The organism is Paenibacillus sinensis, assembly GCF_019904155.1.
Lineage (GTDB): Bacteria > Bacillota > Bacilli > Paenibacillales > Paenibacillaceae > Paenibacillus_AQ > Paenibacillus_AQ sinensis.
Window position 1 is genome coordinate 1 of record NZ_JAHCMB010000183.1, and the last position, 96864, is coordinate 96864.

Annotated in this window: 90 protein-coding genes and 1 rRNA gene; 16 read left to right on the forward strand and 75 right to left on the reverse strand. The window is 55.6% G+C overall.

Going from position 1 to position 96864, the window contains the following annotated elements:
• The 10 genes from KIH86_RS20335 to KIH86_RS20380 form a co-directional block, all read right to left on the reverse strand.
• Positions 1 to 174: ribosomal RNA gene (locus tag KIH86_RS20335) — 16S ribosomal RNA — on the reverse strand; the annotation flags it as partial.
• Positions 175 to 532: 358 nt separating this feature from the next.
• On the reverse strand, positions 533 to 1405 hold the full coding sequence (locus KIH86_RS20340) for a nucleotidyltransferase-like protein (protein ID WP_223080750.1): 873 nt from the start codon (positions 1403 to 1405) through the stop codon (positions 533 to 535).
• 300 nt (positions 1406 to 1705) lie between these two features.
• Positions 1706 to 3418 carry a glycosyl hydrolase family 18 protein gene (locus KIH86_RS20345; RefSeq protein ID WP_223080749.1) on the reverse strand — a complete coding sequence of 571 codons (1713 nt, stop codon included), beginning with the start codon at positions 3416 to 3418 and terminating at the stop codon, positions 1706 to 1708.
• A 175-nt stretch (positions 3419 to 3593) separates the two neighbouring features.
• On the reverse strand, positions 3594 to 4025 hold the full coding sequence (locus KIH86_RS20350) for a Fur family transcriptional regulator (RefSeq protein WP_223080748.1): 432 nt from the start codon (positions 4023 to 4025) through the stop codon (positions 3594 to 3596).
• Positions 4026 to 4157: 132 nt separating this feature from the next.
• The gene (locus KIH86_RS20355; protein ID WP_235775514.1) at positions 4158 to 6080 is read right to left on the reverse strand and encodes a DUF4097 family beta strand repeat-containing protein; all 1923 of its coding nucleotides are present in this window, start codon (positions 6078 to 6080) and stop codon (positions 4158 to 4160) included.
• Positions 6081 to 6111: 31 nt separating this feature from the next.
• Positions 6112 to 6588, reverse strand: coding sequence for a GNAT family N-acetyltransferase (locus tag KIH86_RS20360; protein WP_223080747.1), 477 nt, complete (start codon positions 6586 to 6588; stop codon positions 6112 to 6114).
• A 91-nt stretch (positions 6589 to 6679) separates the two neighbouring features.
• Positions 6680 to 8119 (reverse strand): Asp-tRNA(Asn)/Glu-tRNA(Gln) amidotransferase subunit GatB, encoded by a 1440-nt coding sequence (gene gatB / locus KIH86_RS20365; protein WP_223080746.1) that lies wholly within the window; start codon positions 8117 to 8119, stop codon positions 6680 to 6682.
• A 28-nt stretch (positions 8120 to 8147) separates the two neighbouring features.
• A complete protein-coding gene (gene gatA / locus KIH86_RS20370; RefSeq protein ID WP_223080745.1) occupies positions 8148 to 9605 on the reverse strand; it encodes an Asp-tRNA(Asn)/Glu-tRNA(Gln) amidotransferase subunit GatA in 1458 nt (485 codons plus the stop codon).
• Between the two features lie 24 nt (positions 9606 to 9629).
• Positions 9630 to 9917, reverse strand: a complete 288-nt coding sequence (gene gatC / locus KIH86_RS20375) for an Asp-tRNA(Asn)/Glu-tRNA(Gln) amidotransferase subunit GatC (protein WP_223080744.1) — start codon at positions 9915 to 9917, stop codon at positions 9630 to 9632.
• 183 nt (positions 9918 to 10100) lie between these two features.
• On the reverse strand, positions 10101 to 10430 hold the full coding sequence (locus tag KIH86_RS20380) for a YolD-like family protein (RefSeq protein ID WP_223080743.1): 330 nt from the start codon (positions 10428 to 10430) through the stop codon (positions 10101 to 10103).
• Between the two features lie 438 nt (positions 10431 to 10868).
• Here KIH86_RS20380 and KIH86_RS20385 point away from each other — a divergent pair, with 438 nt between their 5' ends.
• Positions 10869 to 11030: an aspartyl-phosphate phosphatase Spo0E family protein gene (locus tag KIH86_RS20385; protein WP_223080742.1), complete on the forward strand. Its 162-nt coding sequence runs from the start codon at positions 10869 to 10871 to the stop codon at positions 11028 to 11030.
• Positions 11031 to 11341: 311 nt separating this feature from the next.
• Here KIH86_RS20385 and KIH86_RS20390 read toward each other — a convergent pair whose 3' ends face one another.
• From KIH86_RS20390 to KIH86_RS20440, 11 genes are all read right to left on the reverse strand, one after another.
• Positions 11342 to 11725 (reverse strand): ATPase, encoded by a 384-nt coding sequence (locus KIH86_RS20390; protein ID WP_223080741.1) that lies wholly within the window; start codon positions 11723 to 11725, stop codon positions 11342 to 11344.
• A gap of 204 nt (positions 11726 to 11929) precedes the next feature.
• Positions 11930 to 12706, reverse strand: coding sequence for an ABC transporter permease subunit (locus KIH86_RS20395; protein ID WP_223080740.1), 777 nt, complete (start codon positions 12704 to 12706; stop codon positions 11930 to 11932).
• Complete coding sequence (locus KIH86_RS20400) at positions 12703 to 13620, reverse strand: ABC transporter ATP-binding protein (RefSeq protein WP_223080739.1); 918 nt, start codon at positions 13618 to 13620, stop codon at positions 12703 to 12705. Before KIH86_RS20400 ends, KIH86_RS20395 begins: the two co-directional genes overlap by 4 nt.
• Positions 13620 to 13808: a PLD nuclease N-terminal domain-containing protein gene (locus KIH86_RS20405; RefSeq protein WP_223080738.1), complete on the reverse strand. Its 189-nt coding sequence runs from the start codon at positions 13806 to 13808 to the stop codon at positions 13620 to 13622. The genes KIH86_RS20400 and KIH86_RS20405 overlap by 1 nt, the downstream gene beginning before the upstream one ends.
• Before the next feature lie 42 nt (positions 13809 to 13850).
• Entirely contained in the window at positions 13851 to 14093 is a 243-nt protein-coding gene (locus tag KIH86_RS20410) for a sigmaY antisigma factor component (protein WP_235775515.1), read from the reverse strand.
• Positions 14084 to 14509, reverse strand: a complete 426-nt coding sequence (locus KIH86_RS20415; protein WP_223080737.1) for a YxlC family protein — start codon at positions 14507 to 14509, stop codon at positions 14084 to 14086. The genes KIH86_RS20410 and KIH86_RS20415 overlap by 10 nt, the downstream gene beginning before the upstream one ends.
• A complete protein-coding gene (sigY, locus tag KIH86_RS20420) occupies positions 14502 to 15068 on the reverse strand; it encodes an RNA polymerase sigma factor SigY (RefSeq protein ID WP_235775516.1) in 567 nt (188 codons plus the stop codon). The genes KIH86_RS20415 and sigY overlap by 8 nt, the downstream gene beginning before the upstream one ends.
• 160 nt (positions 15069 to 15228) lie before the next feature.
• Entirely contained in the window at positions 15229 to 15579 is a 351-nt protein-coding gene (locus KIH86_RS20425; protein WP_223080736.1) for a hypothetical protein, read from the reverse strand.
• A gap of 170 nt (positions 15580 to 15749) precedes the next feature.
• Positions 15750 to 16376 carry an MBL fold metallo-hydrolase gene (locus KIH86_RS20430; protein WP_223080735.1) on the reverse strand — a complete coding sequence of 209 codons (627 nt, stop codon included), beginning with the start codon at positions 16374 to 16376 and terminating at the stop codon, positions 15750 to 15752.
• Between the two features lie 10 nt (positions 16377 to 16386).
• A complete protein-coding gene (locus KIH86_RS20435; RefSeq protein ID WP_223080734.1) occupies positions 16387 to 16953 on the reverse strand; it encodes a thioredoxin family protein in 567 nt (188 codons plus the stop codon).
• Positions 16950 to 17567 (reverse strand): DedA family protein, encoded by a 618-nt coding sequence (locus KIH86_RS20440; protein WP_223080733.1) that lies wholly within the window; start codon positions 17565 to 17567, stop codon positions 16950 to 16952. The genes KIH86_RS20435 and KIH86_RS20440 overlap by 4 nt, the downstream gene beginning before the upstream one ends.
• A gap of 239 nt (positions 17568 to 17806) precedes the next feature.
• On the opposite strand from KIH86_RS20440, the gene KIH86_RS20445 reads away from it, so the two are divergent.
• Both KIH86_RS20445 and KIH86_RS20450 read left to right on the forward strand, forming a co-directional pair.
• Positions 17807 to 18085: an autorepressor SdpR family transcription factor gene (locus KIH86_RS20445; RefSeq protein ID WP_223080732.1), complete on the forward strand. Its 279-nt coding sequence runs from the start codon at positions 17807 to 17809 to the stop codon at positions 18083 to 18085.
• Between the two features lie 90 nt (positions 18086 to 18175).
• Positions 18176 to 18829: an SdpI family protein gene (locus KIH86_RS20450; protein ID WP_223080731.1), complete on the forward strand. Its 654-nt coding sequence runs from the start codon at positions 18176 to 18178 to the stop codon at positions 18827 to 18829.
• Here the strand turns inward: KIH86_RS20450 and KIH86_RS20455 are convergent.
• The 4 genes from KIH86_RS20455 to KIH86_RS20470 form a co-directional block, all read right to left on the reverse strand.
• Positions 18819 to 21479, reverse strand: coding sequence for an O-antigen ligase family protein (locus KIH86_RS20455; protein WP_223110646.1), 2661 nt, complete (start codon positions 21477 to 21479; stop codon positions 18819 to 18821). The genes KIH86_RS20450 and KIH86_RS20455 overlap by 11 nt on opposite strands.
• Positions 21480 to 21841: 362 nt before the next feature.
• Positions 21842 to 22978 carry a class I SAM-dependent methyltransferase gene (locus KIH86_RS20460; RefSeq protein ID WP_223080757.1) on the reverse strand — a complete coding sequence of 379 codons (1137 nt, stop codon included), beginning with the start codon at positions 22976 to 22978 and terminating at the stop codon, positions 21842 to 21844.
• Positions 22979 to 23112: 134 nt separating this feature from the next.
• Positions 23113 to 23922, reverse strand: a complete 810-nt coding sequence (locus tag KIH86_RS20465) for a PhzF family phenazine biosynthesis protein (RefSeq protein ID WP_223080729.1) — start codon at positions 23920 to 23922, stop codon at positions 23113 to 23115.
• Entirely contained in the window at positions 23919 to 24593 is a 675-nt protein-coding gene (locus tag KIH86_RS20470; protein WP_223080728.1) for a DUF6483 family protein, read from the reverse strand. The genes KIH86_RS20465 and KIH86_RS20470 overlap by 4 nt, the downstream gene beginning before the upstream one ends.
• A gap of 733 nt (positions 24594 to 25326) precedes the next feature.
• Here KIH86_RS20470 and KIH86_RS20475 point away from each other — a divergent pair.
• Together KIH86_RS20475 and KIH86_RS20480 are read left to right on the forward strand one after the other, a co-directional pair.
• On the forward strand, positions 25327 to 25842 hold the full coding sequence (locus tag KIH86_RS20475) for a helix-turn-helix domain-containing protein (protein WP_235775517.1): 516 nt from the start codon (positions 25327 to 25329) through the stop codon (positions 25840 to 25842).
• A complete protein-coding gene (locus KIH86_RS20480) occupies positions 25842 to 27140 on the forward strand; it encodes an MFS transporter (protein WP_407672329.1) in 1299 nt (432 codons plus the stop codon). Before KIH86_RS20475 ends, KIH86_RS20480 begins: the two co-directional genes overlap by 1 nt.
• Before the next feature lie 128 nt (positions 27141 to 27268).
• Here KIH86_RS20480 and KIH86_RS20485 read toward each other — a convergent pair whose 3' ends face one another.
• Positions 27269 to 28060, reverse strand: a complete 792-nt coding sequence (locus KIH86_RS20485; RefSeq protein WP_223080726.1) for an alpha/beta hydrolase — start codon at positions 28058 to 28060, stop codon at positions 27269 to 27271.
• 81 nt (positions 28061 to 28141) lie between these two features.
• The gene (yyaC, locus tag KIH86_RS20490) at positions 28142 to 28669 is read right to left on the reverse strand and encodes a spore protease YyaC (RefSeq protein WP_223080725.1); all 528 of its coding nucleotides are present in this window, start codon (positions 28667 to 28669) and stop codon (positions 28142 to 28144) included.
• Between the two features lie 141 nt (positions 28670 to 28810).
• Here yyaC and KIH86_RS20495 point away from each other — a divergent pair, with 141 nt between their 5' ends.
• Positions 28811 to 29032: a DUF1128 family protein gene (locus KIH86_RS20495; protein WP_223080755.1), complete on the forward strand. Its 222-nt coding sequence runs from the start codon at positions 28811 to 28813 to the stop codon at positions 29030 to 29032.
• A gap of 108 nt (positions 29033 to 29140) precedes the next feature.
• Here the strand turns inward: KIH86_RS20495 and KIH86_RS20500 are convergent, their stop codons facing one another.
• A complete protein-coding gene (locus KIH86_RS20500; RefSeq protein ID WP_223080724.1) occupies positions 29141 to 29866 on the reverse strand; it encodes a pirin family protein in 726 nt (241 codons plus the stop codon).
• A gap of 239 nt (positions 29867 to 30105) precedes the next feature.
• Entirely contained in the window at positions 30106 to 31107 is a 1002-nt protein-coding gene (locus tag KIH86_RS20505) for an asparaginase (RefSeq protein ID WP_223080723.1), read from the reverse strand.
• A 513-nt stretch (positions 31108 to 31620) separates the two neighbouring features.
• On the opposite strand from KIH86_RS20505, the gene KIH86_RS20510 reads away from it, so the two are divergent.
• Complete coding sequence (locus KIH86_RS20510; RefSeq protein ID WP_223080722.1) at positions 31621 to 32142, forward strand: YtxH domain-containing protein; 522 nt, start codon at positions 31621 to 31623, stop codon at positions 32140 to 32142.
• Positions 32143 to 32357: 215 nt separating this feature from the next.
• Complete coding sequence (locus tag KIH86_RS20515; RefSeq protein ID WP_235775518.1) at positions 32358 to 32696, forward strand: DUF5665 domain-containing protein; 339 nt, start codon at positions 32358 to 32360, stop codon at positions 32694 to 32696.
• Between the two features lie 122 nt (positions 32697 to 32818).
• Here KIH86_RS20515 and KIH86_RS20520 read toward each other — a convergent pair whose 3' ends face one another.
• The 11 genes from KIH86_RS20520 to KIH86_RS20570 form a co-directional block, all read right to left on the reverse strand.
• The gene (locus KIH86_RS20520; RefSeq protein WP_038698733.1) at positions 32819 to 33589 is read right to left on the reverse strand and encodes a sigma-70 family RNA polymerase sigma factor; all 771 of its coding nucleotides are present in this window, start codon (positions 33587 to 33589) and stop codon (positions 32819 to 32821) included.
• A complete protein-coding gene (rsbW, locus tag KIH86_RS20525; protein WP_223080720.1) occupies positions 33586 to 34038 on the reverse strand; it encodes an anti-sigma B factor RsbW in 453 nt (150 codons plus the stop codon). The genes KIH86_RS20520 and rsbW overlap by 4 nt, the downstream gene beginning before the upstream one ends.
• 18 nt (positions 34039 to 34056) lie before the next feature.
• Positions 34057 to 34395 carry an STAS domain-containing protein gene (locus KIH86_RS20530; RefSeq protein WP_223080719.1) on the reverse strand — a complete coding sequence of 113 codons (339 nt, stop codon included), beginning with the start codon at positions 34393 to 34395 and terminating at the stop codon, positions 34057 to 34059.
• A gap of 107 nt (positions 34396 to 34502) precedes the next feature.
• On the reverse strand, positions 34503 to 36173 hold the full coding sequence (locus KIH86_RS20535) for a response regulator (protein ID WP_223080718.1): 1671 nt from the start codon (positions 36171 to 36173) through the stop codon (positions 34503 to 34505).
• A gap of 16 nt (positions 36174 to 36189) precedes the next feature.
• A complete protein-coding gene (locus KIH86_RS20540) occupies positions 36190 to 37059 on the reverse strand; it encodes a CheR family methyltransferase (RefSeq protein WP_223080717.1) in 870 nt (289 codons plus the stop codon).
• 84 nt (positions 37060 to 37143) lie between these two features.
• A complete protein-coding gene (locus tag KIH86_RS20545) occupies positions 37144 to 40806 on the reverse strand; it encodes a response regulator (RefSeq protein ID WP_223080716.1) in 3663 nt (1220 codons plus the stop codon).
• Between the two features lie 3 nt (positions 40807 to 40809).
• The gene (locus KIH86_RS20550) at positions 40810 to 41976 is read right to left on the reverse strand and encodes a PP2C family protein-serine/threonine phosphatase (protein ID WP_223080715.1); all 1167 of its coding nucleotides are present in this window, start codon (positions 41974 to 41976) and stop codon (positions 40810 to 40812) included.
• Positions 41977 to 42218: 242 nt separating this feature from the next.
• Entirely contained in the window at positions 42219 to 42566 is a 348-nt protein-coding gene (locus tag KIH86_RS20555; protein ID WP_223080714.1) for a general stress protein, read from the reverse strand.
• 96 nt (positions 42567 to 42662) lie between these two features.
• Positions 42663 to 43196 (reverse strand): hypothetical protein, encoded by a 534-nt coding sequence (locus KIH86_RS20560; RefSeq protein ID WP_223080713.1) that lies wholly within the window; start codon positions 43194 to 43196, stop codon positions 42663 to 42665.
• 62 nt (positions 43197 to 43258) lie between these two features.
• Complete coding sequence (locus KIH86_RS20565; protein WP_223080712.1) at positions 43259 to 43783, reverse strand: DUF948 domain-containing protein; 525 nt, start codon at positions 43781 to 43783, stop codon at positions 43259 to 43261.
• A 319-nt stretch (positions 43784 to 44102) separates the two neighbouring features.
• Entirely contained in the window at positions 44103 to 44720 is a 618-nt protein-coding gene (locus tag KIH86_RS20570) for a hypothetical protein (protein WP_223080711.1), read from the reverse strand.
• Positions 44721 to 44931: 211 nt separating this feature from the next.
• Here KIH86_RS20570 and KIH86_RS20575 point away from each other — a divergent pair, with 211 nt between their 5' ends.
• Positions 44932 to 45306: a hypothetical protein gene (locus tag KIH86_RS20575; RefSeq protein ID WP_223080710.1), complete on the forward strand. Its 375-nt coding sequence runs from the start codon at positions 44932 to 44934 to the stop codon at positions 45304 to 45306.
• A 225-nt stretch (positions 45307 to 45531) separates the two neighbouring features.
• Here KIH86_RS20575 and KIH86_RS20580 read toward each other — a convergent pair whose 3' ends face one another.
• Positions 45532 to 46329, reverse strand: a complete 798-nt coding sequence (locus tag KIH86_RS20580) for a C40 family peptidase (protein ID WP_223080709.1) — start codon at positions 46327 to 46329, stop codon at positions 45532 to 45534.
• A 333-nt stretch (positions 46330 to 46662) separates the two neighbouring features.
• On the opposite strand from KIH86_RS20580, the gene KIH86_RS20585 reads away from it, so the two are divergent.
• Entirely contained in the window at positions 46663 to 46845 is a 183-nt protein-coding gene (locus KIH86_RS20585) for a hypothetical protein (RefSeq protein ID WP_223080708.1), read from the forward strand.
• A gap of 139 nt (positions 46846 to 46984) precedes the next feature.
• Entirely contained in the window at positions 46985 to 47608 is a 624-nt protein-coding gene (locus KIH86_RS20590; RefSeq protein WP_223080707.1) for a cyclase family protein, read from the forward strand.
• A gap of 406 nt (positions 47609 to 48014) precedes the next feature.
• On the opposite strand, the gene KIH86_RS20595 is transcribed toward KIH86_RS20590, so the two are convergent.
• The gene (locus KIH86_RS20595; RefSeq protein ID WP_223080706.1) at positions 48015 to 49640 is read right to left on the reverse strand and encodes an ABC-F family ATP-binding cassette domain-containing protein; all 1626 of its coding nucleotides are present in this window, start codon (positions 49638 to 49640) and stop codon (positions 48015 to 48017) included.
• 157 nt (positions 49641 to 49797) lie between these two features.
• Complete coding sequence (locus KIH86_RS20600; RefSeq protein WP_223080705.1) at positions 49798 to 50811, reverse strand: MBL fold metallo-hydrolase; 1014 nt, start codon at positions 50809 to 50811, stop codon at positions 49798 to 49800.
• A 288-nt stretch (positions 50812 to 51099) separates the two neighbouring features.
• On the opposite strand from KIH86_RS20600, the gene KIH86_RS20605 reads away from it, so the two are divergent.
• The gene (locus KIH86_RS20605; RefSeq protein WP_223080704.1) at positions 51100 to 52239 is read left to right on the forward strand and encodes a virulence factor; all 1140 of its coding nucleotides are present in this window, start codon (positions 51100 to 51102) and stop codon (positions 52237 to 52239) included.
• Positions 52240 to 52417: 178 nt separating this feature from the next.
• Here the strand turns inward: KIH86_RS20605 and KIH86_RS20610 are convergent, their stop codons facing one another.
• Entirely contained in the window at positions 52418 to 53908 is a 1491-nt protein-coding gene (locus KIH86_RS20610) for a glycoside hydrolase family 43 protein (protein WP_223080703.1), read from the reverse strand.
• Positions 53909 to 54092: 184 nt separating this feature from the next.
• Between KIH86_RS20610 and KIH86_RS20615 the strand changes: the two genes are divergently transcribed.
• Positions 54093 to 55004 (forward strand): ArsR/SmtB family transcription factor, encoded by a 912-nt coding sequence (locus KIH86_RS20615; protein WP_223080702.1) that lies wholly within the window; start codon positions 54093 to 54095, stop codon positions 55002 to 55004.
• Between the two features lie 160 nt (positions 55005 to 55164).
• Here the strand turns inward: KIH86_RS20615 and KIH86_RS20620 are convergent, their stop codons facing one another.
• The 9 genes from KIH86_RS20620 to xylA all read right to left on the reverse strand — a co-directional run bounded on the left by KIH86_RS20620 (position 55165) and on the right by xylA (position 69739).
• Positions 55165 to 56286 carry a transglutaminase domain-containing protein gene (locus KIH86_RS20620; protein WP_223080701.1) on the reverse strand — a complete coding sequence of 374 codons (1122 nt, stop codon included), beginning with the start codon at positions 56284 to 56286 and terminating at the stop codon, positions 55165 to 55167.
• Between the two features lie 273 nt (positions 56287 to 56559).
• Positions 56560 to 58950: a glycoside hydrolase family 95 protein gene (locus KIH86_RS20625; protein WP_223080700.1), complete on the reverse strand. Its 2391-nt coding sequence runs from the start codon at positions 58948 to 58950 to the stop codon at positions 56560 to 56562.
• Positions 58951 to 59066: 116 nt separating this feature from the next.
• Positions 59067 to 60812 carry an ABC transporter substrate-binding protein gene (locus KIH86_RS20630; RefSeq protein ID WP_223080699.1) on the reverse strand — a complete coding sequence of 582 codons (1746 nt, stop codon included), beginning with the start codon at positions 60810 to 60812 and terminating at the stop codon, positions 59067 to 59069.
• A 237-nt stretch (positions 60813 to 61049) separates the two neighbouring features.
• Complete coding sequence (locus KIH86_RS20635; RefSeq protein WP_223080698.1) at positions 61050 to 61949, reverse strand: carbohydrate ABC transporter permease; 900 nt, start codon at positions 61947 to 61949, stop codon at positions 61050 to 61052.
• A 17-nt stretch (positions 61950 to 61966) separates the two neighbouring features.
• Positions 61967 to 62866 carry an ABC transporter permease gene (locus tag KIH86_RS20640; RefSeq protein ID WP_235775521.1) on the reverse strand — a complete coding sequence of 300 codons (900 nt, stop codon included), beginning with the start codon at positions 62864 to 62866 and terminating at the stop codon, positions 61967 to 61969.
• A gap of 208 nt (positions 62867 to 63074) precedes the next feature.
• Complete coding sequence (locus KIH86_RS20645) at positions 63075 to 64889, reverse strand: sensor histidine kinase (RefSeq protein WP_407672328.1); 1815 nt, start codon at positions 64887 to 64889, stop codon at positions 63075 to 63077.
• A 363-nt stretch (positions 64890 to 65252) separates the two neighbouring features.
• Complete coding sequence (locus KIH86_RS20650) at positions 65253 to 66788, reverse strand: response regulator transcription factor (RefSeq protein WP_223080697.1); 1536 nt, start codon at positions 66786 to 66788, stop codon at positions 65253 to 65255.
• 45 nt (positions 66789 to 66833) lie between these two features.
• On the reverse strand, positions 66834 to 68330 hold the full coding sequence (xylB, locus tag KIH86_RS20655; RefSeq protein ID WP_223080696.1) for a xylulokinase: 1497 nt from the start codon (positions 68328 to 68330) through the stop codon (positions 66834 to 66836).
• A gap of 92 nt (positions 68331 to 68422) precedes the next feature.
• Positions 68423 to 69739, reverse strand: coding sequence for a xylose isomerase (gene xylA, locus KIH86_RS20660; protein ID WP_223080695.1), 1317 nt, complete (start codon positions 69737 to 69739; stop codon positions 68423 to 68425).
• 310 nt (positions 69740 to 70049) lie between these two features.
• Between xylA and KIH86_RS20665 the strand changes: the two genes are divergently transcribed.
• Positions 70050 to 71210 carry an ROK family transcriptional regulator gene (locus KIH86_RS20665; RefSeq protein ID WP_223080694.1) on the forward strand — a complete coding sequence of 387 codons (1161 nt, stop codon included), beginning with the start codon at positions 70050 to 70052 and terminating at the stop codon, positions 71208 to 71210.
• Positions 71211 to 71418: 208 nt separating this feature from the next.
• On the opposite strand, the gene cobA is transcribed toward KIH86_RS20665, so the two are convergent.
• The 4 genes from cobA to nirB all read right to left on the reverse strand — a co-directional run bounded on the left by cobA (position 71419) and on the right by nirB (position 75204).
• Entirely contained in the window at positions 71419 to 72186 is a 768-nt protein-coding gene (cobA, locus tag KIH86_RS20670) for a uroporphyrinogen-III C-methyltransferase (protein ID WP_223080693.1), read from the reverse strand.
• Entirely contained in the window at positions 72183 to 72314 is a 132-nt protein-coding gene (locus KIH86_RS29880; RefSeq protein ID WP_262416277.1) for a hypothetical protein, read from the reverse strand. The genes cobA and KIH86_RS29880 overlap by 4 nt, the downstream gene beginning before the upstream one ends.
• A gap of 119 nt (positions 72315 to 72433) precedes the next feature.
• A complete protein-coding gene (nirD, locus tag KIH86_RS20675; RefSeq protein ID WP_223080692.1) occupies positions 72434 to 72751 on the reverse strand; it encodes a nitrite reductase small subunit NirD in 318 nt (105 codons plus the stop codon).
• Positions 72748 to 75204 carry a nitrite reductase large subunit NirB gene (nirB, locus tag KIH86_RS20680; RefSeq protein WP_223080691.1) on the reverse strand — a complete coding sequence of 819 codons (2457 nt, stop codon included), beginning with the start codon at positions 75202 to 75204 and terminating at the stop codon, positions 72748 to 72750. The genes nirD and nirB overlap by 4 nt, the downstream gene beginning before the upstream one ends.
• Positions 75205 to 75721: 517 nt before the next feature.
• Here nirB and KIH86_RS20685 point away from each other — a divergent pair.
• Both KIH86_RS20685 and KIH86_RS20690 read left to right on the forward strand, forming a co-directional pair.
• Positions 75722 to 76324 (forward strand): ANTAR domain-containing response regulator, encoded by a 603-nt coding sequence (locus KIH86_RS20685; RefSeq protein WP_223080690.1) that lies wholly within the window; start codon positions 75722 to 75724, stop codon positions 76322 to 76324.
• Between the two features lie 6 nt (positions 76325 to 76330).
• Positions 76331 to 77380 (forward strand): anthranilate phosphoribosyltransferase, encoded by a 1050-nt coding sequence (locus KIH86_RS20690; protein WP_223080752.1) that lies wholly within the window; start codon positions 76331 to 76333, stop codon positions 77378 to 77380.
• 141 nt (positions 77381 to 77521) lie between these two features.
• On the opposite strand, the gene KIH86_RS20695 is transcribed toward KIH86_RS20690, so the two are convergent.
• From KIH86_RS20695 to KIH86_RS20780, 18 genes are all read right to left on the reverse strand, one after another.
• On the reverse strand, positions 77522 to 77758 hold the full coding sequence (locus KIH86_RS20695; protein WP_223080689.1) for a glutaredoxin family protein: 237 nt from the start codon (positions 77756 to 77758) through the stop codon (positions 77522 to 77524).
• Between the two features lie 62 nt (positions 77759 to 77820).
• A complete protein-coding gene (gene trxB / locus KIH86_RS20700; RefSeq protein ID WP_223080688.1) occupies positions 77821 to 78762 on the reverse strand; it encodes a thioredoxin-disulfide reductase in 942 nt (313 codons plus the stop codon).
• Positions 78763 to 79027: 265 nt separating this feature from the next.
• Positions 79028 to 81031: a heavy metal translocating P-type ATPase gene (locus KIH86_RS20705; RefSeq protein WP_223080687.1), complete on the reverse strand. Its 2004-nt coding sequence runs from the start codon at positions 81029 to 81031 to the stop codon at positions 79028 to 79030.
• A gap of 671 nt (positions 81032 to 81702) precedes the next feature.
• Positions 81703 to 82659, reverse strand: coding sequence for a hypothetical protein (locus tag KIH86_RS20710; RefSeq protein WP_223080686.1), 957 nt, complete (start codon positions 82657 to 82659; stop codon positions 81703 to 81705).
• A 240-nt stretch (positions 82660 to 82899) separates the two neighbouring features.
• Entirely contained in the window at positions 82900 to 84204 is a 1305-nt protein-coding gene (locus KIH86_RS20715) for a homocysteine synthase (protein WP_223080685.1), read from the reverse strand.
• A gap of 217 nt (positions 84205 to 84421) precedes the next feature.
• Positions 84422 to 85099 (reverse strand): deoxyribose-phosphate aldolase, encoded by a 678-nt coding sequence (deoC, locus tag KIH86_RS20720; protein WP_223080684.1) that lies wholly within the window; start codon positions 85097 to 85099, stop codon positions 84422 to 84424.
• Between the two features lie 302 nt (positions 85100 to 85401).
• Entirely contained in the window at positions 85402 to 86241 is an 840-nt protein-coding gene (locus tag KIH86_RS20725) for a prohibitin family protein (RefSeq protein WP_316503066.1), read from the reverse strand.
• A 245-nt stretch (positions 86242 to 86486) separates the two neighbouring features.
• Positions 86487 to 87566, reverse strand: a complete 1080-nt coding sequence (locus KIH86_RS20730) for a bifunctional 3-deoxy-7-phosphoheptulonate synthase/chorismate mutase (protein ID WP_223080683.1) — start codon at positions 87564 to 87566, stop codon at positions 86487 to 86489.
• A gap of 477 nt (positions 87567 to 88043) precedes the next feature.
• Positions 88044 to 88790, reverse strand: coding sequence for a hypothetical protein (locus KIH86_RS20735; RefSeq protein WP_223080682.1), 747 nt, complete (start codon positions 88788 to 88790; stop codon positions 88044 to 88046).
• A 149-nt stretch (positions 88791 to 88939) separates the two neighbouring features.
• On the reverse strand, positions 88940 to 89401 hold the full coding sequence (locus KIH86_RS20740) for a response regulator (protein WP_235775519.1): 462 nt from the start codon (positions 89399 to 89401) through the stop codon (positions 88940 to 88942).
• A 206-nt stretch (positions 89402 to 89607) separates the two neighbouring features.
• The gene (locus tag KIH86_RS20745; RefSeq protein ID WP_223080680.1) at positions 89608 to 90012 is read right to left on the reverse strand and encodes a response regulator; all 405 of its coding nucleotides are present in this window, start codon (positions 90010 to 90012) and stop codon (positions 89608 to 89610) included.
• 138 nt (positions 90013 to 90150) lie between these two features.
• Complete coding sequence (locus KIH86_RS20750) at positions 90151 to 90822, reverse strand: Na-translocating system protein MpsC family protein (protein ID WP_223080679.1); 672 nt, start codon at positions 90820 to 90822, stop codon at positions 90151 to 90153.
• 267 nt (positions 90823 to 91089) lie between these two features.
• Positions 91090 to 92151 carry an ABC transporter substrate-binding protein gene (locus KIH86_RS20755; protein WP_223080678.1) on the reverse strand — a complete coding sequence of 354 codons (1062 nt, stop codon included), beginning with the start codon at positions 92149 to 92151 and terminating at the stop codon, positions 91090 to 91092.
• A gap of 43 nt (positions 92152 to 92194) precedes the next feature.
• Positions 92195 to 92527 (reverse strand): 4Fe-4S dicluster domain-containing protein, encoded by a 333-nt coding sequence (locus KIH86_RS20760; protein ID WP_223080677.1) that lies wholly within the window; start codon positions 92525 to 92527, stop codon positions 92195 to 92197.
• On the reverse strand, positions 92524 to 94128 hold the full coding sequence (locus KIH86_RS20765; RefSeq protein WP_223080676.1) for an FAD-dependent oxidoreductase: 1605 nt from the start codon (positions 94126 to 94128) through the stop codon (positions 92524 to 92526). The genes KIH86_RS20760 and KIH86_RS20765 overlap by 4 nt, the downstream gene beginning before the upstream one ends.
• 64 nt (positions 94129 to 94192) lie before the next feature.
• Complete coding sequence (locus KIH86_RS20770) at positions 94193 to 95071, reverse strand: ABC transporter permease (protein ID WP_223080675.1); 879 nt, start codon at positions 95069 to 95071, stop codon at positions 94193 to 94195.
• 21 nt (positions 95072 to 95092) lie between these two features.
• Positions 95093 to 95890, reverse strand: a complete 798-nt coding sequence (locus tag KIH86_RS20775; RefSeq protein ID WP_223080674.1) for an ABC transporter permease — start codon at positions 95888 to 95890, stop codon at positions 95093 to 95095.
• A gap of 70 nt (positions 95891 to 95960) precedes the next feature.
• Positions 95961 to 96737, reverse strand: a complete 777-nt coding sequence (locus tag KIH86_RS20780) for an ABC transporter ATP-binding protein (protein WP_223080673.1) — start codon at positions 96735 to 96737, stop codon at positions 95961 to 95963.
• Between the last annotated feature and the right edge of the window lie 127 nt (positions 96738 to 96864).

Sequence of the window (96864 nt, forward strand, 5' to 3'; positions counted from 1 at the left end):
ATTAGCTACCGTTTCCGGTAGTTATCCCAGTCTGAAGGGCAGGTTGCCTACGTGTTACTCACCCGTCCGCCGCTAAGTGGTTCGGGAGCAAGCTCCCTCACCACTCCGCTCGACTTGCATGTATTAGGCACGCCGCCAGCGTTCGTCCTGAGCCAGGATCAAACTCTCCATTAATGAAAAGCTGATTTGCTCATTTTGAATCTGACGAGAATTTCTTCTCTTTAAATACTCACTCGTTGTTCAGTTTTCAAAGATCAAAGTCTCATTTGCCGCTTTATCATGTCTCATGCAGCGACCTTTATAATATACCACATCACCCTCGATTTAGTCAACTGTTTTTTTGAACAATTGATTTGGCATCTCATCAACGATTATTCATTTCTGATTTGCTCGAAAGGGACGAGTTATAATTTATCATACAGTTCAGATGGACGTCAACCTAATTTTTCAACTTCCTGCTGTTCTGAACCCAACAAAAAAAGAGAGTCTGCTACCCTCTCCCCATAATTTGAGTATGATAAGAATGCCGTAATTAGACTGTATACCGGATAGAGCCTCCGCCGGTATCCGTCCAGGATGATATTTCACGGATTAGAGACCGGGCCGACAGCTTGCGCAAAACGAATGGAAGTTCCGCCTCGACATACAGGAGCTCGGGAATAGCGATCAGCTCTTCAAAGGTCCATGCCTCTCTTTTCTCTCCAAGAAGACTCAGGAGCCATTTGCAGCAATCCACCATTTTGGACATTAGAGAGAATTCACAGGCCAACTGCACCAGCTCGACTCGCTGTTCCATGGTCTCACCACTGATGGCGAGTTCCTCGTACAGCTTGTAGACGGAATTGTTGAGGCTCTTAACCTGCTCCCACACCGCTGGCGTCGGATATTGCCCCGCTTCGCAAACCTCCATCCTAGCCCAGTGAAACAGCGACATAAGAATACAGTTATAGGAATCCATATAACAGCTGGCCTGCAGATAGCGCTTGGATTTCACGTACATATGAAGAAAGCGGGCAAACTCAATGAAGATCATCCTGTCGCGCAATGGCTCACCGAAGAGCTTTAATTCCTCACGCAGCCGGCCCACAATGCCTTGGGGGTCCCATAAAATATCACCCTCAAGAAGACAGACCACCCGCTCGTTGTTATCTCCAGTCAACAGGGAACGTTCCAGCTGCGAAAGCTCCACATGCAGGGTTTGTGTTCGTGATTCGCCATGTATAAGATGGTTGCCATACCGCTGCCGTTCATTCCGGTCAGGATGAATAACCATAATAATCTTATCGAAATCATGAAGCAGAGCACTTTGAAAGGGCGCGTCCCCTAAAGAGCTCAATACCACAGCCCCCAGAGCATTGGCATCAAAAATATCTCCATTTATTAATGTCAGATTGGATAATTCCATATCGTCCTCCATCAAATTTGGCGATTTTGCGTCCATTCAGATTATATCTACTAATTCTACATCCCCATATCAGTTCCTTCTAGACGACCGAACTATATTTAAGCTGGGAGAAATGTCTCATGATCCTCATGTTGGCCAAGATCAGTATTTTTTACACATGAGATCCGCCTCTGACTACACCTAAACCTAAGACAAGACGCATGAGCCCCTGAGCAGCAGGTAGCGTCTTTTAAGAGACAGACTGTCTAATCTGTAGTAAAAGAACCTCCGACCCGCCAGAACGGGCAGAAGGTCCTCTCGTTATTGGTGGATCGTATTCAGCGTCTCCCAGGCTCCCTCTCCGGCAAAGCTGCGGTTCCAGGACGCAATACCCGCGAGCTTAAGCGACTTGGCGAGCTTGACTCTCGACTGAAGGGATACCTTATCCTCGATCCAGATCTTGTTGAGGGCTCCGTTCTCCTTGTACTCCACATAATTCTGGCCTGTCTCCTTGGAGAGCACAGGCTTCAGCTTCTTCTCGCTGATAATCGCGGCTGCGCGGCTCATACCCACTGATTTGGACGAAACCTTGGTCTTTCCATCCACGGTTTGTTCACTCCAGATCCGGGTGTACAGCGGAACCCCCAGAACGAGCTTGTCCGCCGGGACATCATCCTCGTCCAGAATTCGTTCCATTGCCGTCTGCGACCAGGACAAGGAAGCCACCGAGCCGGCTACCGGACTGGAAGCCCAATGCTCGTCATATGCCATAACAATCATGAAATCGACCAGTTCGCCCAGCGCGCGGCGGTCAAAAAAGAGGGACCACATTTCGCTGTTCGACTTGGGGGTAACGTCAATGGAGAGAATCAGGTTTTTCGCCTGGGCCATCGGCCGGAGCTCCCGCACAAACTGGGTGACATTGTCGCCATCATCGGTATACACATTTTCAAAATCAATGTTGATGCCATCCAGGCCGTAGAGATCAGCGTACTCCAGCATCTGCACAATCGTCCGCATCCGGTTCTCATAAGTTGAGAGTGCTTTGGTAGTCAGGTCGGCGTCGAAGCTGTTGCTTAGCAGGCCCCAGACTTCTTTGCCCTTGGCATGCGCCCAGGTCACATAGGCCGGGTCCCCCTGACTCCGAACGTTGCCTTGGTCGTCCACGATTTTGAACCAGGTCGGGCTTACAACATTGACCCCCTTCAGAGTGCCCATCGAAGAGGTATCCGGATTGCTGTTATATACAGCCTCCCAGGTAAGATTCACGGCTTTGCCCTTCCAGCTGCGTTCGGCCCGGGTCGGAGGACTCTTCGCCTTCTCTACCGTCTTGGACCCATTGTCCTGAACCGCCGAAGCCCTCACATAGCCCGCGTAGCCGTTATCCATTTGCGCATACAGCCAGTCGCCCTGCTTCTTCCAGATCCTCAGCTTCGCCCCCTTGACCATCTTGCTTAAAATCGGGGCATGAATGGTCGCTTCACTCCGCATGGAGGCTTTTTTATCTTTGATGACGCCAAGCTGGACCTTCTCTCCGGCCGTCATCAGCAGCACGGCTCCCGTATCCTTGTTCTCCTGGATATCGAGACCGTACAGGTTCTTCAACGATTCGGCAGGCAGCAGGATAGTCCCGCCCTTCTCCACCGGAGCCAGACGCAGCTGGACTGGCTGATTGTTAAGAGTCGCGGCCGTCTTGTCCGCCTGCATGTACAGCAGCTTGCGATCCGTTGTCAAAATAACCGATTGGGTTCCCTTTTCATATCGAATGGCAGGGTCAACGGCTTCTTGCAGCAGCGGAAGCGGCAGGAGGAGGCGTTCTCCCTCCCCTGATGCGGAGTATCCGGTATACTCGCCTTTTATGAAAATGGGCTTATCCTTCCCCTTCCACTCCGGATCGGTATAGAATGGGTTCGGCAGTACATAAAGAACAAGAGCGCAAGCTGCCGCAGCTATAATCAGCAGACCCGCCAGCTTTCGAAGAAAGCCTCCGCGCTTCACGGGTCTCGTACGTCTCGATTTCGATCTTCTGCTCAAAGTAAATCCTCCATAATGGCTGTATTGAGTAGTGCGGAAAAAGGGCTGACAAAAAAAGAAACGTGCATCATCCGCTTATCCTCGGAATCCCCACGTTGTTCTGGCACCGGGCAAAGGGCAGCCGCTCGACGAGCGGCTGAGCCAGCGCCTGTTCTTATTCAATCCCAACACCGGTCTAATGCTTCTTGCCTGCACAGCAGCCGCAAATCCCGTAAAGCTCCATCCGGAGGCCATGGACCTTGAACCCGGTTGTCTCCTCGGCTGTGCGTTCAACATCATGCAGGGAAGGATAGCTGAAATCCTCAATTTTGCCGCATTCCTGGCAAATGATATGATAATGATCGGTTACGTTGGCATCGAAGCGGCTGGAATTATCGCCGTAAGTCAGTTCCCGGACCATACCGGCTTCCATGAACATTTTGAGATTGTTGTACACGGTCGCTACGCTCATGCTTGGAAACTTGGGCTCAAGTGCACGATAAATCTCATCTGCGGTCGGGTGATTCATAGACTCCATCAAATACGTCAAGATCGCGTGGCGTTGTGGCGTGATACGGACTCCCGTCGTCTTCAATTGTTCCAAAGCGTGTTGTACGCCGCTTCCCATCCCTGTCACCGCCTTTACATATCAATCCATGATTTAATAAACGCTATTGTATTTATTGTAAAACCGTTCTTTCAGGATTGTCAACGCGGTGACTTAATTATATTGATTATTATTTAATAAAAATTTGTTTATTCATTGTTTTCTCACATTTAGATTGCTATTACCCTCGACGTCGATCTTGTATTCGCCTGTTCCGGCTGTGCCGGTAATCGTCTTTTTGTCGATGGAAAGCTCCGGAAGGTCCGTTTCGATATTTCCGTAGCCACTGGAGCCTTTCAGCGAATAGCTTGCACTCTCCGGTACATACAGGTTAATATCGCCGACGGCGCTGTAGATATTCCAGTCTCCCTGAATCGAAGAAGAGCGAACCTCGACCAGCCCGTTAAGGGATTGCAGATTAAGCGATGACCGCGCTTCGTCGACGTTCACATTGCCGTTCTTGGTCGTCAGATCCAGCTCCGCACCGCTTCCCTCCGCCAAAATATTGCCTACCGCCGTGGAGAACTTCAGCGAGGATGACACATTCCAGGCCATCATATCGCCACCATTGGTCGTCAAATCGGCTGTGCCTTGGATGTCGCGGATGCGGACCTCTCCGTTAAGAGTCTTGCCCTTGATATTGCCGAACACCTGATGCAGAATGATCGGACCGTTGCCGGTCTCTAGACCGATATCCTGAATGGCTTCCACATTTTGCAGCGTAATGGCTCCGCTCATCGTCGTAATCTGCAGATCAAAGCGTCGGGTGTCGGGAACAGCGATATCCAGATCGATTCTCGGCTGGCGTTTGCCGGAATCGCCGTAGGCTTTTCCCTTGGTCGTCAGTTTGATGGTCGGGCCCTCCGTAACTTCGATAAACGATTGGTCGGATATCGCCTGAGCCCTCACTCCCGTAAGCTGGTCCACCCAGACGGTTGCCGTCACCTCAATATCCTCGATTGGGCTGCGATGCACCAGAATGTCGCCATTAATCGCGTCCACAGCCAGCTTCGCTGAATTCAGCTCCACCGGAATCGTAATGGGCGGTTTGACGAAGTGGCTTCCTTTGGCCTCTCCGTAATCCACGGCCGCCGCCGTCAGATTCAGGCTGACTTTGTTCCAGAGCTGCAGATAATGCTCCTGCTCGGATACGATAAAGACGCTGGCTCCCAGTAGAATTGCAGGCACAAGGCTCCGCAAATCCTGATGGACCCGAGGCCTGCTTCCGCTGCCGCGCTGTCTTCTCGAAGCCGCATACAGAAGCAGATACTCCAGCCCCCACAGAATAGGCACAGCAGGCCACCATTTCAACAGCAGAAGCATATCATCCATTCCCAGGAGCCAATCCCGGAACAGGAGCGCGCCTACGCCGATCAGCACGATTGCAGACGTATAGCGTCCGATCCGAAGCGTTGGCGAAATATTTGCAGCACGCCGTCTGTTAACTGCGATCTCCCGCAGCATGAAGAACAGGCCGCCTGCAATCAGAACCCCGCCCGCCGCCGCTCCCGCATGATGCTCGATAAAAAACTGCAGCCAAGCCGGTTTCTGGCGGAACAGAAACAGCAGTACACCGCCCCCCAGCAGGAACAGACCGAAGGAAATACCGGGCTCGCTGATGAGCCGGGTGCGCTGCGGCTTCTCCTCCGCGAGTTCATATTCCGCAGCGTTCTGCTTCATAAAGCGGATGATCCGATCCGAGGACTGGAGGGCGTCATATACATTGAAGAAATACAGACACGGAATCACCAGCGCCAGCAGGATGAGCAGCGGAACGTTAATCTGCATGCCGATGGATGAAAAATACAGCAGCGCCGCAATATCCAAAATGATGGCGAACAAGAAAGAGATCCCTTTGCGGAGAAGGCCCAGATACAAGTGGCCCACACCCGGGATAACCGCCGCCAGCAGACCTGCAATAAATTTACGCTTAACGGGACGACGTTTGGGACGTGGCGGAATCACCGGCAACTCGGCAGTTTCTTCTTCGGACTGCGGATCTTCTTGTATGCTCTCTATTTGGGACTGGTGATCTTTCTCTTCGGGCGTCAGTACGGGATGATTCGGGTTCTTCATATCGGGCCCTCCTCCTTTCTCGCCATTCGCGTCAATTGGTACGTCCCCCGGCACGGTGAAACTCGACCAGTTCTACACCCGGAGCTACTTCCGCAGCCGATACAGGCGTAAAGCCATGCTTGATATACAAGGAGACTGCGGGATCATTCTTCCTGCCTGTCGATACGATGAACCGGTCCTTCAGCGGAAACATTCCGAATACATGCTCAAGCAGCCGGCCCGCGATTCCCTGCCGAAAATGATCGGGACTGACCATCATGCGCGTAATCGTCAGGCTGTCCTCATCCTCTTCTTCGATCGCAACCGCTCCCGCCACTTCACCGTCTTCGTCCAGGCAGCCGTAAAACGTCTCCTCGCAGTTCCGGAGCATGTCCCGGGTCTCCAGCAGCGGGGGAATCGCATCAAAGCCGATCCGTTCCGCCTCAAGGCGATATGCCTTATGCTGAAGGCTCCACAGACTGTCCAGCGTATCTTCGTCCTGCAGATTCAGCTTCGCGATTGTGTTCATCCCGGGACTCTCCTTCATAATTGCCGAAGGCCTGCCGCAGACGGCAAGCCTTCACTATTTATCAACCTTCTATAATACGGCAATACGGCGATCAGCCGTTCAGCACTTCAGCCAGCAATTTGTTGACGAGGCCAGGGTTGGCCTTGCCTTTGCTCTCTTTCATGACCTGGCCGACAAGGAAGCCGATCGCTTTCTGCTTGCCTGCTTTGTAATCTTCAACCGATTGCGGATTGGCCGCGACGACCGCTTCCACAATTCCCTTGATGGCACCCTCATCACTGATCTGCACAAGTCCCTTCTCTTCCACGATCTGGGCAGGCAGCTTGCCGGATTCAAGCATTTCCTTGAAGACGGTCTTGGCGATCTTGCTGCTGATCGTCCCTTTGTCGATCAGGCCGATCATCTCGCCTAGGCCTTGCGGGGTAATCTTGACCTGGGACAGCTCCAGATTGTTGCTGTTGAGATATGCCAGCAGATCGCCCATGATCCAGTTGGAGACCGATTTGGCGTCATCCGTGAATTTCAGGCTGCCCTCGAAGAAATCGGCCAGCGCTTTGGAGGACGTAATAACGCCTGCATCATAGGCGGGCAGGCCGTATTGCTCGGCATAGCGCGCTCTCCGGGCGTCCGGAAGCTCCGGAATGGAAGCGCGGATCGATTCCTTCCAGGCTTCGTCGATATGCAGCACGATCAGGTCCGGATCGGGGAAGTACCGGTAATCATGAGCTTCTTCCTTGCCGCGCATAGAGAAGGTCTTCTCCTTGGCATCGTCCCAGCGCCGCGTTTCCTGCACAACTTCGCCGCCCTCGTCCAGAATTTCGGCCTGGCGGAACTCCTCATACTCCAGCCCCCGCAGCACGCCGCGGAAGGAGTTCATGTTCTTAAGCTCTGCGCGAATTCCGAATTCTTGCTGGCCGACGGGCCGCAGGCTGATGTTCGCGTCGCAGCGCATCGAGCCTTCCTCCATCTTGACGTCGGAGACATCGCAGTACTGCATGATCGCGCGAATCTTCTCCAGGTATGCTCTCGCCTCTTCGGGAGAACGGAGATCCGGCTCCGAGACGATTTCGAGCAGCGGCGTGCCGACCCGGTTGAAATCGACTAGCGAAGCGTAGCCGCCGTCCACGTGGGTCAGCTTGCCGGCATCTTCTTCGAGATGAAGGCGGGTAATGCCGATCCGCTTCGTCTCGCCGTTCACTTCAATGTCGATCCACCCGTTCAGGCCGATCGGCTGATCATACTGGGAAATCTGGTAAGCCTTCGGTGAATCGGGATAGAAATAGTTCTTGCGGTCGAACTTGCTGACATCGCCGATTGTGCAGTTCAGCGCCATGGCCGCTTTCATCGCATAATCCACCGCCTGGCGGTTCAAGACCGGCAGGACACCGGGATGGCCCAGACAGACCGGGCAGGTATGGGTATTGGGCGGCGCTCCGAATTCCGTGGAGCAGCCGCAAAATATTTTTGATTGGGTATGAAGCTCGACGTGAACTTCAAGACCGATGACAGTTTCGTACTTGGATGATGGCATGTTGATCTCGTTCCCTCCTTATGACCGGTTACAGCTGCGGGCGCTGCTTGTGATGATCCGTATGCTGCTCATAGGCATGCGCCACGCGCAGCACTGTGCTCTCGTCGAATTCCTTGCCGATAATCTGCAGGCCCACAGGCAGTCCTTCGGCGAAGCCGCAAGGGATGCTGACGGCGGGAATGCCGGCCAGATTGACCGGAATGGTCAAAATATCATTCAAGTACATGGTCAGCGGGTCCTCGGTCTGGGAGCCGAGCTTGAACGCCGTTGTCGGAGCAGTCGGTCCGATTACCACGTCGTATTTCTTAAACACTTCGTCAAAATCCTGCTTGATGAGCGTGCGCACCTTCTGCGCCTTCAGGTAATAGGCGTCATAATAGCCGGAGCTAAGCGCATACGTTCCGAGCATGATCCGGCGCTTGACTTCGGGGCCAAAGCCCTGGCTGCGGGAATTATGGTACAGATCCAGCAGACCGCCGCCATCATCCACCCGCACGCCGTAGCGCACGCCGTCGAAACGGGCCAGGTTGGAGGAGGCTTCCGAAGAGGCCAGCAAATAGTAGGTGGCTACCGCATATTCGGTATGCGGCAGGGAGACTTCCTCCCAGATAGCGCCCAAATCCTCAAGCACCTTCAAGGCGGCCAACACCGTGTCGCGGACGGAAGCGTCAACGCCCTCGCCCAGGTATTCCTTCGGCACGGCGATTCGCAGTCCTTTGACATCTCCGGTCAAGGCGCTCAGGTAATCGGGAATATCCACTTTTGCCGATGTGGAGTCCTGCGGGTCATAGCCGGCGATCGCCTGCAGCACATAGGCGGAATCCTCGACGGTCCGGGTCAGCGGGCCGATCTGGTCCAGCGAGGAGGCGAAGGCGACCAGGCCGTAGCGGGATACCAGGCCGTACGTCGGCTTCAATCCGACAACGCCGCAGTACGAGGCCGGCTGGCGGATGGAGCCGCCGGTATCCGAGCCCAGGGCGAAGAAGACCTCGCCCGCAGCAACCGCCGCGGCGGAGCCGCCGCTCGAGCCGCCCGGCACCCGTTCGAGATCCCACGGATTGCGGACCGCGCCGTACGCGGAGTTCTCGTTCGATCCGCCCATGGCGAACTCGTCCATATTCAACTTGCCGATCGTCACGGCATCCGCCTGCCGCAGCTTGGCCGCAACCGTTGCATCGTAGATCGGCTGATAGTTGTCCAGGAAGCGGCTGGCACAGGTTGTCCGCAGCCCTTTGGTTACGATATTGTCCTTGATGCCGGCCGGAATCCCGAAGAGAAGCCCTCTTGCCGCTCCCGAAGCCAGCTTGTCGTCCAATTGGCGGGCAGCAGCCTTGGCGCCTTCTTCATTCAGCGTCAGGAACGCATGAATATCGCCGTCCAGACGGGCAACCGCCGACAGCGATTCCTCGGTCAGCTCACTGACCGAGACCTTCGAGTCATTCAGCATATTATGTAATTCGGAAAGGCGATATTGAAACAGACTCAAAATGTCATCTCCTTTAGCAATTAATTATTCCAGAACCGCCGGCACCTTGAATTGTCCGTCCTCTTCGTCCGGCGCATTCAGCAAGGCCTCTTCCATGGTAATGCTCTCCTTCACAACGTCCTCGCGCATTACATTGCTGACTTGCAGCACATGGGTTGTCGGCTGTACATTGTCCGTATTCAGGCTTTCCAGCTTCTCCGCATATTGTAAAATGGCGTTCATTTGCTCCGTAAGCATAGCCTCTTCTTCCGGGCTCAAATGCAGTCGGGCCAGCTTGGCCACATGCTGCACGTCCTTAACGGTAATGCTCATCTTGCGTATCCCTCCTGTTTAAAGGGCTAAAGCGCCCGGATAGCGTTACTAATTACTAGTATAATATTATCCTTCATTTTTTGTCATTTATAAAGCCCATAATCGTCACTCTTGGATGCATGTGAAAATTTTACAAAATTATCGTTAATTCTCTTTTAACTTCTCGTGATTTTCCCGTAACCTTCATGTATTCGCCGACATGATCTCATCCATATCAATCCAATCCCAATCATCCTCGCTCCAGCGAAGCTTGATCCGCCGAAGGGAGCGATTGACGTCCAGAACATATCCTTTGGCGATCCGATCCGGAGGGAACGGGTCCCACAGCCGCAGCGTCACCGGAACCCCGTCATTAAGGCTGTAAAAAAGCGCCCGGTCGATCTCTTCCAGCTCCTGCTGATCCAGGGCCGGCTTCTCACGACGCTGACCCTCCTGCTTCTCCCGTTCCATCCGTGCGCGGTGCTCGGGCAAAATGAATTTGCTATCCCACATGCCGCCCTCCAGTTTTCTCATGATGTCATCCTCCTATTAGTTCCTGCAGGCTGCTCTTATCCGCTCAAATTTCCGTAATGTGATTTCTCATTAAATGAGAACACTTGTTTGTATTATGTACGAACTGATGTTCTTTATGCAATGTAAAAAAATCCCGCCATGCACGAGGCCTGACGGGGAATATGCTTCGGAATCCAATCTCACACTCAAGGTAATCTCTGCCCTGATTCTTAGCTCTCTCGCCTCTTTGTCATTTCTTTTGTATCGCCCATATTTTGGAGGATTTTAGAAGTTAATAGCGAAACTTATAGAGGAGCAAATTTGCGACTATTCCTTTTACAATAATGAGATCCGGATCGTACAGCCTCTTGCCCGAATAGCCCAGGATATCCTTGTCACGATCCGTAGTGCACGACGGACGGATGACATATATATACGGATGATAGGGAGCTGTTCGTCTTGGAAGAGGTTATTCTGAGAATCGAAGAACTCCGGTTGGAATTGAACAAATTAGCAACATGCAGATTACTCTCCGATCCGGAGTTGATTGACGCTAGTCAACGATTAGACGAGGTGCTTAACCAATATCACAGTATGCTCCAGCTTAGACAGGCAGAATAGCACAAAGGGACCTGCAGCCATTCGGTTGCAGGTCCTCATTTATATACACACACTTTCTTATTTCGCCCATAAAAAATCCCCTCCACAGCAGACAGATGAATCAACTTGCTTATGTCTGTCTACTATAAGGGGACCATATTACAAGCGCCTGTTCACCATATCCAGCCAGTCTTCCACTGCCAGATAGCCGCCCCGCTTTATCTCAGCCGTCCTGCATCAATGCCTTGAGGCTCAATTCCCTTGGATCGGTCTGACATGCGCGCATCCCAGTTCCGGGCATATAAAAAAGCCGACTAGCCGCCGGCCTTATCTTAAATCCAGGCCCGAAGATTCACCTGTTTAATGAATTCCGCCTGTGTCATGCTTTCCTTGGGAATACTCTCTATCTCTTCCGCCTGATCCGCCTCGCCGTTCATCAACTGGTAAAACAGCTTCTCGTTGTGAGTGGACAAAGCATAATCAATCAATGCCTCGTGTGTGGCTCTTTCCGCTTCCTCGGTCAGCAGGTCCGCTTCCGTCTCTACATCTTCCGCCGTTACATAGAAATTGCGGTTGGCCTGCGGGATGCGAATAACATAATCAAACGCGTTATCCGGATTGCGGTCATATGCAATAACGTACCCGTAATCCCCGATAGGAAGATTCTGCTCGAAAGCGTCCGCGACAATGACTATTTTCTCTCCTAAACGCAGCATCGCCCTACCTCCTGAGCTTTAACTCTAATCGAGTTGTTTCGTGTTGTGCTTTTCAACAGTCTACTAAAAAATGATAGGGCTGTCTACAGGAAGAAGGGGAGCAACCATGAAAATTGTCGCAATTTCTTGAAAAAGAAAAAAAGTTGTTACATTTTAAAAATCAATCAGGCGCTTCAAGAGTAGTAGAGTCGCGTTTAGTGTCGATCAGGTATGAGGAAGTTTATTCCTTCTGAACAGCATAGCAGCTCCACCTATACAGCAGGCGATGAGCAAAAGCCCCGACAATATCGGCATGTATCGTGTTGACTCCCCCACCGGGTCCAGGAATCCTGCCGACAATTGCGTCAACGCCGCCGGAGACCAACGCAGCCACCCCGGCAGCAGTTGATGCAGCAGCGACAGAACGGCGGTTACGCCAAGCCCCAGGAAAGCCGCTGCCGGCGCACGAAGGAACGAGCTAAAGAGCAGGGTCAGCGACACGCCGCACATCAGCCAGAGTCCATATACGGCGGAAGCGGCAAGCACCGGTCCAAACTGCAGCTCCCCAATAAGCCGGATCGTGTAGTAAGCCGCAAACGCCGATCCCAGCCCCAGAGACAGAACAAGCAGCGTCAGGTGGGCCAACCATTTCGCAGACGCGGCAGCGGATGTCGAAACCGGGCGGGAAAGGAACAGTTCTGCAATGCCTCCTTCCCGCTCTCCGGCGAAGCCGTTCATCGCCGAGAGAACCAGCACCAGCAGACCGATCATGCCATACTGCCCAAGCGATTTGGCCATAACCTCGCCGGCGCCCGGGATCTGGTAGGAATCCAGAATGCCCTTCGGTACATCGCCCGACATCTTCAAAATTTCCGGCATGTAGTAGGCTGTAATTGGCTGCATCATGCCGATCAGGATGAACACGGCGGGAATCCACAGCAGCTTGTAGCTGCGCTTCATTTCCAGCATTTCCTTGCGATAGCAAATCCAAAGGCTTCTCATTGTCCGACCGCCTTCATAAAGACATCCTCCAGCGATAATGAATCCGTCTCAAAACGCAGCACGGGAACACGCTGCTCCCCGGCCTCCTGAAGAATGATGGACCTTGCTGACTCCATATCCTCAACCTCCAGTCTTAATGAACCCTCTTCCTCCATCCAGCCTTCGCGGACAAAGGAACGGGATGATAGCGTCTCCAGCCACTCCAGGGCCTCCTTACGCTTCTCGACGCGAAGAGTAAGCACAGGCCGGTTATATTTGGTCTTGAGAGCGGATAGTTCTCCCCGTTCGGCAATCGTCCCTTTGTTCATGAGAATAATGTCGTCACAGAGCGCTTCGGCATCATGCAGCACATGGGTAGAGAACAGAATGGCGGCATCCTTCCGGATTTCCCGGAGTATATCCATCACCTCGCGGCGGCCGAACGGATCAAGCGCCGATACCGGCTCATCGAGCAGCAGCAGACTAGGAGAATGCACGAGCGCCTGCGCCAGACCAAGACGCTGCTTCATGCCCCCGGAATAGCCCCCTATTCTGCGTCGGGCCGCTTCCTGAAGGCCCAAACGTTCAAGAGCCTCAGCGGAGCGCCGGGCGGCCTCTTTGGCGCTGATCCCGCTTAGGCGCGCGGCAAAATGCATGTACTCTTCTCCGGTCATCCAGGAGTAAAAGGCAGGAGATTGAGGCAGATAACCGATTTCCCGGCGGCCGTTCTCTCCAAGGGGTTCTCCCTTATACCGGATGCTGCCGCGTGTCGGAGGAAGCATCCCGGCGAGCATGCGCAGTGTTGTCGTCTTGCCGGCTCCGTTGGGACCAAGAAGAGCCACGCATCGCTTATGCTCAACATCGAAGCTGATTCCGCTCACATAAGGGTGTCCCTTAAACTCCCTGTAGAGATCCGATACTTCAAGCAGCGGCATTAGTCCTTCCTCCCAATTGTAAAATAAGCGATGCTTCCGAGCAGATTACCGAAGAGGATAATCAGGACCCACATCCATTTCGGACCGCGGACGCTCCGGGCCCGGGCCAGTGAAACCAAACCGATAACAGCAAGCAAACCCTGCAAGGCAATAAACGGCCATAAAAGCGACCAATCCGGTGTCTTCACATCAAACCCTCCGTTCTCGATGAACCTGGTAAGGTCCTTGTGTCAGTCCTTCCTATCCGTCCCTTCTTGCTCCGTGCGCCTCCGCTTTAGATCCGGATACACGATGAACAGGAGATACAGCACCGTCGGCAGAGGAACCGTGGTCATTCCCCACAGACCCCAGAACCATGGAAAGCTTCCCCTCTTCCGGGCATCCCGGAACAGCAGAGTACCCTGACAGAACAACAGCACCACAATCAGAGTCCATGCCCACCAAGGAAGATCGCTTGGGTGCTTCATTTCCATTCGGCCCTTCTCCTCCTTCCGACTCTCCAAATCGTCACTATGAGCGCCACAACCGGAACAAGGCCCTGCAGGCTCCAATACACAATCGGCGAAATTATGACGGCAAGCAACGAGAGGGCGATAACGGCCAATGAAATGACTCCGAACAGCCGCCGCTCCCTCCTCCTCTTCAATCTCGATTGCTCGGCAGCCGCCTCTAGCTTCCGGGCAAGAACGTCCAGAGGGGGAGACGATGATTCTTCCGCATATACCGTATCCAACCGATTAAGTCCCGCCATCAGTTCAATCAGCAAGTCATCCGGAAGCTCATCGGACGAGGATACCCTTGGATCATCTGTACGGGGCACAGGTTTATCCGGTATATCGCTTGGCTCTCTATGATCCTTCGGATTCGGCTTACCCTTCTCATCAGTCATTGCGGCTCATCTCCTCTCTCAACTGCCGCAGCCCATATGCCGCTCTAGATTTGGCTGTTCCCTCAGGAATTCCCAGGATGGTGCCTATCTCCTTATAGCTGTACCCATAGTAATGCTTGAGCAGAAGTGCAATCCGCTGGTCTGCGGAAATGCGGGGCAGTGCTTCCAGAACCTCGTTCCACTCCTCGCCCCGGGTTTCAAATTTCCAGCGGATGGAACGCAAGGTCTGCTCCTTCACCCAGTCCGCTTCTCTTCTGCTGCGGCGGAGCTTATCAATATAGATACGCGTAGCTATTGTTATCAGCCAGGAAGAGAAAGAGGACGAGCCATTGTACAAAGCGAGCTTCTCCATGCATCTCACCATAGTATCCTGAGTAATGTCCTCCGCAAGCAGAGGATCCATCGTTGCCTTGAGCAAATACTTGAACAGAAATGAATAGTGCCGCTTAAGCAGCTCCGCAAGCGCCAGAGAATCTCCCTCCAGTGCTCTGCGGATCATTTGGGACTCGTCGTCGCCCATCGGTTCCCCCACCATTAAACTGATTTCCTTTGTCAGCATTTTGCATAATTCGAACATAGACGCTTCTTAGTGCAATATACAGACAAATACAATACCATTGATCTACATATTATTGGTTTAAATCGCTCTGTGGATTTATGCAAAATACTTATGTAATACGATTTCAAGGAGCAAAACGTTCAAACGCTGCCGAAAAAAATCAGGATTGGCTGCTCCGGTGCTCCCACAGCCTCGTTCTCCACGGCTGCCTGGCTCCCCTTCCCACAGGAAAGCTCCAAAACAAGGGGGATATCACAGCAGGAACACCCTCTTGGCCCAATCCCGAATATGCAGGATGAGCCGGACTCAATGTATCTCTATCCGACTCCATGGAAATCTTCTCACTAACAGGACCCGGCGCTTCATCTCCAGCGCTTATGCCGCCCTTCCGGGAAATGCGGAACGGCTCCGAGTCCGGCGCCTCGATCAAGACAGCAGCTTCAATCGACTCATCAGGCCGCCGGATATCAATCAGATCGCGTATTTCAAGCTCCACTACAGTACCCTCCAATTGCCGCTACCCCTAAAAAAGCACAAAAAAAGAACGCAAACCGGGATCATGCCTCAGTCTGCGTGCTTCGCAAGGTAAATGTTACATTAAATTAACGTAATTGTATCAAGTTTGTATCCTATTGTCCAGCCTTTTTCAGCATTTGTCGAATGAAGGAAAAGGGGTTGTGGTCAGGATACGTATGGATTATTGGTCCGCTCAAAACCGATTTTCGTGCGCGGGCCGTGTCCCGGATAGACGGTCACATCGTCCGGCATCTTATACAGCTTGCCCCGGATCGAATCCAGCAGATCTCTCTCCCGGCCACCAGGCAGGTCCGTTCGTCCAACACCGAGACGGAACAGCACGTCTCCCGAGAAGAGATCGTTCCCGCAGAGGAAGCTGACGCTGCCCGGTGAATGTCCCGGCGTATGATAGACCCGGAAAGAATGGCCGATCAGTTCGAGGGTCTGCCCCTCATCCAGATCATACTCTGCTGGCGCCGTCGTAATCGGAGGCGATACATTCGGCCACATGAGTGAGCCGTTCAGCTTCGGACTCTCCAGCCAGTCCCCCTCCAGAGCATGAAGATAAACCGGACAGTTCTTGAGCTTCCGGATTTCATCTACCCCGCCGATATGATCGAAATGGGCATGAGTCAGCAAGATCGCCTCAATCTCCATATCCTCTATAGCCCGGATCAGAGCGCCGGGATTCATGCCCGGATCAATAATGATGCCTTTGGAAGCATCCTCTCCGGTCAGAAGATAAGCGTTCGTCTGAAGCGGTCCCAATGAAAAACTGCGAATATTCAACATTCCGCACCCCTTACAAGCCGGAGATCAGTTCGCGCAGCTCTTTGGCGATCACGGCTTGATATTCCGTGCCTTCGCCATAGGCTTGGCCCATGGCCGTGCGGACCCCGGCAATCTTGGTTTCGTATTCCGGCGCCTCGCGGTCCGGGTTCTCACGCTTGAACTCTTCCATAAGCTTCTGCACATGACGCGGACGGGGTCCCCAGGCTCCCAGTGGATAGCCTCCGGTGTCCGTAATGATGACGATCGGAACGGCGCGTCCTCCCATAGTCAGATAATCGTCCATCACATCCTGATTCTCTTCCAGAATCAGCACTTCCGTCCGGATACCGGCGGTCTCCATAATACGGAATACAGCCGGAACATTGCGAACCACATCACCGCACCAGTCTGCGGCCAGAATCAGGCAGCGCAGGTCATCCCGGTGATTCAAGCTTTCAAAATACGCTTTGTCATCCTCATCCTGCCAGGAGAAGGCTTCGTACCAGGATTCAAAGGTCTGCTGATTCTTGGTCATGCTCTCGACGAATTGACGGGGAGACAGCCCTTTCCCGAGCTTGGCAGCCAGGTTCTGTTTCATTTCGCATTCCCTCTCTTCTTTTTGGATTGAAGCCATTTGAACAAGAAATACACAACAATCAGGGCGAGGGCGCCGATGATGATTTCATGCGTATATGCGGACGCCTTCTCGTCTATATTCTTCCAATTTTCTCCCAGAGTCATTCCCAAATATACAAAAAGGGCGCTCCACGGAATGACAGCCAGAGTGGTGAGCATAATGAACCGCCAGATCGGCATGCGGGAAATTCCCGCCGGGACCGAAATGGCATGACGAACCACCGGAATAAAACGTGCGGTAAAAATGACCCCGGTTCCATATTTCTTAAACCAGTCCTCCGCATGGTCGATATGGTGCTTCTTGATCAAAATGTACTTGCCGTACCGCTCAAGCACCGGCCTTCCTCCATAGCGTCCGATCCAGTACACGAAGATTTGTGCCACTACTCCCCCGATCGTTCCGAACAGAACGGCTCCGAAGAAATTGATGTCGCCCAGATGGACCAGGTAGCCGCCATAAGCCAGGACGATCTCGCTGGGGATGACTTCAACCATAAGTCCGATCATAATTCCAAAATACCCCAGACTTTGAATCCAGTTGAACAGCTGTGACACAAAATCCGAAATTGCCTGCACTCTTCATCCTCCTTCCGTTTGATTCGAATGCAGACGGGTCTGCCGGACTGCGGGGAATCCGCACCGGGCCTGCCGCGCACTCTTCTATGTAGCCAGCTTTCTATTAGCCTATTCTAGCATAGGCGCACTTAAGACTTCTACTTTGCCGGGAGAGGGCGAAGATCCGGATTGACAATCGCGAGTGAGCGATGTAATTTTATATTTAGTTAATCATCTAAATGTTGAAAGGTTAGAGTCCAATGAACGATTCGTTCAAGGCACTGGCCGACCCGACCAGGCGTCAGATCATCCGGCTACTCCGGGACAAGGACATGACAGCGGGCGAGATTGCCGAATGCTTCGAGATGTCCAAACCAAGCATTTCCCATCACCTGAACGCGCTGAAAGCGGCGGGGCTTGTCCAGGACGAGAGACACGGCCAGTTCATCCGATATACCCTTAACACCACTGTGCTTCAAGAAGTTTTGAGCTGGATGCTGGAGCTAACGGGAGGTTCTCAGGACAAGAACGGCAAATGAGAAGCGGGCATATCAGAAAAGAACGCCGGTGAACGCGAGGGTTACCGCAATCGGCCAAAGTCAGGATTCTCTCCAGGGAGGAGATTTCTCATGAAGCATTTCAAATGGACATGGCAGGATACGGTAGCGGTAGGCGCCGGTCTGCTGACCGTTATTTTCGCGCTCGTCAATTATGACCGGCTGCCGGCGCAGCTGCCGTCCCACATCGGCGTATCTGGCGAGTTCGATAACTTCTGGGGCAAGAACTCGGTGATCGGCCTGTTCGGGGCACTCGGCATCTTCATGCCTGCGCTGATTCAGCTTACCCGGGCGATCGACCCGAAGAGAGAACGCTACTTCAAATTTGAGAATGCCCATGCCATGATTCGCCTGGCTATATCCCTCATTTTTGACAGTGCGCTGATGGCATCCGTTCTGTATGGTCTAGGCGTCTCTCTTCCGACTTCCCGCATCGTTATGGCCATCATGGGCTTCGCGTTCATGGTCATAGGCAATTATATGCCGCAGATCAAGGACAACTATTTCCTCGGCGTCAAGACCCCTTGGACGCTGGCAAGCCCCGAGGTCTGGCGCCGGACGCATCGGCTGACGGGAACGCTCTGGACGATTAGCGGTGTTATCATCTTCCTGGGCGCATTCGTGCCGGGCAAGGGGTACGGCTATATTCTGCCTGTTGTAGTACTGCTCTCTTGCCTGATTCCGTGTGTGTATTCGTGGCTGGATTACCGCCGCCTTAAAGTCTGAGCGATTCTGCCAATCCTTTCTCAAGCCCTGAGGCCGCGCGCCCCAGGGCTTTCATCTGTTCATCCAGCCCGGCGGCTTCGGCGGTATAACGGAAACGGCGGTCATTCCTTCCTCCGGATGGTGCCGCGTCTACCCCTTCCGCAAGCAGTCGGTACTGCCTTAGCAGCTCGCGGCCGGTTCTTGCCAACCTCATGGCTTCAATTCGGTCGCCTTTCGCCAAATACGCCTCCCCCAGCTTCAGCATGCCTTCTGCGGCTTCCGTCCGCTTCAAGCGATTGAACCGGTCCGCCCGCTCCGCAAGCCGGATTTGACGCAGCACCTCACCCGGCTCACCCGACTTCAAGGCCGCTTCAGCCGCCGTCCAGCTCAGAGCAGGGTCCTGCGGCGAATAACGCAGCCCCATCTCGGCCGCTTTCCGCTTCTCTCCCGGATCGGACAGCAGCGAAGACAAGACAAAGGCGCTCCTCGAAGAGAACGGGTTCCAGACAAGCGACCGTTCCACCAGCTCTGCCGCCCGTGAATTCGAAGAAGCAGAGACCGCCTGCCGGAGCAAAGTCTCTCCCCGCCAGTTCCGGAAGGACAATACGGAGAGGCAGAGCAGCAGCACGCAGGCTCCGGCTATTCCAAGGTGGACGCCAATGGGCCGGACGGTTCGGCGGTACTTGCAGCGCCCTGCCTGCTTCTGCCCTGCCCTTATCCAAGCCTGACGGGATGAAGGCGCAGAACCGTAAGAGACACAGAGGGCGGAATTGCCGGGGCTGCGGAGAACCGAAATACTGCTGCCGCAAGTCAAACCGGGGCTGCCAAGGGCCGAGTCTTTGAGCATGTATACCCTTGACTTGCCCGCAACGCCCGCAGCCGAATTACTGAAACCGAGGGCGGGGAGCGTTCCATTTCGCCCCCTGTTCAGCACCGGCTCCGGCACTGCTTCGGCCTCCCGGCCTCGGACGATCCCGCTCCCCTCAGCCACAGCCAGCGCCGGAAGCCACAGCAGCAGCAGGCGAAAGAGCGTGTAGCTCATGTCAAAATCGACGGCGGCGTGCAGCAGCAGAGCCAGGAACGGAGCCAGCAGACGCGGCGACCGATTGGCGATCTGCACGCCCGCCGCTGCGAGACTTGCCGCAGCGACAATCAACCCGGCGGCTCCGAGATCCAGCAGCAGATCGAGGACGCCGCTGTGCACCTGGCTGCCTGAATACGGGGAGGACTGGATCGCGAGATACACGCTGTGCCAGGTCTCCCCTCCCCTGCCCAGCCAGGGAGCCTCGGCCGCGAACCGCAGCGCGTCGCGGTACATAATCAGGCGCGCGCCCACCGTCGAGGACGGCCCGATTCCCCGCGCGCGCACGAGCAGCAGGACGGCGGCTGTGCCCGCCGTCCAGACCAGCGCCGCCAGCAGCGCGGCGCTCCTCCTCCCGCCGGGGCGCTCCGCCCGGCGGCTCAAGCGAAGGCCGGCCGCGATCGCGCCGGCCCAGAGCCACAGCCCGGCCGCCGCTCCCAGGCCGGGCGGGGCTTCCGCGGGCAGCAGCGCCAGCCCGCGGAACAGCAGGGCCGCCGCCGCGAACGGGGCGGCCCCGGCGGTCAGCAGCGGCAGGGCGAGCCGCCGCTGCAACGCCAGGGCGGCGGCGGCCGCGCAGGCCGCCGCGAGCCAGGCGCCGCGCGACTCGCTGAGCAGCAGCGCGGCGGCGTAAGGGAAGAGCGGCGCGTGGCGCAGCGCCGCTCGGGCGGCGGGCCGGCGGGCAAGGCGCCGGCCGCCGGAGAGCAGCTCCCGCAAGCGCCGACCCGACCGGGAGCGGTTCCCCCGCAGCCCCGCAGCCCTGCCCTCGTTCCCCTGCCAATCCCGATCCTCCACTCCATCCGGCCGCGAACCGCTCCCCCATCCCTCCATTCCACCCGGCTCAACAGCCTGCGCCTCTCCGCGCATATCGTCTGCTCCCGACTCCGCAGGCAGGCTTCCCGCTGCCTGCGAAGCGGCGGCGAACAGGCGCTCCAGCAGAAATACCGCCATCGCCGCTCCGAAGGCATTGGGGTACTGCAGCAGCCCGCCGAGCCGCGCACCCGAAGCGCTGACCTGCGGCGAAGCTCCGGTCAGCACGGCATAGGGGAGCGGCAGCAGGCGGACATATGCAAGCAGCCCGCTTGCGCAGAGCAGACCGCCGACAAGATGCCAGCCCATGCGCAGCAGCCGGCCCGACTGCCGATGCGAAGCGGCCAGCCAGGCGAGCACAGTGAAGCAGCCGCAGGCGCTCCAGCTCAGCAGCTCGTTCACGGTGCCTTGGGCCGATACAGGACGGCGCAGCAGTGAAATGCCATAAAATCCGGCCAGCAGTAACGGCCCCGCAAGCATCACGAGCTCGCCCGGAGTCAACCGGCGAAGCAGCCCTTCAAAACTCCGCAGGTGCGCCCCCTTCTTCTTCACGACTAGATTTGCCTTTAACCCGGAATTGTCGTCAAATTTTTCCCCGGCCGACCGCCGCAGCATGGAGAATATCAGCAGCAGAGCTGCGCACAACAGAAAGAAGACAGCCAGGAGCAAATAGCCGTCTTCCGCAAAATAAAGCCCGCGCCGGAGTACCGCCGCAATCCCGAAAGCCGCTATTATGGCGGCGCTTATCCCTTCCGGGGAAAGGAAGCCGAGCTTTGACCACATGCTTTTTTTCAATATGTATTTTTCCAATAATTCCTGCATTCTCATCTCATCACCTTCGTCCTCCGAAGCGGCCGCTCTTGCCTCTTTAGTGTCGCCAAGCCGCCGTCTTGCCAAACCGGTATAGCGAAGGCGCTCTCCGAGGATAGACGTTACGCCCCCAGCGACATGCCGACATGCCTTTTGAAAAAGAACCGGTTAAGGCAACTCGGTATTAGCGATTGGAGATCCTGAAATCCCTTGGCAGGTATCATGCGACAGCCGCTTCTGAAAAAGAACCTTGGTCGTTATAAACGAAAAAAGGGCTGCCGTATCCGGCAAACCCCTCTATTACTCAAACTCTCTTGACCCAATGCCTATCTCTACTACTCCTTCGGCAGCAAATCCTGGCAGGCCCGCTCCAGATAAGGATCGGCTCCCAGAAAATCACGAAATGCCGTATACTCGCGCCAAAACGCCTCTATATCCCCTCCACCGCCGCGAACGGCGCGGATCAGAATGTTCTTCGGCGTATGCTCCATATCGATAAACTCCAGAAGCTGCGTGCGGTAGCCGAGAATATCCAGCAGCTTGGCCCGGATGCCGTCGGTAGCCAGCGCCGCGAAGCGTTCTTTTAGGATGCCATGCGACAGCATCGGCTCCATGACCGTGTTCTCAATCTGAGGGAACAGCTCATGCTGGCAGCAGGGAACCGAGAGAATGACCGAGGCGCCCCAGCGGACGGCTTTCTCAAGCGCAGCATCCGTCGCCGTATCGCAGGCATGCAGCGTGACGACCATGTCGACTTGGTCAAGCCCCGTGTAATCCGCGATATCTCCGACCAGAAATTGAAGCTTGTCATAACCAAGTCTCTCCGCAAGCGCCGAGCAATGCGCGATGACGTCCGCTTTGAGGTCCAGCCCCACGATGCTGAGCTCCCGCCCGGCCGCGACCGCCAAATAATGATACAGCGCGAAGGTCAGGTAGGACTTTCCGCAACCGAAGTCGACGATGGTGAGCGGCCGGCCCTGCGGCAGAGACGGCAGCACATCCTCCACCATTTCGAGGAACCGGTTAATCTGGCGGAACTTGTCGTATTTCTTCGCCAGCACCTTGCCGCTCTCGTTCATGATGCCGAGCTCGATCAGAAATGGCACAGGCTCTCCGTCCTCCAGCACATACCGCTTCTTGCGGTTATGGGACAAATCCGCAGCAGGCTGCCTCGACGCCGGCTTCTTCAGCATGGTTGCCTTCCCCTTCTTGCTGAGCAGCACCTGATAATCCGCTTCGGCCGTGCAGAGCAGCCCCTGCCGGAAGGTTTCCGTCAGCAGTTGTTCCAGTTCCTGTCCGGCGGATTCGGCAGGAATATTCTTATGCTCCACCTGGGTAGCCGTATAATAGGCGAACTGGTAATGCATGCCGCCCTTCAGCTGCACCGGTTTGATAACGACTTTGCTGAACGTCGCTCCCTCCTTGCGGCGAAGCTGGCTCAGCGTACCCGTAATGAGGGATTGGCCGTCCATAATATGTTCGATCAATGTGTTCAGGGATTCCAAGATGATAACCCGCTTTCTTGATAGGTAAAATGATTCCCGCCCGACAACGGACGGCCTGGGCTTACAGGAGCTTCAGCCTTGGGGCTTATACGCTGTCAGCTTCAGGGAGCGGCATGAAGCTGCCCGCTAATCACCGTCACCGCCCGGCCGGTCAGATAAATCCGGTCGTCCGTGACGCGAAGCCGGAGCAGCCCGCCCCGGCTGGACGCTTGATAGGCCGTCAGTTCCCGGCGGCTCAGGCGCCCTGACCAGAAGCTCGCGAGCGCCGTGTGGGCTGAGCCGGTAACGGGATCTTCGTTCACGCCGATCGACGGAGCGAAGAAGCGGGATACGAAGTCGATGCCGTCTTCAAGGCCCCGGGCGGTAACCGCCACGGCGCGCGGCGGCAGCGTGGTCAGAGCGGTGAAGTCCGGATTCATGCTCCGGACCCGCGATTCGTCTGATACGGTAACGATCAGGTTGTCGGCGTAATGCCACAATTCTTCTACGTCTTCCTCTTGCAGTCCAAGGGCAGACACAAGTCCGGTAATTGGCTCAGCCGGGCTCAGCTCATAAGCGGGGAAGCTGAGCGTGATCCCCTCCCCGCTCTGTTCAGCTGTCAGCAGCCCGCTCAGGGTGTGGAATTCCGCTCTCTTGTCGGCAGGCAGAGCGCCACTCTCCCACAGCGTATGCGCGCTCGCCAGCGTCGCATGGCCGCAGAGCTCCACCTCGGCGGCCGGCGTGAACCAGCGCAGCCGATAGCCGCCGCCGTTCTCCGGCCAGAGAAAGGCCGTCTCCGACAGATTCATTTCCGCGGCCACCTGTGACATATACGCTTCGGGCGCCGGCGTCTGAAGCAAGCACACCGCCGCCGGATTGCCTCCAAAGGCCTGTTCGGTGAAGGCATCCACGATATAAATGGGCAGTGTCATGATTTCTCCATCTCCTTGGTCATCTGGTTCAGCCGCAGCCATTGCTCGCGTCCCTCGGCTACCTCTTCGAGAGGAAGATTCCCGTGAAGAAGATCATCTTGATCTTTAGCCAGCAGCCGATCGTACAGCTCCTCGCCTTCCTTGACGACATCCTCCCCATGATCTCTGAGCCGGTACAGCGAATCCTCCGCCTTGCCATAGCGGCCGATGGCTTCCATATGAGCCATCAGCAGCCGCTCCGTCTTGGCCGGAAGGCGGTATGCTTCCACGGCATTCAGGCATTCATCGATTTCCTCCGGCAGATTCAGAAGATCGCGGTCGGCGCCGTGAAGGGCAGCATACAGATAGAGATGCAGACTCTTCATCAGCCGGGGAACGGCTTCCTCTACATTTTCGCCAGACAAATAAATCCCGCCCTCTTCGTACATCAGTCTAGCCATTCCTTGCAGCTTGTCGCTCTCAATGCCTCCGCCGAGGCGGAACATATCTATGATATCCTCCACGGACAGCGAATTCATGAGCCTTGAGTTGAGCCGGAAATGCTTATTCATCAGCTCGTCAACTTCCCATAACGCTTCTGTGGTCTTGCGCTCCTGCTTCAATGCGAATACTTTTGCAATCATTCCGGTCATGTCTTCGATCATCCGGACGATGTAATCTCTACGGAACAAGATTTTTCGCCTCCCCACAGCTTGGCTTCACGCCTATCTTAAACTATTCCTACCGCCAATTCCACCACCCGGCCATTACGCAGCCATCACCAGAACCGCCGCTCCGATACGGAATGCGCTCATGATCGGCAAGGCCACGGCCGAAGGAAGGTTATGACCTGCGACAGGCATTGATCTACGACAGGATTTCACCTCTGGCAAGCTTTGAGCTGCGAAAGGTTTAATCTATGACAGACTTTAGCCTCCGACAAGCTTTGACCTGCGAGGATTGACAAAAGCGTAAGACAGCTTTAATCTGGAAATACGATCAATCTGGATTCCTGATCATGTTGAATTTCAGTTCGCTATCATCCGGAATTCATTCGAAATTCATTCGAAATTCATTCAGAACTTATCTGAACCTCACTCGGAATTCGTCCGGAGTTCATTCCGAACTCATCTGAATCTCATTTGAAGTTCATTCAGAACTCATTCTGAACTCGTTTGAATCTCACCTGGAGTTCATTCAGAACTCCTCCGAATCTCACTTGAAACTCGTCCGGAGTTCATTCGGAACTCATCTGAATCTCATCTGGAACTCATTCGGCATGCCTGCTGCGCTCCCGTCTGCACGGGTTGCCTGCCTGCGGAAGCGCAATGCCGTTCATTTTACGGCGAGGAAAATCATCCGGGAAAATGAACTGGACAGAGCATAACCAAATTCAAACCTATCAGACTCAAGGAGGCACGAACATTGAATGACCCTACGGATCGCGGCAGAGCTTCCGATTCCTTTCTGCCGGTTAACGAAGAACAGGAGAAACTGCTTCAGAGCGCGCTGCGGATCAAGATCATCCAGACGCTGACCGGGGAGCCTCTGACGTCCAAGCAGGTGGCCGAGCGGCTCGGCAAAACTCCGGGCAACGTCCATTACCATATTCAAAAGCTCTATGATGGAGGGCTGCTCGAGCTTGTGCGCACGGAAGCTGCCGGCGGGATTATGCAGAAATTTTACAAGTCCAAATCGGCCTGGTTCCGCTCGGCGGACTTCTCGGGCTTCCGGTTCCCTCCGGAGGACCTGGTCGAACGCTTTACGACAAGACTGACGCTTTCGGACACCGAGCTTCAGGCGTTTCGTCGCGATTTGATGGACCTTATTACGAGTTGGGAAGCCAAAGCGACGCAAGGCCGGGAGTATGGCATTGAAATGGCAATCGGACGCCTTCCCGAGCCGGAAGACAATGAAAGCAACAAGGAGGCTCAATCATGATGCCGGCGGAAGCCGCCGAGCAGAAGCAGAACGGTCCGCTGCAGCGGTTCGCGGCCCCTTTTGCCCTGTCCCGCGCCTTCCCTTCCCTCTGGCTGGGCCACTTGATCTCGTTTCTGGGCAGCTCGGTCACGATGGTGATTCTGCCGGTTCTCGTCTACTCGCTGACCGGCTCCACCACCACGATGGGTGTGGTCATGGCCGCCTATATGCTGCCGAATGTGCTGATGCTCCCCTTCGCGGGGCATATCGTGGACCGCAGCGACCGGGTATCCGTCATGCTGCTCACCGACATTCTGCGCTTTCTGATCATGACCGGGACAGCCGCCCTCTCGCTTGCCGGCGCGCTCAGCATCCCGCTTCTTCTGCTGCTTATGGCAGCCTACGGCCTGCTCGACGGACTTTTTCAGCCGGCTTATGCAGCAGTCCGGGCCGTCGTCTTCACGCCTGTCATCCGGATCGCGGCGAATTCCTTGTCGCAGATCACCACGCAGGCGGTGCGGCTGGTCGGCCCGGCTCTCGGCGGCCTGCTCATTACTCACTGGCCGCCGGGAATCAGCTTCGGGCTTGACGCCTTTACCTACCTGCTGTCTCTCGCCTGTCTGCTCAGGCTCCGGCGGGAGCTCGGAGCGCAGGAAGGGGACGATGCCGGGGCCGGAACTGCGGCCGCTTCGATGCGGCCCGGGCATCCACCCACCCGCTGGAAGCAGGATTTCATGGAGGGTATCGCTGTTCTGCGAAGCCATCCCTGGCTGTGGATTACAATCATAGCCTTCTGCTTCATCAACATCTGCTTCACCGGGGTGACCAGTGTGCTGATCCCCTGGCTGTTCAAGGTGCATCACGGCTGGGCTCCTTATCTGTACGGTCTTGCGGTTACATTCTCAGGCCTGGGGGCCATCACGGCGGGCCTGATCTTCGGCATGCGGAGAGAGTGGAAGCACAGAGGACTTGTCGCTTACGGCGGAGCGCTGCTAAGCGGAATTGCGCTGTTCGGTCTCAGCCTCGCTCCCAATGCCGGAACCGCAATCGCCCTGTTCGCGCTGGAGGGCTTCGGCATCATGTTCTTCTCGATGATTTGGGAAATCAGTCTGCAGGATCTGGTGCCGCAGGAGGCGTTCGGGCGGGTAGCCAGTCTGGACTTGATGGGCTCCTTCGCCCTGCTTCCGATCGGTTATATCGCGGTAGGCTGGATAGCCGACCGGATTGGAGGCATCATAACGATCGGGTTGTTCTCGGGCCTTGGAATCGCAGCCATCCTGCTGGTGCTCTGCATTCCATCCATCCGGCGGTTCCGGTGAATACGTTAAATACACGTACAACAAGCGGGCGGCGTCTTCTGAAAGACGCCGCCCGCTTGTACGTAATGCAGCCTTTTTATAACAGCGGCGAAGTGCTCCCGCTTACTTACCTCATCTTACCAGACACCTTATCTTACCAGAACCGCCGCAAAATCCTTGACCACCGCAGCCAGCTGCTCCGGCGCTTCGAACATGCTCATATGTCCGGCACCCGGAATGACAGCCTTGGCGACGTTGGAGCTATTCGTCGTAAAGATTCTCTCTGGCGGGACAATCTCATCCTTCTCTCCCGCCACAAGCAGGATCGGCAGATAGCTCGCGGATAGCACATCTCTCCGGTCGGGACGCTCCCTCATAGCAAGCGCGGTGCCTACCGCGCCCGAAGGCGGCGTCTTGTAGCCGATCTCCCGGGCACGCTGCAAGAGCTCCGGCGAAGTGGCCGCCGTATCCGGAGCGAACAGGCCGGGCACAAGCCCGTCCACAAATTCATTGATCCCCTTCGACTGAATGGTCGCTACCGCCTTGAGACGCTTTTCCTTAGCTTCCTCGCTGTCCGGGTATGCCGTGGAATGAACCAGGCCGAAGGCGTTCAGCCGGGAGGCGTACCGCTGGGCGAACGCAAGCGTGATATAACCGCCGAGTGAGTGTCCAAGCAGCGTCACCTTCGGGATGTCCAGCGCATCGAGCAGTGACAGCACATCGCCCGCCATCTGTTCAATGGTGTAGGCGCCAAGCGGCGCATCGGAAGAGCCATGCCCGCGCAGATCGGGCGCTATCACGCGGTAGCTCCCCGACAATAGAGGGATCACTTTCTCCCAATATGCCGAGCTTCCGCAGAAACCGTGGAGCAGAACAATTACTTCGCCCTGCCCTTGATCGCTGTAACAAATATTGCTTCCTTCACAACGCACCGTCTCCATGACTGCTTCCTTCTTTCCTTATCAAATTGCATTTCAGAGGTATTAAATATATTAATCCGGTTGAAGAGGGTTGAAACGCTGTCATCGCAATAAAAGTCCGAACCCGTCCGCCGCAGCCGCAGCGATAACGCCGGCCATCCCCATGACCCGATGAAGCGGCGTCGTCTGAAGCGTCCGGTAAGGCTTAGGTCCGCTTACATCCACCACGGCTGCCAGGCTGTAATGCCCGACCGCCGGCAGTACGAGCCCGACCGACCTCGCGGGATGCAGCGGTTCTCTGGATACAAAGTAATATCCAACGGCCGCATGCGGGCCCAGGCAGGCATCGATGGCGATAACAAAATGCTCCTCAGGAATCCCGGCGACCCTGAGCGTCAAGTTGTCCGCGTCGCAAGGTGACGGAAGCGTGCCGATCACATGCGGGAATCCGTATTCGGCTAGCCGGGTGCCCGTCAACGGACCCAGCGCGTCGCCGGTGGACCGGTCCGTGCCGATGCACAGGAAGGTCACTTCCTCCGGCTTGTGAAGCTGTCCGATTTCCCGAAAAAAGACATGCAGCCCTTCGCCGTCAAGCTTCTTCTTGCCGGTTCCCTGTTCCCTGATTGCCATGAACCGCGCTCTCCCCCCTTTGCCTGTAATCATGATTCTTCATTGTACAATAAAACGAATCTGCAGGGCAAAATCTGTACCCGTCAGGACGATCATGGTAAAATACAGGGATTAACGCGCAGAAAGGATGACGCGATCGTCATGGATTTGTCTTCTCCGAACCAGAGCAATCTGGAATATATGATCGAAGGCATCAAAACAAAACTGAAGATGGCCAGTGCAGCCGCCATGCAGGCTTCCTCTTTTTCGTTGAACCGTTACGAGGATATCCGCGATATTTATGAGGTTGTAATGGACAGCGACAGACTCAGCATCGCGCAGGTGGAAGCGCTCGTCTCCGAGCTGGGACAACTGCGGAAATAACCGACACTACAGAAACAGGCCCTTTCGCTCTGAAATCCGTATCGCGGACGATAGAGCGAAGGGGCCTGCCGGTTATGGGGATGTTTATTCCATCTCGCAATGGCTATATTATGGAAGATCGATTAGAATCAGCTCGGCCGGACCGCCGCTGCCGGTTCCTAGCACGCTCATCTCGCAGCATTCCCGAATCCGGGCGGCATCTCCCGCACTTAGCGAGAAGCTGCCGTCTGCGCAGATTATATCCGCGTTCCCCGTTATGACAAATACATGAGTCCGCCTGTCCTCCCGCTGCGGGAAGACGAGATCTTGACCGGTGTCAACCGAAGCAAGGTAGATGGACACGTTCTCACGAACGTTCAGCGCCCCCTCAACTTCCTCTCCCTCTCCCGACACGGCCTTCAGCCAGGTGTTCTTCCTGTGCTCCGGCGGGAAATACTTGGCGTCCCACTTCGGCGGAAGCCCCGCCGCATTCGGCAGCAGCCATATTTGCAGAAATCGTACATTCTCCGTCTCCGATGGATTTTGCTCCGAATGGCGGATTCCCCGGCCGGCGCTCATGATCTGAACCGAACCCGCCTGGAGATCGACCTTGTTCCCCAAGTCATCCTCATGCCGAAGTGTCCCCGATATCACATAAGTGACAATCTCAAGGTCATGATGGGGATGACGGTGCATTCCCTGAAGAGGCTTCAGCTCATTGTCGTTATGCGCCAGCAGGCTGCCGAAATGGGAGTTGCCGGGATCGTCATAATCAGCAAAGGAGAAGCTGAACTCACTGTGTATCCACTCTTTATTTGAAGTATGCCTTTCAGCAGAAGTCACGACTTTAATCATAATTGCGCACCTCCTAAGATGTAAATAACCCCCAAAGTAAAGCTTTGACTTCGAAGCTTGATCAGGTACTTTGCGGGGAACCCGAATAAGCACAAACTCTCTTGATGTAAAAAAGCCTGCCCGCCAACAAGGCGGGTTCTGCATTTGTACTTGAGTCAGCATTTTGCATAATACGAGTATAATCGCGCCTTAATTATGATTTGTTTACCCCTTCGCTGCTAAGGCTAATCAATCTATCTTCAGATTAATTCCAGATGAAATACAGGCTCGGTCCGGCCTACGGCCATCCCTTCATCATTCAGGATTTCCTGGGAAAAGGCATCCTCCAGCTTCTTCAGCGTCAGTCGATTGCGGTAGCCGATCTGCTGAAGAATTGCCCGTACAATGAGACCCCACTCTTCTTCCGAGCCGTCCAGAACCTTGAAGGCAAAGCCCAGACGTTCTTCCTTCAGACCGAAGCAGTAGACCCCTTTGAAGCCCCCCTTGGCGACAATGTTATCGTCCTCAAGCAGCAGGGAATCCAGACGGCCATGTCCCGCTACCATCTCCGGATGGGCGTGCATGGCGGACGTAATGGCTCTCACCGCTTGTCTTGTCGCCGAATCTTCAACAAGTTCCGGACAGGACAGCTTCAAGTAAGCAAGCGCAAGTCCGGTCAGGGGCAGCGCAAATACCGGCAGGCCGCAGCCGTCCGTCCCGAGCGTAATATCCTTCTCGGTGAGCCCGGCCATATAGGCGACCGCCTGCAGCACTTCCCGCTGAACCGGATGCTCCGGAGACTCATATCCCTCAAGAGGGAAGCCCTTGGATTTCGCGTAGGACAGCATGCCCATATGCTTGCCGGAGCAGTTATGATAGCCTTTGCGCTTACCGGCTTCCCGGATCGCCTTCTCATGGCTGCTCTCGTCCAGCGGGTAGCTGGGTGCGCAAATCATGCAGCTCTCTTCAATCCCCGTCTTGGCTTCCATGCTCTCCAGCGTGCGCAGATGATAGTCCTCCCCTCGGTGCGAAGCGGTCATGAGCGCGATTTCAGCCTCGGTGAAGCCGAACTTGCCCGCTATTCCGCCGCGAATGCCGGGAATTGCCTGCAGCGGCTTCGCGGACGAACGGGTAAAAGCGACAAAGCCGGGATCGCCCGCGTAGCCCTTCAGCACGCCGCTCTCGCCCACCATTGCGATATGTCCGCTATGGGCGCATTCCATAAGGCCCGCCCGGAACTCTTTTACCAAAATCGTCTCCATTAAAGTTCTCTCCTTACATGATCTGTAATCTATATCTCGATGCTTTGTGCTTATTCATATACGCCGGCCGCCCGGTCAGCGATTCCGGAACTCTATAATCTAGCCCGCAACCCCCTTCTTTTGTAAAGCGGTAAAAACGGCGTTTTCTCGAGGTTTTTCGAGCTTTATCCCGATATTTCTCCCCTATTCTCCTTCGACCTCTTCCGGGCATTTCCACTGTTTCAGTCCATACCCTAAAGTTTATATACGAAGTAAGATAAACTCACCGCCATTACCGATTCACCTTTAATGAAGGAGGCGGGCTTATCCGGGGAATCATCGTCAGCATCGGAATGGCGATCAGCATCGGCGGCCAGAGCTGCGTTATCGGCAGTTTCGCCATCTTAATCCGGACATTATCTTACCGCGCTGTTCATATTCCCGCCTGGCTTGATCTCCAGACTTCTGCGGCGCACCGCCTGGAACTCAGGAGCTGCCTGTAACTCTCTATATTCCAATAAGGAGTGATAAGTGATGAATAAATCGGAAACGGAACATCCCGTACCAAGCAGTGGCACCTTCGCGAAAGGCATACTCATCGGCAGTCTGATCGGCGCCGCAGCGGCCCTTCTCTTCGCACCGAAGCCGGGGCGTGAAATTCGCAGCGATCTGTCCGAGAAATTGGGATCGGCAACCGACAAGACCAAGGAATACGCAGGCATTGTGACCGGTAAGACGAAATCCGTCGCCTCTGCCGTCGGAAGCAAGACTTCGGATCTGGCCAGCACTGTGGCCGCCAAGGCATCCGATCTGGCCGGAACGGTGTCATCCAAAGCCTCCGATATGCTGTCCACGGTCAGCGACAGCAAGAAGCAGATTGCCGCGACGCTCGCGGAGACCGGCAAAGAAGTGGCCGACACGGTAAGCACAGCATCCTCTATCGTGGCCGATCAGGCCAAAGACGCATCGGAGGAAATTTCTTCAAAGGCAAAAGATGCGTCCGAGGAATTATCCGACAAGGCCAAGGATGCGTCCGACGCCATCCATTCTTCCTGACCGCTTCACCCGCTGAGCGCTGCCGCTGCTTCATGCAGCCGATTCGCGCAGCGGTCCCAGACAGTCTTATACATCATCCAAGCGCGGATGCATCAGCATGATCCTGCTCTTCAGCCAACGGCCAGCTGACCCAGCTGGCTGTTGCCATGTCCGGACGATCCCGGGAACTCCTCAATCCAACGGCCGGCTCGGCCACAGAAAGGAAGGAATACGTCATGGGAACTAAAGCCCCAACCCGAAGCACGAGAACTTACGAAGTGGATGACCATCCGTTTGAGCTCCGTCATGAGGTGAAACGGCTGAATGCACGGCTGGATCAAATTGCCGATTCGCTGGAGCGCTCCGAATTCAAGGACATTCTGGAGAATTATACCGATCCCAAGAAACGGATCATTTCCAATCTGATGGCCGGCATCTCCCGCGGTCTGGGCCTGTCGCTCGGAACCTTCGTCATCCTCGGCATACTGGGCTATGTGGTCAGCCTGTTCGTTAATGTGCCGGTCATCGGCGAATACCTGGCGGAGATCAAGAAGTATATTGATGCGAGCAGCTGATGTCCTGGCGCCAGATCGGCGCACAACCCCTGCTTCTCTTGAACTCTCTCACGAAAAGGAAGGGCCGGCTGCCTCTCTTGAGGCGGCCGGCCCTTCTGTATGGAAAGGCACTTCTTGTCCATTCAATACGATGAATTGGACATGATCTGCTTTAATTTCTCGGTTGCGCGTTTCTGGATACGCGATACACTCATCTGCGACACGCCCAGCTTCTGGGCGATGGCCCGCTGCGACTGTCCTTCCTGAAAGGCCAGCAGCAGTACCTTCTGCTCCTGTTCCTTCAGTTGGCCAAGCGCTTGCTGAAGATCCATCCGCCGTTCGACGGTATCATAATCGTTCGCATCCGAACTGATCAGTTCGCCAAGCGTAGCTCCCGTCTCTTCCTGGGAGAGCGGCGAATCCAGCGATACATAATGGTAGCATTCCCGGCCTGCCAGCACCTCTACCGTCTCTTCCACCGACAGATCCAAATAGCTGGCGATCTCGGATACATCCGGTGACCGTTCCAATCTGACTGTCAGTTCGTCGATAGCCTGCTGAACCAGAGCACCTTTTTCCTTGATTCGTCTGGGAACCTGTATGTACCAGGATTTATCGCGGAGGAAATTCTTCATATGCCCGATCATGCTCTTCATAGCATAGGGTTCAAAGGGGATGCCCAGGCTGATGTCATACTGCTGAAGCAGACGGATCAGCGCCATCTGTCCGACTTGATACAGATCCTCGTACAAATCGGGGCGGTTGCGGGCGATTTTACCGGCGGCCATCTTGACCATCGGCTCGTATTTGTGAATTAGTACGGTTGCAATATCGTTGTCTTTCGTTTGCTGGTATTCCCAAATGAGAGAGACGGATTCGTCCATGGACTCTGGGGGAGTCACTCTTTCATTCATACTCTCTCCTCGCTAGGATAGAGCTTCTTGGTCAGGGTCACAGCCGTTCCCTTCCCAAATTCGCTTACGACATTCACTTCATCCATCAGCGCCTGCATCAGATAGAAACCAAGTCCGCCGATCTGAACATCGCCAAGCTCTTTGTCATGCAGGGTGATTCGTTCGGCGGACGCGTCAGCCTTGTCAAAGCTCTCCCCCTCGTCTTTGACCGTAATGGACAGGGCGTCCGCGCTTACTTCAAAGATGACATCGACAATTCCGTCTTGCTGTCCGTAAGCATACAGAACGGAGTTGTTACAAGCTTCGGAAACGGCTACCTTCATATCTTCAATATCCTCATAAGAAAAGCCCATCTTCGAGGCAATTCCATACAAATTCAGTCTTACAATATCGACATATTCCGCGCTTGCCGGCAGTTGGAGCATCACTTTTTGCACATCGTCACTCATTCTTTGTTCGATCCTTTCCTAGTGGGAATTCTCTTGGGAGGTGAAGAACTTCGCAATACCAGTCATGTCGAACAGCTTCTGTATTTGCGGCGGAACTTCCTCCACGGTGAATTTGACATCCATGCCGTGTCTGGCTTTGAGGATCGATAGAAGAATGCCGATTCCTGTGCTGTCGATATATTTCAGTGCTTTCATGTTAATGACCAGATCCAGCGAAGTGTCTCCAACCAGCGGTTCCATCACAAGTCTGAAATCGGGGGCTACGGACAGATCCAGCTCACCGGTTAAATAGACTGTACATACATTGCTCTCGGTTTTGATCGATGTCTGAAACTTGTCACTCTTATGTGTGTTCATAGACAATCTCTCCTGATTAAATGTTTTCTTTACCAATAACCCTAAAGGCATGTCCTTGAAACAAAAAAATAGGGACTTAAGCTCTGGAAATACACATACTTCCACTATTAGGCCGGGTTTACCTCCGAATTACGTCCCTGAATCAGTCCGTCTTCGCCGAAATAGCTCGACAGTATATTCTGGATGCTGCTCAGCTTCAGCGGCTTGCTGATATAGTTGTCCATCCCCGCTGCCAGGCACCGTGCCTGAATCCCGTCCATGACGTTGGCCGTCATGGCGATAATGACCGGGGAGCCTGAATCGCGCTTCATGGAGCTTCGTATTGCCTTGGCAGCCTCCAGGCCGTCCATGACCGGCATATGTATATCCATGAATATCATATCATATGGACGGGACAAAGCCAGACTTGCGGCCTGGCGGCCATCCTCCGCCACCTCGGCACTGAAGCCCAGCTTGCCCAGTATATTGACCATCAGCTTCTGGTTGATGGGATGATCGTCGACGACCAGCACGCGGCGTCTGTGTTCCTTGCGGAACGGGAAGGTCTTCTCTTTCTCGGGACGGCCGCCTCCGTCCGGATCGGGCTCGGGCAATACGGCATTGATCGTGAAGACGAATACGGCGCCTTTATCTTCCGTGGATTCCACCCGGATATCCCCGCCCATCATATGAACCAGCGACTTGCAGATGGCAAGTCCGAGCCCCGTACCGCCATACTTCCGGGTCATCGAGGAATCCAGCTGGGAGAAGGGCTGGAACAGACGGTCCCGCTTCTCCGGTGAAATGCCGATCCCGGTATCCTTGACTGTGAACTCCAGCACAAGTCTGTTGTCCTTCCGTTCTTTGCCGGTAACGACCAGATAGACGCCGCCCTGATGGGTGAACTTCACAGCGTTGGACACCAGATTGAGCAGCACCTGGCGCAGGCGCGCCATATCCCCGTACAGCAGATCCGGCAGACTCTGATCGACGAAATACGCAAGCTCCAGATTCTTCTTGCCGGCCTCCGCCGAGAACAGGTTGAAGACCTCGTGCACACAGCTTCTCAGCTCGAACAGCCCGCACTCCATTTCCATCTTGCCGGATTCCATCTTGGTGAAATCCAGAATATCGTTGATAACCGTAACCAGGGTATCGGCGCTCTTGCGGATTATCTCCGCATATTCCTTCTGCTCCCCCGACAGCGGCGTCTCCATGAGCAGGTCAATCATGCCGACTACGCCGTTCATCGGCGTGCGGATTTCATGGCTCATCATAGCCAGAAATTCCGTCTTCGCCTTCGCCGCGCTTTCAGCCGCCTCCTTCGCCTTGACCAGCTCTTTGTTGATCCGCTCCAGCTCCTGCGTCTTCTGCTGCAGCTGCATGGACTGTGTCTGGTGCTTCTTCGTCGTCAGATACATGTTCACGAAGCCTGCGATCTTCGATTTGAGGATTTGCGGGATAAATGGCTTGACCATATAATCGATCGCTCCGGCGGAGTAGCCGGCGAATAAATGCTCTGCTTCCTTGCTGGTGGCCGAGATGAAAATGATCGGGATATCCTTGGTTTTGTCCCTTGCTTTAATCAGTCTGGCGGTTTCGATCCCGTCCATTCCCGGCATCTGTACATCAAGCACGATGACGGCAAACTCATGCCTCAGCAGACATTTTAACGCTTCCTCGCCGGAGTTGGCCTTAACCAGCTTATACTGCGGGCTTTCAAGCACCGCCTCAAGCGCCAGCAAGTTTTCCGGTCGGTCGTCTACCAGCAGAATGTGAATCGGTTCTTGAACCCCCATAAGCCCCTCCTAAACCTCATTTGACTTTACGATAGATTTTCTCCACTCTGTCCAGGGGCTCGTAGTTATCGCTGTACCTGGTAAAATGAATGGATTCCTTGGCTCCGAGAACAAGCACTCCGAAGCGGCTGAGACTCTCGCAGAACAACCCGTGAACATGATCCCGGAGCTCATCATTAAAATAAATCATCACGTTTCGGCAAAATATGACATTAAATTCGTTGAACGAAGTATCGGTTGCCAGGTTATGCTCCGCAAAAATCATATTCTTGCGAAGAAACGGCTGGAAGATAACCGAGTTGTATTTGGCCGTATAGTATTCCGAGAAGGCATGCTTGCCGCCTGCCTCCAGATAATTTTGCGTGTACTTCTTCATCTTGCTGATCTCATATACCCCTTCTTTGGCCTGCTGCAGCGAACGGTTGTTCATGTCCGTGGCGTAGATTCGGGCCTTATCGTAGAGGCCCTCCTCATGAAGCAATATGGCCATGGAATAGACTTCCTCGCCCGTCGAGCAGCCGGCATGCCAGATCCGGATATAAGGATAGGTCCGCAGCAAAGGGATCACCTTCTGCCGGAACGTCAGGAACAGGCTGGGGTCCCGGAACATTTCCGTTACCGGAATGGACAGGTTGTAGATCAGCCGTTCGAAGCAGGCCCTGTCGTACAGCACCCTCTCCTGTAAGGCGGAGATGCTCTGCAAGTTCTCCGCATGTACATGATGCCAGATGCGCCTCTTCAGTGAAGGAAGCGCGTAATTCCGGAAATCATAGCCGTACAGGCGGTGAATTCCGGTGAGCAGCAGCTCGACCTCGATGTCTTCCAGTTCATTTTTGCTTGGTCCGGCAAGGGACAACTCGTATTTCCCTTCCTCTGACGGCGTCATGGCAATCGATGCTCCCTTGCGTACGCCGCTCATTGGCTTGCGGCGATAAATTCTGTCTTTATGACTATTACCCCGTTTTACCCGCTACGAATACAACCACACCCGCATTAATGAAAGAAGCTGGTCGGTATCGATAGGCTTCTTCAAATAGTCCGAAGCCCCGGCTTCAATGCACTTGAACCGGTCTTCCTTCATGGCCTTGGCGGTGAGGGCGATAATCGGAAGCTTGGCGAACTGCGGCATTTCGCGGATCTTCCGCATTGTCTCGAATCCATCCATCTCCGGCATCATCATATCCATAAGCACCAGATCGAAGTCCGGGTTCTCCGCCAGCGCTTCCAGCGCTTCCCTGCCATTCTCGGCGAATTTAACCTCCATCCGATAACCCTCAAGCACACTGGAGAGCGCGAAGACGTTGCGGATATCGTCATCGACGAGCAGAATCTTCTTCCCTACGAACAATTCTTCCTTATTATGAAGCTTCCGCAGGATTTTCCGCTTGTCCTCCGGCAGGTTCGCCTCCACCCTGTGGAGGAACAGCGTCGTCTCGTCCAGCAGGCGCTCCGGCGACCGGACATCCTTGATGATGATCGATTCCGCGTATTTGCGGAGTCTGGTTTCCTCCTTGATGTCTAGATCCTTGCCGGTGTAAATGATAATCGGCAGGTCACCCAGCTCCTCATCGTCCCGGATATGATCAAGCAGCTCAAAGCCGTCCATGTCGCCAAGCATCAAATCGAGCACCATGCAGTCGTATTTGCGCTTGCGGAGCTCACTCAGAGCCTCGCCTCCAGTGGAGACGGCTGTTATCGCCACATCGTCGTATCCGATCAGCTCCATAATGGACCGCCGCTGGATATCATCATCCTCGACGATCAGAAGATGCTTCAGCGTGCTTTCCGTATAGGCCTCAATCCGGGTGAAGGCCCGTTCCAGCGCTTCCTTGCCGGAAGGCTTCCTCAGATAGGCGAACGCCCCCATCATCAGGCCCTGATTCACTTCTTCATTAATCGAGATGACGTGAACCGGAATATGCCGGGTACTCGCCTCTCCCTTAAGCTCCCGCAGAATCGCCCAGCCGTCCATGACGGGCAGCTGGATGTCCAGAATGACCGCATCCGGCAGATAGGATTTGGCCATTGAGAGACCGGTATCCCCCCGCAGCGCCACCAGGGTCTTGAAGCCCCGGCTGTGCGCCATATCAAGCAGAATGTCCGCGAACTTCCGGTCATCCTCGATGATGAGCAGCACCTTGTCGCTCGGCCCCAGATTATCGCGGTCGTCCGCGAACGGCGCCTCGGCCTCAGGTGCCGGCAGAGCCTTCACCTCCGCCGGTTCGGGCAGCGCCTCGGCCTTGGCAGCCTCGCCGCCGGCCGCAGCCTCTCCCGCCGCCGCCAGGCCCGGCAGCTGGCTGTAATCGGCAAAGGTCGGCAGGAAGAGCGTGAACACGCTCCCCGTGCCTTCCTCCGATTCCAGCACAATGCCGCCCCCCATCACCTGGGATAGCTCCCGGCTGATGGACAGCCCCAGGCCCGTGCCGCCGTATTTGCGGCTCGTTGTGCCGTCGGCCTGCCGGAAGGCCTCGAATACGAGGTCCGTCTTGTCTTCCGGTATGCCGATGCCGGTGTCTTTGACCGCGATAGCCAAATATTCGCGGTCAAGCGGCAGGTACACCGGCAGCTGCTTCTCCTCGGCCCGGCTGACCGAGAACTCCACATGGCCCTTGCTTGTGAATTTGAAGGCATTGGACAGCAGGTTGCGGAGCACCTGCTTCAGCCGGTACCCGTCAACCACAATCGTATCCGGCAGCGGCTCGTTGAAGGACAGGCGAAGCGCAATGCCCTTCTTCTGGGCCAGCGGCGCGAAGTTATGCTTCACGAATGATTTCAGATCCGTGAGCGCCACCTTGTCGCGGTTCAGCAACATCTTGCCGGCATCGACCTTGGACAGATCCAGAATTTCGTCGATCATCTTCAGCAGATCGGCTCCGGAGGTATAGATGGTATGGGCGAATTCCACCTGCTTCTCCATCAGATTGCCATCCTTGTTCTCGGCCAGCAGCTGGGACAGAATAAGCAGGCTGTTCAGCGGAGTACGCAGTTCATGCGACATGTTCGCCATAAACTCGGATTTGTATTTGCTTGCAGCCGCAAGCTGCGAAGCCTGCTTCTCAAGCTGGCTTCGCGCTTCCTCGATTTCGTCCTTCTTCTCCTCAACCAGTTGAATCTGCTCCTCCAGGGAGCGGGTCTTGTCCACCAGTTCGCTGTTGTAATGCTCAAGCTCCTCCTGCTGGCGCTGCAGCAGCTCCTCAGAGCGTCTCAGGGCGTCCGTCTGCTCCTCCAGATTCTCATTGGAGCGGCGCAGCTCCTCCTGCTGGGTCTGAAGCTCCTCGGACTGGCACTGCAGCTCTTCCGTGAGCGCCTGCGACTCCCGGAGCAGTTCTTCCACAGCCAGCCGGTGAGTAATATTGTTGACGATAGCAGCCATATTGAGAGCCAGTTGTTCCATTAACTCATAATGGAGTTCCGGGAAGGGCTTGAACGAGGCGAATTCGATTATCCCCAGCACTTCATCCTCAAACAGCAGCGGGTACAAGGCGATGTATCCAGGGCGGCCGGAGCCGTAGCCCGATGCGACGTTGAAATAGGTATCCGGTGTCTCCTGCAGAAGAACCGGCTTCTTGTCCAGCGCGCATTGGCCCACTAGCCCGCTTCCGAGCTCGAATCCGCTCTTCGGCTTGCTCTCGTCAAAGGCATATGCGCCCTTGATCTCGAAGCGGTTCGGATTGTTCTTCTCCCGCAGATAGACGGCGCCGAACTGCGCGCCGACCACAGGCGTGAACTCGCTGATGAAGGTCTGGGATATCTCGCCCAGGGAATTGACACCGCGCAACAGCTCCGTGGTACGCGCAACGTTGGCGTTCAGCCAGGCATGATCCTGCTGCTCCTTGATGTAGGCCGCTTCCTTCTCCTGCCTCTCCTCCAGATCCCCGGCCATAATCTGAAACGCGCGGACGACGCTGCCGAATTCGTCATTCGAGGCGTAGCTGATGCTCTGCAAATCGCCCATTCTGCCGTCTCCCAGACTGGCCACCATCCGGGATACGGTATTAAGCCCTTTGCTAATGCTCGGCAGCACCCACAGAATAATGCCAAGCCCCAGCAGAAGCCCCGCCACCATAACGGCGATGACAATCTGGATCGACTGCTGATAGGCGCTCTTGGCCGTGTTTATTTCTTCGTTGATTTTCAAATTCTCGAACTCGGCCAGATTATTCAGGCTGGATATCACTTCATTCTGGACCGAGATCCCCGTCTGCTGACGGAAGGCATTGGCCGTCGCCAGATTTCCGTCTTCAAGCAGACTCAGCACCCGGTCCTGATAGGAGTAATAAGCCGACGCTGCCTCCTCGATCACCGTGAACATTTGCTCCTCTTCAACAGTCTGCTTAAGAGCCTTCATCTGAGCGGCGAATTGATCGGCGCGGATTTTGCTCTGCCTGATCTCATTGCTCTGAATCGCCAGATTGGAATCGGGATTCAGCATTACATTGGTCAGGATGCGGGCCATGCCGTTCACTTCTCCGCGCATCCCGGAGGATGCGAGAATCTTCTGATAACGGTCCTGGTAAATCCCCTCCATCTGACCGTTCATCCTGTTAAGCCTGTCATATCCGATCAGCGTCAGGCTCAGCGCTATTAGCAGCAGCGTCAGAAAGCCGATCAGCAGCTTCGCCTTAATCTTCATGGATTATCGCTTTCCCTTCTTCAGTGAGATCCACACCAGACACTTATCATCATCGCGTTCACCGGGCGCCTGCTCATTGAAGAACACGGCTCTCATCCGCTCTTCCTCCCATACATGTCCGGTGCTCATCTGGTCTATTAGAAAGTTCAACTGCTCAGACTGGTCGCCGCTGACCATTTCGAGCAGGCCGTCGGTGTACATGACAAGATGCCCGTCATCCTCGTAGGTCAGGTTTTGGGGGGCGGCCTCGATGCGGTCGAACAGACCGACCGGATGGCAGTTGCTCTCCAGCAGCACAGGCTCTGCGGAATTGCCGTCAAAGAGCAGCGCGGGCGGATGTCCGGCATTGACATAGTCGATGCGCTGCAGCTTCGTATCGATCACCATATAAATCGCCGTAAAATAATACTGGATCAGCTGCTTCTCGATATACAGCTGATTGAAACGGCGGTTAAGCTCCTGTATCACCTTCTCTGGCTCCACATACGTAGTTACCGTATCCTTCAGCACGGAGGCGATGAACATGCAGAAGAGAGAGGAGGAAATGCCGTGTCCCATCATGTCCAGCAGAATGACACCGTATCGCCCATCCCCGAGCGCGTACCACGCGTACAGATCGCCGGCCAACTCGAATGAAGGCTGATAAATGGCGTGGACCTCGAACAATTCTTCCTCCAGAGGCAGGCTGAGCACCGCATTCTGAACGAGCGCCGCCAGCTTAAGCTCGTACTGAATGCGCTGGTCCCTTTCCTTATGCCAATCCTTCTCGGCCTTTAACCGGAGTGCGAGACGAATTCTCGCCATCAGCTCCACTTTGTTGATCGGCTTGGTAACATAATCGACCGCGCCCACATCAAGGGCTTCGGCCAGCTTCTTCGAGTCGCCAACCGCAGTTACCATAATGATGGGGATGTCCCTCAGCTTCTCATACCGCTGAATAATCCGGCAGGCTTCGATCCCGTCCATCTCAGGCATCATCATGTCCAGGAGAATCAGATCAACATCCGGATGCTTCGGTCTGAGCTCGCTGTTGTTCCGGCCGACTCCGAGTATTTCCAGCATTTCTATGGCGGAAGCCGCCGTAATTACGTTCCGGTAATCCTCTTTCTTCAGAATCTCCCGGATTATAATAATATTGGTAGGGTTATCGTCAACGACAAGAATCTTCATGCCTCCACCTCGCCTGAATTCATTTTTCGACTGGTTACGAAAGAAACCGCTTCTTCCATGATACGACAATCCGCCAGGGGTTCGCTATCCACAACATCTGCCTGACCTGATCTGTTATTTCCTGCTCCGGAGCCGCCCAATATGTAATGACCCCCAACAAAGTAACCTCCAGCCCCACTGACACGTGGTTCTGGAGGTTACGTTATTGGACTATGAACCTTTCCGGAGCATATTCTGCTATCTCACGACGATCTCCTCTTGGCGATGACGAGCACTTTGCCCAAATCAAGCTCTTGCTCATAGAAATCGGCCTCCGCTTCGCTGAATCCAAGAGAAGAGATTTGGGAGCGGAGCTCGTCTCCCCGTGAACGAAACATATTCGCAAGCGTGCCGAACAGTCCTTCCTCGCTCAAGCCGACCTCACTTGCGCCGGCAGCCTCCACGATGCGGTCTTCCCGGTCCTGATCATGACTAATAACGTAGATGTCTTCCCTCGTATATCCGCTGTCCAGCAGCCGTTTCACTTCTTCAATCGCCTGCACGCCATTTTCCAGGATTTTGGCATATGCCTGGGCTCCGATAGAATCCATGATTTCACTCTCCTTTGCCATTTTCATGGGGACAAGGACGGCAATGTGACAATCATCCTGTTATTAACCCTATACCGCAGCCGCTGAAACATCGCATCAGTCCGAATAATCGTCGAACAAATCGATCCCCCGCCATTGGCCGGTCTGCCGGTCAACATACACTTTAAGCGCCATATGGCCCCGCATGTAGACATCCCCGTCCTCGGCAGCGAAATCCGGCGACCCAAGCGTGTCCTTCAGCGTATCCCGCAGCGGATCGATCTCCCTTCCGTTCAGCTTCAGGCCGTAAGCCGAAACCTGCTCCGGACTGACATGTATATACGATACTGCACCGGCGGTGATTCCGGCCGACATATCCGCGTAACGAAATTCCAGGGAATCCTCCCAGGGGTCCGGCACGATTGCGAGCGGCTGGCCTTTCAGCTCGATCAGCTCATTCGTGGTCGCGTACAAGGGAACACCAGCCAGGGAATCGAATGTGCGGATATAACGGTCCTCCACGGTCCGCACGGCCTGCGCGGAAGCCGTATGGAGAGCGTAATCTGCCGGAACGGACAAGGCGCTTGGAGCAGGCGCGCTCTGCGCAGCAAAAGGAGAGAAGAGCACCAGCAATACAATAAGTACTTTCATGACAATCTCCTCCTTCTGAAATTTTAAAAAAGCGCATGATCGCCGCCTGCATGAAGTCCCTGTTATTTACCGGCCGGCTTGTTCGTGCGAAATTTCTGCCACAGCACCGCAGCCACGTCTACGCCCTTCAGCACAACCGCCGTCTTCCCCTTTTTGCCGCTGCTGTAGACTGCGTCATAGGAATTAACCGTTCGCTCCTCCGCCGGGCTTGGCTTGGTGCTGTCAACGGACACATGTTCCGCCTTCTCCTTCAGCTCCCGGGTCTTGCGAAATTTCTCGATACCGGTAACCGATACCTGCTTGAAAGTCAGGGTAAGCTCGGCGAGCACCTCTCCCAGGTTCTTGACCGAGTCCATAATCGGATCGATCTTCTCGATCTTGCCCTGAACGTCAGCCGTTAGATCATTGGCGTGCCGGACAGTGGTCTTCACCTCATAGGTCAATTCGTCAACCGTCTTCTGGACCTCCTGAAGCGTCTGGCTTACCTTCTCAAGAGATCCCTTGGCGGCATTCAGAGTTTTGATCAGAAAAATAACAAGAACGGCGAATGCAACAGCAATAAGTGCGACGCTAAGGCTGATAATCATATATGGCAAACTCCCTCCGGTTCAAATTGTCTGGCGCCTGCGGCCTGCCTTAATATTGTCTAGTTACCCCTTGATTTACGGGCCGAAACAACACGCAGTCGGGCTGTCAAGCCCTTATTCCATCCGCCGCAAGCCCTGTTTCAAGTCCTACATACGGCGGTAAAAAAGCACAGGCCCTCTTCGCTGTCTTCCTCTTCACGGGACGCGAATCCCGGTCATTGTAAGTGTATGCGGTACTTGGAAAGATTGGGCCTATGCCCACTTAAAAAAACATGAAGCATGCCCGGAAAACCTCCACCTTATGAAGGGGTCTTCGGGCTTATTTCAATTTCAGCAGCAGATTCAGCAGATTGCTCCAGTCCACATCAAAAGAAACGCTGATTCCGCTGTCCAGCAGCTTCATGCTCTTAACCTCCACCATGAACGGCATATGTTCCCTCAGCGGAACACTGATATCGGGCAGAGACAGAAGCCCGGATGGCAGCTCCCGTCCTCTAATCTCGGTATATTCATGATGCAGCGTCAGCACGCCTCCGCCTCCGGGAGTTACCTCCATCAGCATGCCGATGGTTGCTCCAAAGGGAAGCGGTCCCGCCTTCCCCGTAATATCCGCCGTCAGCCGGTTCCCGTTCTGGGCAAATTCCGATCCTGTTATCCGGACAAAAGTGGACGGATGTTCGGCTATGTAGTCGTTCAGCCCCTTCTTGCACAGCTGATTCAATTCTTCTTCGCTCAGCGTCAGCACCGGACTGTGGTTCTTCGCCATCTGCAGCAGCTTCGGTCCAAAATCGACCGGGGTATATGCCAGGTCGAGCTTCTTCTGCGGGGCCGCATACCATACCAGACCAGCACCTGCCAGAAGCACCACCACCACCAGGCCGACAAGAAGCCGCAGCAGCGCACTGCCCCGTTTGTTACGCGCTACTTTCGATTCCATTTACGCTTCGATCCTTTCCCTGCATTGTGAACTTTCTGCGGCGGCTGCTCGCGCCGTCCTATACATCATTTCGCCAGACTGCGTCCGAATGCCTGTCGAATGAAAAAATAAGCCTCTGGTTCATGAGCGTTATTTGGGTTTACTAGGATACTGAATTACCGGCACATCAACCAGATCGGTCGTGCACACCAAATTCAAGGAGGAATTGCAATTGAAAAGAATCGTCAGCATCGCCACCGCCATCGGTCTCGCCGCTTCGCTCGGAGCTACCGCTTCCGCCGCCGATGACCCGGGAACCGCAACTGCAGCCCCTGAGACGGTCACAACCAGCACCTATTCGGAGCCGGTCATTACACCAGCCGATGTCGTTCCCGCTACGCCGGTGATCGTTCTGACCGGCGACACCCCGTTCTATTTCACCAATGGCTCCATCATGCTGAAGGCCGGCGTACTCGCTCCGCAGACGGTCGATACGACGGGAGAAATCGCCACAGACGCTTATGGCAATGAATGGAGAGAGGTATACACCTGGCTGGGCCTGGCCTGGGTGATGGTCCCGAACCCTGCCGAGGTCTTGATGCCATAGCTTAATACGGTTAATTGCGGAGGCGGTCTCATTGGGGTTGGAACCGCCTCCAGACCAAGGGATCACCGCCTTGCGTCCTTTTTGCCGCGATGCGTATGTCCGGACACAGAAAAAGGGGATATCCTTCCTGCCTCAAACGGCAGTGGACATCCCCTTTTCCCCGCAAACTGCACCCGTCACAAACCGTACTGCAATCGCTTCTTTCTGCTATTGGTAACTCTATGATCAGCGGATGACCGATCCTCCGAACATAAACCGGTTCATCCAAGAAGCGCTTAATTGATCGACCCGAACGCCTCCGGAAGAGGCCGAGTACGTATGCAGAATCTGGCCATCGCCCAGATAAATCGCCACGTGGGTGATCGTCTGTGCGGATTTGTCGATTCCGGCGTAAGCCGAAGCTGAGCTTCCCCGGTAGCTCATAAAGAACATCAGGTCTCCCCGCTTGAGCTTCGAAACATCGGTTACGGCCGTGCTGTTCGAGCGGACCCATGCTCCCTGCTGTCTGGAGTCCGCCGGCAGCTTGATATTCGCACCTTCCAGATAAGCCTGCCGGACAAAGTCCGAGCAATCGAAGGTCGAGGTATCGCTGCGGCTGGAGCCGTATTCATACGGCGTTCCGAGATAGCTCATGCCTCTTGCTATAACCGTCTCAATCGTTGACGAGGCCGGCGGTTCCTGCGAGGGCGCGGGAGCCGGTGGCGAGGTCCGGGAAACCGAAATATATTGATCCTGAGAGCTGACATAACCGATGTCGCCGTCCGCGGTGCGGACTTTGTAGAAATAAGAGTTGCTCTTCTCCAGAATGGCCACGGAATCGCCTTTTCTCAAATAGCCAAGAACCGTGCCTTTGCTGACGGAGGGCTCGCTGCGGAGCCGGACTGTCGATTCAATAACGCCCGTTAAGGATGATGCGGAAGCTGAGGCCGCCTGGGCAGACCCGGTCCCGACCGGTGATGCTGCCGTAAACAGGGCAGCCGAAAAAAACAACGCGGCAAAAAGCTGCTTCGATCGTTTGTTCATACCGTTCCCCCGGTTAGTAAGCTATGATGAGAAAATCAACAAGGGTGGCGCCGCCGTTATTGTTTTCTGCCCTCATTATAGGCCCCCGGGAAAATGGGAACATGCACCAAATCTCACAAATCCATATGCCAATTCATGGTAAACGGACAGGTCTATGGTCATGATTTCTCCTTTATTTTATAATTGCTGCCAGCTTTTAGGTCATGACCGGCAGTTAATTCTGGAAACTGGGGTTAGGCAAATGGTTGGTGCCGGGACCTTCGGACTTGCTTCTTGTCGGCGTTTTCAAAAAGCTATAAAATAAGCTCATGACAAGCTTCAAGGAGGATCGATATGACCGAAAGCAGTGATAAACCCAAAGTTAATCTGGCTGACGCCATCCGGGCCAAGCTCGAGCAGAAGAAGCAGCAGAACGGCTCCAAGCCGGGGGCCTTCAATGCCGGAGCCGCCAAAACCTTCAAGACCCAGAACAACAAGAAGCCGAACAACCAGCGCCGCCGCACCGGCGGGTCCTGAAGACCGGGCTTCCCTATAACGGAACCACAACGGGGCTTTCTCCGGACGCCGCATTCCCAGTTCGAATGCAGCCGGAAGGCTCCGTTTTTTATTGAAGACCGGACGCTGAAGGCTCCGGTCACTGAAGGGAGCGATAGACATGATTATCGATCTGTCCCATCCGATTCATGACGGGCTTCCGGTCTACCCGGGAGACCGTAAGACGAAGCTGGAGCGTTCCGCCGTATTCACCGTGAACGGGTATAACAACCATCTGCTGACGATCAACATGCACGCGGGCACACATATCGACGGCCATATGCACTTGACGGACTGTACGGCATACATCAACGAATACCCCCCGGACACTTTTATCGGCGAAGGAGTGCTGCTGGATGTCCGGCCCGGGGAAGACGGCGTCATTCCCTGTCTTCCCGAGTACGAGACGCTGGTTAAGCCGGGCGCAATCGTACTTCTGCACAGCGGCCACAGCCGTCTGTTCGGAGAGCCCGGATATTTCAGCGATTACCCGGTCATGGCACCGGAGCTTGCCGAGCTGCTCGTCCGCAAATCCGTCAAGATGGTCGGCATGGATACTCCTTCGCCGGATAAATATCCTTTTGCCGTCCACTCCATCTTCTTCCGCAGCCGGGTTCCGATTATCGAGAACCTGGCTCATCTGGACCGTCTTCAAGGCGTCTCCCGCTTTGAAGTGATCGCCCTTCCGCTGAATATCGAAGCGGATTCCTCGATCGCCCGGGTTATCGCGAGGGTGCTTCCTTAAAGCGGGCTAGGGGCCCGGGTTTAGGACGGGGGTTGGCAATACGGCTGGGGGACCGGGGTTTTCGCCGGAGCTGGCGCTGCGGCTGGGGGCCGGGGTTTAGGGTGGGGCTGGCGCTGTGGCCGGGGAACCGATGTTTAGGGCGGGGGCTGGCGCTGCGGCTGGGGGATCGATGTTTAGGGCGGGGGCTGGCACTACGGCCGGGGGGCCGGTGTTTAGGCCGGGGCTGCCGCCTCTCGGCCACCCGCCCGGCTGATCCGGACCGCCGATTTTCATTTGGCCGAGGATCATTGACTAGGCTGCGTTGACCGGGGCTGCGATCCGGCTGCCCTCGGCCCCCTCATAGACAAGAGCGCCCCGCAGAATGGCTGCGGGGCGCTCTTTTTAACCTATAGGCTAATTACGAATCTTACACTTCAACCGGATACATCCGCTGGCGGAGCTCCTTGATTTCGTCCGACTCCAGATATTCGTCATAGCTCATGGAGCGGTCGATAATGCCGTTCGGCGTAATTTCGATAATCCGGTTCGCAATCGTCTGGATGAACTGATGGTCATGCGATGTGAACAGGATCGTGCCGTCGAAATCGATCAGTCCGTTGTTCAGCGCGGTAATGGACTCGAGGTCCAAATGGTTCGTCGGCTCGTCGAACACGAGCACGTTCGCGCCGTTCAGCATCATTTTGGCCAGCATACAGCGCACCTTCTCGCCCCCGGACAATACGCTTGCTTTCTTCAGCGCTTCTTCGCCGGAGAACAGCATGCGGCCCAGGAAGCCGCGCAGGAAGGTCTCATCCTGATCCTTCGAGTACTGGCGCAGCCATTCCACGAGATTCAGATCCACGCCGTCGAAGTAGTTCGAGTTGTCTTTCGGGAAATAAGCCTGGCTGGTCGTGACGCCCCAGCTGTATTCGCCGGATTCAGCTTCAGCCTCACCCATGATGACATCGAACAGCGTCGATTTGGGCAGCCCGTTTGGTCCGACCAGTGCGATCTTGTCGCCCTTGTTCACGACAAAGCCCACTTCGTCCAGCACCTTCTCGCCTTCCAGCGATTTCGTCAGGCCGGTGACGGTAAGCAGCTGCTTGCCCGCTTCACGCTCCGGTTTGAAGTTCAGGAACGGGTATTTGCGGTTCGACGGACGGATATCGTCAAGCGTAATCTTATCCAGCTGCTTCTTGCGGGAAGTCGCCTGCTTCGATTTCGAAGCGTTCGCGGAGAAGCGCTGAATGAACGCCTGCAGCTCCTTGATCTTCTCTTCCTTCTTCTTGTTCGATTCCCGCTGCAGCTGAAGCGCGAGCTGGCTGGATTCGTACCAGAAGTCGTAGTTGCCGACGTACATCTGGATTTTGCCAAAATCGATGTCCGCAATATGCGTGCACACCTTGTTCAGGAAGTGACGGTCATGGGATACGACGATGACAGTGCCTTCGTAGTCCATCAGGAAGTTCTCCAGCCACTGGATCGATTCGAGGTCCAAGTGGTTGGTAGGTTCGTCAAGCAGCAGGTTGTTCGGGCGGCCGAACAGCGCCTGGGCAAGCAGGACGCGGACCTTCTCGTTGCCGCTAAGCTCCGCCATTTTCTTGTCATGGAGTTCGCGCGGAATGCCAAGACCGATCAGCAGCGCTGCGGCATCCGGCTCGGCGTCCCAGCCGTTCAGCTCGGCGAATTCGCCTTCCAGCTCCCCGGCGCGCAGGCCGTCTTCCTCGGAGAAATCGGACTTGGCGTACAGCGCATCCTTCTCCTTCATGATGTCATACAGGCGAGTGTGGCCCATGATAACCGTCTCAAGCACCGGATACTCGTCGTACTCGAAATGGTTCTGCTTCAGGACGGCCATGCGCTCGCCTGGCGTAATATGCACGTCGCCGGTGTTAGCCTCGATTTCGCCGGACAGAATTTTCAGGAACGTCGATTTGCCGGCGCCGTTGGCTCCGATCAGACCGTAGCAGTTCCCGGGAGTGAACTTTATATTTACATCTTCAAAAAGTGCGCGTTTTCCGTAACGGAGAGTCACGCCGCTTGTACTGATCATGTATTCATACCATCCTTTACACTTAGGTTTCCGGCATATTATAGCACAAAACCGCCCGCGCGTGCCGCAAATGGGCTGATTTCGTCCGCATTAAGGCGCAATGGCGGAGATTACAGGCAGCATTTGCTGATAATGCGGCTGATCTCCTTCTGCAACGTTACCAGGCGGGCAAGCTCGCGTCCACCTTCTTATGCTTCGCGTCCACGGGAGGAATGACAAGCGTCTCGCCGTTCCCCAGCACTTTGATCCGCTCCTCCGCGATTCCCCGCAAGGCCCGTGCCGCCTCCATCCGGTCCAGCGCCTCCTGCGCCGTATCGTCCGCAAGACGGAACGAGCCGTAGTGCATTGGGATCATCGTCTCCGCTCCCACATCGAGAAACGCCTGCACGGCTTCCTCCGGGTTCACATGCTGTAAGGCCATGAACCATTCCGGCTCATACGCGCCGATCGGCATCAGGGCGACATCGATTTGGAACCGCCGTCCAATCTCCTTGAAGCCCGGAAAATATCCGCTGTCCCCCGCAAAGTACAAATGAGGCAGCAGCTGCTCCCCTTCGCCTCCCTGCTCCATACGATCTCCGGGATTCCCCGGCTCCAGAATATAACCGCCCCAATGCGATGTGTCCGTGTCGAACGGCGTGCGCCGCGTCCAGTGCTGCGCCGGCACGAACGAGAGCTTCAACCGGCCGATGTCCACACTCTCCCACCACTGCATTTCCATACAGTTCCGGAAGCCTTTGCGGATCATTTTGCGCTTCAATCCGGCAGGCACGATCAGCTTCGTCTCCGCCCGGTACAGCCTGCGGATGGAAGGCAGATGCATATGATCATAGTGGGAATGGGAGATTAAGATGAGATCGATCGGCGGCACCTCCCCGATTCGCATTCCCGGCGGCGCCAGCCTCCGTTCGAAGCCCATGCGTTCCGCCCAGACAGGGTCCGTAATAATATTAAGTCCTTCATATTGGATAAAAAACGTGGAATGTCCGATCCAGGTAATCGTCGTCTCCCGGCGGTTGTTCATCAAATAGTCCACGCGCGGCGTTACACCGGGAACGGCAAAAGAGAAGTCCTTCTTCTTCCGGCGGCGTTCCCCCCGCCACTCGCGAAGCTCTTTGAACGTCTTGTCCACCTTGACATTGCCCATGTTCCGGTAACGGATTTTCGGCATGCTCCTTCTCTCCTTACGCCAGTCCTTGAGTTCGAATGATTTCATTCTAGCAGATTCGGCGGAACGGTTCCTCTTGGAGAGCGGGACCCACACACCACACGCGCCTGCCAATTGCTCCCCTCAGTTCTCTCGTGTTCTCGCTGTTTTGTAATTTCAATTAAATTTAAGGTAAAATGCGGATACAGCCTTCCCCGGCCGGAACCGGCCGCAGGAGACCCAAGATACGGCGCGGGCGGCACCGGAGACTTCGCCGGTAGCCGCCGCACGCGACAAGGAGGCCAAACCGGCATGAAAATTACATTTATTGAACCTACGCCAAGCCCGAATACAATGAAGCTTCATCTGGACGAGACGCTTGAAGCGGGCCTGCGCAGAACCTATACCCCCGAGACGCTGCGATCCGCCCCTTCCTGGGCGCGGGAAATGCTGACGATCCCTGGCGTTGCGGGCGTCTTCCACACCGCGGACTTCGCCGCGCTGGAGCGGAAGTCCTCGGCGGACTGGGCCGCAATACTCCGCGAAGTCCAGTCCCGCTTCGGCGGCGGAGAGTCAGGCGGGCAGGACTGGAGCCTGACGGACGAGAACGCCGGCGCCCATTACGGGGAGGCGCAGGTGTTCGTGCAGATGTTCCGCGCCATCCCGATGCAAATCCGCGTGAAGGCCGGCGCCCACGAGGAGCGCATCGCGCTGTCGCAGCGGTTCACCGAAGCCGTGACCGATGTGGCAAGCGCCGTTATGATCAAAGAGCGCAAGCTCACCGATTACGGCGTCCGCTATGGCGAGCCCGTGGATATCGCCCGCGAGGTCGAGCAAGAACTCGAGGCCGCCTATCCGCAGGAACGGCTGGACTCGCTGGTGCGACAGGCGATTGCGCACGGCCGCTCCGAGGGCGAATTCGTCGAGGAGCGCAGCAAGCGGTCGCAGGAGGAGCTGCTGCAGGACCTCGCCAGCGACGACTGGCGCGTCCGCTACGCCGCCCTCGACGATCTGACGCCCTCGCCCCAGCTGCTGCCCGAGATATCCCGGGCGCTAAGAGACCCGAAGCTGCAGATCCGCCGTCTCGCCGTCGTCTATCTCGGCGACCTCCGGACACCTGAAGCGATGCAGCTGCTCTACGAAGCGATGGAGGACAGCGCACCGGCAGTCCGCCGGACAGCCGGAGACACCCTCTCCGACATCGGTGATCCCGCCGCGACGCCGGTCATGACCGAGGCGCTGAAGGACGGCAGCAAGATCGTCCGCTGGCGGGCCGCGCGCTTCCTGTATGAGGTCGGCACGGCAGAAGCCCGTGACGCACTGGAAGCGGCGGTGAACGACCCCGAATTCGAGGTCGGCCTTCAGGCCCGGATGGCGCTGGAGCGGATCGAATCCGGCGAAGAGGCGGCCGGTACTGTCTGGCAGCAGATGGCGGAACGCCGCCGGAGCTAAAGCGGCCTCTCCGTGCAATCTGATACGAAGTTGCCGTAGCTTGTAGAAGCCGCGGAAATGTCTATAAATGGCAGCAAAACAGCGATCTTCCGGTTATTGGAGGATCGCTGTTTTGCGTTTTTGTTCACTCGCGGCTTGAGTCCTCGATTTTTATATACCCCGGTTCGTTAGGTGAGCTTCACAGATACTCGCATTTGAATTTTGAGAACACGGCCGAAGCGCCTTCACCATAAGCATATAAACCGATGATTACACCAGTAAAACCACCGGCAACCTCGGAGGAAAGGTATCTGGTTTGAGCTGTGCCCAAGGTTATTTCCTTGCCGCCGGTATGAAGAAGGAAGGTATACACTTCATTTGACGCCCGTATTACCAATGTTGCCTGGTTGTCGTCTCCCAATTCAATCTCATTTTGAACGGATTTAATATCCCCGATGTTAAGGCGCTCGATCACCTTATATCCGTTCATGCCTTTGACAACCGCTAAATCGTAATGGTGCTGTTCGTCCATATAGAGGGTAATGCCGGCCTCTCCTAGTGCAAGACTTACTTCACAGGAAATGATTGCCTTGAAGTCTTTCTGACGAATACCTATAAAGGTCGGAGAGTCTGGTTGATCCAGGGAGATTTCCGTCCCCTTAAGTGTCAGTTTGTTAGACCCAAATAAATAATTTTGCAGATGAGGATGTCTGAGATAGCACCAGTCTTTGTCCCATTCCGTATTTTCAAAAGTAAAAGACCGCTTCTCCGCTTGAATGACGCTCTCCGGAATCCGATCCGTCTCAAAAGCGATTAGGGAAGTGCCATGATGACCAGCCGTAAACCAGCCGCTCTCATCAAAAGTAACGGGGGTTAAAAACACTTCGCGGCCAAGATGGTGATACGTCTGCCACTGCCCAATTTGCCGGAATCCCAGGTGGAATAACCACCAATTTCCTTGATGGTCTTGAACCAGATCCCCATGCCCCACGCCCTGCAGCTCATAGCCGCCCAAGTTCCGGTTCGTTAAGACCGGATTATGAGGATAAGCCTCGAAAGGACCAGACACGGAAGCTCCCCGGGCGTAGGTTTCCATGTGGCCATATTCGGTTCCACCTTCCGCAGCAAGCAGATAATACAAGCCGTTTATTTTATACATATGAGGGCTTTCCAGATAACGCCCGCCTGAACCTTGCCAGATCATGCGGCTTGGCGTCAGCTTTTCTCCGGTATTAATATCAATTTCGCATTGAACGATCCCCGCCACTCCGAAATCGTCAGAGCCGTTGCTCATGAAATACGTTCTGTGGTCTTCAAAATATAAGTCCGGATCAATTCCGCCTTGATCAACGAAAATCGGTTCTGACCATTCGCCGTAAATATCGTCCGTCCACACATAGAAGTTTTGACGAGTCGTATCATTTGTAGTTGTCATGTAGAAACGTCCGTTGTGGTGACGAAGGGTTGGAGCGAATACCCCTCCCGAGCTGTTTACCTTTTCGAGCTGAACCTGGCTTGATCTTGTAAGACAATGGCCAATCTGCTGCCAGTTAATTAAATCTTTGCTTTCAAAGATCGGGACGCCGGGGAAATATTGAAAGGAGCTGCAGATCAGATAATAGGAATCGCCTGCTCTGCAAACGCTTGGGTCCGGGTAAAAGCCTTTAATGACCGGATTTTGGTATTTCATTCTTTTCACCTCATTATAAATTCACAAATCTATGAATCCTATTCGATTAGTATCTGCTAAGAAAATTAAACACCTAAGCCCAATTCGATTCAATAGAATAAGGTTGAACCTCAGCGCAATATTTATTAAATTAATATAAATGTGATTTCAACAAGTTCAATATTTGGGTCAGGTGATAATGCGTATGATCAAAGCAAACGGAGAACTCCAATACATGGTGTTGTATGAAGCGCTCGCAAGTGAAGTCAGATGGAGAATTATGGATTTGCTTGCTCTGAAAGAAATGAGCGTGAAAGAAATAGCGGCTAAGCTGGAGCTCAGTCCCTCCATCGTTACCATGCACGTCCGAAAGCTCGAACAAGCGAAACTCATTGGCAGCCGCAGAGTACGCCGTAACGGAGGAACGCACAAAATATGTCACCTCGAACAAGATGACATCGAGATCGAGCTGCCATCAGCTAAAAGAAGCAACAGAATAAGAGAACAATCCATCTCCGTTGGTCATTACACGGCTTTTGAAGTATATCCTACCTGCGGAATCGGTACCCGTGAGAAAGAAATCGGGGTTTGGGATGATCCGCGTTATTTCCTCGATCCCGAGCGCGTCCAAGCTTCCATCCTTTGGTTCGGCCGGGGTTATGTAGAGTACAAAATGCCCAACTATTTGCCTCCCGATCAAACGGTGTGCGCCATCGAAATTTCAATGGAAATCGCTTCCGAAGCTCCAGGCTTAAAAGATCATTGTCCTTCGGATATTACCTTCATGTTTAACGGAGTTAAACTTGGAACATGGACGAGTCCTGCCGATTTCGGCAGGGCGGCTCGCGGCAGATATACTCCGGATTGGTGGCATCGAAACGTGAATCAATACGGATTATTGAAGACCATTCGTATTGACGATTTGGGAACCTCTATAGACGGAGATCGGATGTCGAATATGACCATCGCGGATCTCAAGCTCAGTGAGCCTTTCTGGACGATTCGCTTCTCGGTTGAAGAGCAGGCCGAACATGTAGGAGGATTAACGCTTTATGGTGCCGGATTTGGCAATCATGATCAGGACATTGTCATTCGCGCTTATCTTAATGAGCGATAACCGAACCCTGAGCAGATCATCAACCGCCATTCGTTGCGAAGCAGCACAGCTTAAACAACACAACATAAACACGCCTTGCCCAGGCCCACGGCCCAAGCAAGGCGTTTGTGTTTCACCAAATAAATAGAATCACCAAAATCCCCTGCACCCCGGCAGCCTACTACCAGTACAATTCCACTTTCAAACTCCGCGTGCCATCCTGAGAAGAAGTCCTGTACCGCAGATTGTCAAAGCCTTCTCCGTACAGCGTCTGAAGATCGCCGACAAGGCGGCTCTCGCTGCCTCCGTACCGGAAGAGCAAAGAGCTCTTGCCGCTGCTCCTGGCCTGCCGGGCCAACGCCGTCAGCTCCGCCGGTGTGCTTACAGCCCCGCCATCTTCGTACACGTTATAATGCAGTTCTTGCTGCAGCTTCCGGTAGACGGCCACCTTGCTTCCTCCCGAAGAGGCAAGGCCGTTCAGCACATCCGCATATTTTACCGACGCGGCGGGATAAGCCTTCGTCCAGGTATGATCGCGCCGCATCTCGCTGTCGGTTAGGAGGTAGTAGTTCGTGCTGACCTTCCCGCTTCGGTCGGGAACCGGATCGTCCCAGGTCGTGTCCAGATGATACCAGCGGCCTCCCAATTGAACGAGATTCCAGGCATGTGATATCCCGGAGCCGTTCTGCCAGGCCGTTCCTTCCACTATTTTGTTCGGAATGCCGGCGTTTTTCAGCAGCTTATAGGTCAAGAGCGCATAGCCCTGGCAGACCGTGCTTCCGCTCTTCAGCCCTTCATAAGCCGTGTAACGGGTATAAGTCGTATCGTATTTCAGATGAAGAACCACCCAATCATGAATGGCCTTCACTTTCTCGTCCCCTGTCATTCCCGGCTTGATAATCTGTTTGTTAATCGCCTTGACCCTCTCATCCACATAAGCGGTCTGCTGAAGCGTCTCCCGGTACGCAATCGTCACGCTTACGGCGGCCGAATTGGCGCCTCCCCGGAACGAGAAGCTGTAGCTGTCCACTATGTAATTCACATAAGGGTCTCCGGTTATCGCCTTGTCCAGCGCAGATTGGATTTGAGATTTCAAGCCGGCGGTTCTGCCCTGATAAGTAAAAGAGATATTCTCCTTGCGACTGGCAATCGCTGCCGTAAGCCGCTGGGTCATATCGCTGACGGAGCGTATGGCCGCACTATTCGTTGCAGCATAAGCATAATCCATCCCCCAGTATACGGCCTGTGGAACGGCAGCCGCAGCCAGCATGCCGAGCAATATGGCCTTCGTCATCTTTCCCATCCGTTTTCAGCCTTCCTGGTTCAATTTTGCAGCACCGCATATGTAATATAGGCCCTCTAGCCTTGTACCATATATTACATGTCTCCTGGTTCATTTCCAATACGACTTGAGCGCCAAATTTTCAGAAAAAGAACATCTTTTCAAGGCTTCCCGGTTGTATAGGCCCAGGGGATACCTCTTAAGGCATCCTTTAGACTATGAGTGTATACCGGGAAATAGAAGCCCGCGCCAATGCGCGGTTAACGGATGAAAACGCCCGACGCCAAAGAGAACTTATCCCTTCTGCTGAACCGTAACGAGAAAAACCTCGCCCGCCTTCGCTTCCAGCAAATGACCGTCCGTCAACGGCTTTGTGCCGCCGGATACCATAATCTCCAGCCCGCTGTCATAGCGCAGTCGAAGCACGCCATCCTGTGAAGCGGCGATTCGCGCAGATACCAGCTCGCCGCTCTGCCACTCGATATCCACCGTATATCCGCCCCGGGCTTTCAGACCCTTGACGCTGCCGTTCTTCCAGGCGCCCGGGAGTGCCGGCAGCAGATGGATTTCGCCCAAATGGCTCTGCAGCAGCATTTCGGCAATGCCCGCGGAAGCTCCGAAATTGCCGTCGATCTGGAAAGGCGGGTGAGCATCGAACAGGTTCGGATACACCGAGCGAGTCAGCAGCGTCCGGACGAAGCGGTACGCGCCTTCGCCCTCAGCCAGCCGGGCATGCAGATTAATGAGCCAGGCGCAGCTCCAGCCGGTATGGCCGCCGCCACTGGCAATCCGGTGCTCCAGCGATCTGCGGCTTGCTTCCACAAGCTCGGGCGTGTCTCTGTCATTGATCAGGCTGCCCGGATACAAGCCATACAGATGGGAGACGTGGCGATGCCCTGGCTCCGCCTCGGCAAATTCCTCGGACCATTCCTGAAGACGCCCGTCATGGCCGACTCGGAAAGGAGCAAGCCGGGCTGACGCCGCATGCAGCTGCTCACGGAAATCCTCATCGACGCCCAGGATGTCCGCAGCCTCGGCGCAGCTTGCCAGAAGCTCGCGGATCAGCGACATATCCATCGTCGAGCCCGCAGAGATGCAGCAGGGCTGGCCGTCTTCAGCCAGGAACCGGTTCTCCGGCGATGTCGAGGGATTGGTAACCAGGTAGCCGTCCGGCGATTCTACCAGCCAATCCAGGCAGAACAGAGCCGCTCCCTTCATCAGCGGGTAAGCCGTCTCCCTCAGAAAGCCTTCCGACGGATTGAAGGTGTAGTGCTCCCACAGATGCCGGCACAGCCAGACGCCGCCCAGCGGCCAGAAGGCCCAGCTGGAGTCTCCGCCTGTCGGATTGGACATCCGCCACAGGTCAATATTGTGGTGAGCCGTCCAGCCGCGCGCGCCGTAATGAATAGCCGCTGTTCTTGCACCCGTTCGGCTCGTTTCCTTAATAAGGCCGATCAGCGGCTCATGGCATTCGGCGAGATTGCACACCTCCGCATGCCAATAGTTCATCTGTGTGTTGATATTGGTTGTATAGTCGCTGTTCCACGGCGGCTGAATCTTATCATTCCAGATGCCCTGAAGATTGGCAGCCTGGGTGCCCGGACGGGAGCTGCCCATCAGAAGGTAGCGGCCGTACTGAAAGAGGAGCGCCTCAAGCGCCGGATCTTCGGCGCCTTCGCGGTAAGCGGCGAGCCGCTGGTCAGTCGGCCGCCCGGCCGCCTCCAAGCCGCCGAGGTCCAGATCGACCCGCCGGAACAGCTTCCGGTGATCGGCGGTATGCCGGCTGCGAAGCTCGTCATAGGCAAGAGCTTCCACCGCGAGAATCCGCTCAATCGCGCTGCGGTCTTTCCCGGCCGATCCATCGGAAGCTTCAGAATCCGCCGCGAAATGGGCGGCCCTGTTCTTCAGCTCCCCGTAATTCGTATCCGCCGCAAGCAGCAGTGTGAAGCTGTCGGCCCCGGTGATCTTAATGGCGCCATCTTCGATAGAGATGCTTCCGCCTTCGGCCAGCGCCTTCACATACAGCTCGAAGGTCATGCCGAGTCCATCTTCGTACAGCACCGAAACGGGATGATCGCCAAAGTAGTTGTCGGCGATATTGGACGGGCAGCGTCCTTTCATCATTAGGCTTCCGTCCGAGGCCGGGAGAATGACATGGCACAGAGCGCTGTCCAGGCTGACCGAGGCGTTCAGACTCCCCTTATGTCCCTGTACACGAACGACGCATACGCCGTCCGGAGTGCTCACGAACATCTCCCGGGCACAAGGGAAGCCACCGGCTTCTGCAGTTATGCGGGCGATGCCGCTATCCAGATCCAGCTCACGCCGATAATCGGCGCCTTCCGCAGCATTGTCCATTTCGATATACAAATCGCCGAGAGGCATATAGGCCTGGCAGTTGACTCCCAGCATGCGCGCGTTGACAAGCTCCTGCGCTTCGGCGTATTTGCCTGCGAAGACAAGCTCGCGCGCCCGCTTCAAATAGCGGATCGCTTCATAATTGTTCGTGTCCCGGGGAAAGCCCGACCACAGCGTATCCTCATTGAGCTGCAAGTGTTCCTTCGCCGCTCCGCCGAACACCATCGCCCCGAAGCTTCCGTTGCCGAGCGGCAAGGCCTCTTCCCAGACCTCCGCAGGGCGTTCATAGATTAATTTCCAGATGGAGTCCTTCTTCGTTTCGTCCATTGTTCCGTCTGCTCTCCTTTGCCGGCGGACAGATCCGCAAGAATGCGCAAAGACCCTGACATAATGTCGGGGTCTGTTGCGGTTATGCTATTATTCTATCAAGTGCGATCAGCCGATTACAGCGTTTTGCCGGTAAACAGTTCCACTCTTTTCTTAACCATTTCGGTATATTGAGCTTCCATATCTTCGGCGCCCGCTTTGTTCAGCTCGGCGATGAAGCTGTCGTACACTTTATCGAAGTCAGCCTGCTTGGACAGGATGGCTTCCGGAATGCGTTTGCGGATAATATCCTGCGTTTTTTGGTAAATCACTTGATAGTCGCCGTCAGTCGGAACAGCCATGTTGTACAGAGCGCCCCACTCTTTAGCCGGGAAGTCTTTCTCGCTTGGGAACAGGTCCTTCCAGGTTGTTGCCTTGTAAGCAGCCAGAGATTTCTTCTCGGCATCGGAATAGCTGGCCACAATCTGTTCAGGGAAATTGGTCGTATAGTAGTTGTCCGTCGAATCCTTCACGCCATCGCCATAGTGCGGAGCGAAAGCGGTGTACAGGCCGATACCGGTCTCCTTGGCGAAGCTGGAGTTGTCATTGACTTTCTTATTCAGCACGTCGGCAGGGATCGTACGCTTGCCGTCTGCGTCAACGGTATACTGCTTGCCTTCAATACCCCAGTTAGTCAGAACCTGACCTTCGTCGGATGCGAGCCAGTCGAGGAACTGGATAGCGCGAACCGGGTCCTTGCAGTTCTTGCTGATGCTGATTCCGGCGCCGTCTACACCTGCACTCTGCAGTTCATGATCCTTGTATTCGGAGGACAGTGTTACCGGGAAGTGCGCATAGGTGTATTCGTTCTTGCCGGCAGATTTCAGCGCATTTTCAGCTTCTTGGTACTCCCATTCCTGGGAGATCAGTCCAAGAACACGTCCGCTTGCGATTTTAGCCTTGTATTGGTCGTCCTTCTGAACGAAGGTGTCTTTGTCGAGAAGGCCTTCGTTGAACATTTTGTTCAGCCAGCGGAAGTATTCTTTCTCTTCCGGGCGTTTGTAGTGCAGCTGAGCGTTGTACGTCTTCGGATCGACATAGTATTCGCCGTCATCAGGAGCCCCGGTTGTAATGAAGGCAGGATTGGTGACCGTGATCATGATTTTCCAGTCGTCCGCGTTCAGTGTCAGCGGGATGGTCGGCTGTCCATCCGTCGTCGGATGCTTCGCGACGTATTCCTTCAGCACTTTCTCGTAATCTTCAACGGTCTTGACCTCCGGATAACCCAGCTCTTCAAGAACGCGATGTTGAATTTCAAAGCCGCCTGTGGCATCAAACGATATGCCGTCTACTCCAATGTTGGTCGGTATGGAGTAGATCGCCTGGTCGTCGTTGCTGTACTTCAAACGGTTCATGTTGTCGCCAAAGATTTTTTTGATATGCGGAGCATATTTGTCGATCAGGTCGGTCAGATCAAGCAGTTCGCCCGCGTCAACGAGGTATTTGATTTCGGCTTTACCGAACAGAAGATCCGGAACTTCGCCGCTGGCCGCCATGAGCTGGATACGGCTTTGTCCGCCGCCGCTGCCTACATCGTACTCAGCATTGATCGTAACACCCGTCTTCTTGGTGATCTCCTTGCCCACGTCGTCCTGCATATTATTCCAGTTCGGGCTGGCGTCAGCGCCAAAGAAAGAAAATGTAATCGGTGTCGTATCCATTGCCGGTGCTGCCGAAGCCCCGGCGGATGCTCCCGCCGATGCGGCAGGGCTATCAGATGCCTTGCTTTCGTTTTTATTGTTATTGCCCCCGCCACAGCCGGCGATCATCATGGAACTTGCCAGTAACAGCAAAAATGCGGAACGGATGCCCTTACTCTTCATAATACTATCCCCCTTGATAATGTGTAGTACAACCATCTATGCATATCATCAGGACAAGCCTGGCTATGCCTTGCTTTGAATGACGCACTTGGATAACGCTTTCAGATAACGCTTGCAAACAATCTCCAAAAAAATTTCAATACGCAAATTTGAACCAGTAAACCGTGATGTTGAAGGAATTCGGGAACGGGGCCCGGCTTTGCCGGATACGCCCCGTTAATCTCCCGTTCGTGCGCTTTAAGCCTTGACCGCTCCCAATGTCATGCCGCCTACAAAGTACTTTTGCAGGAACGGATAGACGATGAGAATCGGTACGGTAACGACAATCGTAATCGCCATTTTGATCGATTCCGGCGAGATATTCGCCATTTGCTTCGCCATATCGTTGGCGTTCGTCATGGCCCCGCCCTGGTTCGTTGTCGCCAGCACCTTCATCAGCTCGTACTGCAGGGTAGTCAGATTCGCCTTGCTGCCGTTGTACAGATAGGTCGAGAACCATTCATTCCACTGGCCCACCGCCAGGAACAGCGCGATTGTCGCCAGAACCGGCTTGCAGAGCGGCATGATGATTTTGTAGTAGATCTTGAAATCATTCGCGCCATCAAGCTTGGCCGATTCCTGAAGGGCAAAGGGCAGACCGTCCATGAAGGAACGAATGACGAATACGTTGAAGGCGGATACGGCGCCGGGGAGAATGTAGACCCAGAAGCTGCCGATCAGGTTCAGCTGTCGCATCAGAATGTACACCGGAACCAGGCCGCCGGATACATACATCGTCATAGCCAGGAAGACCGAGACTGCTTTTCTGGCTTTGAACTCCTGCCGGCTGAGCGTGAACGCCAGCATGGAGGAGCTGATCAATCCGACGATCGTCCCGAGCACGGTGCGGAGCACCGAGATTTTGAAGCCTTGAATAAGCCCGGTATAGCTGAAGATGCGTTGGTAGTTCTCAAGCGTCCAAGCCCGCGGCCAGATGTATATGCCGCCCCTTACCGTGTCGACCGACTCATTCAAAGAAATGGCCAGCACGTTCAGAAAGGGGTACAAGGTGACAATCATCACGATTGCAAGGAAGACATACAGCAGCACATCGAACAGCCGCTCCCCTTTGGTCATGTTAAAAGCTTTCGTATTCATTTCTTGAGTCCCCCTTCCTACATGATGCTTTCTTTGGTAAATTTCTTCATCAAGCCGTTAGCGCTCAGGAGCAGAATGATACTGACAACCGAGGTGAACATACTGATGGCGGTACCATAGGAGAAGTGCCCGATTTGTATACCGTATTTAAGCGCGTATATGTCAAGGACTTCCGAATAGTCGGTAACCAGGTTGTTGCTCAACTGGAACTGCTTCTCGAAACCGATTCCGATCAGATGACCGATGGACATGATCAGCAGCACCATGACGGTGGAACGGATGCCCGGCAGCGTGATATGGAACATCTGTTTGAATCTTCCGGCCCCGTCAACACGGGATGCCTCGTACAGTTCTTTATCAATACCGGTAATTGCCGCCAGATAAATGATGGCGTTCCATCCGGTTTCTTTCCACAGATCGGATGCGGTTACAATTCCCCAGAAATACTTGCCTTGAGCCATAAACTGAATCGGTGTGTCGATTATATGCGTCCACATCAGCAGCTGATTGACAATCCCGCCGTCGATCGAGAGCATCTTGGACACAATGCCCGCAACGACGACCCAGGATACAAAGTGGGGGAGATAGGAAACCGTCTGAACCGTTCTCTTGAAGGTGTTCCCCCGTATTTCATTCAGCATGACAGCGAATACAATTGGAACTATGAACCCGAAGACCAATCCCAGACCGCTCATTACCAAGGTGTTGCGAAGTACCAGATAGAACCGTTCATCCTGGAACAGCCTTGTGAAGTTGTCGAACCCCACCCATTTTTGTTCCCCAAAAGATTTTGATGGCTTGTAGTTTTGAAAGGCCATCGTCCAGCCCCATAATGGCAAGTAACTGAAGATAAACACCCATATAACGAATGGAATTGACATCATATACAAGTATTTCTGTTCAGCAAAGCTCTTCAACCATCCATTCGACTTCTTCTTGCGCGGGGTAGAGGAGTTTACGCTTTCATTGGCCGGTACATTCGACTCGGTTAGCGCTTCCACTTTCTACATCCCCCCTTCGTTATGATGTTTATATCATAGCTTAGCGGATGCGCTTTCAGTACCCGACAGATTTAACGTAAAACCCCATAAGAATTTGACATTCCCCATATAGATTGCGGGTTTGTCAGTTCGTATGTTCCCCCGTTTCCGGAATGGAAAAGGTGATGCATGTACCCTCACCCTCCCGGCTCTCAATATGAAGCCCGCGGTTCTCACCATAGTACAGTACCAGCCGCTGATGAACGTTCCGCAGACCGATCCGGCTTCGCGGCTCATCCTCAGCCTTCGAGATGACCTCCCTGATCTCGGCGAGCCGGTCCTCCGACATGCCCGCTCCGTCATCCCGCACCATAACCTCGATATTCTCGTCCTTCAGGGCAATATGCACATCAACCCGAACCGCGCCTTCCTTGTTCTCCAGGCCGTGAACCACCGAGTTCTCCACCAGCGGCTGTATGATGAGCGGAGGCATCACAATATCCATGCATTCCGGATCAACGGACAAGTCGTAATCCAGCCGGTCCTCGTAGCGGAATTTCTGAATTTCCAGGTAAGAACGGATCATCTCCACCTCGTCCTTGATCGGCGCCATGTCCCGCCCGACCTCCAGATTCTTGCGCATCAGCTTGCCAAGAAGCCTTACCGTGTTGGCGATTTCCTTCTCGCCTTTGATATGGGCGTTCATGCGAATGGATTCCAGCGCATTGAACAGGAAGTGCGGATTGATCTGGCTGGCCATCATCTTGAATTTGATCTCCTTCTGGGCGAGCTCCAGCTTGCTGTTCCGCTCATTGCTCTCGATAACCCGCTCGATCAGCTGGTTGATGCTGCCGACCATATAATTGAACTGGCGGGACAGCTGGCCGATTTCATCATTGCCGTCGATATTCGAAATCACGTTGAAATTGCCGAGCGCCACCTGGTTCAGCTGGCGGCTCAGGCGAAGCAGACGGTTGGTCATCAGGAAGGAAATCGCATTGACCATCGCAAGCGCTACCACGAGTACGCCAAGAATAATGATAAGTCCGAGTGTGCTGACCCTGTTGGCGTCTTTGACAATATCCTCGGTCGCGAATACGGATACAATTTTCAGCTTGCTGATGCTGTACAGCGGAGTCAGCTCGTTCACTATGACATAGGAATCAACGCCCTTTACAGTTGTCTTGATGACTTTCTCCCCCGATGTGCCCAGATCTGCGCCGATATCGAGCGAGTCCAGCGTTTGGCCGATCTGCTCCTGACTTTTGGCCGCGGCAATGTAGCCCTGCTCATCCACAACCAGCGTCTCGAAGGGCTCCTGATACAGCATCTGCTCCAGCCCTTCCGGCTTCATCTGCACCATCAGGATGCCTGTCCGGCGGAATTCCGGATAGGCTACGTGGCGGACCAGGCTCAGCTTGTTGATCGAGCCAGCCGGGCTGCTGCTGTATACATCCTTATCGGGGATATACAGCCAATAGATCCCCTTATTCTTCATGACGGAGTTGAACCAGATGCTCGATTTGATATCGGCGTCCACCGGCGAAATCGACATATTATTCACCAGCGTAGGATTGTCGATAAAGAAGCGGATATTCGAAATCTCGCGGTACTGCAAAATATACTTATCGAACACCTTGTAATTGTTATAAGCCTTCGTCAGCTCCAGAATATTGGCATAACGCGTATTGACAAGCTCGTTTAATTGCTGGTCAAAGACCAGCAGATTGGAAATATCCGTCGGCACGCGAAGCAGCGAAGACAGCTGGCTCTTGATCTTGGCGACATTGTTAGTGGCCTGATCGATCGCCCTGCTGAGCGCCTCACTCCGGTAATAGCTTGTCAGGCTAATGCCGACGACCAGCACGGGCAGCATAACGAACAGACAATAGAACAAGATCAGCTTGTTCTTCAGCTTCATGTCATTGATGGCGCGAATCAGAGATTTGATCGTACTCACCCTTTCCAGGCAATTCGAGGTCCCTATAAAAACACCCTATAATAACACAACTATATCGGAGAAAGATCGATCGGCAAAGAGATGCGGTAACAGGAAATCTATGGACTCGAAAAATAGAAAAACAGACCCCCTCCGGCGGAAACGCCGAAGACAGCCTGTTCATGCGCTAAAGAGGCGGAGTAGAAGCTGCGGGGGCCGGCATTCACCCTGAGCGGCGCGTCCTCCACTCTTCGGGGCAGTCCGGGACCCGGACCAGTCATCCGCTTTTCCGAGCGGTTCGGAAGCCTGGCCCGGTCATCCGCTCTTCCGGGCGGTCTGGAACCCGGGCACGATCATCCGCCGAAGCTTTGCGGTATCAGCGGATCAGCGTTCCTTCCGGTAAGCGGTCGGAGAGACGCCCACATATTTCCTGAACTTGGCGTTGAAATAGTCAGGATTCATGTACCCTACTCTTTCGGCCACCTCGTATACCTTCATCCCCTGCGCCAGGAACTGCTTCGCCTTCTCTATGCGCACTTTGTCCAGGTAGGTGTTGAAGTGTTCACCCGTATGATTCTTGAACATTTTGCCTAAGTAAGCGCTGTTGTAATTGAACATATCGGCCAGCGTGCCAAGCTTGAGATTCTCGTTGTAGCGTCGCTGGATCAAATCGGTGATCCGCTTGATCTCATCGCCCCGGCCGGCGCTGAGGCCATCCGAAATGCGCTGCAGATAATCTGCCGCGCGGGATTGAAGCTCGCTCAAATAATCCGCGGTGTATACCCGGCTGAGCGAATGTGCGCTCTCGGCTATGAAAGGCTTGATCTCCGGATAGGCCGTTTCAAGGCGCGCCGAAACGCCGCTGATGATGCGCATCAGATGGTCTTTGAGATAGCGCTCCTCCCGATGCTCGGACACAAGCCCCGCAAGAATCAGCCCCACCAGCTCGGACATGCTCTCCGTGCTTCCCGTCTCCACCGCCAGCAGCAGACCGTTCTCCGCGCTCTGTACCTGCGAATCCCCGGAATTCGCTTCAGGCAGCGGCCATTCCTCCGGTCTTCCGCTCAGCAGCGTGTCCTTGACACCGAAGAAGCGGGCGCCCAGAGACTCGCGCGCAGCCGAGAAGGATGTGGCGACCGCGACAGGCTCGCCCGCCGCGCCTCCCGCCGCCGCGGAGAATTCCAGGCCCTCCTTGGCGATCAGGCCGTCCAGCTCGCGCCAAAGCTCGCCGCGTGCGGCTTCATCGCGGAGCGGCTCGGTCAGCAGCAGCCCCAGGTATGGGGGATTGCTGAAGAACAGCCCCCGGTCCGGCTCGGACCAGCGGTGCTCCAGCGCGCGCTTAACCTGCTCTTCCCGCTCATCCCCATTCTTGCCGCTTCGCTTCAGCTCGATCAGCACGACCTCCGTCGCCTTTCCGGCCAGCCCCAGGGCCACTGCTGCCTCTTCCGCAGCGGCCTTCTCCCCCCCGGAGTGAAGAAGCTGGTACAGAAGCGCCTCTCGGCTCGCAGCCTGCTCGGCTGCGTTCATCTGGCTGAGCTGGGACTCCTTCAGAATCACTTCCCGCAGATTGTTCAGGTAGGTCATCAGTTCATCCTCATCCACGGGCTTCAGCAGATAGCCGTCCGCCCGGTGAGAGATCGCCTGCTTGGCATATTCGAAGTCCGCATGCCCGCTTAAGATGAGTACATGACAGCGTTCTCCTGCCTGCCTCAGCTCGCTGAGCAGCCGTAGTCCGTCCATAACGGGCATGCGGATATCGGCGATAATCAACTCCGGAGCAAAGACATGATATTTTTTAAGCGCTTCGGCCCCGTTGCCCGCTGTGGCCACAACCGTATACCCCAGCTCCTCCCAGGGTATCAAGGTTCGCAGCCCCTCTCTCAGCTTAGGCTCATCATCCACAATCAGCACTTTGATCATAGTTTACTCCTTCGTCGCTTGTCCGGCAGGCTCTGCCGGACGCTGTTAGTTGCGGTATTCAGCGAGACGCCGGTTCAGTTCACGGGTCTGGCCGTATACGTCCTGGTACAGACTATAAATTCCTTCATAACGCTTGACCTGCTCCGGATTCGGCTGATACGCTCCCGCCGGACGGATGAATGCAGCCGCACATTCCTCCAGGGAACCGAACCACCCTGCGCCGTAGGCGGCCAGCATGGCCGCTCCAAGCGCCGGTCCCTGCTCGCTTTCCAGTCTAATTATTGTAGCATTGAAAATATCCGCCTGCATCTGCAGCCAGTCGGGATTTTTCGCTCCCCCGCCGATGGACACAACTTCCTTGATCTCCTTGCCGGCTCCGCGGACGATGTCTACGGATTCCCGGAGCGAGAACGTAATTCCCTCCAGCACGGCTCTTGCAAAATGGGTGAGACTGTGGCCCGAGTCCATGCCAATGAAGCTGCCCCGGATATCGGAATCCGCATGCGGCGTCCGCTCGCCCACAATATACGGCGTGAAGAGCAGTCCGCCGCTGCCGGCCGGAATATCGCCGATTCCCGCCAGAAGATCGTTGAAGCTCTTGTCTTCGGCGAATGTCTCCTTGAACCAGGTCAGGCTATAGCCAGCCGCGAGCGTTACGCCCATAATATAATAGCCGTCCTTCTCCGCGTGATTGAAGAAATGGGCGCTTCCCTTCAGATTTAGCGTCTTGTCGCTCTCATAGGACAGCACGACGCCGGACGTGCCGATGCTGCACATCGTTCTGCCTTCACCCAGAATGCCGGCGCCCAGCGCGCCGCAGGCATTGTCCGCGCCGCCGGCGAACACCTTCGTTCCCGGAGCGAGGCCCGACGCTTCTGCGATTTCCGGCAGAAGCCCGCCGGTCTGGCCGAACGATTCCGTAAGCGGCGGGCAGAGCGACAGCGGCAGATTGAACGCCTGCGCGATCTCGGCGCTCCAGTCCTTGGCTGCGGCGTCCAGCAGCAGCGTGCCTGCTGCGTCCGAATATTCGGTCGCGTATTCGCCCGTCAGCCGGAAGCGCACATAATCCTTCGGCAGCAGGAACAGCTTCGCCTGATCCAGAAGTTCAGGCTCATTCTCCTGCACCCACAGCAGCTTCGGCAGCGTGAAGCCTTCCAGCGCCTTGTTGCGGGCGATGTCAAGCAGACGCTCTCCGAGCGTGCTCTCGATCTTCCGGCACTGCGCCGTCGTCCGCGTGTCATTCCACAGAATGGCCGGGCGGAGCGGCTTGCCGTCCTCGTCCACGAGCACGAGACCGTGCATCTGTCCCGAGAAGCTGATGCCGTCAACCTGCGACGGCTGGATGCCCGTCTTCTCCATCAGCCGTTTCAGCGAGGTGATCGTGCCTTCCACCCAGTCCTCCGGGTTCTGCTCGCTGTAACCCGGCTTCGGTCTCATCAGCGGATAGCTCTCCGAATGCTCGCCCGCCACCTGGCCTTCGCGGTCTACCAGAGCCGACTTCACGGCGCTGGTGCCCAGATCGATACCAATTACATAGTTCATAGATATCCTCCTGTATTCTGCTTATGGAAGCAGCAAAACGGGCTGACAGAGAGAGCGGTTGCCCGCCCTGTCGTCAGCCCGCAGCTCTTCGCCTATTCGGCCAGAATGTATTGGTTCAGGATCGAATGCAGCAGTTCATGGCGTCCCGATTCGTTCGGACGCGGATTTTCGTTGGACAGCGCATATTCGGCGAGGGAAGCCAGCGTAGCTTTGCCTGCAACGACGTCGGCGCCGATGCCTTCCTTGAAGCTGCTGTAGCGCTTCTCGATAACGTCTTCGAATACGCGGTCCTCGATCAGCTTGGCAGCAACCTTCAGACCCTTGGCGTAAGTATCCATGCCCGCGATGTGCGCAAGGAACAGATCCTCCGGCTCGAAGGAAGCGCGGCGCACCTTGGAGTCAAAGTTGATCCCGCCCTTGCCGAGACCGTCGTTCTTCAGCACTTCGTACAGCGTCAGGGTGGAATCGTACACATTTACCGGGAATTCATCGGTATCCCATCCGAGCAGCATGTCGCCCTGGTTGGCGTCGAGGGAGCCCAGCACGCCGTTGATGCGGGCAACGCGCAGCTCATGCTGGAACGTATGTCCGGCCAGCGTTGCGTGGTTGGCTTCCAGGTTCAGCTTGAAGGTCTTCTCCAGACCGTATTTCTGCAGGAACGCAAGCGTAGTGGCGGCGTCGAAGTCGTATTGGTGCTTGGTCGGCTCCTTCGGCTTCGGCTCGATCAGGAACTGGCCGTCGAAGCCGATTTCCTTCGCATAATCGTTCGCCAGGTGGAACAGGCGGGCGATGTTGTCCTGCTCCAGACCCATATCGGTATTCAGCAGCGTTTCGTAGCCTTCGCGGCCGCCCCAGAACACATAGTTCTCGGCGCCGAGGCGTTTGCCAACTTCCAGCCCCTTCTTGATCTGGGCGGCGGCATGGGCGTATACGTCGGCATTGCAGGTCGAGCCTGCGCCATGCAGGAAGCGCGGGTTGGTGAACATGTTCGCCGTGTTCCACAGCAGCTTTTTGCCGGAAGACTTCATGCCCTGTTCCAGCAGGTCAACGATCGTATCGATGTTGGCATAGAATTCGCGGAGCGAATCGCCTTCAGGCGCGATGTCGATATCATGGAAGCAGTAGAACGGGATACCCGTCTTGTCCAGGAATTCAAAAGCGGCCTCGACGCGGGCTTTCGCCTTGTCCAATGCGCTGTAGCCATTCCAGGCGCGCACTGCAGTTTCAGCGCCGAATGGATCGGAGCCGCCTGCGCAGAGCGTGTGCCAGTAGGCCATGGCGAAGCGAAGATGCTCCTCCATCGTCTTGCCGGCTACTACCTCTTCAGCATTGTAGAATTTGTACGCGAACGGATTCTTGGAGCGGCTTCCTTCATACGAGATCTTGCCCACACTTTCAAAATAAGCCATTACAGCTTCCTCCTCATATTGGAAAAATGAATGATTGCTCTTGACCATCGAGCCGACGGCAAACGTTTACAAGAGCAGTTTAGCACATCCTTCTGACTTTGTATATTGCTTAAACAAAGTTTTTTTAAACCTTTTTTTCGGGTTGCATTTCCGAATCGTTGGCACTAGACTAGAAGGCATATCCATTGTGAAGCGGCAAGATTAACACCTGAGCTGTTCCTATAGACACCGGCGTTTTCCGGTATTTCAGAAGGCCATAACTCATCATGCAGCTTATACATTTTTATTTATGAAAAAGGAAGTGCAGACCGTGAGAGTCACCGGCGATCAGGCGTTGGTCAAGAAAATCAATAAGTCCCTCATCCTCCATACCATTCGCAAAGAAGCGCCGCTGTCTCGTGCCAGGGTGTCGGAAATGACCGGCCTGAACAAGGCGACCGTATCGAATCTTGTGGCCGAGCTGTGCCAGGAGCAGCTTGTGCTTGAGGTCGGCCCCGGCGAATCAAGCGGCGGCCGCAAGCCGGTGATGCTGCATTTCGGCGCCATGGCCGGCGTTGTCATCGGCATGGAGCTGCGGGTGAAGCAGCTGACGGCCATGCTCTGCGACCTGGGCGGCCGGGTCCTTTATGAAAGCGATTCCCCGCTTGAACAGCATTCACCCGCTCCTGTCCTCGCCCAGATGAAGAAGATGATTGCGCAGCTCACGGAGCAGGCCCCCTCCACCACCTATGGACTGGTCGGCATCGGCATCGGCGTCCCCGGCATGGTGGACGAGAACGGTGTCATCCTGTTCGCTCCCAACCTGGGCTGGGAAGGGGTCGATCTGTGCAGCGAGCTTCAGTCCGCCTTCTCCGTACCCGTCGTGATCGACAACGAGGCCAACGCCGGAGCGCAGGGCGAGCTTAATTTCGGCGCAGCCCGGGACACCCGCCATCTGCTCTATGTCAGTGCAGGCTCCGGTATCGGCTCAGGCATCATTATCGACGGCCAGCTCTACAAGGGAGCCAGAGGTTATGCCGGAGAGACGGGCCATATGACGATCGAATTCGCCGGGCTGCCCTGCAGCTGCGGAAGCCGCGGCTGCTGGGAACTGTACGCTTCGGAGAAGACGTACGACAACCCTGCTCTGCCTCTTCCGGCGCGGACTACTCCGGAGCTTGTGGCGCACGCCGTGCTCGGCCAGCAGAACGCGATCGATCACTTCGCCAAGCTTGGCGAATACCTCGGCATAGGGGTGACTAATCTGGTCAACAGCTTCAACCCGGAGGTCATCGTCATCGGCGGGCCCCTCTCGGAAGCGTCGGATTGGCTCGCCGAGCCGCTGCGCAGGACCGTGGCGGGCCGCACGCTGCCCTATCATAAACGCAAGCTCGAAATCTCGTTCTCGACGCTGGGCAGCCGCGCGACAATGACCGGCGCGGCTTTCGCGGCGGCCATGCATTTTCTCGGTTCGGTCCGGGTGAGTCTGTAGGCGGCCTTCCCAGCCCTTAGGCAAAAGAACGGATTATCCTGACAGATAGGCTACCCCGCCGAGACGGTTTCAATTCTGAATAAACGGCGCCTCCTGCTGATTGCGGAGGCGCCGTTTTGTATGCTGCACTTCAATAATAGACGCTGTTGTTCGTTAAGTGGCAAAGAAAGAATTGGCCCCTCTTCACACCTCCTTGCTTGACCGGCCGCTAGCCGATCATGGACCTGGCTGCTGCCTCGAGGCTGGCCAGACGTTCCCTTACGGCTACTACTTCGCCGATGAGGATCATCGCCGGGTTGCCAATCTTCAGACTGGCGGCGAGCTGGCCAATATTCTCCAGCGTGCCCGTAACCGTCCGCTGACGAACGGTGGTGCCGTTCTCGATCAGGGCCGCCGGCGTGGACGGATTCTTCCCGTGCCGGAGCAGCTCGGCCTGAATTCGCGGCAGCTGCCCCACGCCCATGTAGATGGCGATGGTGTCCACCCCTTCGGCCAGCCGCTTCCAGTCCACGGGTTCTTCGGCATCGCTGCTCCGGCTTCCCGTAACGACGGCGAAGGATGCCGCAATACCCCGGTGGGTCAGCGGAATTCCGGCAGCCGCGGCCGCGCCGACCGCCGAGGTAATGCCCGGGACGACCTCCCAGGGAATGCCCGCTTCCGCGGCCGCCAGTGCTTCTTCCCCGCCCCGCCCGAATACGAAGGGATCTCCTCCCTTCAGCCGCACTACATTCCTCCCCAGACCTGCATGATGGATCAGCGTCTGCTCGATCTCCCGCTGCGTCATGCTGTGGCTGCCCGGCGACTTGCCGCAGTAGATGAGACATGCCTCAGGCTTGGCGTACTCCAGCAGCTCATCGGAAACCAGGCGGTCGTAGAGCACGATGTCGGCTTCCTGAATGCGCCGCAGCGCCTTGACCGTGATCAGTTCGGGATCGCCCGGACCTGCTCCAACAATGGAAATGCGGCCGGGCTTCATAGGCTTCCCTCCAGTTTAGACATCGGACTTGTCACTTTCATGCTGAGCTTTGCAATTATCAGCTCCGCCTTGGCCCTAACGGCCTCGATCATGGATTCCAGCATTTCGCCGGGTTTCGCATTATCCATTGTGTAGTCCTCCTTTATAGGGATGGGGCTTCCCCTATCTTATCTGATGCTGTAAGGCCCACCGCCGATGCGGCCGTTCACCGGCGCACCGGCGGCGGGCCGATTCCGTCAAGTATGCGTCAGATCATAAGATAGACCGCTCCGCTAACCGGATCGACTTCCACCTCGTAGGTCGGCACGCAGCCGTGATCCGGCTCCTGAACCTGGCCTGTATGCAGGCTGATCCGCCAGTCATGCAGCGGACAGTGGACCTTGTCTCCGCACACCATGCCCTCCGACAAGGCACCGCCCTTGTGCGGGCATTTGTTCTCCACGGCCAGCACCTCGCCGCCCGACAGCCGGAACAGAGCGATCTCCAGCCCGTCCAGCTGCAGCACCCGGGAGCCTTTCCGGTCGATTTCCTCAACATAGGCCACCTGTCTTTTGGGTTTAATCATGCCGTAACCCCTCCCGAAATGCGATCCTGCTCTTCAGTGATCGGCTCGAAATTTTTGCGCAGCTCCTTGTCATCCACAATCTGCTTCCACGGATCAGTCATGACACTGAGTGCTGTCCGAATCCGCTCTCCAAGCGCCTTCCGTTCCTCCGGATCGGCAAGGGCCTCCTTGATGCTGTCCAGCCCGACCCGTTCGACCCAGTTCGACGTCCGCTCGTTCCAGTTCGCATTCTCCCGATAGTACTGCAGGAACGCCCGGGACCACTCCACGACCTCATCCTCCGTCCTCACGACGCACAGGAGGTCGGTCGCCCGGACATGCACGCCGCCGTTGCCGCCGACATGCAGTTCCCAGCCACCGTCGATTGCCACGACTCCGAAGTCCTTGATCGTCGCCTCCGCACAGTTGCGCGGACATCCCGAGACGGCCAGCTTCACCTTGGCCGGAGTGTTCAGCCGTTCAAACTCCTTCTCCAGCCGGATGCCCATGGCGATGGAATCCTGGGTGCCGAACCGGCAGAACGTGGAGCCGACGCAGGTCTTGACCGTGCGCAGCGTCTTGCCGTAAGCATGGCCGGAAGGCATATCAAGCTCTTCCCAGATTTTCGGCAAATCCTTCTTCTGGACGCCCAGCAGGTCAAGCCGCTGCCCTCCCGTAAATTTCACCAGCGGCACATCGAACTTCTCCGCCACCTCGGCTATCTTCTTCAGTTCGGCGGGCGACGTGACGCCGCCATAGATCCGGGGAACGACGGAATACGTGCCGTCCTTCTGGATGTTGGCGTGATACCGCTCGTTGGTGATGCGGGATTCCTTCTCGTCCCTGTACTCCTCCGGCCAGAGCATGCCGAGGTAGTAGTTGAGGGAAGGCCGGCACTTCGAGCAGCCTTCCTCCGTATCCCAGCCCAGCACGTTCATCACTTCCTTGACCGTCTTCAGCTCCATCCGCTTGATCTCCGCCACGATCTCGTCGCGGCCGAGGCTCGTGCAGCCGCAGATGCCCTCCTTCACCTGGACCGCCGAATCTCCTGCATACAGGTCCAGCAGCCCTTCCACCAGCGGCTTGCATCCGCCGCAGGAAGCCGAAGCCTTCGTGCAGGCCTTGATCTGGAGGACGCTGTTGCAGCCTCCTTCCGTGATGGCCTGGGCGATGGCTCCCTTGGAGACGCCGTTGCAGCCGCAGATGATTTCGTCATCCGCCATCGCTTCCAGGCGGCTGGCCGGAGACGCCTTCGCTTCGCCCGCGCCGTCCGGCAGTCCAAGCAGAAGGGACTTCTCCTGTCCCTTGATACTCTCTCCGCTCTTGATCAGCGAGAAGAGCTGCGGACCGTCCGCGGTGTCGCCGAAGAGCACCGCGCCGATCAGCTTGTCGTCTTCGATGACAAGCTTCTTGTACACGCCGTCGATCTCGTCCTGATAGCGAAGCGCCCGCGAGCCCGCCGGCTCCTCATAGCGGCCGGCCGAGAAGACGTCGACGCCGGATACCTTCAGCTTGGTCGAGGTGACCGACCCGGCATAGCCGTTCGTCTCGACGCCCGCCAGACGCTTGGCGAGCACGGCTCCCTGCTCGTACAACGGGGCGACCAGGCCGTAGGCGATTCCCCGGTGCTCCGCGCATTCGCCGATTGCGTAGACATTCGGGATATTCGTCTCCAGATAATCGCCCACGAGAACGCCTCTTCCGACGCTAAGGCCGCTCTTCTCCGCAAGCGCCGTGTTCGGCCTTATGCCGACCGCCATAACGATCAGATCGGCGTCGGCCGAGGTTCCGTCCGCGAAGAGCAGGCTTTTGACCCTTTTATGGCCGAGAATGGCTTCCGACTGCTTCTTTAATAGAAACTTCATGCCCTGGGCTTCAAGCTCCCGCTGCAACATCAATGCGGCTTCCCGGTCCAGCTGGCGCTCCATAATATAATCATGGATGTGGACGACCGAAACGTTCATTCCGAGATGGAGAAGGCCTCTTGCCGCTTCCAATCCGAGCAGGCCGCCGCCGATCACGACAGCATTCCGGTAAGCTCTGGACGTCTCCATCATCACCTCGCAATCTTTAATATCGCGGAAGGCGATGACCCCTTCTTTATCCGCGCCGGGTAGCGGCAGCATGAACGGATTGGAGCCTGTCGCCAGAATCAACTCGTCGTAATCGGCCAGAATGCCTCCGTCCGAAATGACAACCTTTTTTCGGGTATCGATTTCGGTAACCGTATGGCCCTTATGCAGCGTAATATGATGGGATTCATACCACTCGTCGTCATTCAGCACGATCTCGGACAGGTCGGCTCCGCCGGCCAGAACAGAGGACAGCATGATCCGGTTGTAGTTCGGATGCGGCTCCGCACCGAAGATCGTAATGTTATATTTATCGGGTGCCAGCTTCAGCAAATGCTCGATCGCCCGTACCCCCGCCATACCGTTACCGACAAGCACCAGCTGTTTACGAGATGATTCCATTTCATTCTCTCTCCTCTCCATGAGAACCCGGACAATCCGAAATAAGACCAATACGCCTGCATCACTTATTCTGCGGAGTTCAAACGGCATTGTTCATACTGCGGCAGCGTTGAATGCCAACCTTTTTAGCGTGAACGCGCAGCCGGGAAACACAAAAAGCCCGCCGCATGCCGTCCCGCGAAGAGAAATCTCCAGGGAACTTACATGCAAGCAGGCGCCATTGCCGCTTTATTCCGGGTACGCCATTGTACCCGACAAAGAAATTGTTAAATGTAATATACATTACGATTTTTGAAACGTCAATAAATTTAACATACAAAATTTTATTTTTTAAAAATATCGACATCCCACTCTGTACTGTGTAATATAATTTCACATAAGGACACCGTTTCGAAACCCGGCGAGCTAAAAGGAAGAAGCAGGTTCGGCATTTTTATCCGGGTCCATCCTGATTTTATGTTCCGTGCGTTATGAACTTATCTATTGACTGAAAGTTTGAAAAGAGGGGCGTCCGACTATGCATTCCTTATTGGTTGTATATGGCGGTCTTGACGGAGAGCTGTCTCCTGACAAGACCGAAGCCGGATCCAGACCGGAATTCATTCTCCGATCATGCGGATATATCGCCCACGTGGCGGCATCGCGGGAAGAAGCCGTTTCGCTGCTGTGTGATGCCGACGCCTCCATTCTGTATCTGCCCGTCACGGAACTGGGACCCTGGTCGAAACTGATCCGTTCCCGTAAAACGGCGCCTGTGCTGTGGTGGTGCTCGGACCTGACGGCCGATCTGTCAGCCGATGCATGTGACGACAGCGTGATGGCCGACGGCATTCTTTCGCCGTACATGCATCCCAAGGACATCCACTGGAGTCTGCATTTTGGTGCCAGGCAGTGCTTCGAGCGCAAGCAGTGGATGAAGGAGAAGGAGCAGCTGCTCTCCCGCCTGGAGGAGCGCAAATGGGTCGAAATGGCCAAAGGCATTCTGTCCAGAGCCAAGAACATTTCCGAATCCGAAGCATACGATCTGCTGCGCAAGCAGGCGATGAACGAGCGCAAGCGTATGGTGGACGTCGCCACCCAAATCGTCAAGGTCTATCAGATGCTTCAGGATCAACCATAAGGGGGAATCGCCATGATTAACGTGCTGAAAGAAGTGGCCCGCGGCAAGCGCGGAGCCCGCGATCTCGGCTATGGCGAAGCCCTGGCCGCCGCTGAAGCCATACTTAGACAATCCGCTACTCCAGCGCAGATCGGCGCATTTCTCGCCGCCGAACGCATCAAGCTTGAGAGCGTGGAGGAGCTAGAAGCCTTCGTAGCCGTCTGCCGAAAATACGCACAGCGTGAGCAAATCCAGCGCGGTCTCGACTGCGCTGGTCCTTACGACGGCCGCGTGCGCTCCTTCGCCGCGACCTTCCCTACCGCCTTCCTTCTCGCTTCGGCGGGTCTGCCGGTAACGCTCCACGGCTCGGCATCCCTTCCTCCCAAATGGGGGATCACCCTTCGGGATCTGATCGAAGAATCAGGCATCCCATCCTCCTCGTTCGCCCGCGAACACGCGATCCACACGGCGGCGCGCAGCGGCGTGCTCTACGCGGACTCCGAGGTATGGTGTCCTCCGCTTGCCGGACTCCGGAGCATCCGGGAAGAACTTGGCATGCGCACGATCTTCAATACGGTCGAGAAGCTGGCCGATTATGCCTGCTCCCCTTACCTGGTATTCGGGATTTACCATAATACGGTCTTTGACCGCCTCTCCCGGCTGCTCGCCAGGCTGGAATACCGCAAGGCGCTGGTCATCCAGGGTCCGGAAGGCTCGGAGGACGTTCATATCGACCGCCCGACCCGGGTATACAGAGTCGGGAACGGCGAGCCGGATCTCGATGTCATCGACCCGGATGCCTACGGACTTGATACCGCCGTTCCCGAGGTGGACTGGACAGCGGCGCTTCAGCTCGAAATCGCCGAGGAAGTGCTTCAGGGCGGCGGGCATCTGGCTTTTTATAACCAGGTGCTGCTTAACGGAGCGGTTCGGCTGCATCTGGCCGAGCGGGTCGATTCGATTGAGGAAGGCGTCTACACCTGCAAAGACCTGCTCGATAACGGCAGCGCCTGGAGAGCCTATGTGCTGTGGCGAAAGACAATGCTCTCCGGTCCGCCGGTTACGTATCCCGTATAAGAAGGCCTCCTCTCCTCACAGGCAGCTGTCTCTCTGACGGCAATCAGCGCCGCAGCAAAAAAAGCTGGCCGTGTCATCATAATCGATGGCACAGCCAGCTTTTCTTCGTTCATATATACTTTCGAACCTGGCAGGCGGCGCTTACTCGGCAGCAGCCAGCACTTTGTCGAACTTCGTCTTGTTCATGCCGACGATCTTGTGTTCACCGATCACGGTTATCGGCACGGCGCGCATGCCCATATCCCATACCTGCTGGGCGTAGTCGTCGTTCTGTTCAATATTGCGTTCCTCAAAGGCGATTCCCTTCTCGGTCAGAAAGCTTTTTACCTGCTTGCAGTGCGGGCAGTTCGTCGATGTATATACCACTACATTTTCCATGGTTATTCCCTCCTGGTCTTTATTATTTTGTATTATAGCACCTGAAGCCTCAGGATTAAATGTTACTGCATAACCGCGCTGTGTTCCAGGCTCTCGATGTACTTCTCGGCGTCCATGGCCGCTTTGCAGCCGCTGCCTGCCGCCGTAATCGCTTGTCTGTACCGGGTGTCCTGAACGTCGCCGCAGGCGAATACGCCCGGAATGTTCGTCTCGGAGGTGCCCGGAACCGTTACGATATAACCGTTCGCGTCGGTCGTAATCTGGCCGCCAAGGAATCCGGTGTTCGGATGATGGCCGATCGCCACGAATACGCCGCTGGCCGAAATCACTTCTTCCTCGCCCGTCTCATTGTTCAGCACCTTCAGGCCAGTCACGCCGTTGTCGCCGGCCAGCACTTCGAGCGGCGTGCGGTTCAGTCCCCATTCCACCTTGGCATTGTCGCGTACGCGGTCCTGCATGATCTTGGAGGCGCGGAGTTCATTACGGCGGTGAACCAGCGTCACCTTTGAGGCGAAGCGGGTCAGGAAGCCAGCTTCCTCAAGCGCCGAATCTCCGCCGCCCACCACGATAATTTCCTTGTTCCGGAAGAAGAAGCCGTCGCAGGTCGCACAGGTGCTGACCCCGCGTCCGACATTGTCCTGCTCCCCGGGAATGCCCAGATATTTCGCCGTGGCTCCGGTGGAAATGATCAGCGTATCAGTCTCAAGCGTCCCCATATCTTCCACATTCAGCTTGAACGGGCGTTCGCCCAGCTCCACGCTGTTCACCCATCCGGTGATGAATTTTGCGCCGAAGCGTTCAGCCTGCGCACGCATATTGTCCATCAGCTCGGGTCCCATAATCCCTTCAGGGAATCCAGGGAAGTTCTCAATTTCCGTCGTTGTGGTCAGCTGGCCTCCCGGCTGGGGACCTTCGATAACGAGCGGGTTCAGATTGGCCCTTGCCAGATAGATGGCGGCGGTCAGACCCGCAGGTCCGGTACCGACGATAATGGATTTGTACATGGACAGTTCCTCCTCAAATTGAGACACGGATAGGCAGCTGCCCGGGCAATCATGCAGCAGCGAAGCTCATATCCTTGGCCTTTGTTATTATGGGTTGCAGCATCCCCTCCGTCAGTCGATAAGCTAGGGGAAGCTGCTTGATTAGAATTATTATAAAGTAATACTTATTATGCTGCGTTGAGAAGAATATGTCAATATCGATGGATCACAGTCTGTAAAATATTTTGTGAACAATTTAATTTTTAGTATCTAAATTTATGTGAGGTTAGCGAAGCAGGCGCAGGCCGTTCAGAATGACCAGGATCGTGCTTCCTTCATGACCGACAACCCCGAATGGCAGGGCGATTCCCTCGATAAAGTTGCTGAGAATCAGCAGCACGATCACCGTGATCGCAAAAGTCATATTCTGCTTCACGATCCGCTGCGAGCGGCGGGCCAGCGAGATAGTCGAAGCGATCTCTTCAATATTATCGTTCATCAGCACCACATCGGCTACCTCAAGGGCCGCACCGCTGCCTTTCATTCCCATGCCCATGCCCACCGTTGCCTGCGCAAGAGCAGGCGCATCATTAACCCCGTCGCCGACCATAACCGTAGGCCCGTACTGCTCCCGGAGAGCGGCGATATGCTTCACCTTATCCTCGGGCAGAAGGTCGGCAAAGACCAGATCGACGCCGGTCTTCGCTCCGATCGCCCGGGCCGTCGCCTCGCGGTCTCCGGTCAGCATCGCAACCTTGATGCCAAGCGCCTGCAGCTTGCGCACCGCTTCGGCGGCCTCGCTGCGCACCGTATCCTGCAGCGCGATCATGCCCGCAACCTTGTCTCCGTCCAGGATGACCGAGACCGTCTTCCCTTCCTTCTCCAGCTCGGCGCGGCGCTCTCTCCACAAAGAGAGACTCTCATCGCTCAGCCCGGCTCCGGGCTCATCCACCGCATTTGCACCAGCAGCCGGACTGGACAGTTCAGCCTGATCCAGAACATTCGACTTGCCGATCTTCCACAGCTTCCCGCTGACGATGCCTTCCACTCCCCAGCCTGTCAGCGAACGCGAATCCGTCACACTGCGAAGCTCGAGGCATTCCTCGTCGGCAGCCCGAACGATAGCGTCGGCCAGCGGATGCCGGGACAGGCTTTCAATCGATGCGCATACGGTAAGCAGCTCCTGGCGGTAATAGCCTTCACCGACAATGAAGTCGGTCATCTGCGGCGTGCCCTCGGTCAGCGTACCCGTCTTGTCGAATGCGACGACGGCGGTGCGGGACATATTTTCCAAATGCGCGCCTCCCTTGAACAGAATCCCCCGGCGGGCGCTCTTGGAAATGGCAGACAGCATGGCGGGCATAATCGACGATACCAGCGCACAGGGAGAAGCTACAACCAGAAAGACCATCGCTTTATAAAAGGTTTGATTCCAGGACCAGTCCAGGACAAAAGGAGGCAGCGCGATCAGCAGCACCGTCAGCGCGACGACAATCCGGGCGTAAATGGACTCGAACCGCTTGATAAAGCGCTGGGATTCCGGCACTTCCTCCTCGGCGTCTTCCACCATTTTGACGATCTTCGCGAACAGCGTGTTCTCCGCTGATTTGGTTACTTCGACATACAGCGCACCTTCGCCGTTCAGCGTGCCCGCGAACACATCATCCCCGGCGTATTTCTCCACCGGCACCGATTCCCCCGTAATCGAGGACTGGTCGACCGAGGATTCGCCCCGGTACACGAGGCCGTCTGCGGGAATCAGTTCGCCCGGACGCACGAGCAGCAGATCGCCGACAGCCAGATCGTTAATCGACACCTCGTTCATGGCGCCCTGGTCGATGCGCACGGCTGTTTGCGGCTTCAGCGCAATCAGTGCGGAGATATCCTTGCGGCTGCGGTCCATCGTATAGCTCTCCAGCGCTCCGCTCATGGCGAAGATAAAGATCAGCATCGCTCCCTCGTTCCAGTAGCCGATCGCCGCCGCGCCCAGCGCAGCCGCAATCATGAGCAGATTGACGTCAAGGTCATGCTCTTTGACTAGCGTTGTGACCCCTTCCTTCGCTTTGATCCAACCGCCGACCGTGTAGGCCGCGATGTAGAGCAGAATCGACACCGCCGCGAACGATGAATGAATACCCCAGGCGAGAAGCATCAGCGCTCCGCTTCCGAGCGCGGCTCTCATCTCCGTATTCTGGAGCATTTCCTTGGGATCAAATCGCCTGCCTTTAGGCGCACCCGGTTTCTTCTCTTCATATGCTGCGATTCTTGGCAGTTGTTTGGCTTCCTGCATGTCAGACACTCCTTTTTATTTGTTTGGGCGACGAGCAGCATTCACTGATAATGAGAGCCATTCTTACAGCCCTTAAAATGACACATGCTGCCCCGGCTATGCCGGGACAGCATGTTAATTGAGAATGAAAATCATTGTTTCCATAGTACAACTTGTTTTCCTTAATGCAACTTATACTTAGTATATACCCCTTATTCGAATTTTGTAAACGGTGGAAGCCCGGTTTGCGAAAAAAATGAGCCGGGAACTTCCTGGTGCCGAGTTTATTCCAGCGTTCTCCCGGCTCTTCATATTGTCGTGTCGTAGATGTTCAATAATTTAAAATAAAACTTGTCAAATTGCTTTAATAAATCGGCGCTGTTATTCGAATATCTACTCTGAACATAAAATCTTGTACATGTATAGAGCAGCTTCCCTACGATATGCTTATTTACGAAATCTTGGTTTATGAGTTGTGATTTATCAAAACGATGAACACACACCCATGAAAACAAACCTGACCTATAAATTGTAGTTCCTTATATTACCACATTCACCCAGTACTTGATAGAATCTTGGTTCGACACATCTTCATCGGGCCGCCGTAAGACGAAAAGAGGTGTCCGGCCCTAAGGCCGGGACACCTCCCAGATGAATTAAGCTGCTCCCATTCTAGCGGGATGGCACGAAGATTACAGCTCTGCCGCAGGCGCTCCCCCGCCGCTCTCATGCCGGTCCATCCAGACCAGGCATGCCGCCCGCAGCAGCGCCTCCGTCCGCTGGGCCGGAGCGCAGAAGATCCCGTTCAGGCCGATCCGATACAGATCGGCCAGCGCCTCCGCCGCCGGCGCTCCGGCGGCGAACACGGCAGCCGCGGGCTTCACCCGCCGCACGGCTGCCGCAATGCCCTCCGCCGCATGGACGAAGCCTGCGGCGTCAAGCGGCGCGGCCCCAGCCGCCGCGCCGTCGATCACCAGGAAATCGGCGGTGCGCCCGATTTCCAGCGCGGCGGCGGGCGAGATATCCGGGGCGATTAGCGCCCCGATGCGGCACGCCGCCGCGTAACGGTGGCCGAGAAGCTGTTCGGCCACCGACTCGATGAATTCGCGCGCAGCCGCGAATTCCCAGGCGCTGGCGGGATAGGACGCCAGCAGGTCCAGGCGGGCGTCGCCGCCCCCGCGCTGCCGCTCGCCAAGCGCCCGAAAAAGCGCTTCCAACACTGCGTCCTGAAGCGCCGCCAACAGGTCCGGACGGGCGCTTAGCTCCGGAAGCACCGGAAGTGCGGCGGTGATCCAGGCACCGCCTCCCTCTGTGAGCTGCGCGGCAGCCTCGTCGCGCAGACGATAGCAGATCCGGCGCAGAGCCTGCTCCGCCTCCAGATTCCCCTCGCTGGCAAGCCAGGCTTCATACAGCGGGCCTGCGCTCTTCAGCCACTCCTCTGAGCGGAGCAGGCTTGGGCCGGATGCTGCCGGCTCGCGTCCGGAAGGACGATCCTCCCTGCCTTCGGGCAGTACAAGAAAGGCCGGACGCAGTCCTCTTAAGGATGGAGGCAGATAAGCGCCTCCTTCTTTCAACCACTCCGCCGTTGTCCCAGCCGATGGCGATGGCGCCACGCCGGCCTCATGTCCCCGCAATTGCTTATCCCCCATTGTTCGCACCTGCCCTTTCCTATGATTAACCGGCGAAGGTACGGCCCAAGGCCGTACCTTCGCCGGTCCTGACAAAAGGTCTGCAGTCTGTAGTGAAGGTCTCTTTACATACTTACGGAAGGTTACCGCAAATTATGCAGCCCGCATTTCGTAAACGAGCCGATTAATTCACGGCTTCTCCTGCGGGAACGGGCAGGGCTTGCCGGAAGCACCTGGAGTCCGGAGTCCGGAAGGCTTCCTTTATTGGGCAGGAACAACAACTGCGGCTTCGATCGCCTGCTCCAGATCCGCGATAATATCCTGAATTGCTTCCGTACCGATCGACAAGCGGATCAACTCCGGAGATACTCCCGCCGACACCTGTTCTTCCTCCGACAGCTGCTGATGGGTCGTGCTGGCCGGATGGATGATCAGCGACTTCGAATCCCCGACATTGGCCAGATGCGAGAACAGCTTTACATGCTCGATAACCCGCGTTCCGGCCTCCGCGCCTCCCTTGATGCCGAACGTCAGGATGGCTCCCTGCCCTTTCGGCAAATATTTCTGCGCCAGCTCATAGGAAGGATGGCTAGGCAGTCCCGGATAGCTCACCCAGTCTACATCTTTATGATTCTCCAGGAACTGTGCGACCTTCAGCGCATTCTCGCTGTGTCGCTCCAAGCGAAGGTGCAGCGTCTCAAGCCCCTGCAAGAGCAGCCAGGAATTGAACGGCGAGATCGAAGCGCCCAAATCGCGAAGCAGTTGTACGCGGGCCTTAATAATATAGGCGACCGGACCTAGCGCTTCCGTATAGACGAGACCGTGATAACTCGGATCGGGCTGCGTGAGTCCCGGGAATTTGCCGCTCGCCGCCCAGTCGAACTTGCCGCTGTCGACGATGATGCCGCCGATTGAGGTGCCGTGTCCGCCGATGAATTTCGTCGCCGAGTGAACGACGATATCCGCTCCGTGCTCGATCGGCCGAAGCAGATACGGGCTCGGGAAGGTGTTATCAACGATCAGCGGAATGCCGTGCTCATGCGCGATGGCTGCCACAGCTTCAATATCGAGGATATCGCCCTTCGGATTACCGATCGTCTCCGCATACAGGGCTTTCGTGTTCGCTGTAATCGCCTTGCGGAAGTTCTCGGGATCGCTCTGATCGACGAAGTTCACTTTGATGCCAATCTTCGGAAGCGTTGTGGAGAACAGATTGTACGTTCCGCCATACAGGCTCGCTGAGGACACGATCTCGTCACCGGCTCCGGCGATATTCAGAATGGAGAAGGAAATGGCGGCTGCACCGGATGCTGTGGCAAGCGCGCCTGCGCCTCCCTCCAGAGCGGCAATCCGCTGCTCGAACACATCGGTAGTCGGATTCATCAGCCGGGTATAAATATTGCCGAACTCTTTAAGCCCGAACAGATTGGCGGCATGCTCGGTGTCGCGGAAGCCATAGGACGTCGTCTGGTAGAGCGGAACCGCCCGGGAGAAGGTGGTGGGATCAATTTCCTGTCCGGCATGGACGGCGAGGGTTTCAAACGAAAGCTTCGGTTGTTCTGGCATCAAAAATCCTCCTTTATACAATAGGGAAGCGGGTGAGCGCTCGAATTTGTTCCTATTCTCTCACAAACATTTCCATTTGAAAAGAGTAAATCTTATTATTCCAATGAGAATTATAAATTTATTTTAGGTAACGCTTACAATTCGCGGTGCGGGATAGGCCCTGAAGGGGTTGTCCCTTCGGCCTTAACCCTTAATCCCCGTTCGCAGGAGCATGAACTCAGTAACCGCTGATGTTCTGCTCGCCCTTGGCGATGGCGACTCCGCCGCTTGTCCCGATTCGCGTTGCGCCCGCTCCGATCATCACGAGAGCGTCCTCCGCACTGCGAACCCCGCCGGAAGCTTTCACACCGATATCCGGACCCACGGTCCGCCGCATCAGGGCGATGTCTTCCTTCGTCGCCCCTCCGCCCGAGAACCCGGTCGAGGTCTTCACATAATCGGCTCCGGCTTCGACGGCCAGCTTGCAGGCGCGAACTTTCTCCTCGTCCGTCAGCAGGCAGGTTTCGATGATGACCTTGGTCAGCGCTTTGCCGCGGGCTGCTCCGGTTACAGCAGCGATATCCCGCTTCACCCATTCGTCATCCCCGCTCTTCAGCGCGCCGATATTGATGACCATATCAACTTCCCCGGCACCGGCCTGAATGGCATTCTCCGTCTCAAAAGCCTTCGTCTCGGGTGTCGAGGCTCCCAGAGGAAAGCCGATGACCGTGCAGACCTTCACCTCCGGCGTATCCTTCAGCACCTCATACGCCGTCGCCACCCAAGCCGGGTTCACGCAGACGGAAGCAAATTTATAGGTTTTGGCCTCCTCGGCCAGCTTGATGATATCTTCCTTGCGGGCATCCGCCTTCAGCAGCGTATGGTCGATCATGCGTGTCAAATTGCTCTCGCTCATATGCGTTCCTCCATTAATTCAATTCTGTACTAATCCAGATATCTCTGTAATCATACAATCAGGAGGCTTTCTTTGCAAAGCTGCTGTTCAGTGGGGCAGCCGAATTTCTGAAGCTCCAGATATTCGATTGCGATATAACCTCCGTGAAAATCGGGCACAGCATGCGCAAGCGGCTGTTCAATTCCAGTACCTTCTCTCGCAGTGATTGAGGCCGTATTCCTTGCAATACCGTCAAAAGGCTCCCCGGTCATATCGGCCAGAGAGTCTTCTTGGGCTGAAGGTATAGAGTGTACATTTCCGGCTTATTTCGACGCCAGAGGGTCCAAATCGATAAATGGCGTGGCTCCGCCCGTTACGCTCGGCAGCTTCCCGTCCCATTTGTCCAGCGCCTTCTCCTGTACCTCGATCTGCTTGAGCTGCACCAGCTCGGGTGTAACCTCCTGCTTCTTCAGCTTCAGCGATTCGGCCTCAGCCTGAGCCTGGGCGACCTTCTGCTTCGCTTCGATCTGGACCCGTTTCAGATCGTTCTCCGCCTTGAGCGCCTGCTGCTGGGCTACCTGCTTGGCTTCGATCGACTGGTTGAACGCGTCGGAGAACTTGAAGTTGACGATGTTGATATCGTTGACGATCAGATCGTATTTGGCGAGACGCTTGGTCAGAAGCTCGCTGATCTCTCCGGCTACGATATCCCGGCGGGTAATGAGGTCTTCCGCCGGATAGCGGGCCGTCACTTCCTTCACGATCTCCTGAATGGCGGGGTTGATGATGACGGAATCAAAGCTGCCCCCGATATTGTTCATCAGATTGAACGCCGATTCCTTGTTCACGGAGAAATTCACCGCCACATGAGTCGATACCGGCTGAAGATCCTTGGAGGAAGCCGACGTATCGGTCTCCGATTTGGTGACTTGGGTGTTGACCTGGATAACGGATTGGATGAATGGAATTTTGAGATGCATGCCCGGAGACAGCACCTGGTCGTCGAGCTTCCCGAAGGTTTTGTACAAGCCGACATGACCGTATTCGACCGAAGAGAACGCATTGCCTCCAATCAGCAGCACGAGAACAACAGCCACCGCCACGCCGATCATTTTTCCCGGACGCCAGGATTTCATTTTAGGATTCATTTCAGTACTGCTCACAAACATTCCCCCCATCAAAATTGCGCGGCCTTTCCGGCGGAATGTTCCGACCTTTCCGGCTTCGGAATCTCCCCGCCCTGCTATGCGCTGTATGACAATATACGGGAGTTCAGCGGGTTCGGTCGCAGCAATAACAGATAATCCGTCTGTAAGCATGGAATCCAAACAGCGGGCACATTAGGGCAATACGCGCGAAAACCCCCGGGGCTGACCCCGGGGGCTTCACGGATGAAGGCGGCTGGCTCCTATTCGCGGAACAGGCCCGATGCCTTCACATCATTGAAGAAGGTGTTGAATTCATCGATATTCAGCTGCTGCGCCGCATCGGACAGCGCCGTTGCAGGGTCCGGATGAACCTCAACCATAATGCCGTCCGCTCCGGCTGCGAGTGCGGCCTTGGCGCAAGGCACCAGGATGTCTTTGCGTCCTGTGGAATGCGTCACATCAACCAGCACCGGCAGATGGCTTTCCTGCTTCAGAATCGGCACTGCGGAAATATCGAGCGTGTTGCGCGTCCATTTCTCATAGGTACGGATACCGCGCTCGATCAGCATAACCTGGGTGTTGCCGCGGGACAGAATGTACTCGGCCGCATGCAGGAATTCCTCCATGGTCGCCGCCAGGCCGCGCTTCAGCAGCACCGGTTTGTTCACTTCGCCGGCAGCCTTCAGCAGCTCGAAGTTCTGCATGTTGCGGGCGCCGATCTGGATAATGTCGACATAGTCGAGCGAAGGCTCGATATGCGCAGGGTCCACGATCTCGCTGATCGTGAGCAGGCCGTACTCGTCGGCCGCTTCACGCAGAATGCGGAGACCGTCCATGCCGAGGCCCTGGAAATCGTAAGGCGAGGTGCGGGGCTTGAACGCGCCGCCGCGCATTACTTTGATGCCGGCCTTGGCCAGAGCGGCCGCCACTGTGCGCGTCTGCAGCTCGCTCTCGACGGAGCAAGGGCCAGCTACCATCAGGGAAGCGTTGCCGCCGACCACGACATCCTGCGGAAGAAGGATGAGGGTGTCTTCTTTGCGAGTCTTGCGGCTGACGAGCAGGTTCTTCTTGTGCTCGGTGCTCTGCAGATCAAGCGAAGCCTTGAAGATCTGCTTGAACAGCGTGCGGATCGTGCCTTCCGTGAACGGCCCCTTGTTCTCTTCGACCAGCTTATCCAGCATCTTCTTCTCCCGCTCGGGATCGAACTTCGGCACCCCTTGCTTCTCCTTGACGGTACCGATGCTCTGCACCACAGTCGCCCGTTCCGAAATCAGCTTCAGCAGCTCGCTGTTGATTTCGTCCAGACGGTTTCTCAATTGTTCCAATTCGGCGTTGCTCATGTTCTTCTGCACTCCTTTTTTTAAATAAATATACGCAAAAAGGCTCCTCGTCAAGGGACGAGGAGCCGTGGTACCACCCTTATTTAGAGACATCTTCGCGATTGATCGGATTCGGGGAACCCGCAACCATCTGAAGAAGCTCTGTCTTTGACCCGGTAACGCGGGGCGCGGGATTCCTTACACATCGCCTGAACGGCACTTCGGGAACCCGACTATGAAGTGAACTTCGGCGTCTCCGTCTCAGAGGCAGCTCTCAATCTCCGGCATGCCCTCCCTGTCCAGATCCGTATGGACGCTTACTCTCTTCGTCAATGTCTTTAGTGTATTGTCATATTTTAAAGGATAATCCGGAAGGTTGCAAGAGAATATATGCAGATTGGGCGGGTTGCTAAATATGTGCTTCAGGTTGCGTTCACTGAATAGGGTAAGACAAGTTATCCATTAATTAGTGATGATGGGGAGAGTGTATATCCTATTTTATTCTACAATAAACTGCTTATCCCGCAGGTCTAACTTATAATGTATTTCCTTAGCATCCTTTTCAGGCGTACCAGCTCCTATTGGAGGATACACAACTAATTGTTCGTTTTGATTAAAGGGACTGGTCTGTTCGGAATACAAGAGCGTTTTAGATATTGTATTCCCCTTCCGAATCTCTAAAGAAAATACATTCCCATTTTGTTTATCTGCTGCGAACAAATACGCTTCAAGACCGTGCCCGGTCCGATATTGCGGGGTTAGTAAAAAAATATCCGCTTCCTTAAAGCTCACTTTATCAAAAGATAGTATTTTATCAGTTGGCTGGACATACAAAAAGGCAGGCAACTCTAAAAGAACCTTATCATCGTTCCCCTTCCGATAGACAAACTGATAATTGCTTTGAAATGTCTCATCGCCCTCAGCTCCCAGAACACTTGGAACAATTAAGTGTCCGCGCTCTTCATGGTCTCCGGAAATCATTAATAACTCTCCATCTTCAAGATCTGTTTCTGCCCGAATGGAAGATGTACTTCCAACAGAATCTAGAGAAATAGAATCAGAAAGAATGGATTTCGGAAACTTGCTAACGGCATCCCCGTTTATTTCAGTAGGAGTATCCGTAATCTCTGGAGAAAAGGATGGTGTTACAGGCACAGATGTTTCTGAGGCAGTTGGATAAGACGCTCCGCTGGGCTGGCTGCTGCAAGCCAACAGCAAGTTAAGGGACAGCAACGAAAACAACATTAAAACCACTCTATTGATTTGGAATATCCCCCTTTAAATAGAAAATAACTACATTGATTATACATAATAACCTCATGAGATATAACCCGGATTCCCATCACAAAAAAACCGCCGCTTTCGGTGTGATCACCGATAAGCGGCGGCTATTCTCAGAAGAATTTCGAGATTACGCTTCGAAGCGTCTCGCTGCGCACAGGCTTGCTGATGTATTCATCCATGCCGGCGGCCAGACAGCGTTCCCGGTCGCCCTTCAGCGCATTGGCTGTAATGGCGATAATGACCGGTATTTCTTCGGACGGCATTGTGTCCTTGATCATCCGGACCGCCTCCAGTCCGTTCATCCTTGGCATCTGCACGTCCATGAAGACCAGATCGTAGGTATCCGTCTTAAGCGCCTCGACGGCTTCCTGCCCGTCCGATACCATGGATACGGCGTGCCCCCGTTTCTCGAGCATCTTCCGGAGCACAATCTGGTTCACCTCGTTATCCTCCGCCACCAGGATATTCAAGGGCGGTGTAGGCTCCTTCCCGGCAGCCTGTCCTTCTTCCGCAGCGGCCGTGAAATAGGCATGTCCAAGCAGCCAACATTCATCCGTACCGTTCTTCGTCACAATAATCCACCGCCCGTTTGTGGAATAGTTAAGAAGACTATTAGACACTCTATTAATTAAAAACTTTACTAATAATATGTTGCATATCCGGGCGAAAGTCAATTCCAAAAATCCAGGCTGATCAGCAGTGCGGGCCATGCTCCTGGTCTGCTTTTTCAGAGCGTAGACGGCCCTTTTCCCCAAGGCTTGCTATCACTTATGATGCGTTAATTGCGAGTCAATCTTCCCGCTCCGGCGAGCAGCTCCTGTACAGTCTCCGTGAAGACTCTCACCTGAATCGGTTTGGTGATGTATCCGGCGAATCCCGTATCCCGGGCCATGTCCAGATCCGACATCAGAGCGAACGCGCTAACCGCAAGTACCGGAATGCAGGAGGTACCGGCGCTCCGCTGCAGACATTCCATGATCTCATAGCCATTCATTCCCGGCAGGCCAATATCCAGAATGATCAGGTCGGGAAGCTGCTCTTGGGCGATTTCAAGCCCCTGCTCGCCGGTCTCGGCCTTCAGCAGCAGGACGGACGGCAGATTCTTCTTGAAGAGATGGTGCATGAGCGCCATGTTCAGCAAATTATCCTCTACATACAGAACCTTCTGCGCATGATCTTCCATGATGGTACCGTCCTCCTTGCTTCAGTCTGCTTGCCCTATCCTTGAAAATGAAAAAGCCGAAGAAAGGGCTTCCCCCTTTGCTCCGGCTCACGTTCGGCTCATTTGCATGTCCGACTCATTTCCACCTGATATATGATCTTATTTGAATGTATAGGCGATGACGCTGGTATCCTTCTCGAAATCCCAGTCCACATAAATGTCGGACAGTTCTTTGCCGAGCAGTGAAGCTACGGTCGTCATCTCCAGATAGCGCTTTTCCATTTTCCGCTTGGTCGTCTTCAACGTGTTCTCATAGCCAAGCCCGATCAGTTCTTTCTCGAGCGGGATCATTATGCCTTCCCGCCTGACGATCAGCATGCGCGGATTGATCCACCAGGAGATCGTCAAATCGGGAAGCTTCTGAACCTTGCTGCTCACCTCGTTAATCTGGGCGTGAACCTCTTCCTGTCTTATGTAGCTGTCAGCCGAAGCCTCACATCCCTCAGCAAGCGCCACAATCATCCCCGATGCGTTATGTATGCCCCAGTCGTAAAAAATCTCGCCGGTGTCAAATTCCAATTCGTTTTTTAAATAAGAAGAAAGCTCCGGCAGAAGCGATTTCATCAACAGCTCCCTTGTGTACCGAAAGGCCTGCTCCTCCTCCTTGTTAAGCAAAAAGCGCTCCACCGGTCCCATGAAGTTGCGGATATGCAGCGCCACACACTGCTTCCCGATTGAAGCATATACCGATTCGGGACCTCTCCCAAACCGTTCTCGCAGCAATCTTCCCGTATAACCGGAAAGCTGGCCCGCCAGGTCAATAGTACTCATACATTCTCCTCCAGCAATAAATTCTCAAGTTAACCAAGTGTGCCCTGGGGGAGCGGTCACCCTGCTGAAAACGGTGCGCAGCTTTAGTATAAGCTCTTGGTTTCGCATCGTATATAGAAAAATAGGCTTGTTTTCGGGGACTACAATATCCTCCAAAATGCCTCTTCGAATTCGACAAAATCAGAGAAAATCCAAGAAAAAACGCGAATTTCAGAGGAAAAAGACGGGCCAAAAAACCCAGCCCGCCCGGAAAATCCGTCCGCTCTATTATTTGGCCTGCCACTCTTCAATAGAAAAGTCCTTCTTGGCCAGCTTCTCCTCCACAAGGAAACTCTTGGTGCCTTCCAGCAGCGCCAGCCCGTCATCGGTATAAGCTGTATCCTTCAAATCTTCGATCGGGCTGACCTGCTTGACGATATCCGTCGTCGTATCCCCGATTTCAGCCAGGAACTGGTAATACTCATCGGGGTGCTGCTTCAGGTCAGCCAGCGCCTTCTCCCGGGCCTCGTTCCATACCTTCGGAAAATCCGGGAATTTGGCCAGATAATCTTCGGACACAACCGTCACGCTGGACCCCAGCAGATCCGGATGCTTCGTAGCGTCGTCCAGTAAAGGATACCCGCCGTCGATCTGCTTGATAGCCTGAACGCCGTTGTTTGTCGTCGCGTCAATGTCGCCCCGGGCAAGCGCCGCCGTCGCATCCGGTATCAGCATGTGCACCAGCTTATAGTCGGTAACGCCTTCCTGCTTCAACAGTCCAACCAGATAGCGGTGCATGAACGAGCCCTTCTGCGTGGCGATTGTCTTGCCCTGAAGGTCCTTCACTGTCTTCGGACCGTCCTTCTTCCCGATCAGATAACCGACCGTATGGGCTGATCCCTGGCCGATCAGGCGGGTCTTGGCGCCCCCGGAACGGGCGATAAGCGCCGGTGTATCGCCCAGAGAGCCGAAGTCCAGCCGGCCGCTGATCAGCGACTCCGTCTGGTCGGGACCGTTTGGAAATCCGGTCAGCTTGACTTCCGTAATTCCGTACTTCTTCAGTTCCTCCTGAATGATGCCCTTGTACAGGCCCCAGCCCTCGGCGCCGCCGGGCAGATTGAGCTTGTTGCTTCCGATGTATCCATAATTCAACACGGCCGGAACGCTGCTTGCCTCGCCACTCCCGGCGGACGCCGCTTCCGCCTTGCCGGCCCCGTCGGCCTGATTCCCGGCATTCCCGTTATTACCGCAGGCGGTAACCGCCAGCAGCATCAGAATCATGCCTGCAATCAGCGCCAGCCGGAAGCCCCGCGCCTCTCCCCTTTGAATCTCTCTGCCTGTGCGCGTCATTTACCATTTCTCCCCTCAGTAATTAAAGAATCTGTCGTTGTTGTCAAAATCCCGCACGGCGGGACAGCTGGATCATAAAAGTGTGGCTGGCAACGGGCTGACGCCCTTTGCCCCAGCCGACCTTGGCCCGGTATCCTCCGAGCAGCTCTCCCGAAGATAGCTGCTCTTCGGTCACACCGGTTGCGGCTTCCGCGTCGGGCGCCACATATAGGGCGTCAACCGGGCAGTACAGCTCGCACATGAAGCAGGTCTGGCAGTCGCTCTGGCGTGCGATCTCCGGCACGCCGGACTCTCCCTTGTCAAATACGTTGGTCGGGCAGACAGCCACGCACTGATTGCAGCCGATGCACCGGTCTGCGCTGACAATCTCGATCATAGCAGCGCACTCTCCTTCACCGCTTCGGGAGACACCCAGATTTCGTCCAGCCCGCCGCTCGCCAGACGGTAATGCTGACCGCTGTCAAGCGCCTTGTAATCCTCGCGCTTGTGCATGCCTCTCGTCTCGGTCCGCGCCAGCGCCGAAGCGTACATCCAGCGGGCCGTCGCCGTCATGGCGGCGGCTTCGCGCCGCTTCACCCCATGGGCGGTCAGGGCAACCTCGCCGCCGCGCAGCTCCTTCCACAGCCGGTCAAGCCGGCCCAGTGAAGCCGTAAGTCCCGCTCCGGTGCGGAACAGGTTAATATCGTATGGCTTCACCTCGTCCTGAACGGCCGAGATGTAATCCGCCGTCCGGCTCTGGGAGCTTCGGTCACCCTCATGTGCGGTGAGCGTAGAGGACGACAGTCCGGACGGGTTGCGGCCTGCGGCGCGGGCTCCGAGTCTCAGCGAGTAGTCGGCCGCCCCTCCGCCTGCGAAGGAGCCCGATGACATCGCCCAGGCGGCATTATGGCTGCCTCCGCCTGTGAAGCCGCCGCAGATCAGCTCGCGGGTCGCCGCATCGCCGGCGGCATAGAGACCCGGCACTCCAGTGCCGCAATTCTCGTCTGTTATGCGAATTCCTCCGGTGCCGCGAACCGTTCCTTCCAGCCGAAGCGTAACCGGGAAGGCATCCTTGAACGGATTGATGCCGAGCCGGTCGAAGGGCAGGAAGTAGTTCGTCTGCGCCACCCGCAGCAGCGGCTGCAAATCGTCTGGCGCCTGGTCAAGCTTGGCGTATACCTGGCGGCCGGCGAGCAGATTCCGGGCGATCACGGAGCGCCCTTTCTTCGAGCCGGCTCCTTCCACGACGCTGCCGTCCTCGTAATAGAAGCTGGCGTAGCTGTAATACGCCGTCTTTGTTACGGTGGAGAACGTCGGGCAGATGGCATAGGCATTAGAGAATTCCATGCCCGACATGGATGCCCCGGCCTCCGCAGCGAACAGCAGTCCGTCGCCGGTCAGCACGTTGCAGCCAAGCGCCTTGCTCAGGAAGGCGCAGCCCCCGGTGGCGATCACGACCGCCCCCGCCGTCACTCTCCAGGTTCCGCCGCTCTGCGTGCGGACACCGGAAGCGCCGGCCACGCCATGCTCATCGGCGAGCAGCTCCAGCGCCGGACTGTGATCGAGAATGCGGACGCCGGCCTTTTTCACCAGCCTGCGCATCAGTTTCATGTACTCCGGCCCCTGCAGCCCCCGCCGGTGCTGCCTGCCGTATTCGTCGACCGGGAATGGGTACCCTGAGACGCCAAGCCGGTTCATGTTCTCGTAGGTCTGATCCAGCACCCTGTCCATCCAGCGGTCCTCCGCCAGTTGGCCGCCCAGCGTATACCGGCTGGCCTTGGCCTTCTCACGGAGTTCCCGATCAGGCTCAACATACCAGACGCCCGTTCCGGACGGAGCCGTCGCGCCGCTTGATCCGCAGTAACCTTTGTCGGCCAGCACAACCGAAGCGCCCTTGGCCGCGGCTGTCAGAGCCGCCCATGTACCGGCGGGCCCTCCGCCGAGGATCAGGACATCTGCCTTAAGTTCCAATACACCCTTGTCTGCTCCCAATGTCATGCTTATGGCCTCCTTTAAAGTTGAATATGTGGCGGCGCCTTTGCGCCGGGAGAGATTCTATCCTCTAGCCCGAATAGCTGTCCCGCCAGGACAAAAATTTGCGTTCCAGCAATCGCACCAGCGAATCAATCAGCTTGCCGATCACAGCGAAGATCAAAATGCCGACGAAGATGACCGGCGTGTTGGAATTTTGTTTGGCTTCATTAATGAGAAATCCCACTCCCGACTGGGAGCCGATCAGCTCGGCGACAACCAGACCGATCCAGGCGACGCCGAGGGACAGCCGTACCCCGAGCAGGATGCTCGGCAGCGCCGAAGGAAGAATAAGCCGCCGCAGCCGCTGGAACGCCGTGAAGCCCAGAACCCGTCCAACCTCCTGCAGCTTGGGATCGCTGTTGCGGATTCCCAGGAAGGTATTAATGTAGAGCGGAAAGAAGGACCCGCTCAGGATAATGGCTACCTTCGAAACTTCGCCGAAGCCGAACCAGAGAATGATCAGCGGGGCGATCGCCAGATGCGGGACAAGCCGCAGCACCTGAATGCCGGGATCAAGCAAATACTCGGCGCTGCGGAACAGACCGTTCAACACGCCTAGCAGCAGCCCGGCCGCGCCGCCGATCAGAAAGCCCAGGAACGCCCGCCCGAGGCTGACGCCCAGATGTTGCGCCAGACCTCCGGATACGGTCAGTTCGATGAATGACTGGACAATGGTCAGCGGCGAGGGCAGAAACTCAGGCGACAGCCACCCGGCTCTGGCACCGGCCTGCCACAGCACCACTACGATAGCCGGGACCAGCGCCCCGGCGCCGAGATCCGACAGATAGGCCCTCCACCTTGACGCAGCACCCACCCGCTCAGCCGCTTTGGCTTTCGCTTCAGGCTTGAAGCTTCCCTCTGCAGCCTTGGTTCCTGCCCGAAACAGCGCCTTGGCTCCTTCACTCATGGTCATACTCCTTTCCTTAACCTAATGACTTGCTTTCCATCGCAGCAGCCGGCGTTCCGCGAGACGGACCGCTCCATCGCTCAGCAGGCCGCAGACCGCGAAGACCAGAATGCCGACGAAGACGACCGGCGTATCGGCGAACTGCCGGGCATCGGACATCATATAGCCAATGCCGGATGTCGAGGCGATCAGCTCGGCTACCACCAGACCCAGCCAGGACAATCCGAGCGACAAACGTACACCGAGCATAATGCTGGGAACCGCCGCCGGCAGCACCAGCTTCGTCACCTGCTTCACCCGGCCGAAGCCGAGCACCCTGGCAACCTCGAACAGCTTGTTGTCCACCCCGCGTATGCCCATGTAGGTGTTGATATAGATAGGGAAAAAAGCCCCTTTCGCAATCAGCAGCACCTTCGATTCCTCTCCGATGCCGAACCAGAGAATGAACAGCGGAACGACTGCGAGACTCGGAATCATGCGGATCATCTGGAACGAAGGATCAAGCAGCTTCTCCGTCCGCTTGAACAGGCCGACCAGAATGCCGAAGATGAGTCCAAGACCGCCGCCAAGCACAAAGCCGGAGAACGCCCGGGCGGCACTGACTCTGAGGTTGATCCATAAATCACCCGACTCCGCAAGCGAAACGAGCGAGGTCAGGATCGTGTAGGGTGTCGGAAACAGCAGATCGGAGATCAAGCCGTTCTGTCCGAGGATCTGCCATAGGCCGAGCACCAAAGCCGGGACCAGCAGACCGAGGAGCAGCTGTGCGCTTCGTCCGGGTCTTCCCGGCGTTCGGATGACGGCGGCGCGATTGCTCATCGGAACATCAATCCTCCATTCACAGTTAATTATATATAATTCCAATCAATTAAATCGGATTTATATCCGGCTAAATACCAGCTCCATCAGTCAGCTCCAGTTCCTCCACCTTCTCAAATTCGCTTAGCACCTTCAGCCGAAGCTCCTGAAAGGAAGTTGTTGCTTTTTTGCGGGGATACGGAAGATCGATGCGGACGACCTTGCGGATTTTTCCCGGCCTTGGGTCCAGAATGACCACCCGGCTGCCCAGGAAGACCGCTTCGTCGATATCATGCGTGACGAGAATCATCGTCGTTCCATTGTTCCGCCAAATATCCAGCAGAGCACTCTGCATATGCGCTCTTGTAAAAGCGTCCAGCGCGCCGAACGGCTCGTCGAGCAGCAGAATCTTCGGATTCCGGAGCAGCGCCCGCGCGATCGACACCCGCTGGGCCATGCCGCCCGACAGCTCGCGGGGGTAAGCCTTCTCGAAGCCCTTCAGCTTCACCAGCCCGATCAGCTCATCCACCTTCTTCCGGACTTCGGGACTTCGCAGAGACAGATCGGAAGCGATGTTCTTCTCAACAGTCAGCCAGGGAAACAGGCGATGCTCCTGAAAAATAAAACCTTTGTCGACGCCAGGACCGCCGATCTCCGCTCCACCCAGCTTCACCGTGCCGTCATAACCGGCATCCAGGCCGGCGATGATGCGCAGCAGCGTGCTTTTGCCGCAGCCGCTTGGACCGATAACTGTGATGAATTCTCCCTTCTCTACCTGGAGATCGACTTCCCGAAGCGCCTGCACGGGACCGCTCTTGGTATCAAACGACTTGTTCAGGCTGGAGATTTCCAGCAGCGCTTCGCCCATACATCCATTTCCTCCCTCATCAAATTAAATCCGGCCAGCGGGATGAAACTAATCGAGTAGGAGGGGGCGGCAAGCCCCCGTCCTCTCACACCACCGTACATGCGGGTCCGCATACGGCGGTTCCAAA

Coding starts and splice junctions, on each gene's coding strand:
- KIH86_RS20435 (WP_223080734.1), bottom strand. CDS start 16,953: ATGAAACAGAACCTGGCTGCCAAGCTCGGGAAAGGGCTGTCTCCCCGT.
- KIH86_RS20485 (WP_223080726.1), bottom strand. CDS start 28,060: ATGGAGACGGTGCGTTGTGAAGGAAGCAATATTTGTTACAGCGATCAA.
- KIH86_RS20580 (WP_223080709.1), bottom strand. CDS start 46,329: ATGAACAAACGATCGAAGCAGCTTTTTGCCGCGTTGTTTTTTTCGGCT.
- KIH86_RS20395 (WP_223080740.1), bottom strand. CDS start 12,706: ATGAGAAGCCTTTGGATTTGCTATCGCAAGGAAATGCTGGAAATGAAG.
- nirD (WP_223080692.1), bottom strand. CDS start 72,751: ATGATTAAACCCAAAAGACAGGTGGCCTATGTTGAGGAAATCGACCGG.
- gatC (WP_223080744.1), bottom strand. CDS start 9,917: ATGAGCATTACCGTTAAGGACGTGCAGCATGTGGCCAAGCTGGCCCGA.
- KIH86_RS20600 (WP_223080705.1), bottom strand. CDS start 50,811: ATGCCGAAAATCCGTTACCGGAACATGGGCAATGTCAAGGTGGACAAG.
- KIH86_RS20685 (WP_223080690.1), top strand. CDS start 75,722: ATGCATTCCTTATTGGTTGTATATGGCGGTCTTGACGGAGAGCTGTCT.
- KIH86_RS20760 (WP_223080677.1), bottom strand. CDS start 92,527: ATGATCGAGATTGTCAGCGCAGACCGGTGCATCGGCTGCAATCAGTGC.
- KIH86_RS20650 (WP_223080697.1), bottom strand. CDS start 66,788: ATGATCAAAGTGCTGATTGTGGATGATGAGCCTAAGCTGAGAGAGGGG.
- KIH86_RS20430 (WP_223080735.1), bottom strand. CDS start 16,376: ATGTTGAATATTCGCAGTTTTTCATTGGGACCGCTTCAGACGAACGCT.
- KIH86_RS20755 (WP_223080678.1), bottom strand. CDS start 92,151: ATGACGCGCACAGGCAGAGAGATTCAAAGGGGAGAGGCGCGGGGCTTC.
- KIH86_RS20610 (WP_223080703.1), bottom strand. CDS start 53,908: ATGAAATACCAAAATCCGGTCATTAAAGGCTTTTACCCGGACCCAAGC.
- KIH86_RS20770 (WP_223080675.1), bottom strand. CDS start 95,071: ATGAGTGAAGGAGCCAAGGCGCTGTTTCGGGCAGGAACCAAGGCTGCA.
- KIH86_RS20595 (WP_223080706.1), bottom strand. CDS start 49,640: ATGATCAGTACAAGCGGCGTGACTCTCCGTTACGGAAAACGCGCACTT.
- gatB (WP_223080746.1), bottom strand. CDS start 8,119: ATGCCATCATCCAAGTACGAAACTGTCATCGGTCTTGAAGTTCACGTC.
- KIH86_RS20710 (WP_223080686.1), bottom strand. CDS start 82,659: ATGGGGGATAAGCAATTGCGGGGACATGAGGCCGGCGTGGCGCCATCG.
- KIH86_RS20520 (WP_038698733.1), bottom strand. CDS start 33,589: ATGAATGAAAGAGTGACTCCCCCAGAGTCCATGGACGAATCCGTCTCT.
- KIH86_RS20775 (WP_223080674.1), bottom strand. CDS start 95,890: ATGAGCAATCGCGCCGCCGTCATCCGAACGCCGGGAAGACCCGGACGA.
- KIH86_RS20350 (WP_223080748.1), bottom strand. CDS start 4,025: ATGGGAAGCGGCGTACAACACGCTTTGGAACAATTGAAGACGACGGGA.
- KIH86_RS20765 (WP_223080676.1), bottom strand. CDS start 94,128: ATGACATTGGGAGCAGACAAGGGTGTATTGGAACTTAAGGCAGATGTC.
- KIH86_RS20750 (WP_223080679.1), bottom strand. CDS start 90,822: ATGAGTACTATTGACCTGGCGGGCCAGCTTTCCGGTTATACGGGAAGA.
- KIH86_RS20530 (WP_223080719.1), bottom strand. CDS start 34,395: ATGAACACACATAAGAGTGACAAGTTTCAGACATCGATCAAAACCGAG.
- KIH86_RS20545 (WP_223080716.1), bottom strand. CDS start 40,806: ATGAAGATTAAGGCGAAGCTGCTGATCGGCTTTCTGACGCTGCTGCTA.
- KIH86_RS20635 (WP_223080698.1), bottom strand. CDS start 61,949: ATGAATACGAAAGCTTTTAACATGACCAAAGGGGAGCGGCTGTTCGAT.
- KIH86_RS20630 (WP_223080699.1), bottom strand. CDS start 60,812: ATGAAGAGTAAGGGCATCCGTTCCGCATTTTTGCTGTTACTGGCAAGT.
- KIH86_RS20390 (WP_223080741.1), bottom strand. CDS start 11,725: ATGCTGCGTTTAGGAGAGAAAATAGTCATTGTCGCGGACGCTTTCGAG.
- KIH86_RS20510 (WP_223080722.1), top strand. CDS start 31,621: ATGAATAAATCGGAAACGGAACATCCCGTACCAAGCAGTGGCACCTTC.
- KIH86_RS20715 (WP_223080685.1), bottom strand. CDS start 84,204: ATGCCAGAACAACCGAAGCTTTCGTTTGAAACCCTCGCCGTCCATGCC.
- KIH86_RS20410 (WP_235775515.1), bottom strand. CDS start 14,093: ATGGAAATGAAGCACCCAAGCGATCTTCCTTGGTGGGCATGGACTCTG.
- KIH86_RS20565 (WP_223080712.1), bottom strand. CDS start 43,783: ATGATTATCAGCCTTAGCGTCGCACTTATTGCTGTTGCATTCGCCGTT.
- KIH86_RS20480 (WP_407672329.1), top strand. CDS start 25,842: ATGCCGGCGGAAGCCGCCGAGCAGAAGCAGAACGGTCCGCTGCAGCGG.
- KIH86_RS20780 (WP_223080673.1), bottom strand. CDS start 96,737: ATGGGCGAAGCGCTGCTGGAAATCTCCAGCCTGAACAAGTCGTTTGAT.
- KIH86_RS20355 (WP_235775514.1), bottom strand. CDS start 6,080: ATGAAGAACCCGAATCATCCCGTACTGACGCCCGAAGAGAAAGATCAC.
- KIH86_RS20535 (WP_223080718.1), bottom strand. CDS start 36,173: ATGGGGGTTCAAGAACCGATTCACATTCTGCTGGTAGACGACCGACCG.
- KIH86_RS20730 (WP_223080683.1), bottom strand. CDS start 87,566: ATGAGCAACGCCGAATTGGAACAATTGAGAAACCGTCTGGACGAAATC.
- KIH86_RS20415 (WP_223080737.1), bottom strand. CDS start 14,509: ATGACTGATGAGAAGGGTAAGCCGAATCCGAAGGATCATAGAGAGCCA.
- KIH86_RS20615 (WP_223080702.1), top strand. CDS start 54,093: ATGATCAAAGCAAACGGAGAACTCCAATACATGGTGTTGTATGAAGCG.
- KIH86_RS20550 (WP_223080715.1), bottom strand. CDS start 41,976: ATGAAGATTCTTGTCGTTGACGATAACCCTACCAATATTATTATAATC.
- KIH86_RS20695 (WP_223080689.1), bottom strand. CDS start 77,758: ATGGAAAATGTAGTGGTATATACATCGACGAACTGCCCGCACTGCAAG.
- nirB (WP_223080691.1), bottom strand. CDS start 75,204: ATGGAATCATCTCGTAAACAGCTGGTGCTTGTCGGTAACGGTATGGCG.
- KIH86_RS20460 (WP_223080757.1), bottom strand. CDS start 22,978: ATGGACGGCCAATCCCTCATTACGGGTACGCTGAGCCAGCTTCGCCGC.
- KIH86_RS20445 (WP_223080732.1), top strand. CDS start 17,807: ATGAACGATTCGTTCAAGGCACTGGCCGACCCGACCAGGCGTCAGATC.
- KIH86_RS20380 (WP_223080743.1), bottom strand. CDS start 10,430: ATGAGAAAACTGGAGGGCGGCATGTGGGATAGCAAATTCATTTTGCCC.
- yyaC (WP_223080725.1), bottom strand. CDS start 28,669: ATGGCAATCAGGGAACAGGGAACCGGCAAGAAGAAGCTTGACGGCGAA.
- KIH86_RS20515 (WP_235775518.1), top strand. CDS start 32,358: ATGGGAACTAAAGCCCCAACCCGAAGCACGAGAACTTACGAAGTGGAT.
- KIH86_RS20590 (WP_223080707.1), top strand. CDS start 46,985: ATGATTATCGATCTGTCCCATCCGATTCATGACGGGCTTCCGGTCTAC.
- KIH86_RS20340 (WP_223080750.1), bottom strand. CDS start 1,405: ATGGAATTATCCAATCTGACATTAATAAATGGAGATATTTTTGATGCC.
- deoC (WP_223080684.1), bottom strand. CDS start 85,099: ATGAGCGAGAGCAATTTGACACGCATGATCGACCATACGCTGCTGAAG.
- cobA (WP_223080693.1), bottom strand. CDS start 72,186: ATGAAGCCCGGCCGCATTTCCATTGTTGGAGCAGGTCCGGGCGATCCC.
- trxB (WP_223080688.1), bottom strand. CDS start 78,762: ATGTACAAATCCATTATCGTCGGTACCGGACCTGCGGGTCTGACCGCC.
- KIH86_RS20555 (WP_223080714.1), bottom strand. CDS start 42,566: ATGGATTCTATCGGAGCCCAGGCATATGCCAAAATCCTGGAAAATGGC.
- KIH86_RS20505 (WP_223080723.1), bottom strand. CDS start 31,107: ATGGAGACGATTTTGGTAAAAGAGTTCCGGGCGGGCCTTATGGAATGC.
- KIH86_RS20620 (WP_223080701.1), bottom strand. CDS start 56,286: ATGGGAAAGATGACGAAGGCCATATTGCTCGGCATGCTGGCTGCGGCT.
- KIH86_RS20455 (WP_223110646.1), bottom strand. CDS start 21,479: ATGTGGTCAAAGCTCGGCTTCCTTTCCCCGGAAGGGATAAGCGCCGCC.
- KIH86_RS20735 (WP_223080682.1), bottom strand. CDS start 88,790: ATGTTGTTTTCGTTGCTGTCCCTTAACTTGCTGTTGGCTTGCAGCAGC.
- KIH86_RS20360 (WP_223080747.1), bottom strand. CDS start 6,588: ATGAACACAATCGCGAAGCTGAATCTGCAGGACGAAGATACGCTGGAC.
- KIH86_RS29880 (WP_262416277.1), bottom strand. CDS start 72,314: ATGGATAATGCGAAACCCGGCGAAATGCTGGAATCCATGATCGAGGCC.
- KIH86_RS20705 (WP_223080687.1), bottom strand. CDS start 81,031: ATGCAGGAAGCCAAACAACTGCCAAGAATCGCAGCATATGAAGAGAAG.
- KIH86_RS20450 (WP_223080731.1), top strand. CDS start 18,176: ATGAAGCATTTCAAATGGACATGGCAGGATACGGTAGCGGTAGGCGCC.
- KIH86_RS20625 (WP_223080700.1), bottom strand. CDS start 58,950: ATGGACGAAACGAAGAAGGACTCCATCTGGAAATTAATCTATGAACGC.
- rsbW (WP_223080720.1), bottom strand. CDS start 34,038: ATGAGTGACGATGTGCAAAAAGTGATGCTCCAACTGCCGGCAAGCGCG.
- KIH86_RS20540 (WP_223080717.1), bottom strand. CDS start 37,059: ATGACGCCGTCAGAGGAAGGGAAATACGAGTTGTCCCTTGCCGGACCA.
- KIH86_RS20400 (WP_223080739.1), bottom strand. CDS start 13,620: ATGCCGCTGCTTGAAGTATCGGATCTCTACAGGGAGTTTAAGGGACAC.
- KIH86_RS20585 (WP_223080708.1), top strand. CDS start 46,663: ATGACCGAAAGCAGTGATAAACCCAAAGTTAATCTGGCTGACGCCATC.
- KIH86_RS20560 (WP_223080713.1), bottom strand. CDS start 43,196: ATGAAAGTACTTATTGTATTGCTGGTGCTCTTCTCTCCTTTTGCTGCG.
- KIH86_RS20495 (WP_223080755.1), top strand. CDS start 28,811: ATGGATTTGTCTTCTCCGAACCAGAGCAATCTGGAATATATGATCGAA.
- KIH86_RS20500 (WP_223080724.1), bottom strand. CDS start 29,866: ATGATTAAAGTCGTGACTTCTGCTGAAAGGCATACTTCAAATAAAGAG.
- KIH86_RS20465 (WP_223080729.1), bottom strand. CDS start 23,922: ATGACACTGCCCATTTATATCGTGGATGCCTTCACCGAACAGGCCTTT.
- KIH86_RS20605 (WP_223080704.1), top strand. CDS start 51,100: ATGAAAATTACATTTATTGAACCTACGCCAAGCCCGAATACAATGAAG.
- KIH86_RS20570 (WP_223080711.1), bottom strand. CDS start 44,720: ATGGAATCGAAAGTAGCGCGTAACAAACGGGGCAGTGCGCTGCTGCGG.
- xylA (WP_223080695.1), bottom strand. CDS start 69,739: ATGGCTTATTTTGAAAGTGTGGGCAAGATCTCGTATGAAGGAAGCCGC.
- xylB (WP_223080696.1), bottom strand. CDS start 68,330: ATGAACTATGTAATTGGTATCGATCTGGGCACCAGCGCCGTGAAGTCG.
- sigY (WP_235775516.1), bottom strand. CDS start 15,068: ATGCTGACAAAGGAAATCAGTTTAATGGTGGGGGAACCGATGGGCGAC.
- KIH86_RS20745 (WP_223080680.1), bottom strand. CDS start 90,012: ATGGAAGATCATGCGCAGAAGGTTCTGTATGTAGAGGATAATTTGCTG.